112 protein-coding genes and 1 pseudogene (1 of these 113 cut by a window edge) are annotated in these 113,602 nt (G+C 57.6%); 47 read left to right on the top strand and 66 right to left on the bottom strand.

Features of this window, described 5'->3' with window-relative positions:
* From FO268_RS19860 to FO268_RS19845, 4 genes are all read right to left on the bottom strand, one after another.
* A protein-coding gene (locus FO268_RS19860) for a DASH family cryptochrome (protein ID WP_150995004.1) crosses the window boundary here: on the bottom strand, positions 1-589 show its beginning. 740 nt of this gene lie to the left of the window's left edge; only the first 589 of its 1,329 coding nucleotides appear in the window; it begins with the start codon at positions 587-589; the stop codon falls past the left edge of the window.
* A 112-nt stretch (positions 590-701) separates the two neighbouring features.
* Positions 702-1,451, bottom strand: a complete 750-nt coding sequence (locus FO268_RS19855) for an SDR family oxidoreductase (RefSeq protein WP_150995003.1) — start codon at positions 1,449-1,451, stop codon at positions 702-704.
* A gap of 31 nt (positions 1,452-1,482) precedes the next feature.
* Positions 1,483-2,604 (bottom strand): alkene reductase, encoded by a 1,122-nt coding sequence (locus FO268_RS19850; RefSeq protein WP_150995002.1) that lies wholly within the window; start codon positions 2,602-2,604, stop codon positions 1,483-1,485.
* 75 nt (positions 2,605-2,679) lie between these two features.
* Complete coding sequence (locus FO268_RS19845) at positions 2,680-3,267, bottom strand: TetR/AcrR family transcriptional regulator (RefSeq protein ID WP_150995001.1); 588 nt, start codon at positions 3,265-3,267, stop codon at positions 2,680-2,682.
* Positions 3,268-3,357: 90 nt separating this feature from the next.
* Here FO268_RS19845 and FO268_RS19840 point away from each other — a divergent pair, with 90 nt between their 5' ends.
* Together FO268_RS19840 and FO268_RS19835 are read left to right on the top strand one after the other, a co-directional pair.
* Positions 3,358-4,470: an S-(hydroxymethyl)glutathione dehydrogenase/class III alcohol dehydrogenase gene (locus tag FO268_RS19840; RefSeq protein WP_150995000.1), complete on the top strand. Its 1,113-nt coding sequence runs from the start codon at positions 3,358-3,360 to the stop codon at positions 4,468-4,470.
* Between the two features lie 50 nt (positions 4,471-4,520).
* Positions 4,521-4,976, top strand: coding sequence for an acyl-CoA thioesterase (locus FO268_RS19835; RefSeq protein WP_150994999.1), 456 nt, complete (start codon positions 4,521-4,523; stop codon positions 4,974-4,976).
* A gap of 3 nt (positions 4,977-4,979) precedes the next feature.
* On the opposite strand, the gene FO268_RS19830 is transcribed toward FO268_RS19835, so the two are convergent.
* Positions 4,980-5,663, bottom strand: coding sequence for a type 1 glutamine amidotransferase domain-containing protein (locus FO268_RS19830; RefSeq protein WP_150994998.1), 684 nt, complete (start codon positions 5,661-5,663; stop codon positions 4,980-4,982).
* A gap of 238 nt (positions 5,664-5,901) precedes the next feature.
* Here FO268_RS19830 and FO268_RS19825 point away from each other — a divergent pair, with 238 nt between their 5' ends.
* Complete coding sequence (locus tag FO268_RS19825) at positions 5,902-6,648, top strand: substrate-binding periplasmic protein (protein ID WP_150994997.1); 747 nt, start codon at positions 5,902-5,904, stop codon at positions 6,646-6,648.
* A 185-nt stretch (positions 6,649-6,833) separates the two neighbouring features.
* Positions 6,834-7,262, top strand: coding sequence for a hotdog fold thioesterase (locus FO268_RS19820; protein WP_150994996.1), 429 nt, complete (start codon positions 6,834-6,836; stop codon positions 7,260-7,262).
* Here the strand turns inward: FO268_RS19820 and FO268_RS19815 are convergent.
* Positions 7,246-8,574 (bottom strand): HD-GYP domain-containing protein, encoded by a 1,329-nt coding sequence (locus FO268_RS19815; protein WP_150994995.1) that lies wholly within the window; start codon positions 8,572-8,574, stop codon positions 7,246-7,248. The two genes, FO268_RS19820 and FO268_RS19815, sit on opposite strands and share 17 nt — an antisense overlap.
* A gap of 186 nt (positions 8,575-8,760) precedes the next feature.
* On the opposite strand from FO268_RS19815, the gene FO268_RS19810 reads away from it, so the two are divergent.
* On the top strand, positions 8,761-9,441 hold the full coding sequence (locus tag FO268_RS19810; RefSeq protein WP_150994994.1) for a hypothetical protein: 681 nt from the start codon (positions 8,761-8,763) through the stop codon (positions 9,439-9,441).
* A 23-nt stretch (positions 9,442-9,464) separates the two neighbouring features.
* Here the strand turns inward: FO268_RS19810 and FO268_RS19805 are convergent, their stop codons facing one another.
* Positions 9,465-10,196, bottom strand: coding sequence for a sulfite exporter TauE/SafE family protein (locus tag FO268_RS19805; protein WP_150994993.1), 732 nt, complete (start codon positions 10,194-10,196; stop codon positions 9,465-9,467).
* Positions 10,197-10,297: 101 nt separating this feature from the next.
* Here FO268_RS19805 and FO268_RS23365 point away from each other — a divergent pair.
* Positions 10,298-10,348: pseudogene (locus FO268_RS23365) on the top strand (hypothetical protein); the annotation flags it as partial.
* Between the two features lie 60 nt (positions 10,349-10,408).
* Complete coding sequence (locus FO268_RS19800) at positions 10,409-10,756, top strand: YchJ family protein (RefSeq protein ID WP_225316909.1); 348 nt, start codon at positions 10,409-10,411, stop codon at positions 10,754-10,756.
* A gap of 9 nt (positions 10,757-10,765) precedes the next feature.
* Here the strand turns inward: FO268_RS19800 and FO268_RS19795 are convergent, their stop codons facing one another.
* Positions 10,766-11,146 (bottom strand): rhodanese-like domain-containing protein, encoded by a 381-nt coding sequence (locus tag FO268_RS19795; RefSeq protein WP_150994991.1) that lies wholly within the window; start codon positions 11,144-11,146, stop codon positions 10,766-10,768.
* Between the two features lie 103 nt (positions 11,147-11,249).
* Here FO268_RS19795 and rarD point away from each other — a divergent pair, with 103 nt between their 5' ends.
* Positions 11,250-12,140, top strand: a complete 891-nt coding sequence (gene rarD, locus FO268_RS19790; protein ID WP_150994990.1) for an EamA family transporter RarD — start codon at positions 11,250-11,252, stop codon at positions 12,138-12,140.
* 7 nt (positions 12,141-12,147) lie between these two features.
* On the opposite strand, the gene FO268_RS19785 is transcribed toward rarD, so the two are convergent.
* Both FO268_RS19785 and FO268_RS19780 read right to left on the bottom strand, forming a co-directional pair.
* Complete coding sequence (locus tag FO268_RS19785; RefSeq protein WP_191967005.1) at positions 12,148-12,501, bottom strand: thiol-disulfide oxidoreductase DCC family protein; 354 nt, start codon at positions 12,499-12,501, stop codon at positions 12,148-12,150.
* Positions 12,482-13,861 carry a CHAD domain-containing protein gene (locus FO268_RS19780; protein ID WP_150994988.1) on the bottom strand — a complete coding sequence of 460 codons (1,380 nt, stop codon included), beginning with the start codon at positions 13,859-13,861 and terminating at the stop codon, positions 12,482-12,484. Before FO268_RS19780 ends, FO268_RS19785 begins: the two co-directional genes overlap by 20 nt.
* A 229-nt stretch (positions 13,862-14,090) precedes the next feature.
* Between FO268_RS19780 and FO268_RS19775 the strand changes: the two genes are divergently transcribed.
* The 7 genes from FO268_RS19775 to FO268_RS19745 all read left to right on the top strand — a co-directional run bounded on the left by FO268_RS19775 (position 14,091) and on the right by FO268_RS19745 (position 23,130).
* A complete protein-coding gene (locus FO268_RS19775; protein WP_150994987.1) occupies positions 14,091-15,767 on the top strand; it encodes a methyl-accepting chemotaxis protein in 1,677 nt (558 codons plus the stop codon).
* Positions 15,768-15,870: 103 nt separating this feature from the next.
* A complete protein-coding gene (locus FO268_RS19770) occupies positions 15,871-16,941 on the top strand; it encodes a TRAP transporter substrate-binding protein (RefSeq protein ID WP_150994986.1) in 1,071 nt (356 codons plus the stop codon).
* Positions 16,938-18,065, top strand: coding sequence for a spermidine/putrescine ABC transporter ATP-binding protein PotA (potA, locus tag FO268_RS19765; protein WP_150994985.1), 1,128 nt, complete (start codon positions 16,938-16,940; stop codon positions 18,063-18,065). The genes FO268_RS19770 and potA overlap by 4 nt, the downstream gene beginning before the upstream one ends.
* On the top strand, positions 18,058-18,918 hold the full coding sequence (gene potB, locus FO268_RS19760) for a spermidine/putrescine ABC transporter permease PotB (RefSeq protein ID WP_150994984.1): 861 nt from the start codon (positions 18,058-18,060) through the stop codon (positions 18,916-18,918). The genes potA and potB overlap by 8 nt, the downstream gene beginning before the upstream one ends.
* Positions 18,915-19,682, top strand: a complete 768-nt coding sequence (gene potC, locus FO268_RS19755; RefSeq protein WP_150994983.1) for a spermidine/putrescine ABC transporter permease PotC — start codon at positions 18,915-18,917, stop codon at positions 19,680-19,682. Before potB ends, potC begins: the two co-directional genes overlap by 4 nt.
* Positions 19,682-20,725, top strand: coding sequence for an ABC transporter substrate-binding protein (locus tag FO268_RS19750; RefSeq protein WP_150994982.1), 1,044 nt, complete (start codon positions 19,682-19,684; stop codon positions 20,723-20,725). The genes potC and FO268_RS19750 overlap by 1 nt, the downstream gene beginning before the upstream one ends.
* Before the next feature lie 134 nt (positions 20,726-20,859).
* Complete coding sequence (locus FO268_RS19745) at positions 20,860-23,130, top strand: diguanylate cyclase (RefSeq protein ID WP_150994981.1); 2,271 nt, start codon at positions 20,860-20,862, stop codon at positions 23,128-23,130.
* Positions 23,131-23,139: 9 nt separating this feature from the next.
* Here FO268_RS19745 and FO268_RS19740 read toward each other — a convergent pair whose 3' ends face one another.
* From FO268_RS19740 to FO268_RS19715, 6 genes are all read right to left on the bottom strand, one after another.
* Positions 23,140-24,552: an alanine/glycine:cation symporter family protein gene (locus tag FO268_RS19740; protein ID WP_150994980.1), complete on the bottom strand. Its 1,413-nt coding sequence runs from the start codon at positions 24,550-24,552 to the stop codon at positions 23,140-23,142.
* Between the two features lie 35 nt (positions 24,553-24,587).
* Entirely contained in the window at positions 24,588-25,028 is a 441-nt protein-coding gene (locus tag FO268_RS19735) for a universal stress protein (protein WP_150994979.1), read from the bottom strand.
* 32 nt (positions 25,029-25,060) lie between these two features.
* On the bottom strand, positions 25,061-26,344 hold the full coding sequence (locus tag FO268_RS19730) for a TRAP transporter large permease (RefSeq protein WP_150994978.1): 1,284 nt from the start codon (positions 26,342-26,344) through the stop codon (positions 25,061-25,063).
* Positions 26,345-26,378: 34 nt separating this feature from the next.
* Positions 26,379-26,972: a TRAP transporter small permease gene (locus FO268_RS19725; RefSeq protein WP_150994977.1), complete on the bottom strand. Its 594-nt coding sequence runs from the start codon at positions 26,970-26,972 to the stop codon at positions 26,379-26,381.
* A gap of 107 nt (positions 26,973-27,079) precedes the next feature.
* Positions 27,080-28,108, bottom strand: coding sequence for a TRAP transporter substrate-binding protein (locus tag FO268_RS19720; RefSeq protein WP_150994976.1), 1,029 nt, complete (start codon positions 28,106-28,108; stop codon positions 27,080-27,082).
* 243 nt (positions 28,109-28,351) lie between these two features.
* The gene (locus tag FO268_RS19715; RefSeq protein ID WP_150994975.1) at positions 28,352-28,675 is read right to left on the bottom strand and encodes a high-potential iron-sulfur protein; all 324 of its coding nucleotides are present in this window, start codon (positions 28,673-28,675) and stop codon (positions 28,352-28,354) included.
* Positions 28,676-28,879: 204 nt separating this feature from the next.
* Between FO268_RS19715 and recC the strand changes: the two genes are divergently transcribed.
* From recC to FO268_RS19695, 4 genes are read left to right on the top strand one after another with little or no spacing between them, the layout of a single operon-like run.
* Positions 28,880-32,479 (top strand): exodeoxyribonuclease V subunit gamma, encoded by a 3,600-nt coding sequence (recC, locus tag FO268_RS19710; RefSeq protein ID WP_150994974.1) that lies wholly within the window; start codon positions 28,880-28,882, stop codon positions 32,477-32,479.
* The gene (recB, locus tag FO268_RS19705) at positions 32,476-36,177 is read left to right on the top strand and encodes an exodeoxyribonuclease V subunit beta (RefSeq protein ID WP_150994973.1); all 3,702 of its coding nucleotides are present in this window, start codon (positions 32,476-32,478) and stop codon (positions 36,175-36,177) included. Before recC ends, recB begins: the two co-directional genes overlap by 4 nt.
* Positions 36,174-38,318 (top strand): exodeoxyribonuclease V subunit alpha, encoded by a 2,145-nt coding sequence (gene recD / locus FO268_RS19700; RefSeq protein ID WP_150994972.1) that lies wholly within the window; start codon positions 36,174-36,176, stop codon positions 38,316-38,318. The genes recB and recD overlap by 4 nt, the downstream gene beginning before the upstream one ends.
* Positions 38,319-38,349: 31 nt before the next feature.
* Positions 38,350-38,808 (top strand): META domain-containing protein, encoded by a 459-nt coding sequence (locus FO268_RS19695; RefSeq protein WP_150994971.1) that lies wholly within the window; start codon positions 38,350-38,352, stop codon positions 38,806-38,808.
* A gap of 11 nt (positions 38,809-38,819) precedes the next feature.
* On the opposite strand, the gene FO268_RS19690 is transcribed toward FO268_RS19695, so the two are convergent.
* Genes FO268_RS19690 through FO268_RS19675 form a run of 4 tightly spaced genes read right to left on the bottom strand, consistent with a single transcriptional unit; the run spans position 38,820 to position 44,415 of the window.
* Positions 38,820-39,350, bottom strand: coding sequence for a YqiA/YcfP family alpha/beta fold hydrolase (locus tag FO268_RS19690; RefSeq protein ID WP_150994970.1), 531 nt, complete (start codon positions 39,348-39,350; stop codon positions 38,820-38,822).
* Positions 39,351-39,371: 21 nt separating this feature from the next.
* Positions 39,372-40,376 (bottom strand): LLM class flavin-dependent oxidoreductase, encoded by a 1,005-nt coding sequence (locus FO268_RS19685; protein ID WP_150994969.1) that lies wholly within the window; start codon positions 40,374-40,376, stop codon positions 39,372-39,374.
* 56 nt (positions 40,377-40,432) lie between these two features.
* Complete coding sequence (locus FO268_RS19680; protein WP_150994968.1) at positions 40,433-42,712, bottom strand: ATP-dependent DNA helicase; 2,280 nt, start codon at positions 42,710-42,712, stop codon at positions 40,433-40,435.
* Positions 42,709-44,415, bottom strand: a complete 1,707-nt coding sequence (locus FO268_RS19675; RefSeq protein WP_150994967.1) for a VRR-NUC domain-containing protein — start codon at positions 44,413-44,415, stop codon at positions 42,709-42,711. The genes FO268_RS19680 and FO268_RS19675 overlap by 4 nt, the downstream gene beginning before the upstream one ends.
* Positions 44,416-44,484: 69 nt before the next feature.
* Between FO268_RS19675 and FO268_RS19670 the strand changes: the two genes are divergently transcribed.
* On the top strand, positions 44,485-45,024 hold the full coding sequence (locus FO268_RS19670) for a glutathione peroxidase (protein ID WP_225316902.1): 540 nt from the start codon (positions 44,485-44,487) through the stop codon (positions 45,022-45,024).
* A 10-nt stretch (positions 45,025-45,034) separates the two neighbouring features.
* Here the strand turns inward: FO268_RS19670 and FO268_RS19665 are convergent, their stop codons facing one another.
* The 4 genes from FO268_RS19665 to FO268_RS19650 all read right to left on the bottom strand — a co-directional run bounded on the left by FO268_RS19665 (position 45,035) and on the right by FO268_RS19650 (position 48,632).
* Positions 45,035-45,664, bottom strand: coding sequence for a metallophosphatase domain-containing protein (locus FO268_RS19665; RefSeq protein ID WP_150994965.1), 630 nt, complete (start codon positions 45,662-45,664; stop codon positions 45,035-45,037).
* Positions 45,661-46,467 carry a crotonase/enoyl-CoA hydratase family protein gene (locus FO268_RS19660; RefSeq protein ID WP_150994964.1) on the bottom strand — a complete coding sequence of 269 codons (807 nt, stop codon included), beginning with the start codon at positions 46,465-46,467 and terminating at the stop codon, positions 45,661-45,663. The genes FO268_RS19665 and FO268_RS19660 overlap by 4 nt, the downstream gene beginning before the upstream one ends.
* 122 nt (positions 46,468-46,589) lie before the next feature.
* The gene (locus tag FO268_RS19655) at positions 46,590-47,645 is read right to left on the bottom strand and encodes an NAD(P)-dependent alcohol dehydrogenase (protein ID WP_150994963.1); all 1,056 of its coding nucleotides are present in this window, start codon (positions 47,643-47,645) and stop codon (positions 46,590-46,592) included.
* Between the two features lie 111 nt (positions 47,646-47,756).
* Positions 47,757-48,632: an AraC family transcriptional regulator gene (locus FO268_RS19650; protein ID WP_150994962.1), complete on the bottom strand. Its 876-nt coding sequence runs from the start codon at positions 48,630-48,632 to the stop codon at positions 47,757-47,759.
* 149 nt (positions 48,633-48,781) lie between these two features.
* On the opposite strand from FO268_RS19650, the gene FO268_RS19645 reads away from it, so the two are divergent.
* The 13 genes from FO268_RS19645 to FO268_RS19585 all read left to right on the top strand — a co-directional run bounded on the left by FO268_RS19645 (position 48,782) and on the right by FO268_RS19585 (position 62,210).
* A complete protein-coding gene (locus FO268_RS19645) occupies positions 48,782-50,272 on the top strand; it encodes a CoA-acylating methylmalonate-semialdehyde dehydrogenase (RefSeq protein ID WP_150994961.1) in 1,491 nt (496 codons plus the stop codon).
* A 9-nt stretch (positions 50,273-50,281) separates the two neighbouring features.
* A complete protein-coding gene (locus FO268_RS19640) occupies positions 50,282-51,448 on the top strand; it encodes an acyl-CoA dehydrogenase family protein (RefSeq protein WP_150994960.1) in 1,167 nt (388 codons plus the stop codon).
* Positions 51,449-51,482: 34 nt separating this feature from the next.
* On the top strand, positions 51,483-52,262 hold the full coding sequence (locus tag FO268_RS19635) for an enoyl-CoA hydratase (RefSeq protein ID WP_150994959.1): 780 nt from the start codon (positions 51,483-51,485) through the stop codon (positions 52,260-52,262).
* A 27-nt stretch (positions 52,263-52,289) separates the two neighbouring features.
* The gene (locus FO268_RS19630; protein WP_150994958.1) at positions 52,290-53,375 is read left to right on the top strand and encodes an enoyl-CoA hydratase/isomerase family protein; all 1,086 of its coding nucleotides are present in this window, start codon (positions 52,290-52,292) and stop codon (positions 53,373-53,375) included.
* A gap of 47 nt (positions 53,376-53,422) precedes the next feature.
* Positions 53,423-54,316, top strand: a complete 894-nt coding sequence (mmsB, locus tag FO268_RS19625; RefSeq protein WP_150994957.1) for a 3-hydroxyisobutyrate dehydrogenase — start codon at positions 53,423-53,425, stop codon at positions 54,314-54,316.
* A gap of 157 nt (positions 54,317-54,473) precedes the next feature.
* Positions 54,474-56,120, top strand: a complete 1,647-nt coding sequence (locus FO268_RS19620) for an AMP-binding protein (RefSeq protein ID WP_150994956.1) — start codon at positions 54,474-54,476, stop codon at positions 56,118-56,120.
* Entirely contained in the window at positions 56,120-56,536 is a 417-nt protein-coding gene (locus tag FO268_RS19615; protein ID WP_150994955.1) for a PaaI family thioesterase, read from the top strand. Before FO268_RS19620 ends, FO268_RS19615 begins: the two co-directional genes overlap by 1 nt.
* Positions 56,499-57,344, top strand: a complete 846-nt coding sequence (locus tag FO268_RS19610; RefSeq protein ID WP_225316900.1) for an alpha/beta fold hydrolase — start codon at positions 56,499-56,501, stop codon at positions 57,342-57,344. The genes FO268_RS19615 and FO268_RS19610 overlap by 38 nt, the downstream gene beginning before the upstream one ends.
* Before the next feature lie 77 nt (positions 57,345-57,421).
* Positions 57,422-58,198, top strand: a complete 777-nt coding sequence (locus tag FO268_RS19605) for an ABC transporter ATP-binding protein (RefSeq protein ID WP_150994953.1) — start codon at positions 57,422-57,424, stop codon at positions 58,196-58,198.
* Positions 58,195-58,917 carry an ABC transporter ATP-binding protein gene (locus tag FO268_RS19600; RefSeq protein WP_150994952.1) on the top strand — a complete coding sequence of 241 codons (723 nt, stop codon included), beginning with the start codon at positions 58,195-58,197 and terminating at the stop codon, positions 58,915-58,917. Before FO268_RS19605 ends, FO268_RS19600 begins: the two co-directional genes overlap by 4 nt.
* Positions 58,918-59,007: 90 nt before the next feature.
* Positions 59,008-60,222 (top strand): ABC transporter substrate-binding protein, encoded by a 1,215-nt coding sequence (locus tag FO268_RS19595; protein WP_150994951.1) that lies wholly within the window; start codon positions 59,008-59,010, stop codon positions 60,220-60,222.
* Between the two features lie 102 nt (positions 60,223-60,324).
* Positions 60,325-61,212 carry a branched-chain amino acid ABC transporter permease gene (locus FO268_RS19590; RefSeq protein WP_150994950.1) on the top strand — a complete coding sequence of 296 codons (888 nt, stop codon included), beginning with the start codon at positions 60,325-60,327 and terminating at the stop codon, positions 61,210-61,212.
* A gap of 41 nt (positions 61,213-61,253) precedes the next feature.
* A complete protein-coding gene (locus tag FO268_RS19585; protein WP_227716573.1) occupies positions 61,254-62,210 on the top strand; it encodes a branched-chain amino acid ABC transporter permease in 957 nt (318 codons plus the stop codon).
* On the opposite strand, the gene FO268_RS19580 is transcribed toward FO268_RS19585, so the two are convergent.
* From FO268_RS19580 to FO268_RS19570, 3 genes are all read right to left on the bottom strand, one after another.
* On the bottom strand, positions 62,207-64,135 hold the full coding sequence (locus tag FO268_RS19580; protein ID WP_150995041.1) for a hypothetical protein: 1,929 nt from the start codon (positions 64,133-64,135) through the stop codon (positions 62,207-62,209). The genes FO268_RS19585 and FO268_RS19580 overlap by 4 nt on opposite strands.
* A 122-nt stretch (positions 64,136-64,257) precedes the next feature.
* Complete coding sequence (locus tag FO268_RS19575; protein ID WP_202336708.1) at positions 64,258-65,268, bottom strand: c-type cytochrome; 1,011 nt, start codon at positions 65,266-65,268, stop codon at positions 64,258-64,260.
* A complete protein-coding gene (locus FO268_RS19570) occupies positions 65,265-65,930 on the bottom strand; it encodes a c-type cytochrome (RefSeq protein WP_150994948.1) in 666 nt (221 codons plus the stop codon). The genes FO268_RS19575 and FO268_RS19570 overlap by 4 nt, the downstream gene beginning before the upstream one ends.
* Positions 65,931-66,165: 235 nt before the next feature.
* Here FO268_RS19570 and FO268_RS19565 point away from each other — a divergent pair, with 235 nt between their 5' ends.
* Positions 66,166-67,530: a glutamine synthetase family protein gene (locus FO268_RS19565; RefSeq protein WP_150994947.1), complete on the top strand. Its 1,365-nt coding sequence runs from the start codon at positions 66,166-66,168 to the stop codon at positions 67,528-67,530.
* Positions 67,531-67,536: 6 nt separating this feature from the next.
* Here the strand turns inward: FO268_RS19565 and FO268_RS19560 are convergent, their stop codons facing one another.
* Positions 67,537-69,054, bottom strand: a complete 1,518-nt coding sequence (locus tag FO268_RS19560) for an aldehyde dehydrogenase (protein ID WP_150994946.1) — start codon at positions 69,052-69,054, stop codon at positions 67,537-67,539.
* 180 nt (positions 69,055-69,234) lie between these two features.
* Here FO268_RS19560 and FO268_RS19555 point away from each other — a divergent pair, with 180 nt between their 5' ends.
* A complete protein-coding gene (locus FO268_RS19555; protein ID WP_150994945.1) occupies positions 69,235-70,518 on the top strand; it encodes an NAD(P)/FAD-dependent oxidoreductase in 1,284 nt (427 codons plus the stop codon).
* Between the two features lie 31 nt (positions 70,519-70,549).
* Here the strand turns inward: FO268_RS19555 and FO268_RS19550 are convergent, their stop codons facing one another.
* From FO268_RS19550 to FO268_RS19540, 3 genes are all read right to left on the bottom strand, one after another.
* Positions 70,550-71,824: a type II toxin-antitoxin system HipA family toxin gene (locus FO268_RS19550; RefSeq protein ID WP_150994944.1), complete on the bottom strand. Its 1,275-nt coding sequence runs from the start codon at positions 71,822-71,824 to the stop codon at positions 70,550-70,552.
* Positions 71,821-72,144: a helix-turn-helix transcriptional regulator gene (locus tag FO268_RS19545; protein ID WP_150994943.1), complete on the bottom strand. Its 324-nt coding sequence runs from the start codon at positions 72,142-72,144 to the stop codon at positions 71,821-71,823. The genes FO268_RS19550 and FO268_RS19545 overlap by 4 nt, the downstream gene beginning before the upstream one ends.
* 192 nt (positions 72,145-72,336) lie before the next feature.
* The gene (locus FO268_RS19540; protein ID WP_150994942.1) at positions 72,337-73,077 is read right to left on the bottom strand and encodes an FMN-dependent NADH-azoreductase; all 741 of its coding nucleotides are present in this window, start codon (positions 73,075-73,077) and stop codon (positions 72,337-72,339) included.
* A gap of 122 nt (positions 73,078-73,199) precedes the next feature.
* Here FO268_RS19540 and FO268_RS19535 point away from each other — a divergent pair, with 122 nt between their 5' ends.
* Positions 73,200-74,111, top strand: coding sequence for a LysR substrate-binding domain-containing protein (locus FO268_RS19535; protein ID WP_150994941.1), 912 nt, complete (start codon positions 73,200-73,202; stop codon positions 74,109-74,111).
* A gap of 3 nt (positions 74,112-74,114) precedes the next feature.
* Here the strand turns inward: FO268_RS19535 and FO268_RS19530 are convergent, their stop codons facing one another.
* Positions 74,115-74,750, bottom strand: coding sequence for a glutathione S-transferase family protein (locus FO268_RS19530; RefSeq protein ID WP_150994940.1), 636 nt, complete (start codon positions 74,748-74,750; stop codon positions 74,115-74,117).
* Between the two features lie 151 nt (positions 74,751-74,901).
* Between FO268_RS19530 and FO268_RS19525 the strand changes: the two genes are divergently transcribed.
* Positions 74,902-75,858, top strand: coding sequence for a helix-turn-helix transcriptional regulator (locus FO268_RS19525; RefSeq protein WP_150994939.1), 957 nt, complete (start codon positions 74,902-74,904; stop codon positions 75,856-75,858).
* A 7-nt stretch (positions 75,859-75,865) separates the two neighbouring features.
* Here FO268_RS19525 and FO268_RS19520 read toward each other — a convergent pair whose 3' ends face one another.
* The 6 genes from FO268_RS19520 to FO268_RS19495 form a co-directional block, all read right to left on the bottom strand.
* On the bottom strand, positions 75,866-77,491 hold the full coding sequence (locus FO268_RS19520) for a phytoene desaturase family protein (RefSeq protein WP_150994938.1): 1,626 nt from the start codon (positions 77,489-77,491) through the stop codon (positions 75,866-75,868).
* Positions 77,488-78,126 carry a TetR/AcrR family transcriptional regulator gene (locus FO268_RS19515; RefSeq protein ID WP_150994937.1) on the bottom strand — a complete coding sequence of 213 codons (639 nt, stop codon included), beginning with the start codon at positions 78,124-78,126 and terminating at the stop codon, positions 77,488-77,490. Before FO268_RS19515 ends, FO268_RS19520 begins: the two co-directional genes overlap by 4 nt.
* 77 nt (positions 78,127-78,203) lie before the next feature.
* A complete protein-coding gene (locus FO268_RS19510; protein ID WP_150994936.1) occupies positions 78,204-78,638 on the bottom strand; it encodes a DUF7282 domain-containing protein in 435 nt (144 codons plus the stop codon).
* Positions 78,639-78,756: 118 nt separating this feature from the next.
* The gene (locus tag FO268_RS19505) at positions 78,757-79,020 is read right to left on the bottom strand and encodes an SHOCT domain-containing protein (protein WP_202336707.1); all 264 of its coding nucleotides are present in this window, start codon (positions 79,018-79,020) and stop codon (positions 78,757-78,759) included.
* Between the two features lie 32 nt (positions 79,021-79,052).
* Positions 79,053-79,886, bottom strand: a complete 834-nt coding sequence (locus FO268_RS19500) for a hypothetical protein (RefSeq protein WP_150994935.1) — start codon at positions 79,884-79,886, stop codon at positions 79,053-79,055.
* An 86-nt stretch (positions 79,887-79,972) separates the two neighbouring features.
* Positions 79,973-80,977, bottom strand: coding sequence for an AraC family transcriptional regulator (locus FO268_RS19495; RefSeq protein WP_150994934.1), 1,005 nt, complete (start codon positions 80,975-80,977; stop codon positions 79,973-79,975).
* Between the two features lie 90 nt (positions 80,978-81,067).
* Between FO268_RS19495 and FO268_RS19490 the strand changes: the two genes are divergently transcribed.
* From FO268_RS19490 to FO268_RS19480, 3 genes are read left to right on the top strand one after another with little or no spacing between them, the layout of a single operon-like run.
* Positions 81,068-82,681 (top strand): FAD-binding protein, encoded by a 1,614-nt coding sequence (locus tag FO268_RS19490; RefSeq protein WP_150994933.1) that lies wholly within the window; start codon positions 81,068-81,070, stop codon positions 82,679-82,681.
* A gap of 5 nt (positions 82,682-82,686) precedes the next feature.
* Complete coding sequence (locus tag FO268_RS19485; protein ID WP_150994932.1) at positions 82,687-83,874, top strand: L-lactate dehydrogenase; 1,188 nt, start codon at positions 82,687-82,689, stop codon at positions 83,872-83,874.
* 2 nt (positions 83,875-83,876) lie between these two features.
* The gene (locus FO268_RS19480; RefSeq protein ID WP_150994931.1) at positions 83,877-85,535 is read left to right on the top strand and encodes an acetolactate synthase large subunit; all 1,659 of its coding nucleotides are present in this window, start codon (positions 83,877-83,879) and stop codon (positions 85,533-85,535) included.
* Positions 85,536-85,570: 35 nt separating this feature from the next.
* On the opposite strand, the gene FO268_RS19475 is transcribed toward FO268_RS19480, so the two are convergent.
* The gene (locus FO268_RS19475) at positions 85,571-86,596 is read right to left on the bottom strand and encodes a DUF2235 domain-containing protein (protein WP_150994930.1); all 1,026 of its coding nucleotides are present in this window, start codon (positions 86,594-86,596) and stop codon (positions 85,571-85,573) included.
* Between the two features lie 90 nt (positions 86,597-86,686).
* The gene (locus FO268_RS19470; RefSeq protein WP_150994929.1) at positions 86,687-87,172 is read right to left on the bottom strand and encodes a VOC family protein; all 486 of its coding nucleotides are present in this window, start codon (positions 87,170-87,172) and stop codon (positions 86,687-86,689) included.
* A 183-nt stretch (positions 87,173-87,355) separates the two neighbouring features.
* Between FO268_RS19470 and FO268_RS19465 the strand changes: the two genes are divergently transcribed.
* Positions 87,356-89,038 carry an NAD-dependent malic enzyme gene (locus FO268_RS19465; protein WP_150994928.1) on the top strand — a complete coding sequence of 561 codons (1,683 nt, stop codon included), beginning with the start codon at positions 87,356-87,358 and terminating at the stop codon, positions 89,036-89,038.
* On the opposite strand, the gene FO268_RS19460 is transcribed toward FO268_RS19465, so the two are convergent.
* The 6 genes from FO268_RS19460 to FO268_RS19435 all read right to left on the bottom strand — a co-directional run bounded on the left by FO268_RS19460 (position 89,035) and on the right by FO268_RS19435 (position 95,064).
* Positions 89,035-90,342 (bottom strand): short-chain fatty acid transporter, encoded by a 1,308-nt coding sequence (locus tag FO268_RS19460; RefSeq protein ID WP_150994927.1) that lies wholly within the window; start codon positions 90,340-90,342, stop codon positions 89,035-89,037. The two genes, FO268_RS19465 and FO268_RS19460, sit on opposite strands and share 4 nt — an antisense overlap.
* A gap of 78 nt (positions 90,343-90,420) precedes the next feature.
* On the bottom strand, positions 90,421-91,242 hold the full coding sequence (locus FO268_RS19455) for a YciI family protein (RefSeq protein ID WP_150994926.1): 822 nt from the start codon (positions 91,240-91,242) through the stop codon (positions 90,421-90,423).
* An 89-nt stretch (positions 91,243-91,331) separates the two neighbouring features.
* Positions 91,332-91,946, bottom strand: coding sequence for a class I SAM-dependent methyltransferase (locus tag FO268_RS19450; RefSeq protein ID WP_150994925.1), 615 nt, complete (start codon positions 91,944-91,946; stop codon positions 91,332-91,334).
* A 92-nt stretch (positions 91,947-92,038) separates the two neighbouring features.
* A complete protein-coding gene (locus tag FO268_RS19445) occupies positions 92,039-92,671 on the bottom strand; it encodes a glutathione S-transferase family protein (RefSeq protein WP_150994924.1) in 633 nt (210 codons plus the stop codon).
* Between the two features lie 97 nt (positions 92,672-92,768).
* On the bottom strand, positions 92,769-93,719 hold the full coding sequence (locus FO268_RS19440) for a ribose-phosphate diphosphokinase (RefSeq protein WP_150994923.1): 951 nt from the start codon (positions 93,717-93,719) through the stop codon (positions 92,769-92,771).
* Positions 93,720-93,810: 91 nt separating this feature from the next.
* Positions 93,811-95,064: an HPP family protein gene (locus FO268_RS19435; protein ID WP_150994922.1), complete on the bottom strand. Its 1,254-nt coding sequence runs from the start codon at positions 95,062-95,064 to the stop codon at positions 93,811-93,813.
* Positions 95,065-95,281: 217 nt separating this feature from the next.
* Between FO268_RS19435 and FO268_RS19430 the strand changes: the two genes are divergently transcribed.
* Positions 95,282-95,542 (top strand): hypothetical protein, encoded by a 261-nt coding sequence (locus FO268_RS19430; protein WP_150994921.1) that lies wholly within the window; start codon positions 95,282-95,284, stop codon positions 95,540-95,542.
* Positions 95,543-95,551: 9 nt separating this feature from the next.
* Here the strand turns inward: FO268_RS19430 and FO268_RS19425 are convergent, their stop codons facing one another.
* The 3 genes from FO268_RS19425 to FO268_RS19415 form a co-directional block, all read right to left on the bottom strand.
* Positions 95,552-96,238: a DUF2959 domain-containing protein gene (locus tag FO268_RS19425; RefSeq protein WP_150994920.1), complete on the bottom strand. Its 687-nt coding sequence runs from the start codon at positions 96,236-96,238 to the stop codon at positions 95,552-95,554.
* 105 nt (positions 96,239-96,343) lie between these two features.
* The gene (locus FO268_RS19420) at positions 96,344-97,426 is read right to left on the bottom strand and encodes a nucleoside hydrolase (RefSeq protein ID WP_150994919.1); all 1,083 of its coding nucleotides are present in this window, start codon (positions 97,424-97,426) and stop codon (positions 96,344-96,346) included.
* 89 nt (positions 97,427-97,515) lie between these two features.
* Entirely contained in the window at positions 97,516-98,310 is a 795-nt protein-coding gene (locus FO268_RS19415; RefSeq protein ID WP_150994918.1) for a helix-turn-helix domain-containing protein, read from the bottom strand.
* Between the two features lie 128 nt (positions 98,311-98,438).
* On the opposite strand from FO268_RS19415, the gene FO268_RS19410 reads away from it, so the two are divergent.
* Entirely contained in the window at positions 98,439-98,837 is a 399-nt protein-coding gene (locus FO268_RS19410; protein ID WP_202336706.1) for a hypothetical protein, read from the top strand.
* 85 nt (positions 98,838-98,922) lie between these two features.
* On the opposite strand, the gene FO268_RS19405 is transcribed toward FO268_RS19410, so the two are convergent.
* Together FO268_RS19405 and FO268_RS19400 are read right to left on the bottom strand one after the other, a co-directional pair.
* Positions 98,923-99,384 carry a hypothetical protein gene (locus FO268_RS19405; RefSeq protein WP_150994917.1) on the bottom strand — a complete coding sequence of 154 codons (462 nt, stop codon included), beginning with the start codon at positions 99,382-99,384 and terminating at the stop codon, positions 98,923-98,925.
* Positions 99,385-99,466: 82 nt separating this feature from the next.
* Positions 99,467-100,321 (bottom strand): hypothetical protein, encoded by an 855-nt coding sequence (locus FO268_RS19400; RefSeq protein WP_150994916.1) that lies wholly within the window; start codon positions 100,319-100,321, stop codon positions 99,467-99,469.
* 606 nt (positions 100,322-100,927) lie between these two features.
* Here FO268_RS19400 and FO268_RS19390 point away from each other — a divergent pair.
* Positions 100,928-101,218: a hypothetical protein gene (locus FO268_RS19390; RefSeq protein WP_150994914.1), complete on the top strand. Its 291-nt coding sequence runs from the start codon at positions 100,928-100,930 to the stop codon at positions 101,216-101,218.
* Between the two features lie 67 nt (positions 101,219-101,285).
* Here FO268_RS19390 and FO268_RS19385 read toward each other — a convergent pair whose 3' ends face one another.
* From FO268_RS19385 to FO268_RS19370, 4 genes are all read right to left on the bottom strand, one after another.
* Positions 101,286-102,239, bottom strand: a complete 954-nt coding sequence (locus FO268_RS19385) for a trypsin-like serine peptidase (RefSeq protein ID WP_150994913.1) — start codon at positions 102,237-102,239, stop codon at positions 101,286-101,288.
* A gap of 279 nt (positions 102,240-102,518) precedes the next feature.
* Positions 102,519-102,908, bottom strand: a complete 390-nt coding sequence (locus FO268_RS19380) for a VOC family protein (RefSeq protein WP_150994912.1) — start codon at positions 102,906-102,908, stop codon at positions 102,519-102,521.
* 67 nt (positions 102,909-102,975) lie between these two features.
* Positions 102,976-103,725: an endonuclease NucS domain-containing protein gene (locus tag FO268_RS19375; RefSeq protein WP_150994911.1), complete on the bottom strand. Its 750-nt coding sequence runs from the start codon at positions 103,723-103,725 to the stop codon at positions 102,976-102,978.
* A 104-nt stretch (positions 103,726-103,829) separates the two neighbouring features.
* Positions 103,830-104,132 carry a DUF6998 domain-containing protein gene (locus FO268_RS19370; protein WP_225316896.1) on the bottom strand — a complete coding sequence of 101 codons (303 nt, stop codon included), beginning with the start codon at positions 104,130-104,132 and terminating at the stop codon, positions 103,830-103,832.
* Positions 104,133-104,297: 165 nt separating this feature from the next.
* Here FO268_RS19370 and FO268_RS23360 point away from each other — a divergent pair, with 165 nt between their 5' ends.
* Together FO268_RS23360 and FO268_RS19365 are read left to right on the top strand one after the other, a co-directional pair.
* The gene (locus FO268_RS23360; protein WP_404802935.1) at positions 104,298-104,552 is read left to right on the top strand and encodes a DUF6899 family protein; all 255 of its coding nucleotides are present in this window, start codon (positions 104,298-104,300) and stop codon (positions 104,550-104,552) included.
* 18 nt (positions 104,553-104,570) lie between these two features.
* Positions 104,571-105,065, top strand: coding sequence for a RipA family octameric membrane protein (locus FO268_RS19365; RefSeq protein WP_150994910.1), 495 nt, complete (start codon positions 104,571-104,573; stop codon positions 105,063-105,065).
* Positions 105,066-105,178: 113 nt separating this feature from the next.
* Here the strand turns inward: FO268_RS19365 and FO268_RS19360 are convergent, their stop codons facing one another.
* From FO268_RS19360 to FO268_RS19340, 5 genes are all read right to left on the bottom strand, one after another.
* Positions 105,179-105,571: a YciI family protein gene (locus FO268_RS19360; protein ID WP_150994909.1), complete on the bottom strand. Its 393-nt coding sequence runs from the start codon at positions 105,569-105,571 to the stop codon at positions 105,179-105,181.
* Positions 105,572-105,680: 109 nt separating this feature from the next.
* The gene (locus tag FO268_RS19355) at positions 105,681-105,998 is read right to left on the bottom strand and encodes an antibiotic biosynthesis monooxygenase family protein (protein WP_150994908.1); all 318 of its coding nucleotides are present in this window, start codon (positions 105,996-105,998) and stop codon (positions 105,681-105,683) included.
* 60 nt (positions 105,999-106,058) lie between these two features.
* The gene (locus FO268_RS19350) at positions 106,059-106,589 is read right to left on the bottom strand and encodes a GNAT family N-acetyltransferase (protein ID WP_150994907.1); all 531 of its coding nucleotides are present in this window, start codon (positions 106,587-106,589) and stop codon (positions 106,059-106,061) included.
* A 47-nt stretch (positions 106,590-106,636) separates the two neighbouring features.
* Positions 106,637-107,179, bottom strand: coding sequence for a DinB family protein (locus FO268_RS19345; protein ID WP_150994906.1), 543 nt, complete (start codon positions 107,177-107,179; stop codon positions 106,637-106,639).
* 33 nt (positions 107,180-107,212) lie between these two features.
* Positions 107,213-107,710, bottom strand: coding sequence for a DUF3291 domain-containing protein (locus FO268_RS19340; RefSeq protein ID WP_150994905.1), 498 nt, complete (start codon positions 107,708-107,710; stop codon positions 107,213-107,215).
* Between the two features lie 152 nt (positions 107,711-107,862).
* On the opposite strand from FO268_RS19340, the gene FO268_RS19335 reads away from it, so the two are divergent.
* On the top strand, positions 107,863-108,762 hold the full coding sequence (locus FO268_RS19335; RefSeq protein ID WP_150994904.1) for a DUF2914 domain-containing protein: 900 nt from the start codon (positions 107,863-107,865) through the stop codon (positions 108,760-108,762).
* Positions 108,763-108,980: 218 nt separating this feature from the next.
* Here FO268_RS19335 and FO268_RS19330 read toward each other — a convergent pair whose 3' ends face one another.
* From FO268_RS19330 to FO268_RS19305, 6 genes are all read right to left on the bottom strand, one after another.
* A complete protein-coding gene (locus tag FO268_RS19330) occupies positions 108,981-109,439 on the bottom strand; it encodes a TonB family protein (RefSeq protein ID WP_150994903.1) in 459 nt (152 codons plus the stop codon).
* Positions 109,440-109,637: 198 nt separating this feature from the next.
* Positions 109,638-110,255, bottom strand: coding sequence for a hypothetical protein (locus tag FO268_RS19325; protein WP_150994902.1), 618 nt, complete (start codon positions 110,253-110,255; stop codon positions 109,638-109,640).
* 101 nt (positions 110,256-110,356) lie between these two features.
* Positions 110,357-110,965 (bottom strand): hypothetical protein, encoded by a 609-nt coding sequence (locus FO268_RS19320; RefSeq protein ID WP_150994901.1) that lies wholly within the window; start codon positions 110,963-110,965, stop codon positions 110,357-110,359.
* A gap of 632 nt (positions 110,966-111,597) precedes the next feature.
* Positions 111,598-111,978, bottom strand: a complete 381-nt coding sequence (locus FO268_RS19315) for a hypothetical protein (protein WP_150994900.1) — start codon at positions 111,976-111,978, stop codon at positions 111,598-111,600.
* Between the two features lie 118 nt (positions 111,979-112,096).
* Positions 112,097-112,474, bottom strand: coding sequence for an SMI1/KNR4 family protein (locus tag FO268_RS19310; RefSeq protein WP_150994899.1), 378 nt, complete (start codon positions 112,472-112,474; stop codon positions 112,097-112,099).
* Positions 112,475-112,563: 89 nt separating this feature from the next.
* Entirely contained in the window at positions 112,564-112,974 is a 411-nt protein-coding gene (locus FO268_RS19305; RefSeq protein ID WP_150994898.1) for a hypothetical protein, read from the bottom strand.
* Positions 112,975-113,602 lie beyond the last annotated feature (628 nt).

The raw sequence follows: 113,602 nt of genomic DNA, 5'->3' as shown, positions 1-113,602 counted from the left end.
GGTGAGGCTCGGGAATAGGCGGGCATTTACCCCGAGTGTCTTCCGGGTAGCCGGGCGCCGGAGGGAGCGCTGTCAAAGTGCGGATACGCAAGCTTCCGGAGTCGCGCCCGCCAGTGGTTTCCACCTGCTTACGGAACCCTGAAAAAGTGCCTGGCAGACTCTCCAACGTCATTGGCAGAGAGCTCTCGGTGAACAGGCTCAGGGTTTCAAATTGTTGGAACATCGTTTCGGGAAGGCTATTCTTGATCGCCCACCATTGGTTGGCTTCCCGTGTGCCGGGCAGGCGGGAGCGTATCACTCGTTCTATCCGATGATTATGTACCAGTTCCGGAATGACCACTTCAGGGTCGCCAAAGGCTATATGCAATCGCTGCCCCATTGACCTCAGCCTGCGTTCAAGGGCCATCAGGCTTTGCCACAGAAAACGCCAACGGTGATTGCCCATGGTCTTGCATTGGAACGGGCCAGGGGTAAACCATCGCGAGTCAACAACGTAGACGCAGACCAGCATGTCCGACTTTGAGGCGGCCAGCAGGGCTGCGTTATCATGCAGGCGCAGATCTCGCGTGAACCAGTAAAGGCTGACCACAGTACGGAACCTCTGAGTAGAGTATGGAAAACAGGAAGTTCTACGTTGTTTGTGGGGTGTTAGATTGCCGCAACTCCGCCAGGGGGAAGGCGGCGTTGCGGCATTTCAGGCTTTACAACTCCTGAGCGGTAGGCCTCAGGATGATTTCGTTTATATCCACGTCCGCAGGCTGTTCGATGGCATAAACAATGGCTCGGGCCACTGCGTCGGCATCAATTGCCACCTCGTAGAGCTCGTCTGCTGCCTTTTTGGCGTCTGGGTCGGTGATGGTGCTGGTTAACTCGGTTGCTACGGCACCCGGCGAGATATTGGTGCTACGGATCTCGTCACCGGCTTCCATGCGCAGACCTTCTGAGAGGGCTTTTACCGCGTATTTGGTAGCGCAATAGACCGCAGCGCCCGGAAACAGTTTGTGGCCTGCGACCGATGACAGGTTGATCACGTGCCCGCTGTGTTGTTCCCGCATGGTTGGCAGCACAGCCGCAATGCCATACATCACACCCTTGATGTTGACGTCCACCATCTGATCCCACTCATCGACCTTCAGGGCATCCAGTGGCGCCAGTGGCATCAGGCCGGCGTTGTTGACCAGGACATCAATCCGGCCGAAGGCTTTCTTAGCGGCGGCAGCAAGGGACTCCACCTGGTTTCGGTCGGTCACGTCCGTGACCTGCCAGATCACCTCGGCACCTTTGGCTTTCAGATCTTCTGCCAGTTTGGAAAGGCGGTCTTCGCGTCGGGCTGCAAGTACCAGCCGGGCCCCCCTGGCTGCAAGGCGACGAGCAGTGGCCTCGCCCAGTCCACTGCTGGCGCCGGTAATAATCACAACTTTGCTATTGATCGGATCGCTGTCAGTGCTCATGGTTTGACTCCTTTTCTTGGGAAAGTGCTGTTCAGGCGCTGAATTCGAGCTCTTTCAGCGTTGGATAATCGGTATAGCCTCGCTCATCGCCGCCGTAAAAGGTGCTGTCATCCCATTTGTTCAGGTCTGCATGTTGGCGAAAGCGCTCTGGCAAATCGGGATTGGCGATGAATGGACGGCCAAAGGTCACCAGGTCACAACGGCCACTGCCGATGCGCTTGCGGGCTTCTTCAGCGGTATAGGCGCCGTTGGCGATGTAAGTACCGTGAAACCCCGCCTGAATGGCATCGATCACTGATTCCGGGCGGCCGTTCGCATGATTGCCCTGGAAGGAATCTTCCACGACCTCGATGTAGCTGATGCCCAACGCATTCAGCCGCTTAGCGAATTCACCAAAGGTTTCTACAGGATTTTCGTCGTACATGGCGTTGAAACTGCCTGTCGGGCTGACCCGAACACCGACGTTGTCCTTGCCCCAGACGTCGATTACAGCTTCTATAACCATCAGTGGCAGGCGCATTCGATTCTCAACGGAACCGCCGAATTCATCGCTCCGCTGGTTGCTGCCACTCTTGAGAAACTGGTCGAGCAAGTAGCCGTTGGCAGCGTGTACTTCAACACCATCAAACCCGGCCGCTTTGGCGTTCAATGCGCCCTGGCGATACTGCTCCACAATGTCCCCCATCTCGTTCGTTTCCAGGGCTCTTGGTTCAGGGACGTCCACCATGCCGGAATCGGCGCTGATGAAGGTTTTGGCGCCTTCAGGTTTGATCGCCGAGGGAGCTACAGGCTTGTTACCGTCGGGCTGTAGAGCTGTGTGGGAAATGCGGCCAACGTGCCAAAGCTGCATATGAATGCGACCGCCTGCCATATGAACGGCACTGGTGACCTTGCGCCAGCCCTCAATCTGCTCTTCCGAGTGGATGCCTGGCGTGAATGCGTAGCCCTTGCCCTGAGGAGACACCTGGGTGGCCTCGCTGATGATCAGGCCGGCACTTGCACGCTGCTGATAGTACTGAGCATTCATGTCGTTCGGTACGTCTCCGGGCTGACTGGAGCGGGAACGGGTCAGGGGTGACATCAGCACACGGTTGGGCAGTGTGAGAGTGCCAAGATCGTGCGGTTGAAACAGTGCGTCATTTACATTGTTCATAGGCCATTCTCCGTCAGAGATTAATAGGAATTAATTAGACCAGTCTACTAGTCATCTTGGAAAAAAAGTGTGGGTTCAGCGAATACCCAGGCATTGATGAAAAAAGACCCGCACAAACCGCTCCATGGGTTCTGTCGATTTCAGAACCTTGGCCCTGAGAATAGCGCCTTCCCAGCCGGACAGCAGGAAGCTGGCCACGTCAGCGGGATCGATGGAGTCGTCGACATCACCGGCCTGCCGGGCCTCTTCAATACAGCGTTCGAAACGCTTTTCCCACCCCTGGAAAACGGTATCCAGGCGTTTGCGGAAAACTTCGTTCTGTCCTGCCAGTTCCTGCCCCAGGTTACCAATCAAGCATCCACGGGTGTATTCGCAGCTGGCCATGGTTTCCAGGCCAGTGTCGAAATAGGCGCGGAGCCGGTCGACACAGGAGCGGCTGGTGTTGTTAAGGATCTGATCCAGCTTGGTGTCGTATTCCTGTGCAAAGGTATCGATGACAGCCAACCCGAAGTCATTCTTGCTGCTAAAGTAATGGTAGAACGACCCCTTGGGGACACCGGCCGTGGTCAGCACGGCATTGATGCCAGTGGCACCGAAGCCCTTCTGGCCGATCAGGTCGGCGCCGGTGTGGATGATGTGGTTGCGCGTGTCGTTGGATGTCATGGTTGTGATATTAGACCGGTCGTCTACAATACGTCAAACCTGTATAACCCGAGACATTCGATCCCGAATCTTTTTTGAAGGAGTCTGCCAGTGATCAAATCCCGAGCCGCGGTGGCATTTGCCCCCAATAAACCGCTGGAAATTGTGGAAGTGGACGTTGCCCCGCCCCAGAAAGGGGAAGTGCTGGTGCGCATCGTTGCCACTGGCGTTTGCCATACCGATGCCTACACCCTTTCAGGTGCTGACTCTGAAGGCAACTTCCCGGCCATCCTGGGCCATGAAGGCGGCGGCATTGTTGAGGCCGTCGGCGAGGGCGTGACGTCCGTGGAAGTCGGCGACCACGTGATTCCCCTCTACACAGCCGAGTGTGGCAAGTGCAAGTTCTGCACGTCCGGCAAGACCAACCTGTGCAGTTCCGTGCGTGAAACCCAGGGCAAGGGTGTGATGCCGGATGGCACCTCCCGTTTTTCCTACAAGGGCGAACCCATCTATCACTACATGGGCTGTTCGACCTTCTCTGAGTACACCGTGCTGCCGGAGGTGTCCCTGGCCAAGATCCCCAAGGAAGCGCCGCTGGACAAAGTGTGCCTGCTGGGTTGTGGCGTCACCACCGGCATCGGTGCGGTACTGAACACCGCCAAGGTGGAAGAGGGCGCAACGGTGGCCATCTTCGGTCTCGGCGGAATCGGCCTGGCCGCCATCATCGGCGCCACCATGGCCAAGGCCAGCCGCATCATCGCCATTGACATCAACCCCGGTAAGTTTGATATCGCCAAACAGCTGGGTGCCACAGACGTGGTCAATCCGAAGGATTACGGCAAACCAATCCAGGAAGTCATCATTGAAATGACCGACGGCGGCGTGGACTACTCCTTCGAGTGCATCGGCAACGTGGACGTGATGCGTTCAGCCCTGGAGTGCTGCCACAAGGGCTGGGGCGAATCGATCATCATCGGGGTCGCCGGTGCCGGCGAGGAAATCCGCACCCGCCCGTTCCAGCTGGTGACCGGCCGGGTCTGGAAGGGGTCTGCCTTCGGCGGCGTTAAAGGCCGTACCGAGCTGCCGGGCTACGTGGAAAAAGCCAAGACGGGTGACATTCCTCTGGATGTGTTCATTACTCACAACATGCCGCTTGAAGACATCAACGAGGCGTTTGAGTTGATGCATGAGGGTAAGAGTATCCGGACGGTTATTCATTTCTGACGTTATTTGAACAGAGCCCTGCGTTAATGACGTAGGGCTAGGAGCAGTTGATGGCCTCAGAGAGTTCTTTCCGATTCCGTTTCCGCTACGGCGAATGCGACGCCCAGAGCGTGGTCTTCAACGCCCGCTACGCAGACTACGTGGATATTGCCGTCAATGAATATATCCGCACCCTATTCGGGGACTACCAGAATCTGCTGGACCAGGACCTGGATATCCAGGTGGTGAGCATGACGGTGAACTACCGGGCGCCGGCGCGGTTTGATGATGTGCTGGAGGCGCGGACCAGGGTAGGGCGACTGGGTAATACCTCGTTCACCCTGCATCTGGAGTTCGTCCGCTTCGGTGACGAGCAACTGGTCGCCGGGGCTGATATTACCTATGTACTGATTCAGCCCTCTGAGATGGCAAAAACCCCGATACCGGCGCACATTCGCGAAAAGCTTGAGGTGGGAGCCCCCGGCGTGCTCATCAGCCACGCCGGGGAACAGCAGCCTTCAGGGTAGCGTTCAGCTTCCCTGAAGTGCCTGTACAACTGCCTTGGCCGCGCCTTCGGAAGAGGCGGGGTTCTGGCCAGTGATCAGCTTGCCGTCCACCACGATGTGCGGTGCCCAGTCGTCACCCTTGGAATAGGTGGCGGTGTTTTCCTTCAGCATGTCTTCCAGCAGGAAAGGCACAACGCTGCTGAGGCCTACAGCATCTTCTTCACTGTTGCTGAAGCCGGTCACTTCGCGGCCACCCACAATATTCTGCCCCGGCTTGATTTCCACATTCTTGAACACGGCCGGCGCATGGCATACGGCACCGATGACCTTGTCCTGCTCATGGGCGGTCTTGATCAGGGCCATGGACTTTTCATTGTTCACCAGATCCCAAAGCGGGCCGTGACCGCCCGGGTAGAAGAGGGCGTCGTACTCGTTCATATCCACATCGGCCAGTTTTTTGGTGCTGGCAAGGGATTCCTTGGCATGGGCATCTTCCTGGAAACGGCGAGTGGTTTCCGTTAATGCATCGTCTGTCTCGCTGTTAGGGTCGACCGGTGGCTGACCACCTTTCGGCGAGGCGAGGGTAATGTCGGCACCGGCGTCCTTGAACACATAGTAAGGAGCTGTGAACTCTTCCAGCCAGAAGCCGGTTTTATGCCCGGTGTCTCCCATCTGATCGTGCGAGGTAAGAACCATCAGTACTTTCATGCAATCTGTCCTTTTGATCGTTTAATGGGTTCGTTATGACTGCCTACACATTGTTTGTGGCGTCGACTGTGTCGGAAATCAACGGTTATCGAGCAGTCATTACGGGTATTGGCGGTGATCAGATCCTGCGGATGTCACTTACTGTATATTGTCTATACTTTGGGAGATCATGGACAAAAGACTGAACCGGGGTTCCGGTATGCGGTTTTGCATTCATCTCATGGAAGGGTAAGCCCTCGTGCGTCATGTTATTTTTCGGTTACTTTTTGGGCTTTTTCTGGTAGTTCCACTGGTTTCTGCGGCAGAAGATAACCTGAGCGTGACGGTGGGCATTAACCACGCCCCACCTTACCGTGTGGTCACCGATGAGGGTGTGACCGGCCTTTATGTCGATATTTTCAATGAGATTGCGGACAGGATTGACTGGAACGTACGCTACGTTGAGGCGCCATTTCGGCGCATATTACGAATGATGGAAGATGGCGATATAGATGTAATGCTTGGCCCCGTGAAGACGGCGGAAAGGGAGGAAATGATGGCGTTCGTGGCGCCGGTTTTCCCCCCGGAGCGAAAACTGTTCTTCTATCATCGTGATGAAAACCGCGTAACAGAATACGAAGACCTGTATGGCATGAAAATCGGCGTGCTGGCGGGCGCCAGTTATTTTGAAAAGTTCGATACAGACGAGGAGCTCACCAAAGAGCCGATAGCACGATACGAAAACCTGATGCGGATGCTGGAGATGGGGCGGGTCGATGTGGTGGTAGCCCCAGAACTGGTGGGACGCTACACCGTAAACCAACTGGGCATCGATGCCTCTGAATCACCCTATCAGGTGCCGGGTGAGCATTCATACATTGCCATCTCCAGAAACTCACCCGTGCTTTCACGGCGGGAGCAGATAAGTGCCACATTTGAGCAACTCAGAAGGGATGGCACCTACGACAGGCTCGTGTCGGGCTATCGGAACCACGCCAGTAAGTGACACCGGACCGGAATGACCTGTGGTTTATGCCTCTGGGCGGAGCCGGCGAGATCGGCTGAACCTCAATGCGGTTTCTCTGATTGTCAGGACGAAATCGTCAAAATTCCAATAGTCGTTCGCAGCCTACCTGTATAAACTCAAACCCGCTTTATGCTTAATTACCAACCTCAGGAGGCAGTACCACCATGGCAATCTGGACCCGTAGCATTCCTACCCTTGAACAAATGGCCGAGGGCAGCAAAAACACCGCTGTTGCCACTATGGGCATTGAATTTGTGGAAATCGGCGATGACTATCTCATCGGCCGCATTCCCGTGGATGAACGCACGGTGCAGCCGTTCGGCATTCTCCACGGCGGGTCATCGGTCGTGCTGGCGGAAACCCTGGGCAGCATGGCGGCCAACTATTGTCTCCGTGAGGAAAACCAGATTGCGGTGGGGCTGGATATCAACGCCAACCATATTCGCTCAGCCAGCAAAGGCTGGGTCTATGGCACGGCTCGTCCCCTTCACCTTGGTGGCACTACCCAGGTATGGGAAATACGGCTGGAAAACGAGGAAGGCAAGCTTACTTGTATTTCAAGGCTTACCATGGCGGTCATTGACCGGGGCTGAGGCTTGATACTTCCGGAGCCTTGCGGTTGAGGATGCCCTGTTCGATGAACTCTTTCATCACAATGCCGTAGCTTTCATCGGGCACTTCCCGTGCGATTTTGTAGGGGTGCCCTCCACTATCCCGGGTCTCTTTCAGCAGATCCACTTCGCGGAAGGTGGCCAGCGGGTGTTTGTTGGCGTCACGCACCAGCAGTACCCTGGGTTTGAGTTTGCTGGCAGCATGGGTGGCCACCACAATGCCCACCTCACCGTTGGTCATTTCCACAATGGAGCCGGGCGGGTAGACGCCGATCATGCGGATAAATTCCACCGCGAGGCCCGCATCAAACTGGGCACCCTTGTTCCGGTGAATGATCTGCAGTGCCTCCATGGAGGCACGGCCCTTGTCGTACACGCGGGAGCTGGTAATGGCATCGTAGGTATCCACCAGCCCCACAATTTTCGCAAACAACGGGATCTGATGCCCGGACAGGCCCCGTGGATAGCCCTTGCCATCCATTCGCTCATGATGTGAATAGGCCACGTCAACCGCTGCATAGGCCAGCCGGGGCAGGGCGGCCAGCACGTCACGCCCGAAGGTGGTGTGGTTTTTCATCACTGCGAATTCTTCCGGTGTGAGCGCGCCGGGCTTGTTCAGGATCTCGTCGTCAATGCGCATCTTGCCCACATCATGCAGCAACCCGCACAGGGCAACAGTGCGGATCTCTCCTTCCAGAAGCCCCAGGTGCTTGCCAAACGCCGCTGACAGAATAGACACGTTGATGCAGTGTTCTGCAGTGTATTCGTCCTTGTTCTTGATTTTGGTAAGCAGCAGCAGGGCGTTATCATTCCGCAGTACGCTGTCGACACAGCTATCCACCACCTGGTGGATCTGGTTCATCTCCAGTGTTCGCCCGAGCCGCAGGTTAGACATGATGTTCTTGGCGGTGGCCTTGGCATCCGAGTAGCTCATCGTCGCCGCGGCCATTTCGCGACTGGCGTCTACCTTGTTGATGTAGGTGACTTTGCGCTTGGGAATGGAGGAGGAATCCTCCGTTGACGTATCTTTCGGGGCGGGCTTCCCTGTCCTGGTTTTACGGCTTGCGGGCAATCTCTCCAGGGTTTCCGGGATAACATCCACCCGCCCTTCGACAACGACCGTTTTGCACTGTTGCTGAACAGCGAGCACGTCTTCGTCGTTCTGGAGGATAAATCCCTGCAGCAGGAAGTCCGTTTCTTCCCATGGCCGGTCCAGCCGAACGACGTGCATCCCGATCTGCAGCTGGGATACAGGGATTTCAGTCTCTATGATGTCCTGACGGGCCGTGGGCATGCTACAGCATCTCAAACCGGGAATGGCATGCTGACCAAATTGCTCCCTGGTCAGACTTTAAGCACTAGGACTAAAGTATGAGTGAATGCCGCTTCAGTGTATCGCTTGATTTCTAAAACATTGTCAAATGCTGTAACAAAAAGCGATGCTTTGTAGTCGGGCTTGGCGGGTGTGAGGCAGAGTGCTATGAATCACCGGAAAAACGGCATTCTAATGTGGTGGATAGCCTTGGCTGCTGCCCTCACGCCTTTGATAACCATACACACCACGTTTGCCGTATCAGTGCTCGAAGGTTACATCTCCTGGTGTGTGCCTTATTGGGACAGCTGTACCAGTATCAGCCGTACCGGCCGCTATGGGACCAGCTATTTTATCTTCAAGGGCACCATGTTGCCGGCAGCGGTTCTCGGCATCCTGTTCTGGTTCCTGAATGGCCGCTGGCTATCGCAACTGGGCGCCACCACCCGGGGACGTCTCTGGATTCCCTGGCTGGGCTTTGTTGCCTGTGTGTCGCTGGCGGCCTATACCCTGGCTCTCGGGCATGAAGGAGACGGCTTCAACCTGACGCGGCGCATCGGCGTGGTGCTGTACTTTTCTCTTACCTACATTGCGCAGTTGCTGATCAGCTCTGCGCTGACGGAGCATCCGCGATGGCATCGCAGCGGTAAACGCCTGTTATGGTTATGTGAACTGGCTCTGGCGGTAGGTATCCTCTCCGTTATCCTGACCGCCGTGGTGCCCGATATCTATAGCCAGATGGACGATGCTTTCGAGTGGGTACTGGCACTTCTGATCAACCTGCATGCGGTCTGGGTGGCGGTACTGTGGAAACAGAGCCGCTTCCGGGCACGCTTGTGGGCTGAATAGCGCTCATGAATAGAGCCGCTGGATCACAGCGACATCAGGCCGCGAACCAGTGCCGCCGCGCCAGCCAGGGCCGCAATGCCAAGAATGACGGGCCTCAGCCCGTCAAAGGGCATGCGATTGACCAGCTTTCCGGAAAGCCAGAACCCCACCAACACCCCCGGGAAAGTGACTGCAAACAGTTGCAGTTCCTGCTGCCCCAGGTACCCGGACGCCACCAGGGCCGCAATACTGAAAAAGCTGGCCACCAGAAAGAATGCCGACATATTCGCCCGCACCAACGGGCCTTTCTGATTCTGGTAAATCAACGCGATCGGTGGCCCGCCCACAGCGGTTATCGTCCCCATATAGGTCGAAGCGGCACCGGCCAGGATGCTGTTACGGGCGTTAAGGGCAGGGCGCAAACCGGCCACGCTGAGCAAAACGCCAAGCAGGATCAGCACGCCGAACACCAGCTCGAAGCCCTTGGGTGAGATCAGCATCAGGGTGACGCCCGCCAGCACCATCCCTGCAATCCCTCCACCGATCGCAAAGCGAACTTCCCGTATCTGCAGAGCGCCCCGGTTTCGCATCACCATGAAAACCGTCAGTACCAACGCATTAAGGACTAACGGTGCCGGCACCAACACGGGGCTGATCAGAAAAAGCAGCGGCGCAGCCAGGGTTCCGATGCCATAGCCTGCCACTCCCTGCAGACAGGAACCGGCCAGCAGGGCGAGATTAGCGAGGATGATCTGCAGCAGGGAAAGATCCGTCACAATCAGGCTCCTCGAACACATGAATGAGTGTTGATATCACAGCGGCGGGGCAACTAAAACTGTTAAAATGAACCATTTACCCCGGCCAGGAGGCTTGTCATATGGTTGCAGAGGTTATTCCGGAGCGTTGTCCGTGTGGCAGTGGGGAATCTTACAGGGCTTGCTGTGGACGTTTCCATGAGGGCAAACCGGCACCAACGCCGGAAGCACTTATGCGGTCCCGTTACAGCGCGTTTGTGCTGAAACTGGCCGACTATCTGCAATCCACCTGGCACAGCAGTACCCGCCCACAAAGCCTGGGCCTGGAAGACTCACCCCGATGGACTGCGTTGCAGATATTATCGTCGGATCATTCGTGTAACGACGGCACTGTGCATTTTCGTGCCATCTATCGTGTTGGTGACAGCTGGGGTTACCTGGAAGAGACATCCCGCTTCCGGTTGGAGGGCGGGCACTGGTACTACGTCAGCGGCGATACCAGCGAAGGTGTGCTCAAACCTGGCAGGAACGAGCGCTGTCCCTGTGGTAGCGGTAAAAAGCACAAGGCCTGTTGCCTCTGATAGTCGCAGTTACTCGAAAGAAGGCAACTCAGGTTTGGCAACTTCCTTGCCGGCCTCCTGCCAGGCGTCAAATCCACCGGCAATCGAAGTCACACGCAGGTATCCCATTTCCTGCAAAGCTTTCGCACTGAGAGCCGCCCGGCCAGAGGTTTTGCAGTAACACACAATGTTGAGATCACGGCTTCCCAGCGCCGGATCGTTGCTGAACTTGAATTCCAGCATGCCCCGAGAAATATTTACAGCCCCGGGGATGTGGCTGGTGCGGTATTCGTCGGGGTCTCTCACATCGATCAGCATGTCCGCTTTCCGGATCGCATCATCCGCCTGGTCCAGCGGGACTTCGTGAATATCCTGTTTGGCTTGCGTAACCAGGTCATGGGCCGTTTTCATGGGGTTCTCCAAAGCGCAGAAGGAATACACCGAGAGTAAGGCATTTGGCGGGCAGGCGTCACCAGCAGTGTGCTAAATTGATGCACCGGATCATGAGGAAGCTATGAAAACTGCCACCCCCGAAGCTACCAAGGGCGTTCTGTACGGCCTTTCCGCCTATACCATCTGGGGTTGCTTCCCTCTGTACTTTGCCCTGTTCGCGGGGGTGCCGTCGTACGAGGTGCTTATTCACCGGGTTATCTGGTCCTGCGTCTTTCTGGCGGTAGTGGTGACAATTCTCAAGCGCTGGCAGCCGATAAAAGTAGCGCTGGCACGCCCCAAAAAGCTCGGTTTCGTATTTGGCTGTGCGGTGTTTATTGCGGTGAACTGGGGTGTGTACATCTACGCCGTGGAAACCCGCCACGTACTCCAGGCCAGCCTGGGTTACTTCCTCACGCCGCTGGTGAATGTGGCCCTGGGCATGTTGGTGTTGAAAGAGACCATCTCCCGCTTGCAGGTTGTGGCCGTAGCGCTGGCCACCATTGCCATTCTGTACCAGTTGTTCCTGCTGGGCCTGGTGCCCTGGATAACACTGGTGCTGGCCTTCAGTTTCGGTACCTACGGCCTGCTGCGCAAACAGGTAGAGCTGGATGGCCTGTCGGGCCTCTTCGTGGAAACTTTGCTGCTACTGCCTGTCAGTCTGCTGGCACTCGCGTGGTTGAGCTCTGCCGGCCAGTCCCATTTCAGCGACAGTTCAACGATCACGTTACTGCTGATCTCCAGTGGCGGGGTCACGGCTATCCCGCTGCTACTCTTCGCAGGTGCTGCCCGCCGGTTGCGCCTGGCTACGGTGGGCTTTCTGATGTACATCAACCCCACGCTACAGTTCTTTATCGCGCTGTTCGTGTTTGACGAGCCCATGAGCGGGGAAAAACTGTTGAGCTTCGTGATGATCTGGATAGCGCTGGGGCTTTACTCCTGGTCGGCCTGGACCGGGCGCGCGCGTTCCGTATGAAATGCGGTTACACCTCGCAGGTACCACAGGCGTATTTCCGCTCGTAGCGTTTGTCCGCCCAGCTTTCGTAGATGCGTTCTGCAACGGGGTAAATGACCGGCCAGAGTAAGGGCTTGAAAAAGAATCCAAGGCGGGTGTGAGACCAGGCGCACACGTTGGCGGGCAGGCCAATCACCCAGTTGCCGTCACCGGTCAGCAGGTGTAACCGGCGTAGCAGCGCTTCCCGATCTGGCAGCATACCCTTGCGGTTCTGCTGGGCGTGGATGTCGGCGAACACAAGGTCACCCCGCTGCAGTTTCCTCAGGGTACTGATTTCCTTTGCGCACAAAGGGCACTGGCCGTCATAGAACAAGGTGTCCATCAATACCTCCAAGGGTCAGTATTTTATCTCGCATGCTGGCCTTTTCCGCCGCCAGGCCTGCTATCAGGTCATTCAGTCCTGCTACGGGCTCAAGCATGTCGGGTTCGGTGGCGATACCGTTGCGAAAGGTCGTCAGCATGTCGATCTGCACGTGCAGATCCTGAAAATCACCAAAACGTTGCTGGCGATGCTTCAGTTGCCTGAGCATTTCCGGGAACGCAGTTTTGTCCAGCTCGGCCAGGTAGCGTATGCGTTTCAGCAGTTTCCGCAGGCTATGGTAGTCGTCGTCTGGTGCCTGCTGGCTCAATTGCCGCGTGAGCGCGTTGTATTGCTTTATACGCTTGTTCAGCGCTTTCCAGATGTCTACCGTTGTCAGTTTTCGGGTAATTTTCTCAAAATGGCGAGAGGTAATGAGCTGGTGCCAGGTGTCCATGTCCTTGCGGTATTTCTTGCCGGCCATTCGCTTGGCGAGCGCGCGGTGCTCAACGTCGGCCAGGTTGGCGAAATGGCTTCTGGCACCAGAGCTGACCAGCGCTGATTGTGTATCTTCTTGCAGTTGCCATCGCTCGAGGTCTGCAAGGAATACGTGCAGGTCTCTGAGCTGGCTGGTGGCCCGGGCATGCCCTTTCAGTGCCTTCGTGGCCTTGCGCAGGTCGGAGTCGCCGCCTGTCTCGCTGACGGACTCGGCGATGGCGCGGCTACGCCGGATGGCGATGCGGTACTGGTGGAGGAATTCGTCATCAAAGCCCCGGATGACCCCGGTTTCGAGATCCCGCATGCGCTGGTATTGGTGGTGTAGTGTGGCGGGAATGTGTCGGGCCAGGGGTGAGTCTTCGTTGTCCGGAAGCTTCAGGCGCTTACGGTTGAATTGCTCATAACTGACGTCTTTTGGCGTAAGGAACAGTTCCAGCCGCCCTTTGTTCCGCGCCAGCTTATGCCAGTGTTTTATCGGTAGTGCGATCTGCATGAAGCCGCAGGTCGGGAAACTTTCCGGCGCCTGTTTCAACAGGTAGCCCGCCAGATCCTCCAGGGCAGGGTTGTGGCCGATCAGGGTGATGTTCTCTTCTTCTTGCCGCTCCTGTAGCCAGTCAATAAGCACCTTGTGGTTAAAGGTGTAGAGCGCAGGGCATACGTAAGTGTTCTGGCGCAAATCTCCGGGTATAAGGCCATCCAGGGTCTGCCGCGCCCGGGTCGCATTACTACAGAAGATCGGGCCGTCCAGGACGCCTGCCGCACACACAGCTTTACCCATAGGGCCCAGCTGTTTTCGCCCCCGGCTGTTCAGGGGGCGCTGGCGATCACCGAGGCTGTCATCGGCCCAGCTCGATTTGGCATGTCGAATCAGATACAGGTATTTCATCTGTGGCTCTGGTCAGGAATTAGGCCTTTAGTCTAAATGCGGTTCAAGCCCTTCACCTATCTGCCGATAACCCATTCAGCAACATGTGCCGGAGCGTTAGCGAGCTACGGCGTGGTATTACAAGGATGCTGCCCGCCAGTTTACGTTCGTATTACAAACTGGAACACACCCCGATGCGCCATTGTGGATAATTGCATAGAGCATCCAAAATTTTACGGAGTGATAGTCAATGAACTTACTGAGCCGGCTGCGTATTCGTTCTCGCCTGTTGTTGGGTGTTCTGGTCCCGGTATTGATTACGGCAGCAACCCTTGCCTGGATGGATATCGCCGATATTAAAAGTGCTGGTGAGGAGGAACTGGCTCGCCTCGAGGAAACTTTGCTGGAGGCGCGCAAAGATGGGCTAAAAAACATGATTGATGCAGCCCGGTCCCTGGTAATGGAGGCTAAGAATAATCCGCAACTGTCCGAGTCAGAGGCAAAGGAAGAAGCCAGGAATCGATTGCGCTCTATGACGTTTGCAGGGGGTAACTACGTGTTTGCCTACGCCCGCGACCTGGAAAACCTGGCTTATGCGCCGGATCCTTCCCGGGAAGGGCCGACAACGAATCCGGATGTGCGAAAACTGATTCAGTCGCTGTTCGATGCGGCAGAGGAGGGCGGCTTTTTCGGTTACGACTGGCCCAATCCGGCTTCAGGTGATGTAGAGCCCAAGGTGTCCTTTTCTACCATAATCCCGGAGTGGGACTGGATGATAGGCACCGGTGTGTATGTCACCGATATTGAAGAAGTGGTTGCCGCCGCCCGGGCTGACGTTGAACAGGAAATCGCCGACACTCTGGGCTTTATCGTCATGGTCACCGTGATTGTGGTCATCATCGCCCTGCTGATCGGCATCTTTGTTGGCCGTACCGTTACCAACCCGCTGAACAGGGTCATTGCCCTCATGAAGGACATTGCCGAGGGTGAAGGTGATCTTCGCCACCGTCTGCCCGACGAAGGTAACGACGAACTTGCCGAACTGGGTCGCCGATTCAACGCCTTTATCGTGAAAATCCAGAACACCATTCGGGAAGTGGGCGCTACCACCGACCAGGTCGCCTCTGCTGCGGAAGAGCTCAGCCGTGTTGCCACGGAGACCCGGGCCTCGGTTCAGGAACAGGGATCCGAGACCGATCAGATCGCCTCGGCTATCAACGAAATGGCGGCCACCATCCAGCAGATTTCCGGTAACGCCAACGAAGTGGAAAGTGCGGCTTCCGATGCCGACAAGCTGGCACGGGACGGTGGCGAGACCATTGCCAATGCCCAGTCATCCGTCAATCAGCTGTCCCAGGAAATTGATGCAAGCTCCACCCGTATCAGCAATCTCGCCGAGAAAACCGATGAGATTACTCAGGTGCTGGATGTGATCCATGCGGTTACCGACCAGACCAACCTGCTGGCACTCAATGCTGCAATTGAAGCTGCTCGTGCCGGTGAGCACGGCCGCGGTTTCTCGGTGGTTGCCGACGAAGTACGTCAGCTGGCGAAGCGTAGCGCGGAATCCGCTGACCAGATTCGTGGCATGATCGACGGCTTCGTGACCGAGTCCCGCGCGGCTGTCGAGCGAATGGACGCCTCGCGCACCCGTTCCACTGAGACGGTCGAGCGAATCAACCACGCCACTGATGCCCTGCGTACCATCGAGAAATCGGTAGGTCATATTCACGATCAGGTCACCCAGATTGCCACTGCCGCTGAGCAGCAAAGCCAGGTTGCCGAAGAAATAAATCAGAACGTGGTGCGCATTGTGGATGCCGCGCAGCGTAGCGATACCGGCGTAACCCAGACCAACGAAGCAAGCCACGAACTGGCGCGTCTGGGCGAGAGCCTGCGTGACCTGGTGGGTCAGTTCAAAGTATAAAATGATTACTGTTGGCCGGTTGACGATTGGCGTGAGCCGGCCAGCAGGCTATGATGTGAGCCGACTGATCCAACTCCAATAAAAAACGGAAAAGGGCTCGCTTATGTTAACGCTCAAACCTCTCCTGACCTCACTGACTCTGATGCTGAGTTTGACCAGCACCTCGTTGCTGGCCCAGGAAACCTACACGATCCGCCTGGCTGAAACCTGGGGTCCCAACTCCCCGATCCTGGGCGAAACACCCCGGAACATGGCGGCGATGGCCGAGAAGATGTCTGAGGGCCGGCTGCAGTTCCGGATTGATTCCTCCAACAAGCACAAGGCACCCTTCGGTATCTTCGATATGGTGAAGGCCGGCCAGTACGACATGGGGCACACCGCGTCCTATTACTACAAGGGCTCAATTCCCAATGCCATGTACTTTACTACCGTACCCTTCGGGATGATCGCAGCTGAGCAGTACGCCTGGTTCTATTATGGCGACGGCATGGAACTGATGGAGAAGGTATACCAGCCCCACGGCCTGCTTTCGTTCCCGGGCGGCAACACCGGTAACCAGATGGGCGGTTGGTTCCGCGAGGAAATCAAGACGGTTGAGGACCTTGACGGCCTCAAAATGCGCACGCCCGGATTTGCCGGCGAGGTGATGTCCGAGCTCGGTGTCGCTGTGACCAATATCCCGCCGGGTGAGCTCTACAGTGCGCTGGAAAGGGGTACGATCGACGCTCTGGAATGGGTCGGCCCGGCTCTGGATTTCCAGATGGGTTTCCACCAGATTGCAAAATACTACTACTCGGGCTGGCAGGAGCCAGGTGCTGAAGTGCAGTTCCTGATCAATGAAAAAACCTGGAACAAGCTTCCTGCCGATCTGCAGGAAATCCTGAGGGTGTCCATGCGCACTGCTGCCTATGACATGTACATGCAGAGCATGCACGAAAGTGGCGTGGCCTGGGACCGCATGAAGGAAGATTATCCGGATGTGACTCACAAGACGTTCCCTCCGGAAGTCATTGAAGCGCTGCGCGAGGCGACCGAAAAGCTGCTGAACCAAGAGGCGGAGAAGGATGAGCTCGCAAAAGAAATCATTACTTCCCAGCGTGAATATCTGAAACAGGTACGCCAGTGGACGAACATTTCCGACAAGGCGTATCTGAACAGCGTTTCGGGTGAATGAAGGAAGCGCTCCTCTGCCTGAAGAACGTCTCCAAGGCGTTCGACGGCAAAACCGTGCTGGACTCGCTGGATCTGGACATTCTGGATGGCGAGTTCATCACGTTACTGGGGCCATCCGGCTGCGGTAAAACCACACTGCTGCGGCTGATGGCAGGCTTCGAACTGCCGGACACCGGGTCGGTGACCCTGTCCGGCCACGACATTACCCATGCGGCCCCCGAACACCGGCCGCTCAATACGGTGTTCCAGAATTACGCGCTCTTTCCGCATATGTCGGTTTACGACAATGTCGGCTATGGCCTGAAGATGGAGAAACGGCCAAAGGATGAAATCCGTCAGCGGGTGAGCGATGTTCTGGCCATGGTCCAATTGCAGGACTTCGCCCGCCGCAAGCCACACCAGCTCTCAGGTGGACAGCAACAAAGGGTGGCCATTGCCCGTGCGGTGGTCAAGCGTCCACAACTACTGTTGCTGGATGAGCCCCTCTCTGCCCTGGACTACAAGCTTCGCCGCACCATGCAGGTGGAGCTGAAGCGCCTGCAGCGTGAGCTTGGCATCACCTTCGTCTTCGTTACCCACGACCAGGAAGAAGCCCTGTCCATGTCGGACCGGGTGGTGGTGCTGAAAGACGGCGAAATCCAGCAGTTGGGTACGCCGCGGGAAATCTACGAGCGCCCCGCCAATCTCTTTACAGCACGCTTTGTTGGCGAGACTAACCTGTTTCCCGGCTATCTGGCGGCGGTAAACGACCGGGCGATCACACTGGATATTCTGGGGCTGCGCCGTACCCTGCAGAAACCGGCCTTTACCGTGCGTGAAGGCGAGCAGGTCAATGTGCTGTTACGCCCCGAGGATATCCGCGTGCTGGCACCGGAAGACGATCACGGCCTTGCCGGCAAGGTCGTCGAACGCAACTACAAGGGCAGTACGCTGGATTCAGTGATTCACCTGGAGGATGGCACCGAGGTGCTGGCCAGCGAATTTTTCGATGAAGACGACCCCACTTTCGACTACAGGCTGGGTGAGCCGGTTCGGGTCAGCTGGGTGGATGGCTGGGAGTGGTTGCTGCCAGTCGAACCGGAGCCGGTAAACGAAGAGGCGGAAGGGCTGGCCGCGGATGCATAGAGTGTTACAGCAGCCTTTCAAAACCGCTGTACTGGTTCTGGTGTGGGGTTGGCTGCTGCTCCTGGTGCTCACCCCCAACCTGCTGGTGGTGGGGGCCAGCGTCATGACCCGGGATCCGGGTACCTTCCTGTCGCTACCACTGAACCTGGACAGTTACCGGCAACTGTTCGATCCCCTGTACCTGGACGTGTTTCTCAATTCCCTCTACATGGCGGCAGTAACCACGATTTTCTGCCTGCTGATCGGCTACCCCTTTGCCTGGGCCCTGTCTGGCCTCGGCAAGCAGCGCCAGACGCTGCTGATCTTCCTGATGATCGTGCCGTTCTGGACCAATTCCCTGGTGCGCACCTACGCATTGAAACTGCTTCTGGCCACCAACGGGCTCATCAATAATGCATTGATGGGAATGGGCCTTATCGACGAGCCGTTGAAAATGCTCTACACCGAAGGCGCGGTGATTGTGGGGCTGGTGTACCTGTTGCTGCCGTTCATGATACTGCCGCTGTACTCGGTGTTTGATGACCTCCGGCAGGAGCTGTTAATGGCCTCACACGATCTGGGGGCGGGCAAGCTGTCAACGTTTCTGCACGTAACCATTCCCCTGACCCTGCCCGGCGTTCTGGCCGGTGTGATGCTGGTGCTGCTGCCGGCCATGGGGTTGTTTTTCGTGGCAGACATACTCGGTGGCTCGCGCAACCTGCTGGTCGGGAACGTGATCAAGAACCAGTTCCTGGATGCCCGTGACTGGCCCTTCGGCGCTGCTGCCAGCATTCTCCTTACGGTGGCCATGGCCGTATTATTGTTGGCCCACCGGTTAAGCCAGCGGCGGCTGGGTGAGGAGGCGCAAACGTGAGCCGCTGGCTGCCAAAAATCTACCTCACCCTGGTGTATGTGCTGCTTTACCTGCCCATCCTGGTGCTGGTGGTGTTCTCTTTCAACGGCTCCCGTACCGGCTACCGATGGGGCGGGCTGAGTCTCGAATGGTATGAGTCGCTGTTCAACAACCACGCCATGGTTCAGGCCATGTGGAATTCCCTGTGGCTGGCGCTGGCGGCAGCCACGGTGTCGACCATTATTGGTGCACTGACCGCACTGGCTCTTCACCGCTATCGATTTCGCGGTAAGCGCATGCTGCGGGGCATGCTGTTTGTAGTGATGATGTCGCCGGAGATTGTGCTGGCCATTTCGCTACTGGCGCTGTTCCTGCTGGTAGGGCTGCAGCTCGGGTTCGTCTCACTGCTGCTCGCCCATGTAACCTTTTGCCTGCCATTTGTGGTGATTACCGTTATGGCCAGGCTCAGCGGGTTTGATGAAAGCCTGCCAGAAGCCGCACGGGACCTGGGGGCCAATGACTTCACCATGACCCGTACGGTGTTGATTCCGGTGATCATGCCGGCGCTGCTGGCAGGCTGGCTGCTGGGTTTCACGCTTTCCCTGGATGATGTCGTGGTCAGTACCTTTGTAAGCGGCCCCAGCTATGAAATTCTGCCACTGCGCATCTATTCGATGGTGCGTGTGGGCCTTAAACCCGAAGTGAATGCTTTGGGCACCCTGTTACTGCTATTTTCCCTGACGATGTTGATGCTGTCTCAATGGATACTGACAAGGAGCAAATGATGAAAAAACTGGCGCTCGCAGGCCTTGTGGTTGTAACCCTGACCGGGTGCAGCTCCGAGGAAGAACCAAAAGTCCTGAATCTGTACAACTGGTCTGAGTACATGCCTCAGGAGGTATTGGACCGCTTCGAGGAAGAAACCGGTATCCAGGTGGTTTACACCACCTACGACAGCAACGAGGCCATGTACGCGCGTCTCAAACTGCTGGACGAAAGCGGTGATTACGACCTGGCATTGCCCTCTACCTATTACGTCAACAAGATGCGTAAAGAGGGCCTGCTGGAGAAAATCGATCGCGACAAGATAGAAGGCTTTGAAAAGCTGGACCCGGAGCTGATCAACCTGGAGATCGACCCCGACAACGCCTACAGCGTCCCCTATCTCTGGGGCACTACAGGTCTTGCGTATGATGCCGAAGACATCGAAGGCGGCGAAGTAACGGCCTGGGAAGACCTCTGGAGCAAGGAATATGAAGGCCGCGTGATGCTCACCAATGATATGCGGGAAGTATTCCACATCGGCTTGCGGGTGCTGGGCTACTCCGGCAACAGCACTGACCCGGATGAGATCAGGGAAGCCTACGAAAAGCTCACCGAGCTGATGCCTTCGGTACGCACTTTCAACTCGGACGCCCCAAGGATGCCCTACCTGGAAGGTGAAACCGACATCGGCATGATCTGGAACGGTGAGGCCGTCATGGGCAAGGAAGACATGCCGTCACTGGAATATGTCTATCCGGAAGAAGGCACCATTGTCTGGCTGGACAGCTTCGTCATTCCCAAGAACGCCGGCAATCCGGATGCGGCTCACCAGTTCATCAGCTTTGTGATGCAGCCGGAGATTTCCGCGCTGATCAGTGAGGACATTGGCTATGCGACCCCCAATCTGGCGGCCCGCGAGCTGTTGAGTGAGGAAGTGGCCAACGACCGCACCAGTTACCCGACACCGGAAGATCTCACCAACGCCGAATTTCAGGAAGATGTGGGTGACGAAGCCATGCAGGTGTACACCAGATACTGGGAAATGCTGAAGTCCGGGCAGTAGCTGCGCGTCCTGGACTGTGCTCCATGGTCCAGGCCCAGTTAAGACTTGTGTTTATCCACCCCTTGAGAGAGTTTAACGGCACAGGTGTTCTATAATGTAGGCACTGTATTCTAAAGCGACAGGCGCCGTGCCGTATGCAGAAGCTGTCTCTTTCAAAGGCCGTCAGCCTGACCATTCTCCTTCTCGTGTGCCTTCTGGGCGCGCAAGTGGCTGCTGCTGCCGTTGATTTGGAAGCGGGCTGGGAGTATCGCTGGGGAGATTCACCCTTTACTGATGAAGGCGTTCCGGAGTGGGTACAGGCAGATGATCCGGAGCAGTGGCAGGCCATCGATTTCCCGTCCAATCCGCCAGGTAGAAATGGGCATGAACACGTCTGGTACCGGGTTACCCTGCCAGGAGGCGAATGGCAGGAACCTGTGCTCTACATATTCAGCGTGGACCTGATCTTCCAGGTCTGGCTGAATGGCGAGAACATCTACCAGTACGGTACGTTTGACCATCAGGGCAGGGGGCACTTTGAAGGGTGGCCATGGCATGCCATTCCCCTGCCGGAAGGGTTCGAAGGCAAGCAGGTATATTTTCGCGTTTTCTCGGACTACACCGATATCGGCCTGTGGGGGGAAGTCTCCATCATGGACAGGCCCGACCTTGTCCTGTTTATCCTTGAAAACTCCCTCGACGCCCTGGTTATTGCAGGCTTCTCCGCACTGATTGCACTGTTAGCATTGATATTTGCCCTGCTCCAGGCCGAGAAGAAGAGCTTTGGCAGTATTGCGTTGTTCTCCTTTTCATCGGCCCTTCTGCTGCTTTCGGAAAGCCAGGCAAGCCAGCTGCTCTGGGAGGCTCCACTGACCTGGGATTACCTCGCGGCCGGCTCCTACTACATGTTACCTGTGGCCATGGCCTTGCTGCTGGAACAGTGGTTTACGGATCATCGCCCGTGGCTGATCAATCTGATCTGGAAGACCCACCTTGTGTACATGATGGCGGCCATCGGGTTGGCGTTGTCCGGGGTAGTGGATCTGTCCTCCACGTTCCCGACTTTTGATGCCCTGTTGCTGGCCTCTCTCTTCACTATCGCTATTGTCGTGGGTAGGCGCTTCCGCCATTTGCGGGCCGAGCAGCAGGTCATACTGGTCGCTTATGGCATATTCTGCAGTTTGCTGGTGGTGGATATGGCAGTCGCGCATGGGCTCCTTCCCTGGTGGCGGGTGCCGGTCAGTTGGGGCACGCTGGCCTTTTCACTGGCCGTGGTGCTGATTTCGTTGTGGCATTACGCCCGTACCCAGCAAGCACTGCATCAGTTAAACCTGTCGCTTGAGCAACAGGTTGCCGAACGGACTGAAAAGGCAGAGGCCCTTGCGCGTCTTGAGCAGGCCAGGGTTCGTTTACTGACCTTCGAGAATGAGAAAACCCGTATCCTCAACGATATCATTGCGGAGTTACAGGATTGCATCACCCTGAACCAGACGTTGCCGGTTCTGGCGCGACGGCTTCCGCACCTCTGCAGTCCCCTCAGGGGCAGGCTTTACCAGCGGGTTGACGCCGGCAGGGCCTATGTACTGCTTACACGGTGGGGGTACGCCGGCGAACCAGAGTCGCCTGCCCGGATTGAAACACCAGATGGCCCGCCACCCCAGAATCAGATTCCTGCCCGTTACAGCGCTGAAGCTGGCCAGACCTGGGCGGATTGGGAGGAGGATGTGGATGGCTCACTGTGCCTCTGGATCAATATCCAGTCTGCAACACAAGGGCAGGTAACGATGGCTTTGTTGTTCCTCGAGGTGCCGGAAGAGTTTACCGGAGTCACCGATTACGGCGCTGCCAGGCTTTTTCAGGCATTGAGTCAGGCACTGCAGAAAATTGGTATTACTCTGTCAGGTATTGGCTTGCGTGAAGAGCTGCACAAATATTCCTATGAAGATGCCCTTACCGGGCTGAAAAACCGTCGTTATTTTGATCAACTGTTTGAACACGAGTCCGCCGTAGCGCTTCGCAGTGATCAGCCCCTGTCGTTGCTGATTGTGGATATTGATCACTTCAAGCAGTTCAATGATACCCATGGCCACGAGGCCGGTGACGCCGCCCTGAAAGCGGTGGCGGGTATGTTGGCCAGGCATTTCCGTGACAGTGATGTCGTGTGTCGCTTTGGGGGTGAGGAATTTGTCATCATCATGGCGGGCTCCAATGCCAGCGCTGCCTATGACAAAGCTATGGAACTCGCCCGGGCGATTCGCCTGATGCCGGTAGAACACGCTGGCACTGACCTGGGGCCCGTTACGATCTCTGTAGGTGTTGCAAGCTGGCCCGAATGCAGCGAATCCCCGGATAGTCTGCTGGGGCTCGCCGATCGGGCGCTTTACCGGGCCAAAGAGGCCGGACGGGACAGGGTAGAGGTGGCCTGAAAACCAGAGCTAGTGCCAGATATTGCTGTCTATCTTCTCATGCAGTTCAGGGTAGTCCTTGGACTTGAAATGAGGCACCTCGCCCTGTTTTCGCTGCGCCAGGTAGTCTTTTGTCAGCTTAACCACTGTGCCGGAAAGCATCACAATGGCAATGAGGTTTATAGTGGCCATCAGGCCCATGGAGGCATCTGCCGCATTGAAGACCGTCACTACAGCTTCATAACCACCCCAGACCACCATTCCCAGCACTGCCGTGCGGAGCAGGGTAATGGCAAGGTTATTGTCGCCGCCGAGATGAATCAGCGCATTTTCTGCGTAGGTGTAGTTGGCCACAATGGAGGTAAACGCGAAGAACAGAATCGCAATGGCGATGAAGTAGGCCCCGAACTCGCCAATGTGGCTTTGCATGGCATCCTGGGTGAGCTGCGTTCCCGTAATGCCGGAGCCGGGTTCCATGACACCGGATAGCAGGATCATCACTGCTGTGGCGGTACAGATAATGATCGTGTCGACGAACACACCGAATCCCTGAACCAGCCCCTGGGAAGAGGGATGGTGGGGTGCAGGGGTCGCGGTTGCTGCAATATTGGGGGCAGAGCCCATACCCGCCTCATTGGAAAACAGCCCGCGTTTGATGCCGTTCAGCATGGCGGCCGTAATGGAGCCTGCCGCGCCGCCAGCGGCTTCCTCCAGCCCGAACGCACTCTTCACAATGGTGATCAGCACGCCTGGTACTTCCGTGATATTAATGGCCATGATGATCAGGGCAATCAGAACGTAGAGGCCCGCCATCAACGGCACCACCAGTTCCGCGAAGCGCACGATAGAGCGCAGGCCACCAAAAATCACCACACCGGCCAGAATGGCGATAACGATACCGACCCAGAGCTTGGGCACACCAAAGGCACCCTCCATGGCATCGGCGATGGAGTTGGCCTGCACCGCGTTAAAAACCAGCCCGAAGGACAGAATCAGGCAGACAGCGAAGATACTTCCGGCCCAGGGCGCATTGAGGCCTTTGCTGATATAAACCGCCGGGCCGCCCCGGTATTGCCCTTTACCGTCCCGTACCTTGTAGAGCTGCGCCAGGGTGCTTTCCGCATAGCCGGTAGCCATGCCGACCAGGGCAACCATCCACATCCAGAAAATGGCGCCGGCGCCACCGAGGTAGAGTGCCACCGCCACTCCGGCCAGATTTCCTGTACCCACGCGGGAGGCAAGACTGGTGCACAAGGCCTGGAATGGGGAAATACCGTGAACATCACTCTCCCGGGAGCCGCGAATGGCCCGGAGCATTTCACCGAAATTGAGAAACTGCAGAAAGCCCAGGCGAATGGTGAAAAAGACACCAACACCTAACAGGCCATAAACCAGAACATATCCCCAGAGTATGGAGTTAAGAAAATCCACGATAGCGGTCATTGTTCGTCCTTAAAACGGTTGCCTTCCCTGAACTCTTAAACGACCAGCACCGGACACTTCGCCTTGGAAGCGACGCGGTGGGACACGCTGCCAAGCAGCATGCCGTCTTTGTCACTGTGAGTGCCCCGGGTGCCTACCACAATCAGGTCCACCTCCTTCTCCTGGGCGAACTTGACGATAACACTGGAGGGGCGCCCGGCCTTGACGAAGCCCCGAACTTTTACTGCGCCCTTTTCCGTCGCCATCGCCTTGGCGTGGTTGACGATCTCTTTGGCGTAATCAGACAACACCTTGTCTGGAATCTCCATGCCCGCGGGACGCCCGATCGATAGCGATGCCTCAAACAGGCTGTGGTGTTTGTAGACACAGATCAGATAGATCTCGGCTTCCGTGAGCTTCTGTAACGCAATGGCTTTGTCCATCGCGTTAAAGGATGACTTGGAACCATCAACCGCCACCAGGATTCTTTTGAACATGCTCTTCTCCCTGAAATTGGTCTATACAGTCCTCAGCGGAATGCCAGGTCACGCAGGAACAGTGCGATTTGCGGGAAGGCAATGATCAGCCCCGCTGCTGCCACCAGCATAAAGACAAACGGTGGCGTGCCGCGAATCACTTCCCAGTAGGGGCGCTTGAATATGGCGATGGCGGTGAATATGTCACACCCGAAGGGCGGCGTTGCCGAACCTATGGCCACCTGAAGCGTAATCAGAACCCCGACCAGAACCGGGTCCAGGCCTGTGGCTTCAATCGCTGGCGCAAAGATCGGCGTCAGTACCAGGATTACCACGATCGGGTCGACAAACATGCAGGCGACGAAGAAGGCAATACAGATTGCGATCAGCACGCCGACCGGCCCGGCATCATTAACGCCCACGGCCTCCAGTATGGTTTGCGGGATCTGGGCGAAGGAGATGATCCACGAGAAGCCGTTGCCCACAGCGACCAGTATGAAAACCACGGCGGTAATCAAGCCGGTGGATTTGGCGATACGATAGATGTCCGGCAACTTCAGCGAGCGGAAGACAGCGAACTCCAGCAGGAAAGCGTAAAGCACGCATACGGCCGCAGCTTCAGTCGGGCTGAAAATGCCGCCATAGATACCGCCCACAATAATAACCGGGAAGAACAGTGGCCACAGCGCTTCACGGACAGCGACTCCGCGCTCTCTCCAGCCGGCCTTTTCCTCGGTGGGAACCTTGTTAACGTAGGCGTAGATCAGGCAATAAATGGAAAACATGACGAGAATCATGATGCCGGGCCCAATGCCTGCGATGAACAGCTCGGCAATGGAGGTCCCCGAGATAACCCCATAGATAATGAAGCCGATACTGGGAGGAATCAGAAACGCGATATCACTGGAGTTGATAATCAGCGCCAGGGAAAAGGAATCTGAATACCCGGCTTTGAGCAGTTTTGGCCGCAACGGAGAGCCAACCGCCACTACTGTGGCCTGGGTGGAACCGGAAACCGCACCGAATAGAGTGCACGACGTTGCAGTACTGATGGCGAGCCCGCCCTTAATGTGCCCGATGAATGCCATCACCATATGAATCAGGCGGTCCGCCGACTGGCCACGGGTCATGATATCCGCCGCCAGAATAAACATGGGCACAGCAATGAGTGAGGCAGGGCGGATGCCCCCCATCATTTGCTGGATGAACGTACCCATCTGGCCGAAGCCATCAAACATCATTACAAAGCCGACCACCGCACCGGCAATCAGCGGAACCATCATCGGGAAGCCCAGCAGAAGCAGCCCGATCATGATCACCATCATTATAGTCGCCATGAGTTTCTTTCCTTTGTTATATCAGCTACAGGGGTCAGACTTCCGATTCACTATCCGCGTAGCCGTCGATCACACCGGTGGAGAGGTATATATCCTTACTGGTGAAGTTTTTAATGGCCGTAAGGAGATACTGGATGCCGGTGATCGCAAAGCCCACTGGCGCCCACACGTAAATCCACCAGATCTCAAACCCCAGTGCCGGCAGAATGCGCCCACGGCTGTACATGGTTTCGACGAACCCATAAGCGTGGTAGCAGAGAAAGAACATCACCGCGGATGTAAACAGGGCAATGAAAATCATCAGTACTTTACGTCCCTTCGGGGGGATCGCATCGTATACGGCAGACATCCGGATATGGCGGCCATGGCGGGCCGCGTAGCCAATACCTGCAAAGGTAATCAGAATAATAAGAATCCGGTTGATCTCACCGGAGAAAAACAGGCCTTCACCGAAGACAAAGCGGGCAATAACGTTGACGCACGTATTGATCGCCATAAGGATCACGCCAACCGCAAGGATTATCGCTTCGGCCTTGGCAATAACTTCGTCAATGGTCCCCAGAAACCCGGGCAGGCCGGACTCATAGGTGCCGGTATCGTCTTCTAGATCCGGGGAGTTCTCGGACATGGGTTCTGCTCCAGAACAGATTGCTCCCGACCGGTAGGAGGCCCCGGCGGGGCGGGGTTAAAACAGATTCCCGCCGGGCAGGGCCGGCGGGAATGGTTCCTTCAGGCTCAGTCTTCCTGAACTTCTTTGAGATCTTCCTTGAACTGGTTCAGCAGTTCTTTGCCACGGTCGCCTGTCATGTTGATGAACTCTTTCTCAACCTGAGGAGCGCGATCACGGAAGGCCTGGATCTGCTCTTCGTCAAGACGGGTCACCGTTACTTCGTCGCTGGCTTCCTGAATCTTGCCAAGGGCTTCATCCGCCAGGCCGTCGATATGAACGAGGATTTCTTCGTAAGCGTGGTCGGCTGCCTTACGGATCAGTTCCTTGTCGTCATCGGACAAGCCGTCGAAGAAGTCCTTGTTCGCCATCATGGCGGTGGTGAACCAGCCGTGGCCGGTAAAGATCAGGTTGGGGGACACCTCGTACAGTCCGCCGGACTCAATCCAGAAGATCGGGTTTTCCTGGCCCTGGATCATGTTGGTCTGCAGGGCGCCGTACACCTCACCCCATGGCAGCGGAGTCGGAGTGGCACCGAAGGCATCGTAAGTTTCCGACAGCAGCGGGTTGGTCATAACCCGGATTTTCTTGTTGTTGAAATCTTCAGGGCTGGTGGCCGGCTCGTCCAGGGTCACAACCATTTCGCCCTCGGGGTACATCTTCAACAACTCAAGACCTTTTTCGGCATAAAGCTCAGGGAAGTCCTCGTTGATGGCTTCACTGTTGTTGAAAAAGTCGATTACGGTTTCGAAGTCGGTCGGCAGCAGGTAGGGAATGAAGAAAATCTGCGCTTCGGGAATCAGGGAGCCGGTGAAACCGGGCGACTGGTTAACAAAGTTAAGGATGCCAGCCTGGGTCTGCTCCATGATGTCGTCAGATTCGCCAAGCTCGCCAAACCGGTACACCTGAACTGTGTGGTCAGAGTTCTCTTCGATGTATTCCTTGAAGTCGTAAGCGAATACGTCCTGAACGTCACCTTCGTACTCTTCGTGTGCATAGCGCCAGTTGGCGGCGTTTACCGAGTTTGCCGCTGTCATTGCGGCAAAGGCAAACGCAGAAAAACCTGCCAGTTTCTTGAACTTGCTCAAGCTACTCATCGTGTCGTCTCCGTTTATTTTTTTCTGCAAATTATTGTTACATTAATAAAGACTGGCAAAACAATGCTGTTTTCGCAAGAAATTGAGTGAATAGATTTTCATGAATTGCCAGATTTGGCCGGAATACGGTAAATATTCGGAATAAAAGGACTAATGGCTGAAATTCGCCCTGAAATGGTGCGGTACTCAGTGGCGGACCCCGGGGGATCATGGCTGCCCGGGGCCCCGGTCCGGATTGGGATGTCAGCCTTTGGGCACCCAGGTGTTACACCAGCCGTTGGCATTCACCAGCACATCGCTGAATTCGGGGTGGCGGCACTTGCCCCAACCGTCCGACTCTTCTCCGGCCCAGAATGCGCAACCATCGCATTGCTGGCCCTCCTGGTGCTTCTCATGATCGGAATCAGCAGCATTGTTGACATAGTCCAGTGCGTGACCGTCTTCGGCCTTGGGCGTCTCTGCACGGGCTCGAGGCGAATGGGTGGCGAACCGGGCCAGAGGAATAGCAGCAACGCCCAGGGCAGCGGTACGCAGGAACACGCGACGGCTTTCATTGACTTTACTCATGGTAACCTCCTCTCTCATCTCATTGCAGTGTTCAGTCTGGTCTGTTTGATCGTTTTTTCAGCGACCTTACTAATTTGTTCGGGATGCGGGCAAGATCGGATGACTTTCAGCTGACGTGAGTCAATCCCGGGTGGCCTGGCCGGAATCCGTTCAGAGTTGTGGTAGGCTTTCCATTCTTACCCCGGATGACCACACAGAGCAGTTATGCCAGCAACGCCAACCATCGAGCCCGGCTTTCATGCCATCCACGCGAACCACCTCGAGGACCTGCGCCGGGCGGTGGTCTGGATCTGCCGGCAAAGCCCCCTGCCGCCCCTGGAAAGCGAAACCTTCCTGGTGCAGAGCAATGGTATTGCCCAATGGCTCAAGCTTGCCCTGGCTGAGGATCCGCTCGCTGCCGGCGTAGGCGGCGAAAATGGCGGCATGGGCATTGCTGCAGGGATGGACTTCCTGTTTCCCGCGCGCTTTATCTGGCAGGCCTATCGGGCAGTGCTGACTTCCGCAGGGGTGCCTGAACAGTCCCCCTTCGACAAATCCCGTCTGGTCTGGCGCCTGTTCCGTTTGCTGCCGGGGTTGATTGCCGGGAACGATGTGTTCGCGCCTTTGCAACGATTCATGGCCGGGGCAGACACCGAAACCCGTCGTTACCAACTGGCAGGAAAGATTGCTGACCTGTTCGACCAGTATCAGGTATTCCGCGCTGACTGGCTGGCGGACTGGGAAGCCGGGCATGACCGCCTGCAGATGGCGAGGGGCGAATACCGCGAGCTGGGCGAAGAGCTTCGCTGGCAGCCCGTGCTGTGGCGAAAACTGGTTGAAGATGTCGGCGAGCTTGCCGGCACCAGCCGCTCACGAATACACACCCGGTTCATGGAGGCGGGCCAGACACTTACGCCCACTGAGAGGCCTTCTGACCTGCCCAGACGTATTGTGGTTTTCGGCGTTTCGTCGCTACCGAAGCAAGCGTTGGAAGCGCTGTCGATTCTCAGTCGGGTGAGCCAGGTGGTGCTCTGCGTCCACAACCCCAGCGAATTCTATTGGGCCGACATTATCAGCGACCGTGATCTGCTCAACGCTGATCGCAAGCGGGGTCTGGCCCATCCAAAACTGGCACAGCTGACCAATCCTGACGACCTGCACCAGCATGCCAACCCCCTTCTGGCGGCGTGGGGCAAACAGGGCCGGGACTATATTCGCCTGCTGGATGAATTTGATAATCCGGAGGAATATAAAAGCCGCATAGCCACCCCTGATGGTCGGATCGACATCTTCACGCCCCACGGCAGCGCCGAACAGCCGTTGCTCCTGCACCAGATCCAGAACGACATTCGCACACTCACGTCCCAACAGGAGATGCTGGGGCAGGGGCGCACCCTTGACCCGTTCCGGGATGATTCCGTGGTGTTCCACAATGCCCACAGCCCCCAGCGGGAAGTGGAAATTCTCCACGACCAGTTACTGGCCGCGTTCAACAGCAACCCGGAACTGCGGCCGAGGGATGTGATTGTCATGGTGCCGGATGTGGATACCTACGCACCCCATATCCAGGCCGTGTTTGGTCGCTATCCATCGTCCTCCCGCCGCTACATTCCGTTTACCATTTCCGACCAGGGCCAGCGTCACCGTCAGCCGGTGCTGATTGCGCTCGATACCCTGATGGCGCTACCTGAAAGCCGCTTTGGTGTCAGCGAGATCATCAGCTTGCTGGAAGTGCCGGCGGTCAGGAGCCGGTTCGGCATTGCCGAAGGCGACCTGCCACTGGTGCGTCAGTGGGTGGAGGGCGCCAATATTCGCTGGGGGCTACACAGTGACCATCGCAGTAGCCTTGACCTGCCCAAGGGGCTTGAGCGCAACACCTGGCAGGCGGGCCTGCGACGGATGTTGCTGGGATACGGCACCGGTCGCGACGACCCCTGGCAGGGCATTGAGCCCTACGAGGAGATTGGCGGCCTGCAGGCCGCCGTGGCAGGCAGTCTGTGCCGGTTTATCGACCGCCTGGAAGAGCTCTGGCACGAATTGAGAGCTACCGCGACCCCCTCAGGCTGGCTGGATCGGTTGCAGTCAATACTGGAACGCTTCTTCGATGATCTGTCCGACGATGAGCTGCTGCTGGTCAACCGCCTGCGCCGGCAGGCGGAACAGTGGCTTCAGGACTGCGACAGTGCCGGTATGGAGCAGGTGGAGCTGCCCCTCAATATTGTTCGGGAAATCCTGCTGGAAGGTCTGGAAGAAGGCGGCCTCAACCAGCGTTTCCTGGCGGGCAAGGTCAATTTCGCCACCCTGATGCCGATGCGGGCCATTCCCTTCCGGCGCGTCTGCCTGCTGGGGATGAATGACGGCGACTACCCACGCTCCCGTCCACCGGTGGATTTTGATCTGATGGCGCTGGATTACCGCCCCGGGGACCGCTCCCGCCGGGAAGACGACCGCTATCTGTTTCTGGAGGCTCTGCTTTCCGCCAGAGAGCAGCTTTACATCAGTTGGGTGGGGCGCAGCATCCGTGACGACTCGGAACGGCCGCCATCGGTTCTGGTGAGCCAGCTGCGGGATCACCTGGATGCGGTTTGGCAGGTGCAGACTTCAGACAAGCCGGCTTCCGCAGCCCTCACTATTGAACACCCGCTGCAGCCATTCAGTCGCGAGTACTTTCCGGTGGAAAACCGAGGCACGGGTGCGGAACATTCGGCGGATGTGAGCGAAGTACTTTCGGCCCGTCGGCTGTTCACCTACGACAGCGAATGGCTCAGTGCCCACCAGTCCCGGGCTGACCAGTCAGAGCAAACCGAACTGCCTTACCTGTCCCCGGCAGACCCGCTGACCCTGGCCGAACTTGGTGCCTTCCTTAAAAGGCCGGTGGAAGTCTTCTACCAGCGCCGGCTGCAGGTACGATTTACCGATGTTGAGGGCCTGGACACCGACAATGAAGCCTTCGCAATGGATGGGCTTCAGCATTGGCGACTGGAAGACGAGCTGATCCGTCAGGCGGTGATGAAAGCCGATAATGAGGACGAATTGCAGCAACGTATCGAGTCGTCCCTGGCCAGCATGGTTCGCCGGGGGGAACTGGGCATGGGGCTGACGGAGTACGCCCTGACCCGGCAACTGGAAAGCCGTATGCCGGATTTGCACAAACGTTATCAGGAGGCGCTGGCCCTTTGGCCAGAAGCCATTGAAGAGGTGATCGGGTTCGAATACCACCACCAGCGCGGCGAAGATACCCTGGCCATCAGTGACCGCCTTGGCGATCTGCGGACCCGACCGGATGGCGAGCTCTGCCGGGTGGTGATCGCCAGCAGTAACCTGCTGGAAGGCGCAGGAAACTATCGTCAACTGCGATTCCCGGCGTTACTGGATCACTGGATTACGCACCTGGCGGGTAACCTGCGCTTTGAGGCTTTCCACACCCTCATTATCGCGAAGGAAGAGCAGCGGGTCGTTAACCTGTTGCCCCTGGAGGAAGCCACCGCCGGTGATTATCTGGCGAGCGTTCTGGAATACTGGATGCAGGGCCAGACACGGCCGCTGCCGGTTGAGGCCGGGGCAGCGTTCGCCTACCTGCGGGGGCTCTACCCCGCGAGGGGAGATGGCAACGAAGACAAGGCACTCCAGAAAGCCGAGGAAGCCTATAACAAAGCCCTGGCCCGGGACAGCGGTTATCTGCACAGGGCTTACCCCGAGTTCGGGCAGTTGCCTGCCGCTGGGCGATTCCCGCAACTGGTGGCCGCCTTGTACGAACCTCTCTGGCATGCAGAGCAGGCAGGCCGGGCGAGAACCGGCGGCGCTAAAAGGGAGAAAACCGGATGACCGGGAGCGTTCGCACACTCAACCCTTTGACTCTGCCCCTGCGTGGCAGCCAGCTGATAGAAGCCAGCGCCGGTACCGGCAAAACCTTTACCCTGGCGCTGCTCTATGTGCGGCTGGTACTCGGGCATCGCACGGCTGACGAGCCTCTGGGGGAGGGCATCATGCCGCCGAACCTGCTGGTGGTCACCTTTACCGAAGCTGCCACCAAGGAACTCCGGGACCGTATCCGTGCCCGCCTGACTGAAGCCGCTGCGCTCTTCGCGGTAGATCCGGAGACCGTTGATGCCAACGCCATGGCAAAAGACCCGCTGGTCAACCTTCGCAACGCCTGTCCAAAGGCGGACTGGCCGGCCTGCCGCCGCAAGCTGCTACTGGCAGCGGAGTGGATGGACGAAGCTGCCGTCTCCACCATCCATGGCTGGTGTAACCGCATGCTCAGTGAGCACGCCTTCGACAGCGGCAGCCTGTTCCGTCAGACCCTGGAAACCAGCCAGACGGATTTGCTGGACAACGTGGTGCGGGATTACTGGCGCACCTTCGTGTACCCCTTGCCACCGGAGCTGATGGGCGAGGTGCTGGATACCTGGAAAACGCCGGAGAGCTTGCGCCAGTCCGTTCGAAACCTGTTGCCACACGTGGCCGCCCTGCCTGTGCCGGAGCGTGATCCGGTGGCGGCCGCGGAAGCCGCCAGAACCCGGCGCGAGGAGAGGCTGCGGGAACTGAAAGCGCCCTGGCCCGCGTGGTGTGATGAGCTGGATGAGTTACTGGCGGAAACCGCAAAGCGCAAACCTAAGCCATTGCACGGCGGCACTAAAAATTCCATCCAGAAGGCCGTGGACTGCCTGCGGGAATGGGCCACCACCGATGCTGCCGAACCCCATGATTTCCTGTCCAGAAGTCGTCCCAAGGGCTTTGACACCCTGGAAGCCGACGCCTTCGCGGAAAAATGGACCGGCGATGACGATCCGCCCCACCATCCTGCCATGGACGCCATTGCCGGGCTTAAACCGGCCCTGAAAGCCATGCCGGTGGCAAAGCCGGACATCCTCAACCATGCCGCCTGCTGGATTGCCCGGCGCCTGGACAGTGAAAAACAGCGCCTTGCCAGTATGGGCTTTGATGATCTGCTCACACGGCTGGATGAGGCTCTGGGTAGCGCCCAGGGCGAGCGGCTGGCCGAGACCATTCGCCGCCAGTTCCCGGTAGCGATGATTGATGAATTCCAGGACACTGACCCGGTCCAGTACCGGATTTTTGACCGTGTGTACCGGGTGGCAAGTAATGACCAGGACTCCAGCCTGCTGATGATCGGCGACCCCAAGCAGGCCATTTATGGGTTTCGCGGTGCGGACATCTACACCTATCTGGACGCCCGCCGTGCCGTCAGCAGCCGCACCTACACCCTGGGCACCAATTTCCGCTCCGCTGTGGCCATGGTGGGTGGTGTAAACCGTGTGTTTAAGCAGGCTGACCAGTCGTTGCCGGAGGGGGCCTTTATGTTCCGGTCCGGCGGAGACAACCCGCTACCATTCACCCCGGTGAACGCCAGAGGGACCGACCAGCAGTGGTGCGTGCGCGGAGAGCCACAGGCGCCACTAACCTTCTGGACCCTTGCGGATGACCGGCATATCGCCAAAGAAGCGGGCAGGGAAGCCATGGCGGATGTCTGCTCAGCGGAAATTGCCCGGCTGCTCAACCTGGGGCAGGCCGGTGAGGCCGGCTTCGCGGCGGAGGGCCAGCCCATCGACCCACTGCGACCGGAACACATTGCCATACTGGTGAACAAGCGCGACGAGGCGGATGCTGTCCGGCAGGCGTTAAGCGCCCGGGGGATTCGCAGCGTATACCTGTCAGACCGTAATTCCGTGCTTCAATCTGCACAGGCGTTGGAGTTACTGCAGTGGCTACAGGCCTGCGCCGAGCCTGGTCAGTTGTCATTGATTCGCGCTGCCCTGGCCACCCCCACCATGGGCCTGGCCTACCAGGATCTCGACCGTCTGCTCAGCGACGAGAATGCGCTGGACCGGGAGATCAACCGTTTCCAGGGTTACCGTGAGCTCTGGCAACAGCAGGGCGTGTTGCCGATGCTGCGGCGCCTGCTGATGGACTACGAAGTGCCTGCAAAACTGTTGGCGGGCCCGGACGGCGAACGCGGGTTGACCGATATCCTGCACATTGCCGAGTTGCTGCAGCAGGACAGCCAGCAACTCGACGGTGAGCATGCCCTGATCCACCACTACACCGAGATGCTGCGGGAGTCCGACGACGAGGACGAACACCGCACCATGCGCCTGGAAAGTGACGCCGGGCTGGTAAAGGTGGTTACCGTGCACAAATCGAAAGGCCTGGAATACCCGCTGGTGTTCCTGCCGTTCGCCACCGAATTCCGGGAGGAAAAGCCGAATCAGGCTTTCATCAAGTTTCATGACGCCGAGGGCAAACTGCGGATATCCCTGGAACCGGATGACGACACCCTGGCCCGGGCCGACCGTGAACGACTGGGTGAGGACATCCGCAAATTCTACGTTGCGCTTACTCGCTCTCGCCATGCCACCTGGGTCGGTGCCGCCGGCATCAAGGGCTGGCGTCGGAGTGGGCTGGGTCATCTGGTAGGTCAGACGGCCAGTGACGAGGATACGGACCTGATGCCTTTCCTTCAGGCCATGGCTTCCGGCGAGCCCGCAATCGAGGTGGCCTCAGTGCCGGAACCGGGAGACGATGTTTACGCAGGCGAAGCGGAGCCTGCGCTTGGCAGTGCCCTGGAGCCGACACGGGAAGCGCGGGAAAACTGGTGGATTGCCAGCTATTCCGCCATTACCTATGGTGCCCGCAGTGGTTTCGGTGACGACTTCGCGCCGGCCAGTGAAGACGCGGAGCAGGAGAACCTCCGTGAGGAAGATGAGGCTGCGGGCACCGAAGCGGCCTCCGAAGCGAGTGCGCAGGGACCACTTCCCTTTAACCAGCACAGTTTCCCCAGAGGCGCCGGCCCCGGGACTTTCCTTCACGATATTCTGGAGTGGTGCGCCGAGCGGGGATTCCGCAAGGTGGCCGAGGACCCCGCTGAACTCCACGAGTTGCTGGAACGTCGCTGCAAACTGCGCAACTGGAGCGACTGGGCGGATACCCTGAAAGCCTGGATGCACACGCTGATTACCAGGGACATTCCGCTTCCGGACGGGAGAGGCGTCTGCTCGCTCGCGGGTCTGGACACCTACCGTCCCGAACTGGAATTCTGGTTTGAAAGTCATCAGGTGAACACCCGTACCATGGACAAGCTGGTTCGCCAGCACACCCTGAATGGCGAGAACCGGCCGGAAGCTCTGGAAACCACCTTCAACGGCATGCTCAAAGGCTTTATCGACCTGGTATTCGAGCACGATGGCCGCTATTACGTGCTGGATTACAAATCAAATTATCTGGGCGAGGATGATCAGGCCTATGTAACGGATGCCATGAAAGCAAAAATCCTAGACCACCGATACGACCTGCAATACGTCATCTACCTGTTGGCTTTGCACCGGCTGCTGAAGTCCCGTCTGCCGGACTATGACTACGATACCCACGTCGGTGGTGCGGTTTACCTGTTCCTGCGGGGGTGTGATGCGCCCGGTGCCGGCGCCTTTACCGAACGGCCCGGTCGGGCCCTGATCGAAGAGCTGGACCAGCTGTTCAGTGGCCAGCGGGAGACGGCGGCATGACCGGAGAGAGCGGATACATTCAAGACCTGTTCGACGCTGTTCCGCCAGAGCCGGCCGCCATACCCGAAAACGCCACTGAGGCATTGGCGCTGCTCGATGACTGGGTAGAGCGCGACTGGATCCGCGCCCTGGATCACGCCTTTGCGGGCTTTGTCTGCAACATTGTTGGAGAGCAGGGTGAGCAACCGTCGGCCATGCTGGCGTTGCTGGCGGCGATGGTCTCTCACCAGGTCGGACGTGGGCACGTGTGCCTGGATATAAAACACCTCTGCCAGGCTACCGAGCCCACCCTGGTGCTGCCGCCGGAAGGAGTCGGGTCGCTCCCGGAAGGCAGCCTGCGGCCGGCGGATTTGTTCCGCGGCATCACCCCGGACGAATTGCTGGCCAGGCTCAACAACAGCTGCGCGGTCGGTGACGGTGAGCAGTCGACGCCCCTGGTACTGGATGGCCCGCGACTGTACCTGCGCCGGTTCTGGCGTTACGAGCAGGCTATTGCTGCGGGCATCCGGGATCGCCTTGGGCATCGTGCCGCATTGACGGACGAAGCTCTGCTGGCCCGGGCGCTGGATGCTCTGTTTGGCAACAGCCGGGAACCGGACTATCAGAAGCTGGCCTGTGCCCTGGCTGCCCGTAACCGGTTCAGTGTGATCACCGGCGGCCCCGGCACCGGCAAGACCACCACGGTGGTGAACCTGCTGGCAGCCCTTCAGTCGGTGGCCTGTGAAGCGGCTGAGGGCAACAGTGGCAGCCCGTATCTTCGTATTCGTCTGTCTGCTCCCACCGGCAAAGCCGCCGCAAGGCTGAGCGAGTCCATTGGCGGTGCGGTTGACCGTCTGCCTCTGGACGACCTGCCGGGGCGGCCCCACAAATCCGCAATCCCCACCCAGGTCACCACCTTGCACCGATTGTTGGGGAGCCGGCCGGGTTCGCGAAGTTTCCGCCATAATGAAGATAATCCTCTGCCAGTGGATATCCTGGTGATCGATGAAGCCTCCATGGTGGATGTGGACCTGATGGCCTCGGTGTTCGCGGCGTTGCCGGCAAAAGCACGGTTGATCATGCTTGGGGACAAGGACCAGCTGGCGTCTGTGGACGCCGGTGCGGTATTGGGGGAACTCTGCCAGCGCGCCGAAGGCGCTCATTATTGGCCCGAGACCGCACGATGGCTGGAGTCGGTGACCGGCTGCCAGTTACCACCGGAACTGACCGATGCTGAGGGTGTGCCTCTGGACCAGGCGGTTGCCATGCTGCGCAAGAGCTATCGCTTTGACCAGCGCAGCGGCATCGGTGTGCTGGCCGCGGCCACTAATGCAGGCAAGCTGGACAGGCATTTGATCGGTCAGTGCCAGGGGCAGGCATTCGAAGACGTGGCTTGGCTGGCTTTACTCTCGGACCACGCCCTCACCGGCAGCCCGGAACTTTTCTATAATCGCGGTCACGGGCGCCTGATCAACGAAACTCCCGTTGAGCCACCGGTGGGCTATGGCCACTACCTGCGAATCATCCGGGATCATAGGCCCTCCGCCGGCGGTGAGGTTGACGCCCGCGAACAGTGGGATGCATGGGCAACCAACGTGCTGACCGCATTCAACGACTTCAAGGTTCTGTGCGCCCTGCGCCAGGGCCCGTTCGGTGTGGAAGGGCTTAACCGTGAAATCGCCGAACGGTTGCGTGGCACCGGCCTTATCGAGCGAACCGAGGGCTGGTACGCGGGCCGTCCGGTACTGATCACCGGAAACGACTATAATCTGGGCCTGATGAACGGCGATATCGGTGTCACCCTCAGCGTGCCATGGGATAGTAACGAAATCGGGGAGCCGGTGGATACGCTCCGGGTGGCGTTCCCATCCAGTGATGGCAGCGGCAGCATTCGCTGGATATCCCCCAGCCGACTGCAGTCGCTGGAAACGGTCTACGCCATGACGGTGCACAAATCCCAGGGCTCGGAATTCACCCACGCCTGCCTGGTGATCCCGGACCGCATGACCCCGGTACTGACCCGGGAACTGGTGTATACCGGCATCACCCGGGCCCGACACTGGCTGAGCCTGGTGGTGAGCCAGGACGGTGTACTGAAAGAAGCCGTGGGCCGCGGAGTGATCAGGGCCTCAGGGCTGGCCAGGTTGTTGTTGACTCGCTGACCATGATTAATCCCCAGCAGGGAGAAACGGAATGAAAAGAACAATCCAGACATCGGGGTATGTGGTAACGCTGTTCGCTGTGCTGTTACTGGCCGGTTGCGCAGGCTCGCCAGCGCCAGACAGTGCGGGCGGTGATATCGTTGCCATGCCGCTGACCAATACCTACTGGCAACTGGTGAGTGTAGCCGGCGAACCGGTCCCGGAAACCGAGAGGGAACAGAAAGCCCATATCCTGTTCCTCGACGATGGCCGGGTAAGTGGATTCAGTGGCTGCAACCAGTACATGGGTAACTATCGCGTCGAGGGCGAAAACCTGCTATTCGATGCAATGAGCAGCACCCGGATGGCCTGCCCGGATAACCAGACAGAGAGCCAGCTGTTTGCCGCACTGGCCAAGACCGTGGGGGTCAACCTGGACGGCATCGAGCTACGGCTGCTGGGTGACGCCGGAGAAGAGCTGGCGGTGTTCGAGGCTACGCGGATGAAATAGAGCCCTGCCTGTCAGTTTGCCGGCAGGCAGCTGGCCATGAAGGTTCTGAACTCGCTCACCAGCCGCTCCAGACTGTTCTCCAGCCGGTGCCCGTCCGGGAGGATTAGCAACGGGAGCTTCTGTTCCCGTGCCAGTTCGATCACCGGCATGGGCAACACCACATCATCGTCCCAGCCATGAATGATCTGGGTATGCCGGGCCTGAATCCGCGGGCTTGACTGGGGATAGGCCGACATTGCCAGCGCCGGGGCCAGCAGGAAGCAGCCCAGGACCGGCGTTTCGGCACTGGTGCGGGCACAGACCCAGCCACCCATACTGGACCCCACCAGAATGGTGCGTTCCGGGTGGGCTCCGGCTTCGGCCATGGCCTCTTTCATTTGCTGGAGCCGTTCCATCGGCACTTTCGTACTGCGATGGTCCAGGGCGATTGCCGTGATCCTCGGGAAGGTTTCGGCTTCGGCTTTCAACGCCTGCACCTTGGTGCCGCCGGGCCCGCTCTCCAGCCCGTGGGAGAGGAATACGTGAATGTCAGATGGCGCCATAGTTACCTCCGGTGAGCGGGTTCAGTGTCGGGTTGCCGCAAGAATGTCCAGCGCGTGCCGGCGTTTTTCGGGGTCGTAAAGGTCTACGGTGAACATCAGTTCGTCCACTTCCACCGTCTGCAGTAACCGCTCCAGCTGCTTGCGAATGCTGTCCCCACTGCCCAGTAATTGCAGTGACAGGAAATCCTTTACGCTGGCCTTCTCCCCACTGTTCCACAGGCCGTCCATGGATTCCACCGGCGGGCGCATCCACAATGGCTGGCCCCGGAACAGCGACAGAATGCGCTGATAACTGGTGGTGGCCAGGAACTGCGCTTCCTCGTCGGTATCTGCCGGCACCGCCGGCACGGCCAGAATCACGTAGGGTTTGTCCAACTGTGCGGAGGGCTGGAAGTTATCCCTGTAAGTCTGGATCGCTTCGCGGTAGAGCCGTGGCGCAAAATGGCCGGCAAAGGCGTAGGGCAGGCCCCGCATGGCGGCCAGTTGGGCGCTGTAGAGGCTGGAACCTAACAGCCAGATGGGCACGTTGGTACCGGCACCGGGAATGGCTTTTACCGGCTGGCCCGGCTGAAGCGGGCCGAGCAACGCCTGCAGGCGGGCAACGTCCTCGGGGAACTGCTCCGCTCCCAGGCCTTCCCGGCGCAGGGCGCGGCTGGTAATCGGGTCAGTGCCCGGCGCACGGCCCAGGCCCAGGTCGATCCGCCCCGGGTACAGGCTTTCCAGGGTGCCGAACTGCTCGGCGATCACCAGGGGAGGGTGATTGGGCAGCATGACGCCGCCCGAACCCACGCGAAGTGTTTCGGTGGCGCCGGCAATGTGGCCCACCAGAACCGCTGTTGCGGAACTGCTGATTCCTTCCATGTTGTGGTGTTCGGCCAGCCAGAAGCGCTGGAATCCGAGGCTTTCCGCATGCTGGGCATAGGCCACGCTGTTGGCCAGGGTCTGGCCGACGGAATCGCCTTCGCGGACCGAAGCCAGCTCCAGAAGGGAGTAGGAGGGAAATTGAGCGTAGGAAGACTGCGACATTGAATGCTCCGATTCTGAACTATCCCGCAGCATAACAAAAACCGATGGGTATGCCGCTATAAGGAGTGGCCGGTATTGCCGGCCGGCATCCACCAGCCAGGCAGCAACTGACGGATGTCCGGCCGCAGGAAGCGGTCATCAATCAGCCAGATTACACCCCGATCTTCCGGTGTGCGGATCACCCGGCCGGCGGCCTGGGCCACTTTCTGCAGGCCTGGGATCAGGTAGGTGTAGGCCTGGCCGGCGCCGAAGCGCTGTTCCAGTCGCTGTCGCAGGATCTCGTGCCAGGCGTCAAACGGGGGCAGGCCCAGGGTAGCCACGAAGGCGCCGATCAGGCGGTCACCGGGCAGGTCGATGCCTTCGCTGAACACGCCGCCAAGTACGGCAAAGGCAACGCCTGAATTGTCCTCCCGAAACTCGTCGAGGAACGCGGCCCGCTCCTCGCCGGACATGCCCGGTTGCTGGGCCCGCAGGGGAATCTCCGGCGCCAGCTCGGCAAGGGCGTCGCGCACTCGGTTGAGGTAGGCAAAGCTGCTGAAAAAGGCCAGGTAGTTGCCCGGTCGATCCCGGTACTGTTGCGCGATAATGTCGGCAATCGGTGCCAGAGAGCGTTGCCGGTCTGCCTGTCGGGTGCTGATCCTGGGTGTGAAGTGCACTTCCAGCTGTTCGGCCGAAAACGGGCCTGGCAGCGACTGGAAGCACGTATCTTCCGGCATGCCCAACAAATCACGGTAATAGATGCCGGGCGACAGGGTGGCGGAAAACAGCAGAGTGCTGTCAGCGGCCTCGAAGCGAGGCCTGAGGAAGTCCGCCGGGATCAGGTTGCGGATGGCCAGTTGTGCCTTGCCGCGGCCGGGCCTGACCAGTTCGCACAGGGAGTGCTCTCCGAAGACCTCAGCCAGTTTGGTATAAGCCAGGCTTTCGAACATCAGTTCCTGCAGTGCCAGGTCCGGAGGATTGTCCGCCAGGTAGTCGGTAATGGCAGACACCAAGCGGTTCAGGGCGCCGGTGAGTGAGCCAGGCAGGTTGTCCAGTATCACCGGTTCACGGCTGATGTGCGGGGCATGGTCGCGGATGACCGATTGCCAGGCCCGGGCTACCCCGCTGAGGTGTGACTTCAGGGCTTTGGGTGCCTGCTTTCGAATTCGCAGCAGGCGGGTCTGACTCAGTTCCACCGAGTACATGCCCCGGGCCCGGTCCACCAGATTGTGGGCTTCGTCAATCAGCAAACTGGCTTTCCAGTCATTCTGCCGAACCAGTGCGTGGAGCAGGGCGGACTGGTCGAACATACGGTTGACGTCTGCCACCACCACATCACACCAGCGGGCCATCTCCTGGGCCAGGAAATAGGGGCAGATACCATGGTTGCTGGCAATGTCTGCCAACACCGGTTGAGTCAGGGCGCCTGTGTGGCTGGCCGCCTCCGCCCGGGCCTCCGGCAGTCGGTCGAAGAAGCCTTTGGCCAGTGGGCACGAGTCGCCATGGCAGGCCTTGTCCGGGTGTTCGCAGGCGTGCTCCTTGGCCACCAGTTCCAGGGTCCGTAGTGACAGGAGCCCGGGTTGCTTCTCACGCAACAGATGAACGGCGTCCACCGCTAATTGGCGGGCGGTGTTGCGGCTGGTCAGGTAGAAGAGCCTGTCCTGTTTGGCCGCAGGCATGGCCTTCAGCGCCGGGAACAGGGTGCCCAGAGTTTTGCCCAGGCCGGTGGGCGCTTCCAACAGCAACGATTGGTTGCGAACGGTGTTCTTGTAAACGGTCTCCGCCAGGGCCCGTTGCCGGGGGCGGAAGTCAGGAAAGGGGAACGTCAGTCGCCGCAGGGCCAGGTCCCGTTCTTGCCGATGACTGGCCTCCTGTTCCGCCCAGCCGCTGTAAGTTGCACAAAGCTGTTCCAGTTCCTGCCAGAGGTCGTCGGCGCTGGCGGTTTCGCTGACAGGGGTTTCCTTGTCCTTGCCGACATCGTAATAAATCAGGGTCAGCTCAATGGTTTTCAGTTTTTCCTGGCGGCACAGAAGGGCCCCGTAAACCCGTAATTGCGCACGGTGGAGGTTGCGCTGGGCTTCACGCACCCGTGACAGGTCGCCCCGGTGGGTTTTTATTTCTTCCAGCCTGCCGGCAATCGGGTCGTAACCATCGGCTCGTCCGCTGACCATCAGGTTACCGCACTGGCCAGCCAGGGCCACTTCGCTCTGGTACCTCGGGCCACGTCGGGCCTGCACGGCCCCGTGGCCGGCAATGCCTTCCTCGGAAGTGGGTGCCGGCGTGTAGCGCAAGTCCAGGTCACCTTTGCGGGCAGCGAACTCGCAGAGGGTTCGCACTGCAACCCTGAGTTCGTTCATTTCTCCGCCCCGTTCCAGCGAACATAGCAGACGGAGACGGGAATGCCGTGGTCCACGCAGAACTCGAGCCAGCGGGTCTGGTGATCCTGCAGTCGATCGCCGGGGCCTTTCACTTCGATCATCTCATAGCGGCCGTTCGGGTCGGTATGGCCAGGATGGAAGCGGATCAGATCAGGGAACCCGCTGCGGTGTTCCCGCAAATTGTCCAGCAGGCGCCGGAACATCAGCTCCAGGTGGCGGGCTGGAATGCATTCAAGTGCCAGGTCCAGTATCTGCTCCGATAGCACTGGCCAGATCACGAAGGGCGAGGCAACGCCCTGTTTCTGGCGCCAGGTGTTGCGGATGCAGGCTTTATAATCGCCGCTGGCCAGGCTGCTCAGACAATCGTCAAAAAGCGCTTGCCGCTGGGCTACAAAATCTTCCCGGTACAGGTCCACCGGCCCGGTGTGGAAGGGGTGAAAGAAGGCGCCGGGCACGGGGGCAAACAGGGCAGGCCAGCACAGCAGGCCAAACAGGCCGTTGATCAGTGTATTTTCCACATAGGCGGTCGGGGCTTCCTGTGTCGACAGGTGTTCCATCGCCACCCATTCAACCGAGTGTCCCTCCGGGTTATCCAGCTCCAGGGTAAAGGCTGTGAGTACCGGTCGCCGGGGCGGTGGGGGTGCCGTTTCTCCCAGCTTTTTCGCCAGCCGTGTCAGTATGCGTTCAAGGCCCCGTTCTTCTGCGCCGAACCTGGGTTCCTCACCGGCGGCGCTGGCCAACTCCCAGGCTTCGCGGTATCGCTTCAGCCGCTCCAGCAGGCGCAATTGCCGCAGGCGGGCTTCACGGTGGCCGCTCTGCTCATAGGCGGTCAGGGCAAGCTCTTTATCACCGTCACGCTCTGCCAGTTTACCCAGTTCGAACAATAAGCGGCCGCGCCGGCTTTCCAGCCAGGTGTTATCGGAGACCGCCGGTACGCTCTTCCAGACAATTTCTGGCCCCTCGCCCCGGTCCAGCCGTTCCCGGCAGTGGTGCATCACGAGGTAGCTGTCGACATGGTCACGCTCGTTGAATGCCCGGGATTCAGTGGAAAGCGGGACCTGTTCGTACTGTTGGTGCCCCAGTTCCACCAGCACAAAATCCGACCAGCTCTGGCGCAGGTTGCCAAAAAACATCAACCGCAGGCGATCGAACAGAGGCATGTGGTTGAGACGGATCACGCGGGTGGAGGTGCCTGGTAGCCAATGGGCCACAGGCGCTAGATCGGGGTGCAGCGGAATAAGCGCATCTTTCAGCAGCCCCTTGGCCGCCCTGGCCGGTAATCCGGCGGCGGAGATCTTGTCCGCAAGGGCCGGGCGCAGCTCGGCCAGGGTGAACAGGCGAAAGAGGTCCTCAAGCGAGAGGTCCGGGTTTTCGTCAATCCAGCCAGCATGCGCCAGGGATTCCGCTGCCTTTGCCACCGGTTCGCCCAGTTCCGGGTAGTTGAGCTTTTCCACCCGGAACAGCTCGCCGCTGCGCATCACCATACGGGCGAGGAGTGCCCGTGCCGGTTTCTTCAGAGCCAGCAGGTTGTCAATCTCTCTGGTTTCCTCAGTCGTCAGCAGGTCACTGTGGTGCCGCCGGACCCAACGCACTACGGTCTCGAAGTTTTCGAGATAATACAGTGGATTGTCCAGGTCAGCAGTGCCGGGGACCGTTGAGTGTGGGGTTGGTGCGGGCGTCATGGAAACCGTTTGGTTGGCCAGGTCGTAAATAAGGGATAATCTTTGATGATGCCTTATGGAGAAGCCGATATGCGAGCCCTGATTGCCGTGATTTTCACGTTGACCTCAGCATCGGTGATGGCGGCCGAGTGCCCGGCCTTCCTCAATCATGAATTTCGCAAGCTGCACTCGTCAGATTCCGTCAACCTTTGCGACCTGGCCGCAGGAAAGCCCATGCTGGTGGTCAACACTGCCAGCCGCTGTGGCTACACCGGTCAGTTCGAGGGGCTGGAAGCCCTCCACCAGGAATACCGCGACAAGGACCTGGTGGTGGTTGGCTTCGCCAGTGACGATTTCCGCCAGGAGGCAGCGACTGAGGAAGAGGCTGCCAACGTCTGTTTCGTTAATTTTGGCGTCAGTTTTACCATGATTGCACCCACATCGGTCACCGGGAGCGATGCCAATCCGGTATTCCAGGCCATCAACAGTCAGAGCAGCCAGCCACGCTGGAATTTCCACAAGTATGTGCTGAATGCCCGGGGCGAGGTTGTAGAGGTGTTTCCCAGCCGTGTAAAACCGGACGCCTCTGAACTTCGCAGGGCCATTGACCAGGTAGTAGCAGACCGCTGAGTTCGCCGGCTCAGAGATCCACCACCACAGGTGGATTCAGTGGCCTGAAGCTTTCATTGCAGGTGCTGGCATTCACGAACAGGCAGTTATCCCGGTTTTGCTGGCCGTGGCTTTCGTGAATGTGTCCGAACACATGCATCTTCAGCCGCAGCCGTTCCAGTTCCCGGGTCAGGTCGTCGCATCCGACCGACTGGGAGTGCGTGTCTGTGATCACCTGGTCGAGAATGCCTGCTGGCGGACCGTGGGTGATCAGGACATCGGTATCGTCAGGAATCTGTGCCCATCGCTCGGCAATGGCCGGGCCGCGTGAAAGGTTGAACGCCCAGTCGAAAAATACCGGGGTCCAGGGGCTGCCCCAGAACTTCAGGCCCTCGATTTCAGTGCCACTGTCCCGCAGGTAAATAGCATTCCGGATCAGGGGCTCAGCCTCTGCCGGCTCATCCTGCAGGCACCAGTCGTGGTTTCCGGCAATCAGGATCTTGTGGCGGTGTGGCTGTTCGGAGAACCAGTTATCCAGGTCTTCCAGCTCCTCCAGGGTGCCTACGCCCAGGCAGTCGCCGGAGTGGATCAGTATGTCGCCGTCCGGCACCTGCACCTGGCGGTGCATGCTGTGGGTATCCGATATGCAGACCAGTCTCATGAAGGCTCGCCGGGTTTGTCGGGTTTATTGAAAGCTCCGTGGCGTCCGGCGCCGCCGGCAAACCGGCCGGCACCTTCGATAGCTTCTTCAAATACCACAGGATAGCCCCCGGCGCCTTCTGCAACCAGGGCGTCGGACAGTTTCATATCCCATTGGTGAATGGCGGACCGCCGATCGGCACGCAAGCACTTCTGGGGAAAGCTGGCAATGTCTGCCGCCAGAGCTTCCGCGGCAGGTCGCGCCTGGCCATCGGGCACTATCCGGTTCGCCAGCCCCATAGTTTTGGCTTCATCGGCGTTGACCGGCCGTCCGGTGAGGATCATGTCCATCGCATTACCGTGGCCGACGATCCTGGGCAGGCGCACCGTGCCGCCGTCAATCAGCGGTACTCCCCAGCGCCGACAGAATACACCGAATGTTGCGGTTTTCTCCGCCACTCTCAGGTCGCACATCAGTGCCAGTTCCAGGCCGCCGGCAACTGCATATCCGGCCACCGCAGCAATCACGGGTTTCGACAGTTCCATGCGGGACGGGCCCATGGGCCCGGCAGCGGTGCCCGTTGCTTCAATATCGTTGCGCCGTTCCGGGTCGCCAACGGCTTCCAGGTCGGCACCCGCGCAGAAGTTGCCCCCTTCGCCCCAAAGCACGGCCACTTTCAGCTCATCGTTCCGTTCAAAATCGGTGAAGGCCTGGCGCAGGGCATTGGCGGTTATGCGGTCAACGGCGTTACGTTTATCGGGTCGGTTCAAAACAATGGTAACCACCGCACCAGTGGTTTCGGTGTAAACGGGCGGGCGTGTCACAGGGGGCCTCCTGGTGGTTATTGTTATCGGGTCTGACAACCGGAGTTACTACTGTGTACTCTGCAAGATAACGACACCAGGCCGGGTAGGCAAGCCGCCAGTGTGGCTGGCGGCCTGTCTGGTCAGGCGGCTTTGAGGGTTTTCATGTCGATTACGAAGCGGTACTTCACGTCGCCTTTCTTCATGCGCTCGTAGGCTTCGTTGATGTTTTTGATATCGAGCATCTCAACATCGCAGGTAATGCCGTGCTCGGCGCAGAAATCCAGCACTTCCTGGGTTTCCGGCATGCCGCCGATCAGCGAGCCACCCAGCACCCGGCGTTTCATTACCAGGGCGCCGGCCTGCAGTGCAGGGTCGACAGGTTCCAGCAGGCCAACCAGGATGTGAGAGCCATCGTATTTCAGGCAGTTCAGGTACGGGTTGAGATCGTGCTGTACCGGTACCGTGTCCAGCATGAAGTCGAAGGACTCCGCGGCCGCTTCCATCTGTTTTTCGTCAGTGGAGATGACCACATGGTCTGCGCCCTGCTTCTTTGCCTCGGAAACCTTGGCTTCGGAACGGGTAAAGATGGTGACTTCCGCGCCCAGGGCCTTGGCGAATTTCACGCCCATATGGCCGAGACCGCCCATGCCGATTACGCCGACTTTGTCGCCGGCCTTCACGCCGTAGTGGCGAAGGGGGGAGTAGGTGGTAATGCCAGCACACAGAATGGGGGCGGCAGAGGCAGGGTCGAGTTTTTCCGGCACCTTCACCACGAAGCGTTCGCTGACCACCACGTTGTCAGAATAGCCGCCGTAGGTGATGGAGCCGTCGTGGCGATCCACGCCATTGTAGGTGCCGGTCATGCCTTCCAGGCAATACTGCTCCAGGCCGGATTCACAGGCCGAACAGCTGCGACAGGAGTCCACCATACAGCCGACACCCACCATGTCACCCACCTTGTAGCTCTTCACCTCAGGGCCGACTGCGGTCACCCTGCCGATGATCTCGTGTCCCGGCACCACCGGGAACTCAGTCATGCCCCAGTCATTGTGGGCGAAGTGAATATCGGTATGACACACACCGCAATAATCAATCTCGATGGAGACATCGTCCGGGCGCGGCTCGCGACGGTCAAAACTGAAAGGGGCCAGCTTCGAGTCTGCGGATTTGGCTGCGTAAGCTTTGGTGTTCGCCATGATCAGTGTTTCCTTCTTTGCCAATGGATGTTCGAAGCCATACGCACTCACTCCGGGTTCAAGTCAGTTTTTCAACCGTAAATCCGCTTTATTAAGGGAATATCATGAAGACTAGTGGCGGTGGGTGTGCCGGTAATCGGTGGGGGACTGGCCCATGACTTTCTTGAACAGTCGCGAGAAATAATAGTTGTCGTCATAGCCCAGCATATTGCTGATCTGGGTGAAGGAGTGGTCGGTGGTGTCCAGCAACTGACAGGCCTGCTCGACTTTCAGATGCAGGAAATGCTGTATTGGGGAAACACCGGTGAGCGCCCGATAGCGGGTGGCAAAATGGGCGGGAGAGAGACCGGTCAGGTCCGCCAACTGACCGAGAGTGATGCGTTCGTCCAGGTGTTCCCGCATGAAGTTGTGAATGATGTCCAGATCCGGCTGCTGGGCATGGCCGGCCTCACCGACACTCAGAGGAACCGCTGCGAGTAACTGGCGCAAACGATTGGCGACATGGACCAGGCCGGGGGTGCGGAAACCGGTCTGCCGCACCGACAGCAACCCGTTGAAGTCCACCAGCAACCTCGGCTGTCGCCCAATGTGCTGAATACGGATGTCGTCGCTGAACCCCATGTGTTCGCGGAAGTTTTCCGCCAGTGGGCCGGCATAGTGCACCCAATGGATTGTCCATGGGTTCTCAGGGGCAGCCGTGTAGCGGTGGGCGGCCCCGGCAGGAATCAGCACCAGGTCACCGGCCCGGACCAGGCAGGGTTCGTCTTCGACACTGAGGTAAGCTTCCCCTTCCGTGCAGTGGATCAAAAGATCGTCGTTGTGGTGCTCGCGGTGCATGTGGTGGCCCGCCGCGCGGCGGTAGTGGCCGAAGGCCAGGGGGTAGAGATCCCGGGTCAGGGGATGCCGCGACAGGCTCCGTATTACCGGGTCTGGTATGACATAACGGATACTGTCTGGCGGCACCGGCCACTGGGAGGTTCTGGTCATAATCGTTGGCTGCAATCCTGATGTATCGAAAGATAATCCATCATGGTCGAAACTTAGTCAATCATGAAGCGACAGTGGGCTGTGCTAGGATCGATGACATCCTGAGGGCAACGACCCCGATACCTACAACAACGACAGGGAACATCGCTATGAAAAACGTACCCCTTTATATCGCTGGTGAGTTTGTACAGAGCCAGACCGACCAGTGGATTGACGTTACCGATCCGGCCACCAACGAAGTCATCGCCAAGGCGCCCTGCACCACCGATGCGGAAATGCGTCGTGCCATTGAAAACGCCGGCGAGGTGTTCAAGGCCTGGAAAGAAACCCCGGTCTCCGAGCGTGCACGGGTGATGATGCGTTACCAGGCGCTGCTGAAAGAACACCACGATGAGATTGCCGAGATTCTCTCCAGCGAAACCGGCAAGACCTTCGAGGATGCCAAGGGCGATGTCTGGCGCGGTATCGAGGTTGTCGAGCATGCGGCCAACATCCCCTCCCTGATGATGGGCGAGACCGTCGAGAACGTGGCCCGTGAAATCGACACCTATTCCTACACCCAGCCTCTGGGTGTTTGCGCCGGCATCACTCCGTTCAACTTCCCGGCTATGATCCCCCTGTGGATGTTCCCCATGGCCATCGCCTGCGGTAACACCTTTATCCTCAAGCCGTCCGAGCAGGACCCGCTGACGCCGATGCGCCTGGCGGAACTGTTTGAGGAAGCCGGTGCCCCGAAGGGCGTCTTGCAGGTGGTACACGGTGGCAAGGAGCAGGTGGATGTACTGCTGACCGACCCGGCGATCAAGGCCGTTTCTTTTGTTGGCTCCGTGCCCGTTGGCCGTTATATCTACGAAACCGGCACCCGCAACATGAAACGCGTACAGAGTTTCGCCGGTGCCAAGAACCATATGGTGGTGCTGCCGGATGCGGACAAGGATCAGGTTGTGAAAGCTCTGGTTGGTGCTTCCGTAGGCGCCGCGGGCCAGCGCTGCATGGCCATTTCCGTAGCGGTTTTTGTGGGCGAGGCCCAGCAATGGATCCCGGAAGTGAAGGAAGCCCTGGCCGCAGTCAAACCGGGCGCCTGGAACGACAAATCAGCCAGCTACGGCCCGATCATCAGCCAGAAAGCGAAAGAGCGGGTGGAATCACTGATTACCCGGGGTGAGCAGGAAGGCGCCAACCTGTTGCTGGACGGTCGCAATTGTACCGTTGACGGCCTGCCGGACGGCAACTGGGTTGGACCCACCCTGTTCTCTGGCGTCAAGCCGGATATGGACATCTACAAGGAAGAAATCTTCGGCCCGGTACTGTCCTGCATGGAAGTGGATACCCTGGCAGACGCCATCGCCCTGGTGAACGACAATCCCTACGGCAACGGCACCTCCATCTTCACCAGCTCCGGTGGTGCGGCACGCCGCTACCAGCACGAGATCGAAGTGGGTCAGGTAGGCATTAACGTACCCATTCCGGTGCCCCTGCCGTTCTTCTCCTTCACTGGCTGGAAGGGCTCCTTCTACGGTGACCAGCATGCTTACGGCAAGCAGGCGGTGAAGTTTTACACCGAGACCAAGACTATTACTGCTCGTTGGTTCAGCAGCGACGCGGTTGCGGAAACCAATTTCTCCATCCGCATGCGGTAAGGAGAACCCATGAACTTTGATCTGACGGAAGATCAGTTGGCCTTCCGCGAGGCCGCCAAAGCCTTCGCGGAAAAGGCCATGGCGCCCCACGCGGCAAAATGGGATGCCGACCATGTGTTCCCGGTGGAAGTGATCCGCGAAGCGGGCGAAATGGGCTTCTGTGGTATCTACACCCCGGAAGCCCAGGGCGGCATGGGGTTGTCACGTCTGGATACCAGCGTGATCGTGGAGGAGCTGGCGGCTGCCTGCCCTTCCACGGGCGCCTATATCACCATCCACAACATGGCGACATGGATGGTGGCGCAATTCGGTAACGCCGATATCCAGAAACAGATTGCCCCGAGGATGGCCAGCGGTGAATGGTTGGGCTCTTACTGCCTCACCGAACCGGGTGCCGGCTCCGACGCCGGTAACCTGCGTACCAAGGCCACCCGGGATGGCGACAGCTACCTGCTCAACGGCAGCAAGGTGTTTATTTCCGGTGCCGGTGCCACCCAGATGCTGGTGGTGATGGCCCGCACCGGGGCGCCGGACAGCGGCCCGAAAGGCATCAGCGCCTTTGTAGTGCCGGCGGACAGTGACGGCATCCACTACGGTAAAGCCGAAGAGAAAATGGGCTGGAACAGCCAGCCTACCCGCCAGATTACCTTCGAGAACGTGCGCGTGCCGGCCAATAACCGGCTGGGCGAGGAAGGCCAGGGCTTCATGATTGCCATGAAAGGCCTGGACGGTGGTCGCCTGAATATCGCGACCTGCTCGATCGGCGGCGCCCATGCCGCCCTGCTTCGGGCCCGCAACTACATGCACGAACGGGAGCAGTTCGGACAGGCCCTGGCGGGCTTTCAGGCGCTGCAGTTCAAGCTGGCAGACATGGCCACCAATTTGGTAGCTGCCCGGCAGATGGTTCGCCTGGCCGCCTACCGGCTGGATCAGGGTGACAACGAAGCCACCCTTCATTGCGCCATGGCCAAACGCTTCGCCACCGACGCCTGCTTCGAGGTATGCAACGACGCGCTGCAGCTACACGGTGGTTACGGCTATATCCGCGAATACCCGCTGGAGCGATATGTGCGCGACCTGCGGGTGCATCAGATACTGGAAGGCACCAACGAAATCATGAGGCTGATTGTGGCTCGCCGGCTGCTTGAGCCAGGTGTTGCCGAGGCTATCCAATAAGTCGCCGACGCCACTCTTAAAAAAGGAATATCACATGAGCGAATTGATTCAGCTGGAAAAACGCGATCACACCGCAATCATCACTATCAATAATCCACCAGCCAATACCTGGACGCTGGAGTCTTTGAAGGCACTGGAAGAGGCCATCGAAGCGCTGAATGAGGATCTCAATATTTTTGCCCTGGTGGTGACCGGCCAGGGTGAGAAGTTTTTTTCTGCTGGCGCCGATCTCAAGAGCTTTGCGGACGGTGATATCGCCAACGCAGATTTGATGGGCAAGGCCTTCGGCCGTGCATTCAGTGCCCTGAGCCGCTTCCGTGGGGTGTCCATTGCGGCCGTGAACGGGTACGCCATGGGCGGTGGGCTGGAATGCGCCATGGCCTGCGATATCCGCATCGCCGAGGAGCATGCCCAGATGGCTCTGCCAGAAGCGACCGTGGGCCTGCTGCCCTGTGCCGGTGGAACCCAGAACCTGCCCTGGCTGGTGGGTGAAGGCTGGGCCAAGCGCATGATTCTGTGTGGAGAGCGCATAAAGGCTGACAAGGCTTTGAGTATCGGCCTGGTGGAAGAGGTAGTGCCTGCGGGCGCCGCTCTCGACAAGGCACTGGAGTTGGCAACGATGGCTGGCAAACAGAGCCCCTCCTCCGTTGCGCGCTGCAAGACCCTGGTGATGAGCGCCCGTGATGGCCGCAGCCACGATGACGGCTGGCGCATGGAGCGGGAACTGTTTGTGGACCTGTTCCGCACCGAAGATCAGCGTGAAGGGGTGAATGCGTTCCTCGAAAAGCGCACACCGGAATGGAAAAACCGATAAACCGGGCCGGATTACTGAGTTAATGGTATGAGCAATCAAGCAGTCATTTTTGAAGAACTGGATGCCGCCGACGGTAAGCGTATTGGTGTTGCGAGGCTGAATACGCCCCGTTCCATGAACGCCCTGTCACTGGAAATGATTCACCAGCTGAAACCCAGGCTCGACCAGTGGGCCGCAGACGAGTCTATTGGCGCGGTATGGCTGGAAGGCGAGGGCGAAAAGGCTCTTTGCGCCGGTGGGGATATTGTGGCGCTGTACCGGGATATGACCGAGCCCCGTTCGGACAGCCGTTCTGTCAGCGAAGGGGATAGGTTCTTTACCGACGAGTACGAGCTGGATTACCTGATCCATACCTACCCCAAGCCGTTTATCGTCTGGGGCAACGGCCTGGTGATTGGTGGTGGCCTGGGCCTGATGGTGGGTGGCTCTCACCGGGTGGTAACCGAGCACACGCGCGTGGCGATGCCGGAAGTAAGCATTGGCCTGTATCCGGACGTGGGCGCGGGCTGGTTCCTGAACAGGATGCCGGGGCGGCTCGGGTTGTTCCTTGGCCTTACCGGTGCGCGGATGAACGCGGCGGATGCCATTTTTACCGGGCTGGCGGACCGTTTCATTAGTCACGATATGCGTGAGGAAGTGAAGCAGGCGCTGCAACGGTCCGGCTTTGGCAGCGACGCCCACGCCGCCATCAATAAAGTACTGCGCCGGTTCGAGGCTGCCTCCGGGGAGGCAATGCCCCAGGCCGTGGTGCGTGAACACTTTGATGTCATCCAGGCCCTCACCGACGGCGATTCACTGATGGAGGTAGTGGATAACCTGGGCCAGTACGCTGGCGAAGATCCCTGGCTGATCAAGGCCGCCAAAACCGTGGCCGCGGCGTCGCCGGCTTCCCTGACCCTTACCTGGCAACACTATCACGACACCTTGCACGACAGCCTGTCCCAGGTGCTCGACAAGGAGCTTCAGATATCAAAGCGCTGCCTGAAAATGGGTGAATTCGCCGAGGGCGTACGGGCGCTGCTGATCGACAAGGACCTGAAACCACGGTGGCATTTCCCCACACTGGAGAGCGTCGACCCGGAGTGGATTGACCGGTTCTTTATGGAGTCCTGACTAAAACCGAACAGACCAATCCTGATCAAACAACGGAGAACAATAATATGGCGACTATCACGTTTATCGGTCTTGGCAACATGGGTGGCCCCATGGCGACCAATCTCGTAAAGGCGGGCCACGATCTGACGGTGTTTGACCTGTCTTCTGAGGCGGTCAAGACGCTTACCAACGAAGGTGCCAAATCTGCAGCAACCATTCAGGAAGCGGTCGAAGGTGCCGAGGTGGTGATTTCCATGTTGCCTGCGGGGCAGCATGTGGAATCGGTTTACCTGGGCGACAACGGCCTGCTGAAAAACCTGCCGTCCACCACACTGGTGATTGATTCTTCTACCATTGCCCCGGAGACAGCAAAGGGTGTGGCTGAGGCAGCCGTTGCTGCCGGTATTACCTTTATGGATGCGCCCGTGTCCGGTGGTGTTGGCGGTGCCAAAGCAGGCACGCTGACGTTTATCTGCGGTGGCGAGGCGGACGCCTTCGAACGTGCCAAACCGATTCTTGACGGCATGGGCAAGAACATCTTCCACGCCGGCCCCCATGGTGCCGGCCAGATCGCCAAAATCTGCAACAACATGCTGTTGGCCATCCTGATGAGCGGCACCAGCGAAGCTCTGGCGCTGGGCGTAAAGAACGGGCTGGACCCTGCCGTGCTGTCGGAAATCATGAAACAGAGCTCTGGCGGCAACTGGGCGCTGAATGTCTATAACCCCTGGCCGGGTGTCATGGAAGGCGCGCCCGCTTCACGGAATTACGAGGGGGGGTTCCTGGTGAACCTGATGAACAAGGACCTGGGGCTGGCGCTGGACAACGCTGTGAGGAATCACGCGCCGGTGCCTATGGGATCGCTGGCCCGTAACCTGTTTGAATTGCACGCCAGCGAGGGTAACGGCGGCCTGGACTTTTCCAGTATCCAGAAATTCTATTACCACGAGCAAAGCTGAGTAGTCAGCGCCGACAGTGCTCTCTGGCAGGGTTTTTGACCATTCCATCGAGTACTGAAGGCGTTTATTTTTAGCTAAAAGTTTACCTTTACGTAAACTATAGCCTGTGCTACACATTGAGAACAGAAATCGTCCACAACAATAAAAGGACTGGATCATGAGTCTCCCGGATTACCAATCGGTCTATGACAATTTCGATCCCGCCAGCCTCGAAGCCGAGATTCTGGAGGGCAGCCTGGACGCAGGACTTAACGTCTGTACTGAAATTTGTGACAAGTGGGCGGGCGACTCCCAGAGGGTTGCCCTGTATTACGAAAAAGCAGACGGTGGCTCCGGCAAGCTCACCTTTGCCGAACTGAAAGAACAATCCGCCCGCTTTGCGAATTACCTGAAGTCCAGGGGTATTGGTAAAGGCGACCGGGTTGCTGCCCTTTTGCCCCGCAGCCCTGAGTTGCTCATTGTGATCGCCGGCACCCTGAGGGCGGGCGCTGTCTACCAGCCTTTATTCACCGCTTTCGGGCCGGGAGCCATTGAATACCGCTTCGAGCGTGCCGACACCAAACTGGTGGTCACCGACCCGGCCAACTACCCCAAACTGATTGAAGTAAAGGACTGCGCGCCAGTGGTGTGCGTGAACGCCGCTGAAGTCAGTGGCGAAATCCCGGATTTCGATAAAACCCTTGCGGAGCAGTCTGACCACTTTGACCCGGTGCTGATCAAAGGCGGTGACCCCTTCCTGCAGATGTTCACCTCAGGTACGGTCGGCAAGTCCAAGGGTGTGGCGGTGCCGGCCAAGGCTCTGCTGGCGTTCTACGTATACATGAAGTACGCCATCGACCTGCGGGACGACGACGTGTTCTGGAACGTGGCCGACCCGGGCTGGGCCTACGGTCTCTATTATGCCGTGGTTGGCCCGCTGCTGATGGGCCACGCCACGCACTTCAACCCGGGTGCTTTTACCCCGGAAACCACCTACGACATGATCCGCAAGTACAAGATCACCAACCTGGCTGCGGCCCCCACGGCCTATCGGCTGCTTAAAGCTAACGACCATGTGTTACCAGAGGGCGAAAACCTCGGCCTGCGGGTGGCCAGCAGTGCCGGCGAGCCGCTGAACCCGGAAGTGGTGAACTGGATCGAGAGACGGCATTTCTGCCCGGTAAAGGACCACTACGGCCAGACTGAAACCGGCATGACCTGCTGCAATTTCCATGGCCTAGAGCACCCGGTGCGCCCGGGGTCGATGGGGTATTCGTCTCCCGGACACAAAGTGGTTGCCCTGAATGCGAAGAACGAAGAATTGGGCGAAGGCGAAATCGGCCAGCTGGCGGTGGATGTGAAAGCCTCGCCCCTGTTTCACTTTGATGGTTACACCTGGGGTGAGAAGGACCCGTTCGTGAACGGCTACTACCTCACTGGCGACATGGTGGTGAACCACGGTGATGGATGCTTCTCCTTCAGCGGTCGCGATGACGACATCATTACCACTGCCGGCTATCGTGTTGGCCCGGCCGACGTGGAAAGCACCCTGCTGGAGCATAAGGCCGTTGCCGAATCCGGTGTAGTGGCCAAGCCTGATGAAAAGCGGGGCTCCATCATCAAGGCTTATGTGGTGATCAAGGCCGATCAGGAACCGGATAATGAAGACGACCTTAAGGACGAGCTGCAGGAACTGGTGCGCCACCGCCTGTCTGCCCACGCTTATCCGCGGGAAATTGAATTCGTGGACGAACTGCCGAAGACACCCAGCGGCAAGATCCAGCGCTTCGTTCTGCGTAACCAGGCGAAGGAAGAGAAGCAGTAATGATTGTTACTTTCGAGGAACTGCAGGCTTTCCTCGCCGAACAGTTTCCCCAGGGTGCCCGCTACGGCACCCTGGAGAAGCTGGGTGACGGCTGGGCGGAAATGAAACTGGACGTGGACGACGAGCATCTGCGTCCCGGTGGCACGGTTGCCGGCCCGGCGATGATGGGCCTGGCAGACGTGGCCCTCTACGCTGCATTGCTGGGTAAAATCGGACTGGTTCCGCTGGCGGTTACCAGCAATCTGAATATCAACTTCCTGCGCAAACCCGTGGCCCACAGCCCGATCAGGGCTCATGCCAGGATGCTGAGAATCGGCAGGGCCAGTGGGGTGGGCGAGGTTTATATCCACTCTGATGGTCTGGAAGACCCGGTAGCCCATGCCACCATCACTTACGCCATTCCGGCGAAACGGTGACGCGATGAAGGTCAGTGACGTCGCCGTCCCGCTGGGGGATGGGGTCAGGGTTCAGACGCGGCGCCTGCGCCACGGGAAAAGTGCAGGGCCCGTGTTGGTGTTTCTCCATGAATCCCTTGGCAACATTGCGCTGTGGAAACAGTTCCCCCACCGGCTTGCAGAGGCCACCGGCCTGGATGCCCTGGTCTACGAACGTCAGGGCTATGGCGCTTCCAGTGACGAACCATTGCCACGTCCCTATGACTATCTGGAGCAGGAAGGGAAGGTGTGGTTGCCCCGGCTGCTGGATGCGCTGGAGATCGACGAGGTGATCCTGGTGGGTCACAGCGACGGCGGTTCGATCGCCCTGATTGCAGCGGCGGTGTTGGGTGACAGGGTGAAAGGCCTGATTACCATGGCGGCTCACACCTGGGCAGATCATCTTACCCTGGCCGGCATCCGCGATATGGGGCGGCGCTATACAGAAGAGGGCATCCGCGAAAAACTGCTTCGTCACCATGGCGGGCGTACGGAGGCGCTATTCAATGCCTGGCAGAAGGTATGGCTGGACGAGGGCTTTCAGCGGTCCATGAATTTTGCGCCCTGGCTGGACGCCATCCAATGCCCCGCTATGATCATTCAGGGGGAAGACGACGAATACGGCGTTCCAGAGCAGGTGACCCGTATCGTAGAGGGTATCGGAAGCCAGGCAGCGCCTGTTTTCATGCCCCGAACCGGCCACTCGCCGCATTTGCAGCAGCCCGAGCAGGTGCTGTCACTGATATGCGACTTTTTGCGAACACAGATTGATCAAAAAAGTGCGATTTAAGATTGACGTTTACGTAGACGTCAATCTACTCTGTAGTTAGTATAAATGCACAACAATAACAAAAGGTAGAATGGCTCATGAGTGACCCGTTCGTTCTGGAGACCCAAAACCTCGTCAAAGAGTTCAAGGGCTTTGTTGCGGTCGATGACGTCAACCTGAAGGTGCAGCGTGGCCACATCCATGCGCTTATCGGCCCCAATGGCGCGGGCAAAACCACGGTATTCAACCTCCTCACCAAGTTCCTGATTCCTACCCGCGGGAAGATCCTGTTCAAAGGCATGGACATCACGTCCATGAAGTCGGCTGCCATTGCCCGCGAGGGTGTGGTGCGTTCTTTCCAGATTTCCGCCGTGTTCCCCCATATGACCGCGCTGGAGAATATCCGCGTGGCGCTGCAGAGCTTCGAGGGTAACTCGTTCGCTTTCTGGAAATCCGGTGATTCCCTCAACAGGCTCAATGACCGCTGCATGGAACTGTTGGACAGCGTCGGCCTTGCCGACTTTGCCCACACCACCACCGTTGAACTGGCCTATGGCCGCAAGCGGGCACTGGAACTGGCCACTACTCTGGCTATGGAGCCAGAGTTGATGCTGCTGGATGAGCCGACCCAGGGCATGGGCAGCGAAGACGTGGACCAGGTTGTGGAACTGGTGCGCAAAGCCGCCCAGGGCCGGACGGTGCTGATGGTGGAGCATAACCTGAGTGTGGTCAGCAAACTCTGCGACCGTATCAGCGTGCTTGCCCAGGGTTCGATACTGACCGAAGGCGATTACCAGGAAGTTTCCGAGGATCCCAGGGTGCGTGAGGTGTACATGGGTGGCGCTGCGGCCACCGAGCAGGAGGCCGCGGAATGAGCCAGGGCCACAATAAGGAATACGAACAGCTTCGCATCTCAGGGCTGCATGCGTTTTATGGCGAGTCCCACATCCTTCACGGCATTGATCTGGAGGTTAAGCGTGGCGAACTGGTGACGCTGCTGGGCCGTAATGGCGCCGGCCGCAGTACCACCCTGAAGGCCATCATGAATATGGTGGGCAGGCGAACCGGTTCCATCATGATCAACGGTGAGGAGACCATGTCCTGTGCGCCTCACCACATAGCAAGGTTGGGAGTCGGGTATTGCCCCGAACACCGGGGCATTTTTTCCGGACTTAATGTCATGGAGAACCTGACACTCCCTCCCGTAGTCCGAAGTGGCGGTATGGGGCTGGAGGAAATCTTCTCCATGTTCCCGAACCTTTATGAGCGCCGCACCAGCCAGGGTTCAAAACTCTCTGGTGGTGAGCAGCAGATGCTAGCCATGGCCCGCATCCTGAGAACCGGAGCCAATATGCTGCTGCTGGATGAAATTACCGAAGGGCTGGCCCCGGTGATTGTCGAGAAGCTGGGCGAGGTGCTGGTCAAGCTCAAGAAGAAGGGGCTGACCATTGTCCTGGTTGAACAGAATTTCCATTTCGCCGCACCACTGGCGGACCGTCATTACGTGATGGAACACGGCCAGATTGTGGAGGAGATCAGCGCCGAAGAGCTTGAGACCAAGCAGTCGACGCTGGACAAGTACCTGGGTGTTTAACTCCCGGGTTCGAAAGTGCAAAGAGAGTGCAACAAAAGCAACAAGAACGAATCCCGAAAACCAACGCACGACAGTAGCGGAGAAACAACAATGACAATTACCAAAAAGCTTCTGACATCAGCGGTTGCATCAGCCCTGCTTGTGGGCGCTGCCCAGGCTGAAATATCCGACGACACAATCAAGATCGGTTACCTGGCGGATATGTCCGGTACCTACCGTGACCTGGCCGGCCCGAACGGCGAGGCTGCCCTGCGAATGGCTATCGAAGACTTCGGTGGCAAGGTGAATGGCGCGAAAATTGAGGTATTGACCGCCGACGACCGCAACAACCCGGACCAGTCATCCAGCACGGTTCGCCGCTGGCTGGAAGATGACAAGGTCGACCTGGTCGCAGGCCTGGTTGCTTCATCTGTCACCATTGCGGTCACCAAGCTTCTGGACGGCAGCGATACCCTGGGGATTGTCTCCGGTTCGGCGGCCTCAAGCATCACCAACGAACACTGTACCCCAAACCACATCCACTACGTGTATGACACTTATCCGCTGGCGAACGGTACCGCCAAGGCTGTTGTTCAGGAAGGCGGCAAGAGCTGGTATATCCTGACCGCAGACTACGCATTCGGTCATGCCCTTGAGGGAGACGTCACCCGGGTTGTGGAGGAGAACGGTGGTGAAGTCATCGATACCGCCCGTCATCCCTTCCCGACCTCGGATTTCTCATCCTACATTCTGCAGGCGCAGTCCTCAGGGGCCGACGTGGTTGCCCTGGCCAATGCCGGCGCCGATACCACCAACGCCATCACCACTGCCGGTGAGTTCGGCCTGACCCAGAGCGGCCAGACACTGGCAGCGCTGTTGCTGTTCCTGACAGACGTTCACGCACTGGGCGCCGAAACGGCCCAGGGCATCCAGCTCACCACCGGCTGGTATTGGGATCTGAACGACGAGACCCGCGAATGGTCCGACCGTTTCATGGAAGAGACTGGTGTGCGCCCGACCATGGTTCACGCAGGCATCTACTCCAGTGCCATGCAGTACCTGAACGCCGTCAAGGAAACCGGTTCGGATAAAGCCAGCGATGTTCGCAAGCAGATGATGGCCACGCCCATCAACGACATGTTTGCCAAGAACGGCACTATCCGCGAGGACGGCCGCATGGTGCATGACATGTACCTGGCGGAAGTAAAAACACCGGAAGAGTCCGAGAGCGAGTGGGATCTGTACGAGATTCTCCGCACCATCCCGGGAGACGAGGCTTACCGCCCGCTTTCCGAGAGCAAATGCTCACTCGTTTCCAGTAACTGATGCGCTGATCGACGGGCCGTCCCGCACCCCCTGCGGGACGGCCACTGACCTGCAGATAGGCAACTCACCTCCGTCAGTTGCGCTGCTTTTGGAGTTTGTAACATGACCGAGATTCTGGGAGTCCCCATCGCTGTGCTGTCTGGCCAGTTACTGCTCGGGATTATCAATGGCTCGTTCTATGCTTTGTTGAGCCTTGGGCTGGCAGTTATTTTCGGCCTGCTCAAAATTATCAATTTCGCTCATGGTGCCATGTACATGCTCGGCGCCATGGTCACGGTTATCATGTTCGACGTTATGGGCATCAACTACTGGGTCGCCCTGTTCCTCGCCCCAGTGGTGGTTGGTTGCTTCGGCATGCTGATCGAATATTTCCTGCTACGGCGGATTGCCGGGCAGGATCACATCTACAGTCTGTTGCTGACCTTTGGTGTTGCGCTGATGATTCAGGGCATCCTGACCAACATTTACGGGGTGTCAGGCATGCGGTATTCCATGCCGGAGATCTTCAAGGGTGGCTTCAGGCTTGATTTCATGTACTTGCCGTATTATCGCGCCTGGATTATCTGCGTGGCCCTGGTGGTCTGTTTCGGTACCTGGTTCATGATTGAAAAAACCAAACTCGGAGCCTACCTCCGGGCAGGAACCGAAGACTCCCAACTGATGCAGGGCTTTGGCATCAACGTGCCACTGCTGGTAAGTCTCACCTATGGTTTCGGGGTCATGCTGGCGGCGTTCGCCGGTGTTCTGGCCGCCCCCGTCTATTCCGTGAATCCTGTCATGGGGTCCAATATCCTTATCGTTGTATTTGCCGTGGTGGTCATCGGTGGAATGGGCTCTATTGCCGGCGCCATTATTACGGGCCTTTTAATGGGAGTCATTGAGGGCTTTACCAAAGTCTTTTACCCCGAATTTTCGTCCGCAGTCATCTTCCTGGTCATGGTGATTGTACTGCTGATTCGCCCTTCGGGCCTGTTTGGTAAGGAGGCGTAATCATGAACAATGCTGAAACCGAGAGTGAACTCCAGAAAACCATGATGGGACATCTCAAAGCGGACCGGCGCAGGAAGTTGATCCTGAATCTGGTGATACTGGCGCTGCTGATCCTGGCCCCGGCCGTGATCTACGCAACCTTCCTGATGAAGATTCTGTGTTTCGCCCTGTTTGCGGTCGCTTTCAATCTGCTGCTGGGCTATACCGGCCTGCTCTCGTTTGGCCATGCCGCATTTCTGGCGGCGGGTGGCTATACCACCGGCTACCTGCTGTCGAGTTACTCCGGGCTGACCACCGAAATGGGCATTATCGCGGGCACCGCGGCGGCGACGGCATTGGGTGCGCTGTTTGCCATAGTGGCGATCCGGCGCCAGGGCATCTATTTTGCGATGATCACCCTGGCCCTGGCCCAGCTTGTGTACTTCGTGTTTGTCCAGGCGCCGTTTACCGGCGGCGAAGATGGCCTGCATGGGGTGCCCCGCGGGCACCTCTTCGGCTTCATCGATCTGGAGAACAATGTCGCCATGTACTACTTCGTGCTGGCGGTCTTTGTCGGAGGCTACCTGTTGGTGCAGCGCATCGTTAACTCGCCCTATGGCCAGGTACTGAAAGCCATCAAGCAGAACGAGCCCCGTGCCGTCTCGCTGGGCTACAACGTCGACCGCTACAAAGTGATTGCGTTTGTGATCTCCGCCGGTCTGGCCGGCCTGGCTGGTTCGCTGAAGACTGTGGTGTTCCAGCTCGCTTCCCTGAACGACGCCCACTGGCACATGTCCGGCGAAGTCATCCTGATGACCCTGCTGGGCGGCACTGGCACGCTTCTGGGCCCGGTGGTCGGGGCCACCTTCGTGGTGAACCTGGAATACCAGCTGTCACAGGGGCCGCTGGGCGACTGGGTCGATCCCATCCTCGGCGCCATCTTCGTACTGACAGTAATGGCCTTCCGCTCGGGTATTGTGGGGGAGATCCAGAACTTCATGCGGAAGAATATGAGTTAGTCTTCGGCCGCCCAACTGCCATACCCCAGCTCCATAACCCTGGCTACATCTTCCTCAGGTATGGCAGTGAGGTCCCCCAGTTCCAGGGTGTCGTAGTGGAAGGCATACAGGCGTGAAGTAAATTCCGCGATGGGCAGGGAAGCTTCGCCGCGGATTTCGCCGTGTCCCCTTGTTGAGCAGGTGATGCCCTGACCCCAGTCCTGGCCGCTGTCATTATTGGGGTTGAAGAAGTACACCCGCATCTCGTTCGAGGGGCTGAGGGCCACACGCTGAATGGTAATGGCATGGCGGCCAACAAAGCGGGCAGCGCTGTCGGTGACGGCAATGCCGGCGGGCTGGTGGTGAATGACCGGAAGGTTGCCATTGTAGTAGGGGTGGTAACTGGCGTAGAAGTGGCGGATAAAGCCCTCGTAGTCCTTTATCTCTCCTGTATGGATGTCCGCTACCACCTTGAAGCCATGGCTCACCCACCATCCATAGAATTCCGGGTTAATCCAGCGGTGGGCGTCGTCGTCTCGGTCTTCACAGCGGCGCCACATTTCGCCGTATAGTCGATCAAGGTGGGGAATCAGGATCAGTGACACCGGGTCCACATCCACCGGGGTGTCCTTGACCAGGCCCGGCTCCAGGTTCCTGGACGACACTTCCCAACCTTCAAAACGGCCGAGTACCTCGTTATCCCTGGCTGCCCAGGCCAGTACCTGGAGCAGATAGTCCGCCTCATTGGCCGCCCACATGGACAAGCCGATGGCGGACTGGCAACTGGGGTTATTCCCCTGGCCGACGCCCAGCGGCTGACCCAGCAGATTGAGCACACCGGCCAAAAGGAAGACCCGTGGGGGTACGGCGTCACCAAAGGCAGAGGTAAGTACCTCTTCGGTTTCGGCGGACAATTTGAGCTTGATTTGCCGCCAGAACGCCTGGGCTACCGGAGGGGTGAACACGGACCCGCGCTCAAGCATCATCGCAAGGCCATAGACGGCCTGGCAGGTTTCCGGGTAGATGGCTTCGTCGATCAGGGTATAAACCAGCTGGTTGTAGCAATACAGATCATCCAGCCCGGTCATGGTGAGCCCGAGTGCTTTGGGGATCAGTTCCTCCTCATCACTGGTGCGCAGGAACCGGAGAAAGACGGCGTGGTAGGGGGAGGCAAGCCCGGTATCGTGCATGTTTCGGGCAAATTCAGTGGCCTCGGCCGACAGCGCGACATGGTCCATTTTGCTAAGGCGCAGCTGATAGATATCCAGGCCCGGGTCTTCCTTGCTGCCGGGCGTGGGTGCAAACAGAGCGCGGACCAGGCGGGTGGCATCGGCTGTGCCAGTGGTTTCCAGTTCCGGGTCATACAGGCATTTTGCAATCTGGCCGATCATGTCGCAGATGCTGTCCACCTGCACCGGTCCCTGCTCAAGGAGGCGCCATACCTCAGCAACCAGGCTGTCCAGCAGGCTTTCATAGCCGAGATGGGAAATCAGGTATTGATAAAGGCCCAGTACGACAGTGCCCAGCTCCTTCGGCCGTTCGCGGTCAGCTTCAGTGAGCGTACCGGAAAGCAGGTCCAGGTTCAGAGCCATAACCTGGGTAAGGAAGTGCCGGGCCTGCTCAGAAGAAATGCCACGGTGAAAATAATCGCCACGAACGACCGCCAACAGGCGGATTTCGCTGATCGCCTCTACCACCGTGGTTACGGCGCCTGCCTCACGCAGAGAGTATTTTGCCAGGGCAGGCTGCAGGATGCCCGGTCTGGACCAGTCGCTGGTACCGAATATGCCCGCCGATTCCAGCGCCCGAACCCGGCGGTAAAGCACATCAAAGCCGCCCGGCATGGTCATCAGTAATCGTGCCCGCTCCAGAAGGCTGAGACTGGACGCATCAGGCGACAGGCTTCGGGCGCGGGCGAAGTCCGCCAGCGCCATATCAAATTGCATAGAGGCCTGAGCAATATCCAATAGTCAGCTCCTTTTGTGGTATCCCGAACTGATTGGGGGGGGCAGATCGTTATGCCTTCCAGTTCCTGGTGTATTACAGCCCGTAATCCTGTGACCGGTATCTATTCAAACGTTCTTGGATGAACAGACTCCGGCTTCAAGAAGTCTTTGTCACCGGTGTTGGAATGGTCTCCCAGCACTTTGCCATCGGTTTCCCGGGTCTGCCCGTAAAGTGAATGCTTGTGGAAGGTAGGCCCGTACTTCTCGAGGGTTTCCTGTATATCGCCGGTGTAGCGAGGATCCTGGGGGCGCTCCTGGCTGCTCATGTAGTAGGCGATATCCCAGGCTTCCTGGTCCGTCAGGGATAAGGGTTGGCCCAGCGGCATATTGTTTTTGATAAAACCGGCAGCGGTAACCAGTCGCACGATGCCAGCGCCCCAGTTATTGGAGCCGTCACCCCAGGGCGCGGGGAACACCGTCTGACCGTCAACTCGCAGGCCCTGGCCATCTTCGCCGTGACATACGGAGCAGTTTTCCTCAAACAACTCCTCGCCGTTGGCATAACTCAGTTCTTCCGGGCGCTCTGGTGCCGGGAAACCGCGGCCATAGATCGGCTTGTCTGGATACATCTCCACACCCTTGGCAAGCCACTGGTGATACGCCGTCATGGCAACCATGTTATCGCTGCCATAGGCAGGTGGTTTGCCGTTCATTGAGTACGTGAAGCAGCCGGCAATCCGTTCCTCCAGGTTATTGACGTGGTCATTCTTGCCCCGGTATCCGGGTAAAGTGACCGCTGCCGGCCAGACCGGGGCACTGAAGGGCATGCGCCCCTCACCGAGGTGGCAGCTGGAACAGTTCATGTTGTTGAAAACGTTCTCGCCGCGAAGCTGCTGTGTGTTGGTGAACAGGTCGTAGCCCCGGCGAATCACCCGCTTGAGCTCCGGGTGCATCCCGGATTGCTCAAGATCTTCCATCGTGGGCGGGATATGGACCAGTTCATTGTCTTCCGGCGCCGGAAAACCCAGTTCGGTCAGCGCATTGATGTAGTCCTCTGTGCGGTCGCTTGCAACGACCGCAGTGGTGCATAGAAGAGAACCTGACAGCACGGCATAGGCAATCATTGATTTCATGGCTGCGACTCCTCTGCAGTGAGCTCGGGCGGTTGAGTTGCAAGCCAGGCGGCGACGGCACGTATGTCTTCGTCGTTTAGCCGCCTGGCAATGGAACCCATCAGGTCCTGCGGATCATTCTTGCGGGTTTCGGCCTGCCAGGCCTTAAGTTGTGCCTCGATATACCGGGAGTGTTGCCCCGCAATACCTGGAAATACCGCACCGGCGCCCTGGTTGTCCGGGCCGTGGCAGCTCTTGCAGGAGACAATATACTCCGACCAGTCACCTCTTTCGGCCAGCATCTGGCCCCGCTGGAGAACCGCCTCGCTGGCCTCCGTGCTTCCTTGATCGTGCGTGGGGGACATTTCACTGTAGTACCGGGCGACATCCAGAATCTGCTGATCCGACAACATGTTGGCGAAGGATTTCATGGTGGCGTTCTCGCGCGCACCGGACTGGTAATCCTGCAGCTGCTTGGCAATGTACTCGGCATTCAGCCCGGCCAGCCGGGGCCAGGCTTCGCCCTGTTCGTTATTCTTGCCGGAGCCATCGGATTGATGGCAAGAGGCGCACGTAGCAGCCGCTTCAGCACCACGAGAGGCATCCCCGGTGGTGGCTGCGAAAGCCCAGCCGTCCAGGGCCATAAGGCCCAGCGCGAGAATGGTGGTTGGCAGGTAGTTCATGGTCGGTGTCCCTCCCTGACCGTTGGGGCTTATTAATACCTGAGCATAGTACGCATACAGAAATCACACGAGTTTCAGGAGCGATTTAATAGTGCAGTCAGGTTCCATCACGTCATGCGTTTACGGTATATGCCTATCTTGCAAAACGCCCGGGAAAGCAGGATAAAGGAGCCTTGAAAACCCCCTGTGCCGGATCCTCGCCACAGGCCTGTTTGAGTTTCGAAAGGCTAACCTTATGGGTTCTGGTTTTGCGAGCGCTGACGCATTCCTTCAGGCGCACCCCGAGCTGCAGTTTATTGATCTGCTGATACCGGACATGAACGGCATTGTCCGCGGCAAACGCGTGGACCCATCAACCCTGCCCAAGGTGTTCGAGCGTGGCATTGCCATGCCTGCGTCCATTTTTGCCCTGAATATTCAGGGCACTACCGTGGAAGAAACCGGCCTGGGCCTGGATATTGGTGAGGCGGACCGGGTGTGCCTGCCCATAGATGCCACCCTGACCATGGAACCCTGGCAGAAGCGGCCTACTGCGCAATTGCTCTTGACCATGTACGAACTGGATCGGGAAACGCCATTTTTCGCGGACCCCCGCGTGGTACTGCAGAATATCGTCAAGCGCTTTGAAACCCTGGGTCTCACACCGGTTGCCGCCTATGAACTGGAGTTCTACCTGATTGACCAGGAGAACCTGGCCGGTCGGCCGCAACCGCCGAAGTCACCGATTTCCGGTAAGCGTCCGGCAGGCACTCAGGCCTATTCCATTGATGACCTGGATGAATACGCGGAATTCCTTGCGGATATACTGGATGCGGCCCGTGAACAGGAGTTGCCGGCCGACGCCCTGGTGGCAGAATCCGCGCCCGGTCAGTTCGAGGTGAACCTGCATTATGTGGATGATGCCGTGCGTGCCTGCGACCATGCCACGTTGCTCAAGCGCCTGATCAAGAACATGGCCTACGACCATGAGATGGATACAACCTTCATGGCCAAGCCCTATCACAACCAGGCTGGTAGCGGCATGCACCTGCATGTGAGCCTGGTAGATGAGGAAGGGCACAACGTGTTCGCGGGCGAGGCGGAGGAACCCAGCGACATGCTGCGCTGGGCAATTGGCGGCCTCGTGGCCACCATGAACGACGCCATGGCGCTGTTTTGCCCCAACATCAACTCCTACCGACGATTCAGCCCGGAATACTACGTGCCCAGTGCCGCCACCTGGGGCGTTGACAACCGCACGGCATCTCTACGCCTGCCTGGCGGAGATCCGGACGCCTTGCGTATCGAACACCGGGTAGCCGGGGCTGACGCCAACCCCTATCTACTGATGGCGGCGGTGTTGGCGGGCATTCACTACGGTATTTCCAACAAGATCGAGCCGCCGCCGGTGACGGTGGGAAATGCCCACGAACAGCATGATGCAACCCTGGTGAACAACCTGAGGGATGCCCTGCGGGAGCTCGGACAGTCAGCTGTGATGGCGGATTATCTGGGCAACCAGTTCCTGGATGTGTTCGTGGCCTGCAAGGAACATGAGTTGAACGAGTTCGAGATGACCATCTCGGACCTGGAATACCTGTGGTATCTCCACACGGTATAGCCCCGACTATTCGATCACCAGCCAGGTGGCCTTGATTTCGGTGTACTTGTCGAAGGCGTGCAGGGACTTGTCGCGGCCGTTGCCGGACTGCTTGAAGCCACCGAAGGGCGCGGTCATGTCACCGCCGTCGTAATGGTTGATCCACACGCTGCCGGCCCTGAGCGCCTTGGCCACTTTGTGGGCGGTGTTGATGTTCGAGGTCCATACCGCCGCTGCCAGACCATAGATGGAATCGTTGGCAATGGTTATGGCTTCTTTGGCGGTGGTAAAACCAATCACCGACAACACCGGCCCGAAGATTTCTTCTGATGCGATGCGCATTTTGTTCGTCACCCCAGCAAACACCGTAGGCTGAACAAAAAGGCCGCCGGTGTCTTCCATCACGCGGTTGCCGCCTTCCACGAGGGTTGCCCCCTCGGACTGGCCGATACTGATGTACTCGATGATGCGATCAAGCTGCGCCTGATCGACGATGGCGCCGCAGGTTGTTGCCGGGTCGAGGGGATGACCGGGGCGCCAGGTTTTCAGCGCTTCGCAGATCAGGCCGATGAACTCGGCACGAATGCTTTCTTCCACCAACAACCGGCTGCCGGCAGTGCACACTTCGCCCTGATTAAAGGCAATGGCGGTGGCCGCTTCTGCCGCAGCTTTTTTCAGATCCGGCGCATCCGCAAAGACGATGTTGGGGCTCTTGCCGCCGGCCTCCAGCCACACCCGTTTCATGTTGGACTGGCCGGCGTAGATCATCAGTTGCTTGGCAACGTTGGTGGAGCCGGTGAACACCAGGCAGTCCACATCCATATGCAGGGCCAGGGCCTTGCCGACGGTGTGGCCATAGCCGGGGAGCACGTTGAAGACCCCCGGGGGAATGCCGGCTTCCTCCGCCAGCGCCGCCAGGCGAATGGCAGTGAGTGGGGATTTCTCGGACGGCTTGAGGATCACCGAGTTTCCCGTGGCCAGGGCCGGAGCAATTTTCCAGGACGCCATGATCATCGGGAAGTTCCAGGGCACGATGGCGGCGACAACACCCATTGGCTCGCGGGAAATCATGCCGATCTGGTCGTGGGGCGTGGCGGCCAGTTCGCCGTAAACCTTGTCGATGGCTTCGGCGGTCCATCGGATGGCTCGCGCCGCTGCCGGTACATCCACGGCGCGGGCGTGGCCGATGGGTTTGCCCATATCGAGGGTTTCCAGCAGGGCCAGCTCGTCCCCATGGGCTTCGATCAGTTCAGCGAAACGAATAAGAACAGCCTTGCGTTTGGCTGGTGCCAAGTGGCTCCAGGTACCGCTCTCGAAAACCTTCCTGGCGGCGGTCACAGCAAGGTCGGCATCGGCCTGATCGCAACTGGCAACCCGGGTGAGCTCCCGCCCGTCCACCGGGCTGAGGCAGGAAAAGGTCTCGCCACCAAGCGCCCATTGGTAATGGCCGTTCACATAGGCACGGCTTTCAAAGGTGAGCTGGGTTGCAGCAGCCTGCCAGCCGGCCTGGTCAGTGGGTGTGGTGGAGCGTTCGGGGTGACTCATGGCGGGCTCTCAGGCAAGGGAATTGAGCAATCATAGCAGTACTTTTGGGGGCAATCGCGTCCTCTCATATAGGTAGAAGAACGTGTCTTCCCGAATGTGGTGCGCTGGCATAGACTGACCGCAGCAGCCACTGTGCCCGTTGCCTCCCGATCAGTTCGTCACCCTGCATGGCATCACATTATGATCCAGTACCCGCCTGTTCCTTCCTATTACGCAGCCTCGGCCAATCGGGCACCGCGGCGCCCTGCGTTGCTGGGGCCGTGCGAGGCGGATGTGTGCGTGGTGGGTGCCGGTTACACCGGTTTATCCACCGCACTCTTTCTGGCCGAGGCCGGGTTCCGGGTGGTGGTTCTGGAAGCGGCGACCGTAGGCTGGGGTGCTTCGGGCCGTAACGGGGGCCAGATCGTCAACAGCTTCAGCCGGGATCTGGACAGCATCGAACGTCAGACCGCCCCGGACCACCTGCGCCTGCTCGCGGAGATGGCCTTTGAGGGCAGCCAGATCATCAGGGAACGGGTGCGGGATTACCGTATCCGGTGCGACCTGAAGGAGGGCGGCATTTTCGCAGCCCTGAATCCCCGCCAGCTGAGACATCTGGAAGCCCAGCAGGCGCTGTGGCGCCGGTTCGGCTATGACAAGCTGGAACTGTTGGACCAGCAAGCCATCCGCGCCCGCGTCGGCACGGATCGTTACACAGGTGGCGCTATCGACCACACGGGCGGGCATATCCACCCGTTGAACCTGGCGTTGGGTGAAGCGGCGGCACTGGAATCCCGGGGTGGGGTTATCCACGAACACTCTGAAGTCATACAGATTCTTCCCGGCCACCCTGCCACAGTGAAAACCAGGGAGGGAGAGGTTGCGGCGCAGTTCGTTGTTCTGGCCGGCAACGCCTACCTGGGCGGACTGGTGCCGGAGCTGGGTGCCAAATCCATGCCCTGCGGCTCGCAGATCATCGCCACCGAGCCACTCGATGAGGCCACAGCAAAACGACTCTTGCCCGAAGACAACTGCGTGGAGGACTGCAACTACCTGCTGGATTACTTTCGCCTCTCCGGCGACAAACGCCTGATCTACGGCGGCGGCGTCGTCTACGGGGCCCGGGACCCGGCCAACATCGAACGGCTGATCCGCCCCAACATGCTGAAAACGTTCCCGGAGCTGGCCGGGATCAAAATTGACTATGCCTGGACCGGCAATTTCCTGCTCACCCTGTCACGCCTGCCACAGATGGGTCGGCTGCAGGACAATGTATTCTACTCCCAGGGCTGCTCCGGCCACGGCGTGACCTTTACCCATGTGGCGGGCAAGGCCTTGGCGCTCGCCATCCAGGGCCAGGCCGAAGACTTTGACGCCTTTGTCAGCCTGCCCCATTACCCGTTCCCGGGCGGGCGCCTGTTCCGGGTGCCGCTGACGGCGCTGGGGGCCTGGTATTACGGGTTGCGGGATCGGTTGGGGGTGTGAGCGTTAGCCGGGTTGGCGTTTAAAGGACACGTCAGGGATTTTCTATTCTGAAATCGTCTTTCAGTTCCCGCCAATGTGTTTCCAAGGTGCGTTTGTGGGCATCCGCCATAGGAAGGTCTTCAAGAGCTTTCGGCCACAGGGTGCGGGCTTTTTCCATGGTGTCATCCAGATGGGGCTTGATTGCCCGCCATGGCATCCCGGATTTTTCTGCCCAGGACTGGAAGTGGTTCATCGTTGTAGCGTACCACTGTTTGTTTTTGCCCAGGCTGAGAGCGAACTCACTCTCATTCTCGATGTAAACGCGTGTTGTGACGATATCGTAGGCTGGTGAAAGTCTGGGCGTAATCTGGTCAGGATAGATCAGGCTCCAGTTTTTCAGGTGGGCGTCCCCATTTGCGAGCAGGATATTCACTAACAACCGGCGGGCAAATTGTTGGGCGTCTGCCAGGCCCTCGCCGGAATAGCCGTAAACCACCCTGCCAATCTGCTCATAGTTTGCCGAGTTGTACTTTTCGTGGGGGTATTTCACCAGGATCTGTGCAAAGTCTTCCATGTGGATACGCCTACGCCCGTCCCGGTCAAACCGCTTGATTGCGAATGCCTGCCTCTCCGCCGGTAGATTAATGGGCGGAAGGTTATCGAGCTTGTCCAGGTCCACCAGCTTGATGTCCGGGATATCGATTCCGGCCAGGGATGCCAGGCTCATTGCCGTGTATTCGTTAAGAGGAACGTGCCTGTGCTTGGTGGAAGGCGTTTTGATAATCCAGTCGCCCAGTTCGTTACCCTTCGTCAGATTGTAGCGACCTTCCTTTTCCTTCATGGAAAATTTCATCTGCACGCCCGCCAGCGAGAACCTGTTTTCGAACTTGGGTTTCTCGAACTTCACAGCCTTGGCTTTGCCGTGGGTGGATAACACGCTGTCTGGAACATCGTCGGGTGCCATGGGAGTGGCGATCAATGCGCCCGGCAGGTCCTCCCCGAGATAGGAAAACAGGTGAAACTCGTTATCAACATGAACTTTCAAACTCTGTGCAATCAGTTCCCTGAGCGACCCTTCCGGTAAGAGATTGGACAGTGAGGGGTGAAGCCTTTGATTGCGGGCCCAGGATTCCGTGAGAAGCTTTTCAGAGTTTGGAAATTGGGGATGAGTGACCAGGCTGAAAGTCGGCCGCTCTGCGTCTCTTCGGAATTCATCCGCAAAGCTCAGAACATTGCGGCCGTTCTCGAAGCCGGCCAGGTAGCCAACCTTTCGCCCGTGAAACGTCAATTGAAGTACATTGACTTCCCCGTCTGTTGTGTCGCTCACTCTTTATCCTCCAGCAAACCTCGCCAGGGATCATCCGAGAGCGGCTTTTCCGGTTCGGAGGTGCCGCTATCGTGAGGGGACTGGTCGGTTGTTTTGCCTTCCAGGACAGCCATGACCGCTTCCAGTTTTTCCTGGGGGACTAGTACTAGTTCGCTTTTCAGCCCCAGGGCAATCAGTTCAAGCGTATCAAGCCTGGGGTTACCTCTGGACTCCAGACGCTGGTATTGCTGGCGGGACATGCCGACACGCATCATCATATCGTGCTGTTTCAGCCCCATGTTCAGCCTACGCTGTTTGATCTGGTTCAGTAGTGAAGTCATGTGGAAGCTTATAAGTTGCTTTTTTGAGCGATAGAAATATATTAGTTTCCTTTTTTCTTAATGGCAACTTATGTATTGCTAAAAATGGACAGCTCCCGGCCCTCTCGTTCTGGCCTGGGATCGTCGAAGGGACTCCACGGCTTCCTTCGCCCAATTCCCAGGCAAACAGTATGTGGCTCATAAATTGATGGGTCAGTTGAGGATTGTTTGTTCCTGCACCGGGTTTAGCTGAGAAACAGGGCGCTTGTCGGCAACGGTGTTTATGGCTGCCCGCAACTGTACTACCAACGCGTCCACCCTCCGCTCGGCCTTCTTAACAGAAGCCGACAATGCATCACCCCCTTCCTCCTGATTCTCGATGGCAATGCTGTGTACATTGGTGATGCCGATGAACTCAAGCACGGTGGTCAGGCCGGGCTCAAGGTGGTTCATGTGCGCCAGTGCGCCTCCTGGCTCGAAGCCGGCGCCACCGCGGGAAGAAAGAATAACCGCATGGCGTGGGCGGTCTGCGAGCATAGGGGTGAAGGGGTCTTCCGGAGTCGAAGGGTCATACTCCACGGTCCGGCCCATGCGAACTACCTGGTCAACCCAGGCCTTGAGGGCCGCCGGCATGCCGAAGTTATACAGCGGTGCACCAATGACGAGAATATCCGCTGCGACCAGCTCATCGATCAGCCGGTCACTTTCCGCCAGGGTGTCGTCCATCCAGGGCTCATGCTGGTCGGGTGAACTGAAGGCGGCCTGTATCCATGGTTGATTGATGAAAGAGGGGGGTGTGCCGCCGAGGTCGCGGTAGGTGACCGTATCTGCGGGGCGCAGGGACTGCCACCGGGAAACAAACCGGTGAGTCAGGCTGCGGCTATGGGAACCGTGCTCATGAGTGCCGGCACGGCCAGGGCGGGCGGAGGCGTCGAGTTGCAGGATATGAGTCATAGGATGCTCCATTTGGCTGTGAATTAAATTCATCTGTTGTTGACAGCAAATCAAGCCTAAATCCATACTCTGAGCGTCACAAACGATCATTTCTTGATCATATAGCTGAGTTGAATTCATCCATGAGTCCCCGTCGCCTGCCATCGCTGTCTGCTTTGCGAGCCTTCGAAGCCGCCGCCCGCCATGAGAGTGCCAAGCAGGCAGCCCAGGAGTTGTCCGTGACAGCCACGGCCATCAGTCACCAGATACGCGGGCTTGAGGAAGCGTTGGGGGTGGCTCTTTTTGTTCGCAAGCCCCGGCAACTGGTATTGACGCCCCAGGGGCAGGAGCTGAAGGAAGTGCTGGGGTCTGCCTTCGACAACATCGGCAAGGCCATCGAGCGCCTGAAGGCTGTACCCTCACGCCAGGCGGTCACCCTGTCGACAACGCCGGCCGTGGCTGTGCGATGGTTGCTATCCTGGGTGTGCATGTTGCGGGACACCCATCCGGATATTGATCTGCGTATCCACGCCTCTCACGAAGCGGTGGCTCTGGATGGTGTTACTGCAGATCTTGCCATTCGCTACGGCGATGGTTACTGGCCCGGCCTGGTCGCAGAGAAGCTGTTTGATAACACCTTTATACCGGCCTGCAGCCCTCATCTCGGGCTGGCAAGGGTTGAGGATCTGCCAGAGCACCCGCTGATTCACTTTCGGCCCCAGCAGGTGGCGGTAACCCCGGCGGATTGGGCCGGTTGGCAGAAGCAGGCGAAAATTCCAGGCCTGGATGTCAGTGCCGGGCTGGTGTTTTCAGACGAGACCCACGCCATTTCTGCTGCGGTGGGTGGTCAGGGCGTGGCGCTGATGAGCCGGCCACTGATTGAGGATGAGCTGGCCGAAGGGCGGCTGGTGCAGCCCTTCGGCCCGGAACTTGCGGGTAAACCCTTCTATCTGGTTTACCCGGAAAGCCGCCGGGATGACCCGACGATACTGGCTATCCGCGACTGGGTATTGAATGTACCGGGCGGTTTATGCCCGGTATCGTCAGCTGTCTGACCTTCAGGCCGTGGCAACGTTCATCTGCTCCGCCAGGGCGTCGTCCAGCTTATTGGCACGCTGGGCAGCGGGCCGGCTTTCCGTACGCTGGATGTAGTCCCGGAAGACTTCATTTTGCGGGATATTCTTCTGCATCGTTTCCCACCACAGATAGCTGCTGACCAGCACATCCGCCGCCGTGAACTGGTCGCCGCAGATATACGGCGTTTGGCCCAGTACCCTCTCAAGCGTATTGATGCTGTCTTCCACACGGCCACAGCCGACCGCCTGGGCGTTGCTGCTGTCGATTTTCCAGCCATAGGCCAGTGCGCTGGTGGCCATCTCGAAGGGGCCCGCCATGAAGAACAGCCAGCGATAGTAAGGGCCACGCTCGGGGGACTGCGGCGAGGGCGCCAGGCCCTTGTCCGGAAACTGGTCCGCCAGGTAGGCGCAGATGGCCGCCACCTCGGTCACAACCGTGTTGCCATGTTTGATGGCGGGCACCTTGCCCATGGGATTGATGGCGAGATATTCCGGGGTTTTCATATCCGGGCCGAATTCCATCGTCTCCACAGTGTAGGGGACGCCGATTTCTTCGAGCATCCAGCGCACAACGCGGCCGCGGGACATGGGGTGGGTGTAAAAGGTGATTTCTGACATATCGATCTCCATTTCCAGTCAGTGCTTCAGGTGTTTGTGGTACCGCATAAGCAGAATAATTTGTAAATAGGTGAGAAGCTGTCCTAAATGAGTTGGACAATACAACTTTTCATGCAAATAACCGGAAAAGGCTGCCCGGAGGAAGGTGATTATGTCTGGTCCCACCACCCGAGTACTTACCGTGCTGGAGTTATTGCAGACCCATGGCCAGATGGGTGGCGCAGAGCTGGCACAACGACTGGGCGTGGATCGGCGGACGATCCGCCGTTACATCACGGTGCTTGAAGAACTGGGCATCCCGGTGATGACTGAGCAGGGGCGTTATGGCGGTTACCGGTTGGTGGCGGGCTTCAAGCTGCCGCCGATGATGTTCACGGAAGAGGAAACCCTGGCGGTGTCCCTGGGGCTGCTGGCGGCCCGGCAGCTTGGCCTGGCGGATGCGGCGCCGGCCATCGCCAGTGTGCAGGCGAAGCTGGAACGGGTCATGCCCGCCAATCTGAAAAAACGGGTGCGGGGTGTCAGCGATACTACTCGCGTTATCCTGCCCCGAGGTGAGCCCAGCCTGGACGATCGCGCCCTGCAAACGTTAACGACCGCCACGGAAGCTTCACGAACCGTGGGGTTTACCTACCACTCGCCCGAGCATGGAGGGATGGCTCGTGAGGTTGATCCCTATGGAGTCGTGTTTCGACAGGGGCGCTGGTACCTCACCGGGTTCTGCCATCTGCGGGGAGCCATGCGCTCGTTCAGGCTGGACCGCATCAGCGGCGTTCACCTGTTGCCAGGCACCTTCCCGCGGCCGCCGGACTTTGATGCGGCGAAATTCCTGAGCGAGAGTTTTCTCTCCTGGGGCCGGACCCATGAAGTGTCGCTGTTATTGCACACGGACCGTGAGTCCGCGGCCACCCTGTTTGATATGCATTCCTCCTGTGCGGAAGAGTTGGAGCAGTGTGACGAAGGGCTGCTACTTAACACCCGAACGGATAGCTTCGAGTGGTTCGCGTGGTGGCTGGCGCAGCTCCCGTTCCGGTTTACCATCCTCAAGCCAGAGGGCCTCAAGGATGCCTTGCGGGAGCACGCTACGCGGTTGCTGAGCTGTTGTGAGTGATCCCCTGTCAGCCCACAAACATCTTCTTTGCCAATGGCAGCCCTTTAAAGCCACTGACTGCAACCGTAGCCAGTAAGCCACCGATCATTGCCCCTGCAACGCCGCAGGTCATTACATCCTGGCCGGTCAGGTAGAGGCCGGGAATGCGGGTTTTGGGTTTCAGCCAGTCCTGTTCGAAGCGGCTCGGGGTATGGTTCAGGCCGTAGATCTCCCCCTTGCTGTACCGGCAGAAGTAGTCAGTGGACAGGGGCGTGGACAGCTCGTAGTAGTCCACCTTGCCCTCCAGGTGGGGAAACTTTTCGTACAGCTTGGCCAGCAGTCGCTGGGCATAGGCTTCCTTCTTCGCTTCGTACTCTTCTCCGCGTTTCCCCCAGGTTTCCGTCGACCAGTCTTTGTACCAGTCATAGGGCCCGGGGGCGACGATCTCGATGGTGGCTCGGCCGGGGTAGCGCTCGGCAAAACTTGGATCTTTTGCGGAGGGGAAGGAAATATACGTCAGCGGAATGTCTGTCTCATCCGGCGCGGCCATAAAGTCGCTCACCTGCTTCTCATAGTCGGCGCCCGGATAGATCCAGTAGTTGGTTTTGGGCAACCCCAGGTTCTCGGCGGTGTCCTGCAGGCCGATATAGAGGCAGTTGCTGGCCATGGAACGTTCCACGGTTTGGAGCTTCTGCTGATAATAGTCGCGATGTGGTGCAAACTCCGGCAGCAGCTTGTCGAAGGTGTTGAACACGCCGGCATTGCTGATCACCAGCGGGGCGCGAACGTCTGCACCGTCGGCCATGCGAACACCGACGGCTTTGCCTTTCTCGATCAGGATTTCCTTCACATCGGCGTAGGTAAACACCTCGCCCCCGCTGTGCTGGATGACCGGTATGATCGTCCTGGCCATTTCCGAGGCACCGCCGATGGGGTAGTAGCCGCCGTAGAGATAGTGGCGGGCAATCAGGGCGTGGATGATAAAGCTGGATTCCGCTGGCGGCAGCCCGTTGTCGCCCCATTGGCCAGTGAGCACGGCAATCAGTTCCTGATTACTGGTCAGGCCTTCCAATACCTCACGGGTGGGCCGGTTCAGGAAGGAAGGCGCGGTGCGGTTAACCAGTTTGCGCAGTGGGCCAGCGGCCAGGTCAGGCAGCACCTTGCCGATCACCAGCCCGGGCATGGCCTTTGCCACCTGCTTCAGGTAACCAAGATAGGTGTCGATGGCGGCTTCCTCACCGGGGAAGGCTTTTTTCAGCTCTGCTTTGAAATTGTCCGGCCCGGCGACCAGGTCCACATGGTGGTCGCCAATGAAGATGCGGTCAAAATGGCTGTCCATGGGCGCCCACTTCAGCTGGCCGTCGGTGATGTGGTCAAAGAGGCGCTTGGTCAGGGTATGGTCTGCGCCGACATCGCCGATGTAGTGAACACCCACATCCCATTCGTAACCATTACGGTCGTAGCTGTGGGTAAACCCGCCAGCGGTGTAATGCTGCTCGAACACCACCACTTTCTTGCCCAGTTTACTCATGCAGGCGGCGGTGGTCAGCCCCCCGATGCCGGAGCCGATAACAATAGCATCGTAGGGGCCGTTCAGGCGCTTGGCGCGGTAACGATGGCCGATACGGATGGTGCTGGGCTTGGGGCTGCTCATGATGAGGTGTCCTTGTGTTGTTGTTCGTTGTTCGCAAGAGAGCCATCCAGCAAAAGGGTAACGACGCCTTCCGCTAGATGGGGTTCAGCTTTGGCACTGGGTAGGTGGCCATCAATGGTCAGTTGCGCAAGCCCGTGTACCATTGACCAGGCGGCGGCAGTCATCAGTGAAAGTGGAATGGGCTTCACGTAACCGACCTGTTGGGCTCTCGCAATGGTGTCTTCCAGCACCTGGAACGCATTTTTGCCGGCCATGTCCAGGCGAGGATGAACGCCCCTGGGCAACACTCGCCCTCCGAACATCAGTCGGTAAAGGTTGGGTTCCTCCTGTGCAAAGGATACGTACACCAGGCCGATATCTACCAACGCCAGCCTCGGGCTGGACTGGTCCACTGCCAATAGGCGCTCCCGCAGGGATTCAAAGCCGGTAACAGCCACTTCTGCCAGCAGGCTTTCCCTGTCGATAAAGTGCCGGTACAGCGCCGGGGCGCTGACCCCGATCTGCTTGGCCAGAGCGCGCAGGCTGATGGCTGAGTCCCCGTGTTCCCGCAGGGTTTCCAGGGCTAACTGATGCGCTTGCTGTGGCAGATCGCCATGGTGGTAGGTGGTTTTAAGAGGCGTCGACTTTCCGGGCATAAGTTATCACCAGTAACATTGTTACTGGTGATAACATCACGGTGCAGGGTCGTTGTCAAATGAAATCTTCAGGGGGGTTATTTGGCCGTAACCGTAGCCATTACCAGCTTGCCATCTTTGCGGATGGGGCCATCCTCCTTGGCGCCCAGGGTGTACTCGAAGGTACCGGTTTTCATGCCCCCGTCTTCGCTGTGGAGCATGAGCATCAGCATGTCACCGGAGGCGACCTCTTCGGTGAGTATCGCTGCGACATCCATGTTCTTGCCTTTTTTAAGAGGGGCATAGCCAACCACCGGGCCCGGCTTCATGGCCTCATCGGTGCGGTGCACCACCAGCCAGCCATTATTCTCGGCCATCACTTTTTTAGCGGTCACAGTACCCTCAGCGACTGATTGATCGTCGCCCCATACGCCCACTTTGGAATGGTCGCCCGCCAGGGCAACTCCGGAGGTCAGAGTGGTGGAAACCAGGGTAGCGGTCAGAAATGCCATGATCTTTGCGTGCTTGCTCATTGCCTTCTCCTTGCAGTTTGTTTTTCCCATCCATTTGGTTAGTTATCGGATGGGCTACCAGCGAATACGGGCGCTGCGATCACAAAGTTGCAGGTACGGGCAAATATTTTCAGAAGCCTCAGCTCTGGAGGTCTTTTTTGATCTCTTCAAATTCCTCCCGCGTTATCTCTCCCCGCGCATAGCGTTTCTTGAGTATTTCCATGGCGGATTCGGGCTCTTTTAGGTGGTGGGAGCCCTTGTCAAACTCGCTCGACCACGGAGGCCTCGGCCCGCCACGCCCGAACACAAAGTAAATCAGGATGACGAGCACAATGAGCATCACTATCGGCATGACGACGGGAAATATCCACCAACCGCCCCAGACAAAATGTTCCGGTCCCATATCTTTCCCCTTTTTTGATGGCGCTACGCAGCTCAGTCCCGCAGTCCCTGCAGGGGAATTACCCGGCGTTTTGCGAGGCTGACGGGCGGTTCAAACACCTCCGGGTAGTGTTTTTCTATCAGGTTACCAATGAGCCCGGAACGGCTTGCTTCCGGCATCAGTTTGTTCAGGGTACGATGCAGCTCGCCTTCGTTGGGTGACACGTAGAGCACGTGGTCCTTTTTATATACCAGAACAAGGTTTTGCTCCACATCCAGGTTGGGATGATCTTGCCATTCCTTGGCCATTTCCTGGGCGCCCCTGGGGAGGTAGTCTATTCCCCGGTTGCCAATAGCGACCATGTCGTAAAGTCGCCGCCAGTCAGCTGGCACCCCATACACCGGTAGGTTATTGACCAGCCAGATCCGGTAATCACGCCATGCGCTCCCCATGCCCCCCATAAGACCCAGGGCGCGGAAATCCTCGACGCTCTCTACCTGGTCATAGCGATGTTGTTGTCCCCTGGTAATGAAGAGTACGCGCTGGTTCATCAGGTTGTCGGTCATCGCCACTCTTACCGGCATGAAGCGACGGCTGCGCTGGGGCGTCTCGCCCAACATCATGGCAGTGATCTGGCCATCGGCCAACATCCATTCCATACGGCTGGTAGGCGCATTCGATACCTTTATGATTTCAACTTCGTATCCGTCAGCTTCCAGCACCTGGGTCAGAAGGTCCGACAGGTAATTGAAATCATTCAGGCTGCCAAGCCTGAGCGTCACGCGCTGGGCGGCCATGGCAGGCATGGCCATGATGCAGGCGGCGATTACTGCGAGCGTAGTGCACCAAAGGTAATGGTGAATGGATGTGTTTTTTGGGGACTTCAAAGGGTACCTGGACTACCGTTGCGCAAGGCGATAGAACAATCCTAGTAGACGGCGTGCCTGGCGGCAACCTGATTCGCGTGCAATCATTACTGCCTGGCTTTGCGCCAGCGCACCGGGGGCAACCCGGTCCAACGCCTGAAGGCACGATAGAAAGTGCTTACTTCCGCAAAACCCAGTGACTCTGCGATCTCGGGCAGGGATGCACTGGTCTCAGCCACGGCCTGCAAGGCTCGCTCCCTGCGTATATCGTCCACCAGGCTGTCGAAAGTCTGCCCCTGTTCCCGGAGCCGTCGCGCCAGTGTGCGCTCACTGATGCCTAACGCTTCCGCCGCCTCTGCACGGCGAGGCAAAACAGGGCCCAGCCGGGCAGCCAGCCACCGACGTATTTCCGGAACGGAGGCACTGTTCATGGAAAGGGCGGCCAGGCGGGCCTTTGTATAGCGCGTGTGCACCTGTGCCAGTTGGGGGTCTGCCTGGGGCAGGGGCTGATCGAGAACGGCGTTATCCACCAGTACCCCGCTGAAGGCCTGCTCGAATTCCACCTGGCAATGGAAGGCGGCCTGGTACCCCTCTAACGGACCCAGCCGGGGCTGGCTGAACTGAACTTTCGAGGGCCGCATCCGGGTTCCCGTTACCCAGCTCGCGAAGCCGACGACCGCGGCCAGGACCGCTTCAATCTGGTGAGGGCTGAACGCCAGCGTTCCCTGCCGGGGATGGTAAACCAGCCATGTGGCTGATTCGCCAGCGAGCACCTGGAACCGGCCGCCATCGGAAATCAGGCGCTGGAACCGTTGGACCATCACCACCGCCTCGCGAAGGGTTGCCGCAGATTGAAGGGCAAACCCCACTCCACTGATACTCATGGGGGTGAATTCCGCCCCCACTTTCAGGCCAAAGCCGGGGTCGCCGGTGCAACGCTCTGCTGCATGCCATAACCGCGTAATGTCATCGATGGGCCAGCGCTCATGTTCCTGCGCGTCAGCAGGGATGCCGGCGGTGGCCAGCAGAGTGTCGGCGTGGACCGACAGCCGTTGCGCCGCAGCAATGACGGTATTCACCCAGCCAAGGGAAACGGTGGCCTCTAATGTCAATTTGTCTGGCCTCTGAAGTCAATCTGTGAGTCATGGTACCGGTATATCTTGGAGCCTGACAACAGAGCTTTATCAACTCGGGTGGGCGCTATGGCCAAGGTGATTGCTTCGGACATTCTGGTGGTTGGCGGAGGGTTGGCCGGTATTGTCACGGCCCTTGAAGCCCTGCGAGCCGGGAAAAGTGTGACCCTGGCGGACCGCGATACCGCTGAGCGCATGGGCGGCCTGGCGCTGTGGGCCTTTGGCGGCATGATGCTGGTGGGCACCCCCCTGCAAGCACGCATGAAAATTGCGGATTCCCCGGAGATTGCCCTGGGTGACTGGCTCGGCTTTGGTGAGCTGGCCCCTGACGACGAGTGGGCACTAAGCTGGGCCCGCTACTACGTGGAAAACTCCCGCACGGAGGTTTATGACTGGCTGAGTGACCAGGGCATTAAATTCCTGCCGGCGGTCAACTGGGTAGAGCGGGGCCGCTTTGGCGATGGTAACCGTGTGCCCCGCTATCACGTGATCTGGGGTACTGCCCGGGAGCTGGTTCGTTGCCTGCTCGAGGCGCTGCATCGTGAAAACAGCGCCGGCAAGCTAACTGTTCTGCACCAGCACCGGATTGTGGCGCTGGACCACGAAGGCGGCAAGCTCTGCGGTGCCCTGGCAATCAATGAGGCAAACCGCGAAGAAGTTCGGTTTAAGGCATCGGCGGTTGTGCTTGCCACCGGCGGCCTCAACGGCAGCCATGACGAATGCCGTGCCAACTGGCCCACCGATCGCCCCCGGCCTGCCAGCATGCTCAACGGCGCACACCCTTATGCGGATGGCCATATGCACCACTGGGTTGCTGAGCGTCTGGGCGGCCAGATCAACCACGCCGGGGAGATGTGGAATTACGCCGCCGGTTTCCCGCATCCGTACCCGCACTTTCCCGGCCATGGGCTTTCCACCATTCCCTGCAAGTCCGCCCTGTGGCTGAACCACCGGGGCGAACGCATCGGGCCGGAGCCGCTGGTGACCGGGTTTGATACTCACTGGCTGTGCCAGCGTGTTGCCGAGCAGGAAAAACCCTGGACCTGGCACCTGCTCAACTGGCGTATCGCCGCGAAGGAATTTGCCATTTCCGGTGCCGAGCACAATGCCCGCATCAGGGACAAACAGTTCCCTCTGTTTGTGAAAGAGTTGTTGCTCGGTAACCACCCGCTTGTTCGGCAGATGCAGCGTGAAAGCCGCGACTTCCTGGTGGCAGACAGCCTGGGTGAGCTGGCCGGAAAAATGAACGCCCTGACCTGTTCCCATGACGTCGAGGCCGCCACACTCCAGGCCACCGCGGATGCCTTCGACGCCAACTTCACCGCCGGTACCCAGCTTCACAACGATCCCCAGATCCGTTTAATCCAGCACGCCCGGGAATGGAAACCCGACCGCCTGCGCACCTGCAAACCGGCACCGCTGCAGAAGCCCGGCGCCGGGCCCTACATTGCCATTCGCATGCAGCTGATCACGCGCAAAAGCCTGGGTGGTCTGCAAACGGATCTGCAAAGCCGGGTGCTCGACGCCGGGGGTGTTCCCGTGGAGGGCCTATACTGCGTGGGAGAGGCTGCCGGCTTTGGCGGCGGTGGCGCCAACGGCAAACGCTCGCTTGAAGGCACCTTCCTGCCCGGCTGCATCATGACCGCCCGGGCAGCGGTGCGATCCATTGTTGCAGGAGGCTGACGCCCATGAACCCGAAGTTTGGTTACCCGGCCAGCGCCGAAGACTATCGTGAAAAAGCCCGCGCCCGCTTGCCCGGGTTCCTGTTCGATTACCTCGACGGCGGCGCGACCAACGAGCAAACCCTCCGTGCCAACGAAGCCGACTGGGCCACCATACACCTGCGCCAGCGGGTTCTGGTGAACGTTGATCAAGTGGATACCGCTGCCACCCTGGCGGGGCAGGCCTGTTCCATGCCGGTGGTGCTGGCGCCCCTGGGGCTGGCGGGCATGATGGCGCAGCGCGGTGAAGTACAGGCGGTCCGTGCCGCCAACGCGGCTGGTATTCCCTTCACCCTGTCCACCGTTGGCATTTGCCCGGTGGAAGAGGTACAGGCTGCCGCCACCGAGGCCGCCTGGTTCCAGCTCTACATGATTCGTGACCGTGACCGGGTCAAAGCCCTGCTGGAAAAAGCCTGGAACGCCGGTTGCCGCACACTGGTGTTTACCGTTGACTTGCCACTGCCGGGTATGCGCCATCGGGACTTCCGCAATGGCCTTGCCAGTACCGGCCCCCGTTCCAAACTATTGAAGATCCAGCAACTACTCTCGCGCCCCAACTGGTTGTGGAATGTCGCCGTGCGCGGTGGCCCCCTCAGCTTTGGCAACCTCAGTGATGCCGTACCGGATGCCAGTAACCTCGACGCTTTCAAAGAGTGGATTGATGCTCAGTTTGACCCCACGGTCACCTGGGCAGACATTGAATGGATACGGGAGCACTGGCAGGGCAAGTTGCTGCTGAAAGGCATCCTGGACGTAGAAGACGCCCGCCAGGCCGTGAAGGTAGGGGCAGATGCCATCGTGGTATCCAACCACGGCGGCCGCCAACTGGACGGTGTTGCCTCGGGCGCTGGCAAGCTGCCCGATATCGTCGCTGCCGTCGGTTCACAGACAGAAATCCTTGTGGATGGCGGCGTTCGCAGTGGCACGGATGTGTTTCGTGCCCTGGCACTGGGTGCCCGCGGCGTGATGATCGGCCGCCCCTGGGCGTACGCACTGGCCGGCGGCGGTGAAGCCGGGCTGACCAGACTGCTGGCAAGCTGGCAGCAGGAATTGCGGCTGGCCATGACCCTGACCGGTGTCACCCGAATTGCCGAAATTGGCACCGACCAACTCGACAGACCCCATAAACCTGAATTCCAGAAGGCTGGAGAATAACAATGACAAACGGCGCACAAGCTCTGATGAAAACACTGGTGGATGCCGGTGTAGAAGTCTGCTTCAGCAACCCCGGTACCAGTGAAATGCACTTTGTGGCAGCCCTGGACGACGAGCCCGGAATGCGTGCCGTGCTCGCGCTTTTCGAAGGCGTGGCCACCGGCGCCGCGGATGGCTATGCCCGCATGGCCGACAAGCCCGCTGCCACGCTGCTACACCTGGGCTGTGGACTGGGCAACGGGCTGGCGAACCTGCACAACGCCCGTAAAGGCAAGGTTCCTGTTGTGAACATCGTCGGCGATCATGCCACCTACCACGTGAAATACGATGCCCAGTTGCAGTCGGATATCGAAACCGTGGCCCGCAACGTATCCCCGGGGTTTGTTCGCACGGCCAGGAGCACAGAAACGCTGTGCCAGGACGCCGCCGAGGCCATCGCTGCGGCACGCACCGCACCTGGTCAGGTAGCCACCCTGATTCTGCCAGCGGACGTTTCCTGGGGGGAGGGCGGAGTGCCCAGTGCACCACTGGCGCCCCCCGAACCGGCACTTGCCGATGATGCCACCGTTGAAGCCATCGCCGCCGCCATCCGCTCCGGCAAGAAAACGGCCCTGCTGATGGGCGGGCATTCGTTACGGGAACCCAGCCTGCTGGCGGCGGCGAAGCTTGCCGCTCACAGCGGGGTCATACTGATGGCAGAAACCTTCCCGACCCGCATGGAGCGGGGCGCCGGCCTGCCACCGGTTGAGCGCCTGGCGTATCTGGCAGAACTGGCCACCGTGCAACTGACGGATATTGAACACCTGATCCTGGTCGACGCCAAGGCACCGGTTTCCTTCTTCGCCTATCCGGGCAAGCAAAGCTACCTGGTGCCGGATACCTGCGAGGTCCACACCCTCGTAGCGCCAGATCAGGACATCACCGGTAGTCTGAACAAGCTCAACGAAGCCCTCGGCGCCAGCCAGGCCGAACCCAGGCTGCAGCCAGCCAAAAGACCCGACAGGCCACGAGGAAAACTCACTGCCGAAAAGGTCTGCAAAGCGGTGGGCCACCTGATGCCGGACAACGCCATTATTGTGGACGAAGGCATTACCTCCAGTCTTATGCTCTCAGTCATGACTGAAGGGGCACCAAGGCACGACCTTATCACCCTTACTGGTGGTGCCATCGGCCAGGGTCTGCCCAACGCAGTGGGCGCTGCCGTTGCCTGCCCTGACCGGCCGGTACTGGCGCTGATCGGTGACGGCACCGCCATGTACACCATTCAGTCCCTGTGGACCATGGCCCGTGAGCAGCTCAACGTCACCACTGTTATCTTCAATAACGCCTCTTATTCGGTGCTGAGTATCGAGCTGGACCGGGTGGGGGCCGAACAGGCCGGCAGCAAGGCCAAAGCGCAACTCGACCTGCGCGGCCCGGTGCTTAATTTCGCCGAAATGGCCCAGGGTATGGGCGTGCACGGGGTGAGAGTCGATACCGCCGAAGATATGGCAAAAGCCATGGAATATGCCCTCAGCATGCCGGGGCCACACCTGATCGAAGTGATGATTCCGGAGTCACTGAGCGGCGTTAAACGCCGGATACTTCCGTGGATGCTGCGTGCTCTGCCAAGCCTGCCGCTGTCAGTTACCCGGGCGTTGAAACGCAAACTGGCGCCGTAATAGCGCCGTTCGAGAAGTGGTCGCCTATGCCGACATCATTCCGGCCAGATGGGCGGCCACTCCCCGTTGCGCACCGCAAACCGCTCGATCGGCTCACTCTGGTACCCGCTGTTGTACCGCGCTCTCACGCTCGCATGTACCCAGGTCTTGATCTCGGTCAGAGGGGGTATCTCCCGCACCAGCTTTCCGAGCAAACGGTATTTACCCCTGTACTCGTCGTGCTGCTCGGCGGTGGCATGGGTAGCGGTGGGCAGAGTGTTTTTAAATATCAGATGTTGTTTTTCTGCTTCTTTCGCCATCCACAGCAGGGGGATATCGGCCAGAATCTGGCCGTTCTTGTCCGGCCCATAGCCGCCACCTACATCGGAATGGGCGCCGGCGAACCACACTTGCTCGATATCGGTCCCGGCGCGGGGTTCCCAGAGGGTAGGTTCAAAGTCTTCCCGATGTTCATCCAGAGCCAGGGCGTGTCGTGCCGTCCTGATGTTGCTGCCGATTTCACGGTCGTAAAACAGGTCCTGGTCCTTGATCAGGCCGAAGAAGGTAAAAGGCAGGCCCAGGGCACCGACGGTGTCCCAAACACCCACGAACTCGATCGGAGTGCGTTCTTCAACGGAGAACTGCTGCTTCCACTTCATGGCGTGATCGCTGTTGGCCTTGTGCTTCTTGGTCTTGTAAAGCCTGAACGCGTTCTGGATCAGGTAAGCATTTTCCTTTCGCAGAATACTGCAGTTGTTGATCATGCCGCAGAGGCTGCGGGCGGTGTAGGCCCCCCGGCTGAAGCCGAACAGGAAAATATGGTCGCCGGGTTCGTAGTTGTGCACCAGGAAGCGGTAGCCGTCCATCACGTTCTTTTCGAGACCGTGGCCGGTAGCGCCGGCGAGGATCTCATCGTGATAGGAGCCAATGCCCCAGTCGTAGAAAACCACCTGTTCCACGCCGTTACTGTCTGATGGGCGAATGGCGCGAGCGAATTGCAGAACGTTGGTGGGAAAGTCCTCGCCAATGTTTACTTCGGGTCGGTTCCAGGTGCCGTCAAAGCAGATCGCGATGCGTTTCATGGCGTTGACCTTCCGTTATTGAGCCCTCCTTACTACTATAGCCAATCCCACGGTTTGCGTATGAAACACCACCCCCGCCCCCAACACACCTCATCCTCTGCGCGCTGACTCGATGGCGGCTATGTCGATTTTTCCCATGGTCATCATGGCCTCGAATGCGCGCCTGGCGGCGGCAGGGTCAGGATCAGTAACCGCTTCTGTCAACGCCACCGGTGTGATCTGCCACGACAGGCCCCATTTGTCCCGGCACCAGCCGCAGGCGCTCTCTTCGCCGTCATTGCCGACAATCGCGTGCCAGTAGCGATCAGTTTCCTCCTGATCAACCGTGGCAACCTGGAATGAAAACGCCTCGGTATGCCTGAAGGCGGCGCCACCATTGAGGCCGAGGCAGGGGATGCCCAGTACCGTAAACTCCACAGTCAGCACATCGCCTTTTTTCCCGGCGGGGTAGTCACCCGGAGCGTGATGGACAGCATCAACGGACGAATCCGGGAACGTCTCGGCATAAAATCGCGCTGCCTCTTCTGCGTCGCCGTTGTACCAGAGACAAATGGTATTTTTTGGGTGTTTGCTCATCTCGTTTCCCTCTTGTTGGTGTTCAACCATCTGCTAGTCGTCCGGGACAGCTGATAATCGACAGCGTGCTCTGTATCAGGTTGAAATCGACATTAGCGACTATCCTTATACAACAACGTTTTGCACCAACAACACAATCCTGAACCCGGTTCTTTCATACGCCGCCTGAGTTACGAGGTGATTATGAGCACTATGGAAAAACGCCCCCTTTACATACCTTATGCCGGCCCCAGCTTGCTGGAGATGCCACTGTTGAACAAAGGCAGTGCCTTCACGCAGAGGGAGCGCGTGGATTTCAACCTGATCGGACTGCTCCCGCAGAAGGTGGAGACCATCGAAGAGCAGGCGGAACGCGCCTACCGGCAATACCAGTTATGCCAGACCGATCTTGACCGGCACATCACATTGCGGGCGATACAGGACGACAACGAGACCCTGTTCTACCGCCTGCTGGAAGATCATCTGGAAGAAATGCTTCCGATCATCTACACACCCACCGTGGGCGAGGCGTGTGAAGAATTCTCCAACATCTACCGCAACCATCGTGGCCTGTTCGTGTCCTGGCCCGACCGGGAGCATATGGACTACCTCCTTCGAAGCGCGACCAAGGAGAAAGTGAAAGTGATCGTCGTCACCGACGGTGAGCGTATTCTGGGCCTGGGGGACCAGGGCATTGGTGGCATGGGCATTCCCATCGGAAAGTTGTCCCTGTACACCGCCTGTGGTGGTATCAGCCCGGCCAACACCCTGCCGATCATGCTGGATGTTGGCACCAATAATCAGGCTCTGCTGGATAATCCGAGGTACATGGGGTGGCGCCACAAGCGCATCGGTCAGAAAGAATACGATGCCTTTGTGGCGCAGTTCCTCGAGGCCGTGAAGCGCCGCTGGCCCAATGTTCTGGTGCAGTTCGAGGACTTCGCCCAGAACAACGCGATGCGTCTGCTGAATCAATATCGGGATAGGGCCTGTTGCTTCAACGACGATATCCAGGGTACAGCTTCTGTTTGCCTGGCCACGCTGTTGGCCGCCTGTAAAACAAAGGACGAAAAGGTCAGTGACCAGACCATCGCCTTCCTTGGCGCAGGGTCGGCAGGTTGTGGCATCGCTGAACAGATCATCGTGGCGATGACGAATGAAGGTTTGTCTGAGCGCGAAGCACGTGAACGGATCTGTATGGTCGACCGTGACGGGCTGCTGACCAGCGATATCAAAGGCCTGCAGGATTTCCAGTCGGCGCTTGCCCAGGATCCCGCCCGGGTAAAAGACTGGCCGGGCCGGGAACTGATTGATGTGGTGAAACAGGTAAAGCCCACGGTGCTGATTGGCGTGTCCGGCCAGAAGGGACTGTTCACCGAGGACGTGATCAAAACAATGCATGCCGGCTGTTCGCAGCCGCTGGTGATGCCGCTATCGAACCCCACCTCCCGGGTGGAGGCCACGCCCGCCGACATTCTGGCGTGGACCAACGGTGACGCCCTGGTGGCCACCGGTAGCCCGTTCAAACCGGTGGAGCTGAATGGCAAGACCTACCCCATAGCCCAATGCAACAACGCCTATATCTTTCCGGGCATTGGCCTCGGTGTTATCGCCGCCGGTGCCTCCCGGGTGACAGACACCATGTTGATGGCTGCCTCGGATGCCCTGGCGAGACAGGCCCCCATCGTCCAGCAAACCGGCGAGCGGCTATTACCGGACCTGGCGAGTATTCAGGAAATCAGCCGCAACATTGCCTTCGATGTCGCCAGGCAGGCCCAGGAAGACGGCGTTGTTGCCCTGCGTTCTGATGAAGACACCATTCGCCGGACCATCGAACGCAATTTCTGGCGCCCGCAGTACCGGCGTTACCTCAGGCGCTCAATCTAAAGCCAGGTCAGGCCAATACTGATGATGATGCCGGTAATGATCAGCAGCATCAGGCAATAACCCATAATGTCTTTGGCTTTCAGGCCGGCAATCGCCAGCACGGGCAAGGCCCAGAACGGCTGCAACAGGTTGGTCCAGGCATCACCCCAGGCAACGGCCATGGCGATCCTGGGTATATCGGCTCCCAGTTCCTGGGCTGCTGGCAGCATGACCGGGGCCTGCACCGCCCACTGGCCGCCGCCGGACGGTACAAAGATGTTCACCAGCCCCGCGCTGATAAAACTCCAGAAAGGCAGGCTGTCCGCGCTCGCGATGGAAACGAAACCGCTGGAAATGCTGGCGGCCAGGCCAGAGGCAGTCATTACCCCCATTATGCCGGCGTAGAAGGGGAACTGGATAACAATCCCCGAGCCGCCTTTTACGGCCTGGTTCAGGCTATCCAGCAGGCGTTTCGGAGTCTGGTGCAGGATGATTGCAAGGAACAGGAACATGAAGTTCACGATGTTCAGGTTCAAGCCACCACCATCGATGAAATACTGAAAAATGAATGCAATACCGCTGAACCCGATCAGCCACGACAGTGTCCGGCTATGCTCTACGTGGTCTGCCGGGCGGTTGATGACAACAGCGGTATCTGGCTCGTCATCCAGAACTTTAGGGTCTGCATACACGCTCTCTCTTTCTTCGGGGAGCATCAGCCGGTTCACCAACGGCACGATAATGAACAGGGCGATCACGATCGCCAGGTTGAAGAACGCGAAAATGGTGTCACCTGTACCAATAACACCAATCACATCTTCCGTGAAGTGGCCTTCGGTGGCGATGACCAGCGGAATGGATCCTGCCAGCCCGCCATGCCACACAATGAACCCGGAATACGCACTGGCGATCAGCAACGGATAATGAACGCGGATCTGGCGGGCCAGAGCCTTGGCGAACAAAGCCCCCACCACCAGGCCGAAGCCCCAGTTGATCCAGCTGGCAACCAGGGCCACGAAAGTCACCAGAATGATCGCCTGCCCCGGTGTACTGGCGAGGGCAGCAATCCGGTTAAGAATGCCGCGCACCAGTGGGGTACTGGCGAGCATAAAACCGGTGACCAGCACCAGCAGCATCTGCATGGAGAAAGTGAGCAGGTTCCAGAAACCGTCTCCCCACATTTCGATCACCGCCATCGGGCCATGGCCTTCAAAGACCATGGCCGCGATGAACGACAGCAAGGTGAGAATGATCACGAACAGGTAGGGGTCTGGCAGATACTTGTCCACCAGGCTGACCAGGGGTTTCGATGCCCTATCTAACATAGTGTTCTCCCTTATTATTCTTGGGTTTAAACTATCTTAGCAAGCATCTCAGAAAACGCATGGCCATCTCCTGCACACTTACTGGCACTGCTCGAGGTCGGCGCTGATCATCCACTGAACCCCGAAGCGGTCCTTCACCATTCCGAAACGGTGTGCCCAGAAGGTCTGTTCAAACGGCATGATCACCGTGCCCTCTTTGGACAGAGCATTGAAAACCCGCTCGGACTGCTCCGTGTCGGCATAGTCGAGATGAACCTGGGCGCCCTGGGGTGATTGATAGCAATCGCCTGCCATATCGGCTCCCATCAGCCGGCGGCCCCGGATGTTGAGAGATGAGTGGACAATGCGGTCATGCATCTCTGCGGGCACGTCCTCCGCTGCAGGTGTTTCCCCATAGGTGATCATGGCTTCCAGATTGCCGGCGGTTAGCTCCGCATAGAATTCCATGGCTTCGCGGCAGTTACCGCCGAATGCCACGTGCACGTTCATCTCACGGGGCAGATTTCCATGAGAGCGGTGTTTTTCAAGGGCAGCGCCGGGCGCGAAGTCCTCAAGCGTGTAGTATCGGCGCAGCTCCAGGGTGACATTGCCGCCGCCATCTTCCCGGGGCCATTGTTTTGCCCACGCTAAGGCGTCTTCCAGCGAATCCGCTTCCAGCACGCTGTAACCGGCCAGTAGTTCGCTGGTTTGTTCGAACGGTCCCTGCAGCACTGTGGGCTCGCCATTGCGGAACTGAATCCGACAGCCCTCGCTGGTTGGTCGCAAGCCATCGCCATCGATAAATACCCCGGCCTGAGCCATGCGTTCGTTGTAGTCCGCCATGGCCTGTAGCATGTCTTCGCTGGGTAATACGCCCTTTTCGGTGTCTGAGTCGGCCTTGCGCATCAACATGTATTTCATAACGTTGTTCTCCAGTGATTGTGATTGTCTTCACTGGTAGGTCGTGCGGTGGCGGGGGAAATCGACAGCAGGATTGAAAATTGTCAGGGTCACTTTCGGGCTACCAAAAAAACCGATGCCTTATTCGGCTGCCACTCGTATTCGATGCTGAAACCAGCGTTGGTCAGCATCAATACCAGCGTCTCCCGGGTAAAGCGATTGACAAACGGAGCGAGCCCCACCATCTGCATAGCCGGAATCAGCACCCGCCAGAGAACCATGATATCGGCCACCAGCGCAGTACTGGAGACAAAAATGCCGCCGGGCCTCAGCACCTCGTAAACACGGGAAACTGCCGCTTCTGCGTTTTCCAGCAAATGTAGGATGTTCAGCCCCAGTACGGCATCAAAGCTTTCCGGCTTCAGTTCAAGGCTCTCCAGCGTACCCTGCTGAAAGCGTACATTCTCAACACCGGCCTCACGGGCCTTCTGGGAGGCTATCTCCAGCATCTTGCCGGATATGTCGGTAGCGAGAATATCTTTCACGCAGGGTGCATGGGCAAGGGCCGTACTGCCGGTACCACAGCCGAATTCCAGTACCGACCAGTCTGGCCGGAAATGCCCCTGAGTAAGGGACAGCTTTTTCTGATAGGTTTCCATATCCCGCACCGGGCTCTTGGCGTAGCGGCGTGCGGTTTTGTCCCAGAACGCTTTTGAGTCCTTCACCTGTTAGGTGCTCCTTGTGGGCCGCCAGCATGTTCTGAAAAATAACCCCATTCCGTTTTCTGCGCCAGAGTTCACAACCCGCCTCATAATCCTCAGGCCGGGATTCCCATCGCGGCGAAGGCTTCAGCAATGGTTATCGGAGCCGTGGGGCGGGCGTACATCGCCTTCAGGTAGCCCTGTAACCGCGGGGATCCCTCAAGCAGCTTCTCGGTATTCGCCCAGTCCAGCGTATACGCAGCGTTGAAGTCCGCTACGCTGATGTGGTCGCCGGCCATGAACTCGCGCTCTGACATGTGTCGTTCGAGCACCGCCAGCATTTCCAGGCATTCCTGCTTTGCCAGCTCAACATCCTGCGGTAACTGCTTTTCTTTCGGGTAAAGGAAAGTATGCCGCGCGATGCGCCACAGAGGTTGCTCAATCTCGGTCACCAGGAAGAATATCCAGCGGTACATCTGGGCCCTGTCTTCCACCGAGTCCGGTATCAGGCCCGCCTGGGGGCATTTCTCGGCCAGGTAAAGCTGGATTGCGGCTGATTCAGTTACTACGAGGCTGCCGTCGACCAATACCGGCACTCTGGCGGCCGGGTTGAGAGCAAGGAATTCCTGTTGGTAGTGCTCCCCCTGCATGAGGTCTACCGGGTGAAGTTCGTACTCAAGGCCCAGCTCGTTAAGCAGCCAGATAGCGCGCAGGGCGCGGGTTGGGGGTGTTCCGTATAATTTCAGCATTTCCAGATCCTCCGGCAGCGTTGTTAGTCGCGCTACTCGTTATCTGGTCGAACTGGAACGTCTGAAATCGACACATTCATCAGAATTCATTCTATGTTCAGTCTGTATGCAGCTCCCGAACAGCCTGTGCAAACAGCCCGGCAACCGCAAGGGTGGTGACCTGGCCTTGCCCATCCGGTGCCCGCTGCGGTGTCACGCTGTCTGTAATGAATAGCTGGTCCATGGCACCTGCGCGGTAAAGTTGCTCGGAACCTGGCCCGAACAGGGCATGGGTGATGACCCCGAACACTTTGGTGGCGCCCTTGTTCTTGCAGGCTTCGGCGGCGCGCAACAGGGTGATGCCGCTTGCCACCATATCGTCGACGATGATCGCAACTCTGCCTGTCATATCCCCGACGACGGCATCGCCAGTGATTTCGTCGTCGGTTCGCCGTTTTTCCAGAAAAGCGGTGGGCGGTTGTTCGCCAGCGGTAGCCTCCCAGGCATCCCGGAACAGGTCCACGCGTTTGGTGCCACCGGCGTCAGGGGAAACAATAACAACCGGCTCACTGCCTACACGGTCTATGATGGTGTTCACGAACAGGCTGTGGGCCTCCAGGTGCACCGTGCGGCAGCGGAAAGCGTTATCGAAGGCGCCCCGGTTGTGAACTTCCAGCGCCACCACGCAGTCCACCCCCATGGCTTCGAACAGTTGTGCCACATAGCGTGTGGTGACCGGGTCCTGATGCTTCACGCGCCGGTCCTTGCGGGCATAGGACAGATACGGCAGCAGCGCGGTAACGCGTTTCGCTCCAGCATCTTTAATGGTCGCGATGAAAAACAGCAGGCGCAGCAGCTTGTCATTAACGCTTAAGGCTTCCTCGCCAAACAAGGTGTGGAGAACGTAAACATCCCGGCCCCGCATACTTTCCAGGGGCCGGGACTTGTGCTCGCCATCTTCAAAGGCGCGATCCTCATGGGCGGCCAGGCTAACCCCGAGCTCTGAGGCCACGGCATGACCAAACGCCTGGCTACCCTCCAGGGCAAACAGAACCGGCTCGCTGCTCATAGCATTTCCTTGATGGTGTTTGTTACCTAATCCATCCGGAGAGTGAAGCATGGCGCCGGGTTGCTGACAAGCATTGAGTCAGGCGCCTGGCTTATACCGGGACGGCCGCCTCGGATCTGGCGTCGTTAACAGGGGCGCTAATGTCATGGTTGTAGAGGGCCGCAATCAGGTCGGACTGAGTGACCATGCCGACAAGTCGACGCTCATGATTAATGACAGGAATATGATGAAGCCCCCTGTCAGACAGCAGCGGCACCAGGGCCGCGATATGGTCGGTATCGCGGGCAGCGAATACGCCCGTTGCCATGATCTGGCCAACCACCTCCGGCTTGTCCGAGCGGGTAAAAGGCGATGTTTTACGGAGAAACGCCTGCACGTCTTCCGCAAAGGTCCGATAGGTATTGAGGTTGGCCCGCTGCAGGAAATCCACCAGAGAAACCACGCCGATAATCCGGTGGGCCCTGTCCACCACAGGAAGAATCTTGACCTTGTGATGGCGTAACAACGCCCAGGCCTCTTCCAGCCCTGTGCCGTATTCGATGGTGATCAGGTCGGTGGACATGATGTCTGCGCAGGTCACTTCCCCCATCCGGCGTTTGTAAGCAATGCTCTGAGCCATGCTGTAGAGCTGGTTCAGGTCCTGTTCACTGACATCCAGGAAGGAAGAGTACTCGCCCAGTGCCTGGTGCAGGTCGTCAGGGCGAATGCCCAGGCGCTTCATTGGGCTCAGGTCGTTATGCTTGTGAACAGGATCGTGTTCCCGTATTGCCCGCACGGGATACGGTTTCCGAAGCCAATAACGGTTGAGCACAATGGCGATCCCCAGCATGGCCAGGACGTTCAGGCCGACAGGGTAGAGCACAAAGTCATAGCCTAGCGGCTGGTCACCGGCAGCGATAACAGGCACCAGGGCAGCAGCACCGCCAGGGGGATGCACGCACTCGAACATGTACATGACAAACAGGCTGATACCCACCGTGGCAGCCGCCGCCAACGCAAGATCCGGTACCCACTGTGCGCAGACAACGCCGATGGTGGCGGGCACAAGGTGACCCCCGACAAAACACCAGGGCTGCGCCAGCGGGCTGTTAGACAGAGCGAACAGCAGAATCGCCGAGGCACCCATAGAGGCAACCAGCACCGGCCAATGGGGTGTGGATGAAAACTGCTGGCTGATCAGGATAACAGCGAGAATGGCAATGGAGGCCGCTATGCCAATCTTAAGCCGCTCCGCCAGCGGGGTAGCGGAGAGCGACTGGCGGCCATGGGGCCCGATGCCGATAAACTGCTCAAACCTGAGGAGGAAGGACCATCCGCCCGCCCGATTTTCTGTTTTGTCTGGCATAGCTGATCAATTGTATTGGCCGGGGCCCGAACTCGGAGTGGATTCTGCGTGCTCTAAATTGGTGCGGCATGATACACCAATAGGCGGTGGAATGAAGCTCCATCCCAGGGGTCGAACTTTGAAGGGGTTGAAAGATACCTGGCTTGCCCTAAGGTGTTATTTGTAGAGCACGATAAATACCAGACATGGACAGCAACCTGCCAGTAGGAGGCAAACAATGGTAAATACGCGCGAATGGAAGTCCGAACGGGAGCGGTACGAGGCGGCCTGGGCGAAGTACCAGGACGTGGCGGAACGGGTAGAGGCGGCCTATGAAAGCCTCGACAGTGGCACCCAGGACCAGGCACCCGCTGCCGAAGATCTGTCCGAGTTGCAGGAAGCCTGGAAAGAGCTGGAGTCTTCCCGTGAGCGCCTTGGCAAATACATGAATCAGTTCCACGAACACCAGATGACGCAGGGTAAGACGATCCGCGGCTAGTCCGGAAGGTTATCCGCCTTTACGAAAACGCTGTATAAAGGCCTCGGACTCAGCAATCGACTGTTCCATATTGCGGATCAGCTCATCGACGTCCTGGCGAATACCCACCAGCTCGTTCTCTAGCGAGCCAATCGCCTGGGCGTTCAGGTTATGCTTGAGATACAGCACCTGGTCCTGAAATGCCTGCAACACTGGCTCCATGCGCTCTTCGGCGTTGTGCATGCGGCTGATCAGCTGGCTGTACTGGGTGCGGGTCTCCTCAAGCTGCTGCTCGCTGCTGCGGCGCAGCGAGGCACTCTCGTATTCACCCAGTTCATCCTCCCATTCATCGAACAGGGCTTCCGCCACGTCTTCCACTTTATCGATGCGGTCGCGGACATCCTCCGCGCTCGACTTGCTGTCTTCGTAGGCATCGCTGATCTCGGCGTAGCGATCCTTGAGCGCGGTATCCGGCGTATCCACTACGCTCTGGAAGCGCTCCAGTGAAGAGCGGAAGGTTTCCTGGGCTTCGTTCTGGCTGTCCCTGGCGTTTTCCACACGGTCCACCAGAATCTCGCGCTTTTCATACCCGAGTTTTTCCATGGTGTTGTAATACAGGGAGGAGCACCCGCCCAGAAGCACCACGCCGAGCAGCAAAAGCCCCAGCCGCCGGGCACCGGGTAGTGATATTGAGCTGGCAGTGGCAGGGTTGGACATAAGGTGATCTCCGGTCGGTATGTTGGTGCGGGTTCGGAAAGTGAAGCATGACGAAGGGGTGCTGACAAGGGCTTATGGCCGCCGGTTTCCCTAAGGTCTCCCTCTTCACCGCAAACCATGGCAGTACAAAGCCCCGGTAGGGTCCCCCTGATAATCAGGCGGAAGCGGCTCAACAAGCAGTGACGGCATGCGACTGAAGGGGAAGAACAGCGTGGAGTCGCGCTGCAGCTCGGCCCGCACTGCGGCACAGGCAAACTGTGTCGGCTCGGCAACAAACATCGCTGCCATCAGGTCGAAAGGGTAGAAGCCCTCCCGGCCTATATCCGTCTGCCAGTACTCCAGCCAGGAGCGGGCGCGTTCAGCCACCCAGCGTCCGTCATCGCCATTGGAGGCAATGCCGGCCAGTGCCTGTTCATCAATTTCCACCTCACGGGCCGCCTCATACGGTACCAGAACAAGCGGGATATCCCGGTCGAGGACCACACGCAGTGCCTCCGGGTCCTGGGCTACATTGAAATCCCGGAACACCGGCCCGTGCCTTAACAGAGTTCCATCGCCACTGCCCTCGGCCGGATGGAAGATGTGGCCTGGCCGGCGCCCCATTACCGCGATAATCGTTTCGATCCTCTCGCCGAGGTCTGGCCGCGCCTGAAGGGCTGCGGCGATATTGGTCAGCGGGCCGAGTGCCACGATGGTCAGCTTGTCAGCGGCCAGTGCCTCGACCAGGGCACGCTCCGCTTCGGTACCCCTGGTGGGCAGCTCCGGTAAGGGTGCGCCCGCGCCCCGATAGACCGGCACCTGGCCCTGGGGCGGCTGCAGCCGTGTCATTAACTCCCGGCTTACAGCGTCCGTCGCTTCCAGCGAAGCGTTGCCAAAGACAGTGGATACACCAGTAATGCTTACATCGGCCTTGCGTATCAGGTACCAGATGGCAAGGCAATCATCGGGATCAACCCGGGGGCCTTCCCCGCAGGCAGGGTCCGCGTCGACCCAGATCCGACCAGGCGCCGCCGGCAGTTCAGAAGGTGCCAGCACAGGCAGCGGCTCAGAAAACTGCTGCCCCGTGCGCCAGGTCTCCACCGGTATGGCCAGGGTCAGGCCGAACAGTGTCAGCAGTGCGGTTAACACCAGCGCCGTTCGGGCCGCTATTTTTCGAAGCCTGTTGTTGGTACCCGCTGATTTGCCCATCCAAGGTCCTATCCCAGGAGATCAATGCCTTTGTGATTATCCCGAACTCCCTGAACCAGAAACACATCGCCCGTGGTATTCCCACTCCATCACAAATTCCTCATTACCTCTGCGGTGTGCGCATCCATCGGGAAGAAAGTTTCGATAACCATTTCAGAAAGAGAGATATCCACCGCCGTTCCAAACACCGTTGTGGTACTCAGAAAGGTCAGTTTGCCCCTGGGGGTTTCCAGCTCGAACGGAACGGCAATTCCCGTCCTGGCAGAGGACTCATGCTCAGTGTAGGGGCGCGCAGTATCCGGCGCCGGATAAGCCTCAATTTCCCCCAGCAGTTTTGCCAGGGCAGGGTCCGCCGTTAAATCAACCTGATGAGTCAGCCGGTCGACAACATGGGCCTTCCATTGCCTGTAATTCGCCACTCTGGGAGCCAACCCGTCGGGGTGCAGGCTCAGGCGCAGGACATTCACCGGGGGCGTGAGAAAAGCAGGATTTATGCCCTCGAGCAGGAAGTGGGCCGCGTCGTTCGCCAGTAAAAGATTCCACTCCCTGTTCACCACCAGGGCAGGGTGGGGCTGGTGCCCCGAGATGATGAGTTCCACAGCATTTCGCGCCGCGGCCATGTCTGGTTCATCCAGTGACCGTTCGCAATACTCCGGCGCAAACCCCGCCACGGTCAGTAGCCTGTTGCGCTCGCGGACAGGAATTCTCAGCTCATCGGCAAGGCGCAGCAGCATACGCCGGCTTGGCGATGCGCGCCCGGATTCCATAAAACTGAGGTGCCGCTGGGAGATATCCGCATCAACAGAGAGTTCGAGCTGACTGAGGCGACGACGCTGGCGCCAACTCCGAAGCAGATCACCGATTGAGACAATTGTATTTTCCATCGCTAAAAATTAGCACGCCCGTGAGGGTTGTTCTATTACCTCCCACGTAATCGACGCTAGTTGCCCGCGCGGCATATGCTCACCTTGAACCGTCAACAAAGAGTCAGACGACCTTCAAGGAGCACACCATGGATAATTCGCGTTCCCTGTTTTCCCAGAAAAACCTGTTGTTGGCAGACGCTGTCACCTGTCTGGTGATGGGGTTATTGCTGACGTTTGGCGCAAGTTGGTTGAGTGAATTCCTTCATCTGCCACAAGCGTTGTTGTTTTACGCCGGGCTGATTCTTTTCCCCATCGCCTTGTTCATGGTCTTTGTCGCCACAAGAGGCTTCATTCCGGCTGCTGGCGTGCAGTTCATCATTGTCGGCAATGTGGGGTGGGTCGCGGGAAGTGTGGTATTGCTGGTATCGGGCTGGGTTTCGCCCAACCTCACCGGTACCGCGTTCATCGTGGTCCAGGCAGTCGCGGTTGCCATACTGGCCTATCTGGAAATGAACTCACTGCGCCTGAATAAAACGGCGAGCTGAATGGCGTGGCCGGCGGTTGCTCATGTGTAATTGCCGGCCTCCCGAAAGCATTTTCAGCGGAGCCTGTAGAGGTTTGTGGGATGACTTAGCCGGCTTTAGGTGTGAATTTCGCAGTCGCTTCGATTGTGCAAAATTCGTCTCGAACATCCGCAGTCAACAAACCGATCAAGGGCGGTGTTGAAAAGCTTAATTGAAGTCGATTGCCCCCTGAGGGGTGGTCTTCCACCCTGACAGACATTTGGTATTGCTTGCCGTTGGAATAATACACGCCTGTCAGCAGATCGCTTGCTCCAGAATCGCGTATGTCATACCCCTCGGCTATCAGGTAGGTGGCCATTCGGTCGATGTTTTTTTCGTGCACAACGCGTTGGCCAGTGAGTCCCACGATTTGGTGACCCGTAAAGAATGAGCCTTCGTTGTGAACCTCAATGTCGCAGGAGCCACCCGCAAACTCACTGTATTGGGTACCGCTACCACCACCTATCACCGAACAACCGCTGATTAGAGCAAGCGCTGACGTAGCAGCGATCAGCCTGATCTTATCCATGTGTTTTCTCCGGGTGGGAAAAACGAAACGGGGGGTGAACTCCCCCCGTTAGTTGGTCAATTCAGATGGTGAAACGCCTGAATTAATACCGCTTACGATCCTTGAGCGCCTTTACGTCCCGGGAAAAACTCAGGATTTCTTCAGACGCCAGATAAGTATCGAGTCGACCCATGGCGGCTGCATAGAATTCGTTAACCGCGTCAGCGAGAGCCTTGTCGCTGGTGTCGAGGTTTTTGCTCGCATCAACGGTCTGGCCCTGATTGCTTGCCTTCTCGATCTGTTCAAATGCGCTGGTCAGGGCGAGTGCGACCAGATCATTCTTGTTATGTCCGGGGTTGTCGAAGATGGCTCGGTATTCCTTGGAAATTTCCAGGTCCTGCAGGGAAATCCGCTTGGTCATAAAAGTCTGCATGGTCAAAGGCTCAACCAGCTTGAACGAAAAATCGCCGCCAATGGAGAAGCTACCTTCTTCAACGCAGCGGGAGCCAGAGCAAACAGGTTGGGCGGCAGCTTTGCTGAAACTCAGCTCCAGGGACGGAATGATTGCGAGATAGGTGTCTTTCTTGTCGGTGTAGGTGATCTCATCAAAGTTCTGGTACGGGCCTACAAAACGGAATCCCTTGTCGGTGATGAGCTTCTGGAAGCCGGTGCCTAATGCCGCTTCAAGATTCCTTGCGTACTGGCCCTGATAGAAGCGCTGGTTGAAGTCGGCCGTTACCTGGGGAATCTGCATCCCGTTGTAGCTGGTCGGCTTTGATGACTCGTACTTTCCGAATTTAGGGCTGACGATAGCAATGGTTTGCTGGTGGGACTGTGAAGACTTCTGAGACTCGTACTGGAAATCCAGCTCTCCGGTCTGGCGCTCGATAGGCGCGGATGCACATCCAGTTAACAGACTGAAAGCGATGCAAATTGCGAAAAACCCCTTGTGGTTCATCAGAACTCCATTTGTATGATTTTGGGAATTGGTTTATTAACGACGCGCAATCTTATAGATCGAAACGAAATGCAAGAAGAGGTTTTGATAATGTTTTGCAATATTTAAGTTTTTCAGGACAAACTGTTACAGAGGGGCAGGGAGGATCATGAGGCAGTCTCCCGAAAGCATCCTGCAATGTCGCCGGCTGTCAGAGTTGTCACCAGCCCTCGCCTCCGGCCTCCGGATAGCAAACATTAAGAGGCCAGAGAGCTTTTCCATACAACAGTGGAGTACTATGAACTCACGGATAGATTGCCGCGTCAGAAATATTTTAAGGTTAACCGAGAAATACGCTTTTTATGGCAAATAAAGACTTTATTCTTCAGCGCATTTTCATTTATGCAGGGCAAAAGTTCGATCCCATTATTGATAAACAAGTGGCGGAGGTTTTACGGTCGAAATTTGATATTCACCTGCCACAAAGAGCATCAGTAAATCAATCTCTGGAATCTGCGACAAGTGATCATGAAATCATACGTCTCATACTAGAATATCGAACAATGGGGTAAGGGATGGACATACAACCCTTATCAGGACCTGACATGATGGCGTGGTTACCCAATTATGAATGTGGACAAAGCAAAAAAGCGTATCGCAAAGCAGGTCAAGAAAGGCTTCAATGGCTATCCTCTGGTTTCGCTGGAGTACTTTGGCAAGACGCCGGAGACTGCAACGGAGGTCGTTATTTCATTCAATCTGGATGAGAACGCCGAACCACAGAAGCAAAAGTTTGTGAGTGAAAGCGATGCCCGAGAGGACGAGACCATTCAATCGGCGCTGGTGAAGATTATTGAACGAGCAGATGCCAAAACCGTAGCTGAAGTTGAGGGTGTTACCATCGTTGCGCGGCAATGACAGCTACGAAGAGCCAAACCTGGCCCTTCGTAAGCATCGTTTCTGGATAACGGCCTTCAGTTACCGGTTACGCATCCTGATCCCGTGCATGGCGCACAAGCTTCGTTAACCAGGAGCCACCAGCGCACCAGTTTTCGTTGGTATCTTCAGCCGATACCACCGCCACCACATAGGGGCCGTCACTCCAGAACGCGAACATCGGGCCTCCGGAGTTTCCCGGCGTCAGGTCCGCATGGGTTTCCATGGAGCGAGCGGGGCCGAGATCATACCAGGGTTCATTCAGAGTCTTGTCGCGCTGAAAGGTCGGGCGCAAGGCGCTGCCAATACTTGCGGGATAGCCGATATTGAACCAGAAAGGTTCGTCATCCCACGAACTGTTGTATGTACGCGTACCCATCCATCCAAACAGATCGCCAATGCGATCAGCCGTGACCAGAACCGCATAGTCCTCGTCGAGTTCAAACCAGCTAACGCTGCCGGTCACCTTTGTATAAAACCAGACTCTGGTGATGGCAGTGACGGCACGGACTGAACCGCCGGACCGATGAACCTCAACGGTGCCCGCGCCATTTGAGCTCCAGTCAACCACATGACTTGCCGTCAGCACATGCCTGGGCCCAACAATGACACCTGATCCGGTGCCAGACGAGGTCAGGACCTTGCAGATGGTTCCCCATGGATAACTGATGTCGTTGTAGATTCTGCGGTCCTCCGGATTAAAAACCGTAAGAGGCTGGAGATCTTTTCCATTCAGAAGCACACGAGGCGGTTTCAGCAGCCTCTCCCTGCAGGGTACGGCGCTTGCCCCAAACCACTTGGGAATCATGGGTACCGTAGGTTTTTCGTCAGACTGCGAACCCCGTTTGGCCTCCAGCCCTTTATATTTGTAGGGCTTCGGTTCCGGCAGCAACATGGACTGCAAGTCTTTGGGTATCTTGCCCTTCGGGCTTTTGTCGAAACGTTCGGCAACCTGGGAGGCAGAGAGAGGGGATTCGTCGTTCGCTTTATCTTTGCTAGCCATTTTGAAGTTCCTTTTAAAATGCCAAACCACGGTTTCCAGCGCCAGACGAGGCCAGCACTGAAGCTATCCCGGTTTTGTGTGCATTCAGAAAAATCGGCGATGACCAGCGTAATGGGCAGCGTTACCAAGAGACAGCAGGCGAGCGCAGCAACATCGTCTTGTGAACCCCCGGGGACAAGACTCTCCAGCGAAAATCAGAGTCATTAGTTAGTCTAGTTCTTCCTGCGTGGCGGTCAAAATTTGAACAGTTCAGGGTGAGCCAAGCCGCTCACAGAGCCTTCATGCTTCAGGCGGCTGATAGATCTGAATGAGGTTCCCGCAGGTGTCGGAGAAAACAGCAATCCATACCGGCCCCGCCTGCAGTGGCTCAGTCGTAAACTCGACTCCTTTGGCTTTCAGGCTTTGAAATTCCGCTTTGACATCCTCCACCTCGAAGGCCGTTAGCGGAATACCTTGCCCAAACAGCGCTTCCTGATATTCCTTCGCTGCCGGATTGGCGTTGGGCTCCAGAGCCAACTCGGTTTCCCCGCCGTCAGGCGATCGTACTGTCAGCCAACGAAACTCACCAACCGGCACATCCTGGCTTACCACAAAGCCGAGGACCTCCGTATAAAAAGTGAGTGCCTTCGATTGATTGTCGACGAGAACACTATTCAGCTTGATCCGCATTTTTTATACCTCAATTCGTCAAAGTAACTAGCCTAGCTGGTCCCGGTGCCAATTTGGTTTTAATTTCCTACTGAAGTTTTGTCTCACGCAGACTCACTGACAACTCATATTCGAATAGCTGCACGCCTTGCACTCCGGAGCAGGCAAGCAATAAATCTTCTGAGATGTGCCGAGCGACAATAATGCCTCGAACCGACTGGCCGGGTTCGATCTGGTTCTTCTGTATCCAGGCCATGTATCGCAGCAGTTGGCCGACGACCCTGTCGTACCCTTTTGAAACCTTTAACTCTATCACCACATAATTGCCGTCTGTATCCGTAGCTAGGATGTCTATGAATCTACCGCCAACGGGAAACTCAAGGCCGTTGATTCCCTCGTCCTCAAACAACGTGAGCCCCGGTTCTATGAGTCGAAGGTTCTTTGCGAGGTAATTCTGCAGGTCTTTTTCATATGCAAACTCTGGGCTACCTTCTTCCGCTAGTTCCTGGACTTCTTCCTTAAAAGCCTGCTCCAAATCGTTCCCCGGATAAATCGGCACAGGGTCCCTTTCGGGCTGATACAAGCGAAAATGTTTTGGGTCGATCTGAAAGAACAGATCATCCGCTCCCGGCTTGGCGCCGTAATGAACCCGGCTTTTAGAGTTAACTGACATTCTTAGCAAGTGAGCCGCAATTGTTCCGTCTTTGATCTTTGGGTATTTCTCCCTGAACCACAAACGGACGCGGTCACGTGAAATCACGGCGTCCGGCTTTAACTGTATGTCTTGCACCATGTCATGCATGAGGGCGCGTACTGGTTTTTCATAAAGTGGTGCCATATGGCCTCTCAAAACCTAAAAATTTGGCTTTACGAAGTAACATAACGAAGGCCAGAGCGATCTCCAATAGGACCCTTCAAATAACTCGTGGCACGCGGTCTTCTTCAGCCAGTGATTGATTGAGTTTGCGGAGCTTGGTGATAGAGACCTGAAATTGCCCATTGCGTGGGAGCTGATTGCGTCGCCTTGATTTCCACTTCCAATCCGCTTGCAGTGATTGCGTCATAGCCTTTGTTCGAAGCTGGTTTGAGCTCAAGCGCATACGCGTCTGCAACCAAGCATTCACCCAAGCTCCCCACCATGTGGCCATCTGGAGTGAAATGCCTTCCGGGGAACATTTTTTCTAGTTCGCTGACAGTGGCGTAGAGTTGCTTGACCAAGGTCTGTAATTTGTTGTGATCGATCATAGGCAGTTAATGCTTCAATGGTTTCTAAGTGGAGGCGAAGGCACTCTGGAAAACGCATCGCCAGGGGCTAGTAGTCCTCGGATAGTTGTGATATTTCCTTGAATTAGCTGTTGAGAGTCAAGTTGAAAACAGTACAGAGTCGACCAAAACGTTGAGGGCAATATTATGCCGTACATAAATACCATTGATAGACCGAGGTTGGATGAAGGCGCAGTTCCGCGCACGGCTGGAGAACTAAACTATGCTATAACAAAACTTGTAGACGCTTATCTTTTGGAGGTTGGTCTTAACTACGCACATTTAAATGATGCGATTGGAGTTCTAGAGTGCGCGAAATTGGAGCTCTACCGAAGAATTGCCGCACCCTATGAAGATCAAAAAATTTCGACGAACGGAGATGTTTATTCCATAGACAAATAAAAAATTGGAGATAAAGCCATGGCTGGTGAAAAGAGGGAACCAGAAAGTCAGGATGATACGTTGGAAATGATGCTGGAACATGCCCGAGCGCTTTTTATTTACCACGCCGCGCAACGCCATCGGTCTCTTAACTTTTATTTTGTTGCAATAGCGGCATTTATAACGGCACTGGGCTTTCTATGGCAAGCTGAGGTATCTCATCCCGTGATGGCGGTAGTGGGTATATTTCTTTCAGTGTCTGCGATACTGGTTACTCTGTGTTTTTGGCAACTAGATCGGAGAAATGAGCAGCTTGTTGAATGTGAAGTTCGTAGCCTGAAAGCCTTGGAGAACAAAATTCTGGCCGATTCGGACTTAAATGACTGCCACATCACTCAGGGTTGGGAGAATGAACGGTCCGGCAGAAAATATAGGACCATAATTCCAAATCTTTTCCGTATTTATATTGGTATTTTGGCGATTGGTGGTTTGTTGATTTCAGGGCCCTGGCTTCTGCCACATCTTTGCAGTTGAGGCCCACGAGAGGTGAGCCTTCCCCTGCACTGGCATTGCAGTTTGTGTTTCCCCACACTCAATTGCTGTCATCGCGGGGCGGGCGTCGTCGGCTCCGGCCCCTGAAGCCAGACCTACTCGCCGCGCGCTGCCTCCGCCTCGCGGATCGCGGGGCAGTAGTCCATCGGGCGGAGCTCAATGCCCCAGCCCAGTTCTTCGCCCATGCGCGCTGCCGGGTGCAGCGAGGCGAGCCTCACCGCTGCGTCGAAGTCCGGCGCTTCGATAATCACCACGCCGCCCACAACCTCCTTGGTTTCCGCGAACGGCCCGTCGGTGACCGTCAGTTTGCCGTCCTTCAGGCGCATCGACTTCGAGCTCCAGCTCAGGCTTCCGCCCCATGTGACCTCGCCCGCCGCCTGCATCTCGGCGTCGAAGTCCTTGCACTTCTCCCCAACCTCGGCCAGCTCGTCTTTGCTCATCTGGTTGAATTTTTCTTCGTTTCCGTAGGCCAACAGCATGTATTTCATGGCGTTTCTCCCGATCGTTTTTTCATCAAAAGCTTTTGTTAGATTCATCGGGTAGTCGATCGGGCACCGCGGTTTTCGACAATCGTGCGATTTTTTTCGATGCGTTGGCTTAGATACCGTATTCCCGCTCCACCTTCGCAATCCGCACCCGAAAACCGGAATACCATTGCTGATGGCCAAGTCGCTGGGCCTCCTGGTGCTCGGCGTTCTGCTTCCAGTTGCGGATGGCCTCAAGGCTTTCCCAGTAGGACACCGTGATGCCCAGACCCTCCCGGGCGGATTCCATGCCCAGATAGCCTGGTTGCTGGGCTGCCAGCTCCGCCATTCGGGCGGCCATTTCGGCGTAGCCGTTGTCGCCGTCTGTGCGGTGGCTGCTGAAGATGACGGCGTAGTATGGGGGCTTGGGGGTATTGGAGATTTCTGACATAGAGTGCTCCGGGTAGCGGTTTTCGACAACCGTGTGGTCTTTTTCGATTTGACAGGGAAATCAATCCGTCTGAGAAACCGGTGCGGCATTGAACCCGTCATGAAATACCACCGTTCCTTGCGGCACTGAATCGCCGAACGGTAAAACAAAGAAATACTCTGCCGGAACACCCTCGTAGGCCAAGGCATCCGTATTCTCGAACCCGAATTGGCGGTAATACTCGGGATGCCCCACCAGGCAGCAGCCTTTCGCGTTCATCCCCTTTAGCCGTTCCAGGCCCTCGTTGATCAGAGCCTTACCAATGCCTTGCCGCTGAAAGTCAGGAAGCACCGACACCGGCCCCAGGCCATACCAGCCTTCAGAGCCATCCGACATGGTGACCGGCGAAAGCGCAATATGCCCCACAATACGCCCGTCCACCTCAGCCACCAGTGACACCGATAGCGCGCCGGCGGCTCTCAGGGCGTCAATGATGAAGTGCTCCGTGTGGTTGCTGATTTCCAGCGGCTGGAAAGCGGCGAGGGTAATGGCCGAGATAGCCGGCATGTCTATCTCGCTCTCTTCTCTGATCGTGATGTTCTCTGAGCTCATGGCCGTTACCTGGGTAGGGTGTTAGATGCCGTATTCCCGCTCCACCTTTATTTCTTGGGTTCCTCCGGAAGCAGAGCCAGGAGATCAGTCACTCCAACATCCTCGCCTGCCTGCGACAACAAAGTGGAAATCTGGCCCCGGTGGTGAGTTTGATGGTTGAAAAAGTGAAGCACCAGGCTCGAGTATCGTTTGTTCGCAGCAACCCCTTTGATGTTGCTGTAGCTGAGAACGAAATCCAGGTCGCCGTCGGACAGTTCGGCTATCCAGTTGATGATTTTCTGGTCCAGCCAGCCCCGGTGTTCAGCCAGGCTAGCCAAATCCTTGAAAAGTATCTGGTCCAGGCTGGTGGGGCTCGGAAGATCAGCGACCTCGCGCAAAGAAGCCAGGCAGGATGGATGCGTGGCAAACCTCTTGAGCCAGATGGTGTCGGCAACAACCAGGTGATTCAGGGTGCCCAGAATGGAGCCGAAAAAGGCCCCGCGGTCCCTGGCCAGCTCTTGTTCACTGAGGCGGTTGGCAGCCTCGTATACCTTTGAATTCATCCACTGATTGTAGGTGGCCAGTAACTCAAGGTGATATTTCAGGCTCATTTGAATTACCTTGCAGCGAACTTGATTGATGGGTTAAGTGGCCGGGCATTCTCCACCCCAGGTTTCGGTTGGCACAGTTGCGAGTTCGCCAGGAGCCGGGAATGCTTTTTTGAATGTGAAAGCCTCCGCAGTAGGGCCTTTCTCTCGCAGCGTGTTCAGCTTTTGTGCCGCCTCTTCGATCGACGGGATGTGACCGGCAGGAACCCACCAAAGCACCATGTAGGCTTCGGCCATTTTGTGAAACCACTCTTTCTTGCGGCGCATGATCTCGATGTGGGCAGACCGATAAACATAATGATGCAAAGCCCCGACCGATTCCCAGACGGAGAGATTCGCGATCTTATCGGAGCCAAAATAGTCGATGCCGGTAGCATCACCTTCTTCAGTCTGGAGCCGCCAAACAAAGCCCGGGAACCCGTCTGCCAACGCGTTGATTCTATCGAGGTTGGTGACGAAATCCGCAAGCTGCGGTGAATCTATGGGAGCTTTCAGCGTCGCAATGTTGAGTTGCGCAATCTGATACTTACTCACAGTTTCCTCCCTGAAAATACTTAACGCTCGGTGAAATCCCTCGGCGAAACAAATCGTCTCCGATAATTATGGCACCGTCACCTCGTTCTTGCATGAGTTTGCTATAGTGCACATTCAAACCCTCTATTGCCCGCTTCAAGGAAGAATCACCGGTGAAAACAGCAAGACCGCAAGATCAACGTTTTTCACGTAAGTCTTCCCGCCTACCTGAGCCCGAAGAGCCCGAAGAGGTTGTTGTTTATCTTTGGGGGCGCATCTTTGCTGCTCTTTTCGTATTAATTCTGGTGGTGGGGGGCATAATCTGGGGTGCTTTAGAGATCTTTGGCACCGGCGAGCAAAACGAAGCGCTGGCAGAGAATCAGGAAGTGGAGGCGCCTTCTCCCCCGTCGGTATTTGTTGACGAGTCCTCGTCCGCCGAGCCTGCCTCTATCCAGTTACCGAAGACCTCATCACGAGAACAATCGGAAGCTGACGCAAACTCTGGCAGGCCGGACGAGGCACACTCAGTTCAAACTGAAGTGGCCGAGACGCCTGCCGCCGTGTCCGAAACTGCATCGGAAACAGCACCGGGTGATTCCAGTGCAGAACCCGCCACCCCTCAGTTGGCCAGTCAGGTGAGCGAACCGGAGTCATCGGTAGAGCCCGCCTCCCTTCCGGCGCCGGCGGCAGGAAAATCCGAACCACCCCAGGAAGATACTGCTTCCATCAAGCTACTTTCTGATCACGTGATCCGGGCGCAACTGAGTACCGACCTGGAGGAAAAAGAGCCAATTGACAAAATCCCGAACGTTTTGACGATGGACAGTGACGGACTGATTCGAATTTACCTGTTTACCGAAATCCAGGGCATGGAAGGTCAGCTGCACTTCCACGACTGGTACCTGGAAGATGAACGGGTTGCGCGGGTGGAAATCAGGCCGTCGGTTGACCCCATGCGAGCATCCTCAGCCAAGTATATCGACCGACACATGGTGGGAGACTGGCGAGTTGAGGTGGTCACAGAGGAAGGCGAGCTTTTGGCCAAAGGGGAGTTTTTGGTTCTGCCTCTCTAAACTGGAATGATGGGTTAGGCATGTTCGCCCCTCCTCTCATCGTTGAATGCCAAATGGAGTTTGGAAGCCGAAAACTCTCTCTTTGATAAAAATGCGTTCCAGAGATCTTGGCAGTAAAGGTTGGGCCACAGGTAGTTTGTGATGTGTATGTGTGGGCCGCAGCACCAGTGGTTGCCTTCGTCGTAAAGCCCATCCATTTCATGTGTTAAGCAAAACTTTTATTTAGCATTACCTTTATAAGTCGGTAATGACTTCGCGAACTCATCATCGCTAAGCCCTTTACTCGGCCCACCTATGTCATAGGGGGCAGTCGCATCTCCGTCGAAGACAATAATAATCTCTTGAAAGTTTCGTAGATAGGTTTTGTTGTCTAGTCCATTTAAATTGACTAGCGGATCCGCCGCCGACAAAGCATCTATCGCGGTATTATCAAACATTGAATTTCCGCTACTTTCCATAATTTCGATATCTTCAATTTTTCCCACGACTTTATCGCTCAAAATTATTCTTATCCTGACTTTCCATTCAGCTGAGCTATTTTCTGGAGGGTACCAGTGACTATTTATGATGTCGCGGATCTCTCTCGCGCAACTGTCGTTACTCGAGCATAGCTCTGCGTGGTCGGCAAATGCAGATAAAGACGCAACAATTAGAATCGTAAATGTAATTTTTTTCATAAAATGCTTAACGCCGAATCACAACGACCTTGGAGTGGCGATGCAGGAGCCGCGTAAAGGGCGTCCGGCGGCCTTTGAAATGGCCTCCGTTTGAGGCTGGGGCGTGTCATGCGTATCGGGGTAAGTCCAGGAGTTATCGATGCGTGTCTATTGAAGTGGGGGAAGTGCACCGCGAACTGCAGCGGCTGGTTAGGCACCTCAATCAAGAAATTTCACTGTTTTCAGCGTGTCTCTAACTTCAGTTGCTAACGAGTCTTGGCCCTCTTGGGCGGAGGAAAAGCTGATTTGATACAGGTAACTTCCCCGTGGGACTGCAATTATCGTGGCTCGCGTAGGCCATGCCCGGCCATCTGGGCCTTCTACTATGTACTCAGCATTAAGTTCTGCACCTTGAAGTCCGTCTACTTGCAACTCGGTAACTGGATTAACCAATTCGAACTCAGCGAACCCGTTCTCCATGACAGGTACTACCATCTGAAGAATCTGCTTGCCCGAAAGCCCTGTCAGTTGACCAAGTGGCCTTACAAGAACCTGAAAGCTAGGGTTCAGCGAGTCGTATGGTTCAGAGTGCTTGCTCGCCACTACTACAGGGGCGCTCGCCAGATTCTGAACAAAGGCCTCGAAGTCTTTATCTTTCAGCCTAGCCCGGGATCGATATTTAGCGACGGCTTCCAAGTTCTGATACTGCCAACCCGCAGGCTTTTCGAGCTCAATCCCTGCAATTTCACTTCTAAACAGGTTTGGATTCGATTCTGCAGCCGCAACCGATGTGACGCAGCACGCCATCATGGCTATAAATCGAAAAAACGTTTTCATCAGTTAGCTTCCCCTGAAGCCTAATAGGTGTCTAACGCTTGGCGCAGTGGCCGATTTTTTGGCGCGCCTCGCCGAAAAATTGGTCCGATTGACGCCTCTTGTTAGGTCTTGTTATCGATTGAATACAACAGCTTGAGATCCGGAGGATCTGGCCTCCCTGTCGCCATAAGGATCTGCTTAAGCCGCTTTGGAAAGGTATTCTCGTAATCAGTGTCAGGTGCGACTGAAGCGAGCCTTTCAACTGAGCGCCGCGCAATTTCTATAAAGTGATCAGCAACCTCATCAGCGAGAAATGACCATCCCATGGGCTTCCCAAATATAGGTTCACTGATAAACCCTTCTTTTTCCAAATGCCCGAAAAGGCTTTCTTTGTTCCTCTTCACAGAGGCTAGGCCCAAACCTTTTTCCGGAACCCAGACTCCTTTCACTCTTATAGTTTCACCATGCGCGAGCAGATTTCTAAACTGAAAGAGATAGTCTAATAGTACCCAATCGCTCTCCAGAATATTTGGCAATGACTGGCCTGTGACGGTCGAGAAAAGGCCCTTGTGGTCTTTCCAGGTGCCCCTGCGCACTTTGTTAATAAGCTCCTGCCTGTTCCGCTCATGAAAAGAAGATACTGGATCTCCGTACTTTATACCTTCGCAATACGGACTGTCTGATCCTTCAAGATAAAACAGCAACAGAGAGCTAACAGCACCCTCTACCATCGTTGCAGCGCACGTAATGAGCATGGCGTTTATATGTACGCGAGGCCTGCCGGCTGAGCTTTTGCTAACGAATTGCCTATGATGCTGATGCCATTGAATCATGTGGGGATAGAGTTCCCATGTATGAATAGCTTCATCCGATCCAACAGTCCGAGTCATTTGATTCTGCCTAACGCCGATGATAAGCGGCGCCCGACTAGGGCGTCCGGTGGAGGCCGCAGGCCGGAACGAACTTAATTGACTGGTTAAATTCACTCTGACTGATTGCCATAGAGCCTTGCCCCGTAAACGATGTGCACGTAGAAGAGAAGCGGCACAAAAATGAGAAATGCCAAACCAACTATCCCCTGGTGCTCAAGGGAGTCTCGATAGGTCGGTTTGATGACTCCAAGGGAAGCCACGTAGAAAACAAGTCTCGACACTGTGATGAAGGGCCAAGCCACAATCAGAAAAAGTATCCACAACACTGAAGCTACAACGAAAGCTTGAGCAAGCGACTCCATCGTGCTGACGAACCCCGAACCAGTGTCTTGCATAGGCTCCCCCGAATTTAACGCTAATGGTAACCGGCGCCGTAGCGCAGCGAAGGGAACCAAAAGCGGTACGCTTTTGGCGTCCGGTTGACCGCTTGGTTAACGGCTATTGGCACCGGCCCACACGTATTTATTGAATATTGCCGGTGCTACTGCTGTTATGACCAAAGCGGCAATCCACCCAAATACACCAGACCAGTCCTCGGCAAAATCTAGGAAGTGACAGAGCCACGCACCTGGATTGTCATAACAATACTGTGGCGCAGACTTTGCCGCCGGGACAGCAAGGGGAAATATCAGCAATGCTCCGATCAGGGTCTGGATCCCATAGCTCGTACAACCACTGAAAAACGCGAAACGCTTTGGAGAGTGCAGCCCCTTCCACTTGGCAAAGATATAACCCCATAGAACGGGTAACCACAACACGACGGCCAACCCTATGCCTATCGCTATCGAAATGCCGAAGATCTTAATTTCCACTCTATACTTCCATATCTGAGACTGAAGCCGTTAACGCTAAGGTAACCGGCGCCGGAGCGCCAGCGGAGGGAACCAAAAGCGCCACGCTTTTGGCGTCCGGTTGACCGTCTGGTTATGACTAGAACCGATTGCGTTCAAGCCAACTGACGACATCCGGAGCATCCTCTGTAAATTGGTTTGTCTCGTGGTCCCACAAAAAAATTACGGGAGACTCCCCTACTGACCAACAAAAAAGGTCACCGCAACCGTTACTGGCAAACGCTACATAATCCCGATTTTTAATGTAGCCCTGATTCTCCAGGAGTTCACTTGGTGCAAGGATTTCAGCACTAAACCTCAGGTCGTTTAAACCGCCCAATCTGACAAAATCACGATACCAACCCTTAAATTCGGCTCTCAGAGCGAGCTCTGCCTGATCAATCTCGCTCTCGGTGGGAACCGGATCATCAAGCCGATACTTTTCGTTTTTGGCCAGAATGCTCTCAATCTGATGCATAGCTTTAGTCATAACGCAGAAATAAGCGGCGCCCCGACAGGGGCGTCCGGTGGACGGCCGCCAGGCCGGGAACGAACTTAATTGACTGGTTATATTGCATTTGGAGCGCGCAAGAAAGCATCCAATTGTTTGAGCACCTCATGTAGTTCATCACGTGACAGGCTGATGATCTCTTCGACTTCCCAGTCGTCTTCCCAAGGCCCCTGTCTGAGAATCACTCGAAATACGACCTTCTCATCCGATCTGATTGCCTGAATTTCGAGATGATCTTCGACAGAACAGTAATCACTATCAGGCCGCTCTCCATTCAGGACAGAGATAAAAAATGCCTGAAGATAAGGTCCGCCTGCACCGAACACTTCACACTCTGCCGCAGGAATTCGATGAGACTCTAATTTCGCGTGAAAACCTTCCACCGGCTCCTTGTACCCGCTCGGAAAGGGATTGTGCAAAGTCAGTTTTGCATCGGAGTCTGAAGATTGGATCGTGAGCCTATCCATGGTCCCTCAGTGCAATATAACGATGTACGTTCATCTGCCCGAGCGAAGCGAGGGTCGGATGAATGTGTTGTTAAACGGACCGTCCTGAAGCACTTCCATATTCCGACTCTGTCATAGACCACTATCAGCTCAGCAGACAACCCTGGGAAGGGATCAGGCCAATCGCCAGCGCGGGCAACCAAGACGAGAAGGCACGGAACAAAGGCGACCACGATCGCTGATTGATCGGCCCTCCCTCAAGAGCCGGAGCAGAGCGGTTCAAGCCGGGTCTTAACCGTCTGCTCCGGCTCTTGAGGGTAGCAAGGAGAGCGCTCAACGGCGATCCGCATTATTTGTTTTCTTGCACTCGATTCCAAACGCAAAATGATACTGTTTACTTATACAGTATTGTAGCGATAACCTACGGTGAAGCGGCAAGAAAACCTTTGCACTCAACCCACCGCTTTAACGCTCGCAACACCGGGCCATTGGAGCGCAAGCGGAAATGGGTCCGGTGCTTGCGCTTGATACTGATTGAGCCTTCTCCCCAGCCCAGCGGTTGCCCGCTAAGCTGGAAGGCGACCAAGCACTACAAGGGAGAAGACTCAATGAACTTTTACCATAGCACCCACCGCCACTATTGTGGAAT

The organism is Marinobacter denitrificans (assembly GCF_008795955.1).
In the GTDB taxonomy this organism is placed as follows: Bacteria; Pseudomonadota; Gammaproteobacteria; order Pseudomonadales; family Oleiphilaceae; genus Marinobacter; species Marinobacter denitrificans.
This window is presented reverse-complemented; position numbering and strand designations above follow the sequence as displayed.

Coding starts and splice junctions, on each gene's coding strand:
- FO268_RS19695 (WP_150994971.1), top strand. CDS start 38,350: ATGAAAAGAACAATCCAGACATCGGGGTATGTGGTAACGCTGTTCGCT.
- FO268_RS19600 (WP_150994952.1), top strand. CDS start 58,195: ATGAGCCAGGGCCACAATAAGGAATACGAACAGCTTCGCATCTCAGGG.
- potA (WP_150994985.1), top strand. CDS start 16,938: ATGAAGGAAGCGCTCCTCTGCCTGAAGAACGTCTCCAAGGCGTTCGAC.
- FO268_RS19630 (WP_150994958.1), top strand. CDS start 52,290: ATGAGCAATCAAGCAGTCATTTTTGAAGAACTGGATGCCGCCGACGGT.
- FO268_RS19655 (WP_150994963.1), bottom strand. CDS start 47,645: ATGGCGAACACCAAAGCTTACGCAGCCAAATCCGCAGACTCGAAGCTG.
- FO268_RS19675 (WP_150994967.1), bottom strand. CDS start 44,415: ATGACGCCCGCACCAACCCCACACTCAACGGTCCCCGGCACTGCTGAC.
- FO268_RS19650 (WP_150994962.1), bottom strand. CDS start 48,632: ATGACCAGAACCTCCCAGTGGCCGGTGCCGCCAGACAGTATCCGTTAT.
- FO268_RS19320 (WP_150994901.1), bottom strand. CDS start 110,965: ATGGTAGAGGGTGCTGTTAGCTCTCTGTTGCTGTTTTATCTTGAAGGA.
- FO268_RS19750 (WP_150994982.1), top strand. CDS start 19,682: ATGAAAAAACTGGCGCTCGCAGGCCTTGTGGTTGTAACCCTGACCGGG.
- FO268_RS19415 (WP_150994918.1), bottom strand. CDS start 98,310: ATGGAAAATACAATTGTCTCAATCGGTGATCTGCTTCGGAGTTGGCGC.
- FO268_RS19470 (WP_150994929.1), bottom strand. CDS start 87,172: ATGAGCAAACACCCAAAAAATACCATTTGTCTCTGGTACAACGGCGAC.
- FO268_RS19820 (WP_150994996.1), top strand. CDS start 6,834: ATGGCAATCTGGACCCGTAGCATTCCTACCCTTGAACAAATGGCCGAG.
- FO268_RS19585 (WP_227716573.1), top strand. CDS start 61,254: ATGATGGGACATCTCAAAGCGGACCGGCGCAGGAAGTTGATCCTGAAT.
- FO268_RS19740 (WP_150994980.1), bottom strand. CDS start 24,552: ATGACCGCTATCGTGGATTTTCTTAACTCCATACTCTGGGGATATGTT.
- FO268_RS19730 (WP_150994978.1), bottom strand. CDS start 26,344: ATGGCGACTATAATGATGGTGATCATGATCGGGCTGCTTCTGCTGGGC.
- FO268_RS19780 (WP_150994988.1), bottom strand. CDS start 13,861: ATGAAATACCTGTATCTGATTCGACATGCCAAATCGAGCTGGGCCGAT.
- FO268_RS19525 (WP_150994939.1), top strand. CDS start 74,902: ATGTCTGGTCCCACCACCCGAGTACTTACCGTGCTGGAGTTATTGCAG.
- FO268_RS19455 (WP_150994926.1), bottom strand. CDS start 91,242: ATGAAATACATGTTGATGCGCAAGGCCGACTCAGACACCGAAAAGGGC.
- FO268_RS19475 (WP_150994930.1), bottom strand. CDS start 86,596: ATGAAACGCATCGCGATCTGCTTTGACGGCACCTGGAACCGACCCGAA.
- recD (WP_150994972.1), top strand. CDS start 36,174: ATGACCGGAGAGAGCGGATACATTCAAGACCTGTTCGACGCTGTTCCG.
- FO268_RS19400 (WP_150994916.1), bottom strand. CDS start 100,321: ATGAACCACAAGGGGTTTTTCGCAATTTGCATCGCTTTCAGTCTGTTA.
- FO268_RS19685 (WP_150994969.1), bottom strand. CDS start 40,376: ATGTCGCAGTCTTCCTACGCTCAATTTCCCTCCTACTCCCTTCTGGAG.
- FO268_RS19620 (WP_150994956.1), top strand. CDS start 54,474: ATGAGTCTCCCGGATTACCAATCGGTCTATGACAATTTCGATCCCGCC.
- FO268_RS19810 (WP_150994994.1), top strand. CDS start 8,761: ATGAATCACCGGAAAAACGGCATTCTAATGTGGTGGATAGCCTTGGCT.
- FO268_RS19465 (WP_150994928.1), top strand. CDS start 87,356: ATGAGCACTATGGAAAAACGCCCCCTTTACATACCTTATGCCGGCCCC.
- FO268_RS23360 (WP_404802935.1), top strand. CDS start 104,298: ATGCCGTACATAAATACCATTGATAGACCGAGGTTGGATGAAGGCGCA.
- FO268_RS19605 (WP_150994953.1), top strand. CDS start 57,422: ATGAGTGACCCGTTCGTTCTGGAGACCCAAAACCTCGTCAAAGAGTTC.
- FO268_RS19665 (WP_150994965.1), bottom strand. CDS start 45,664: ATGAGACTGGTCTGCATATCGGATACCCACAGCATGCACCGCCAGGTG.
- FO268_RS19390 (WP_150994914.1), top strand. CDS start 100,928: ATGAATGTGGACAAAGCAAAAAAGCGTATCGCAAAGCAGGTCAAGAAA.
- FO268_RS19435 (WP_150994922.1), bottom strand. CDS start 95,064: ATGCCAGACAAAACAGAAAATCGGGCGGGCGGATGGTCCTTCCTCCTC.
- FO268_RS19480 (WP_150994931.1), top strand. CDS start 83,877: ATGACAAACGGCGCACAAGCTCTGATGAAAACACTGGTGGATGCCGGT.
- FO268_RS19385 (WP_150994913.1), bottom strand. CDS start 102,239: ATGGCTAGCAAAGATAAAGCGAACGACGAATCCCCTCTCTCTGCCTCC.
- FO268_RS19535 (WP_150994941.1), top strand. CDS start 73,200: ATGAGTCCCCGTCGCCTGCCATCGCTGTCTGCTTTGCGAGCCTTCGAA.
- FO268_RS19430 (WP_150994921.1), top strand. CDS start 95,282: ATGGTAAATACGCGCGAATGGAAGTCCGAACGGGAGCGGTACGAGGCG.
- FO268_RS19590 (WP_150994950.1), top strand. CDS start 60,325: ATGACCGAGATTCTGGGAGTCCCCATCGCTGTGCTGTCTGGCCAGTTA.
- FO268_RS19565 (WP_150994947.1), top strand. CDS start 66,166: ATGGGTTCTGGTTTTGCGAGCGCTGACGCATTCCTTCAGGCGCACCCC.
- FO268_RS19715 (WP_150994975.1), bottom strand. CDS start 28,675: ATGAGTAAAGTCAATGAAAGCCGTCGCGTGTTCCTGCGTACCGCTGCC.
- FO268_RS19330 (WP_150994903.1), bottom strand. CDS start 109,439: ATGAAAAAAATTACATTTACGATTCTAATTGTTGCGTCTTTATCTGCA.
- FO268_RS19370 (WP_225316896.1), bottom strand. CDS start 104,132: ATGATCGATCACAACAAATTACAGACCTTGGTCAAGCAACTCTACGCC.
- FO268_RS19690 (WP_150994970.1), bottom strand. CDS start 39,350: ATGGCGCCATCTGACATTCACGTATTCCTCTCCCACGGGCTGGAGAGC.
- FO268_RS19515 (WP_150994937.1), bottom strand. CDS start 78,126: ATGCCCGGAAAGTCGACGCCTCTTAAAACCACCTACCACCATGGCGAT.
- FO268_RS19815 (WP_150994995.1), bottom strand. CDS start 8,574: ATGCCCACGGCCCGTCAGGACATCATAGAGACTGAAATCCCTGTATCC.
- FO268_RS19540 (WP_150994942.1), bottom strand. CDS start 73,077: ATGACTCATATCCTGCAACTCGACGCCTCCGCCCGCCCTGGCCGTGCC.
- FO268_RS19795 (WP_150994991.1), bottom strand. CDS start 11,146: ATGAAAACGGCCCATGACCTGGTTACGCAAGCCAAACAGGATATTCAC.
- FO268_RS19850 (WP_150995002.1), bottom strand. CDS start 2,604: ATGAACAATGTAAATGACGCACTGTTTCAACCGCACGATCTTGGCACT.
- FO268_RS19405 (WP_150994917.1), bottom strand. CDS start 99,384: ATGGATAAGATCAGGCTGATCGCTGCTACGTCAGCGCTTGCTCTAATC.
- FO268_RS19420 (WP_150994919.1), bottom strand. CDS start 97,426: ATGGGCAAATCAGCGGGTACCAACAACAGGCTTCGAAAAATAGCGGCC.
- FO268_RS19505 (WP_202336707.1), bottom strand. CDS start 79,020: ATGGGACCGGAACATTTTGTCTGGGGCGGTTGGTGGATATTTCCCGTC.
- FO268_RS19410 (WP_202336706.1), top strand. CDS start 98,439: ATGGATAATTCGCGTTCCCTGTTTTCCCAGAAAAACCTGTTGTTGGCA.
- FO268_RS19310 (WP_150994899.1), bottom strand. CDS start 112,474: ATGCATCAGATTGAGAGCATTCTGGCCAAAAACGAAAAGTATCGGCTT.
- FO268_RS19460 (WP_150994927.1), bottom strand. CDS start 90,342: ATGTTAGATAGGGCATCGAAACCCCTGGTCAGCCTGGTGGACAAGTAT.
- FO268_RS19325 (WP_150994902.1), bottom strand. CDS start 110,255: ATGAAAACGTTTTTTCGATTTATAGCCATGATGGCGTGCTGCGTCACA.
- FO268_RS19640 (WP_150994960.1), top strand. CDS start 50,282: ATGAACTTTGATCTGACGGAAGATCAGTTGGCCTTCCGCGAGGCCGCC.
- FO268_RS19680 (WP_150994968.1), bottom strand. CDS start 42,712: ATGAACGAACTCAGGGTTGCAGTGCGAACCCTCTGCGAGTTCGCTGCC.
- FO268_RS19635 (WP_150994959.1), top strand. CDS start 51,483: ATGAGCGAATTGATTCAGCTGGAAAAACGCGATCACACCGCAATCATC.
- FO268_RS19735 (WP_150994979.1), bottom strand. CDS start 25,028: ATGTTCAAAAGAATCCTGGTGGCGGTTGATGGTTCCAAGTCATCCTTT.
- FO268_RS19610 (WP_225316900.1), top strand. CDS start 56,499: ATGCCACCATCACTTACGCCATTCCGGCGAAACGGTGACGCGATGAAG.
- FO268_RS19570 (WP_150994948.1), bottom strand. CDS start 65,930: ATGAACTACCTGCCAACCACCATTCTCGCGCTGGGCCTTATGGCCCTG.
- FO268_RS19575 (WP_202336708.1), bottom strand. CDS start 65,268: ATGAAATCAATGATTGCCTATGCCGTGCTGTCAGGTTCTCTTCTATGC.
- FO268_RS19555 (WP_150994945.1), top strand. CDS start 69,235: ATGATCCAGTACCCGCCTGTTCCTTCCTATTACGCAGCCTCGGCCAAT.
- FO268_RS19440 (WP_150994923.1), bottom strand. CDS start 93,719: ATGAGCAGCGAGCCGGTTCTGTTTGCCCTGGAGGGTAGCCAGGCGTTT.
- FO268_RS19360 (WP_150994909.1), bottom strand. CDS start 105,571: ATGAAATACATGCTGTTGGCCTACGGAAACGAAGAAAAATTCAACCAG.
- FO268_RS19595 (WP_150994951.1), top strand. CDS start 59,008: ATGACAATTACCAAAAAGCTTCTGACATCAGCGGTTGCATCAGCCCTG.
- FO268_RS19380 (WP_150994912.1), bottom strand. CDS start 102,908: ATGCGGATCAAGCTGAATAGTGTTCTCGTCGACAATCAATCGAAGGCA.
- FO268_RS19855 (WP_150995003.1), bottom strand. CDS start 1,451: ATGAGCACTGACAGCGATCCGATCAATAGCAAAGTTGTGATTATTACC.
- FO268_RS19375 (WP_150994911.1), bottom strand. CDS start 103,725: ATGGCACCACTTTATGAAAAACCAGTACGCGCCCTCATGCATGACATG.
- rarD (WP_150994990.1), top strand. CDS start 11,250: ATGAAAACTGCCACCCCCGAAGCTACCAAGGGCGTTCTGTACGGCCTT.
- FO268_RS19365 (WP_150994910.1), top strand. CDS start 104,571: ATGGCTGGTGAAAAGAGGGAACCAGAAAGTCAGGATGATACGTTGGAA.
- FO268_RS19800 (WP_225316909.1), top strand. CDS start 10,409: ATGCGGTCCCGTTACAGCGCGTTTGTGCTGAAACTGGCCGACTATCTG.
- FO268_RS19725 (WP_150994977.1), bottom strand. CDS start 26,972: ATGTCCGAGAACTCCCCGGATCTAGAAGACGATACCGGCACCTATGAG.
- FO268_RS19445 (WP_150994924.1), bottom strand. CDS start 92,671: ATGCTGAAATTATACGGAACACCCCCAACCCGCGCCCTGCGCGCTATC.
- FO268_RS19350 (WP_150994907.1), bottom strand. CDS start 106,589: ATGAGCTCAGAGAACATCACGATCAGAGAAGAGAGCGAGATAGACATG.
- FO268_RS19775 (WP_150994987.1), top strand. CDS start 14,091: ATGAACTTACTGAGCCGGCTGCGTATTCGTTCTCGCCTGTTGTTGGGT.
- FO268_RS19770 (WP_150994986.1), top strand. CDS start 15,871: ATGTTAACGCTCAAACCTCTCCTGACCTCACTGACTCTGATGCTGAGT.
- recB (WP_150994973.1), top strand. CDS start 32,476: ATGACCGGGAGCGTTCGCACACTCAACCCTTTGACTCTGCCCCTGCGT.
- FO268_RS19520 (WP_150994938.1), bottom strand. CDS start 77,491: ATGAGCAGCCCCAAGCCCAGCACCATCCGTATCGGCCATCGTTACCGC.
- FO268_RS19560 (WP_150994946.1), bottom strand. CDS start 69,054: ATGAGTCACCCCGAACGCTCCACCACACCCACTGACCAGGCCGGCTGG.
- FO268_RS19355 (WP_150994908.1), bottom strand. CDS start 105,998: ATGTCAGAAATCTCCAATACCCCCAAGCCCCCATACTACGCCGTCATC.
- mmsB (WP_150994957.1), top strand. CDS start 53,423: ATGGCGACTATCACGTTTATCGGTCTTGGCAACATGGGTGGCCCCATG.
- recC (WP_150994974.1), top strand. CDS start 28,880: ATGCCAGCAACGCCAACCATCGAGCCCGGCTTTCATGCCATCCACGCG.
- FO268_RS19835 (WP_150994999.1), top strand. CDS start 4,521: ATGGCCTCAGAGAGTTCTTTCCGATTCCGTTTCCGCTACGGCGAATGC.
- FO268_RS19845 (WP_150995001.1), bottom strand. CDS start 3,267: ATGACATCCAACGACACGCGCAACCACATCATCCACACCGGCGCCGAC.
- FO268_RS19745 (WP_150994981.1), top strand. CDS start 20,860: ATGCAGAAGCTGTCTCTTTCAAAGGCCGTCAGCCTGACCATTCTCCTT.
- FO268_RS19615 (WP_150994955.1), top strand. CDS start 56,120: ATGATTGTTACTTTCGAGGAACTGCAGGCTTTCCTCGCCGAACAGTTT.
- FO268_RS19645 (WP_150994961.1), top strand. CDS start 48,782: ATGAAAAACGTACCCCTTTATATCGCTGGTGAGTTTGTACAGAGCCAG.
- FO268_RS19425 (WP_150994920.1), bottom strand. CDS start 96,238: ATGTCCAACCCTGCCACTGCCAGCTCAATATCACTACCCGGTGCCCGG.
- FO268_RS19510 (WP_150994936.1), bottom strand. CDS start 78,638: ATGAGCAAGCACGCAAAGATCATGGCATTTCTGACCGCTACCCTGGTT.
- FO268_RS19720 (WP_150994976.1), bottom strand. CDS start 28,108: ATGAGTAGCTTGAGCAAGTTCAAGAAACTGGCAGGTTTTTCTGCGTTT.
- FO268_RS19530 (WP_150994940.1), bottom strand. CDS start 74,750: ATGTCAGAAATCACCTTTTACACCCACCCCATGTCCCGCGGCCGCGTT.
- FO268_RS19830 (WP_150994998.1), bottom strand. CDS start 5,663: ATGAAAGTACTGATGGTTCTTACCTCGCACGATCAGATGGGAGACACC.
- FO268_RS19580 (WP_150995041.1), bottom strand. CDS start 64,135: ATGCAATTTGATATGGCGCTGGCGGACTTCGCCCGCGCCCGAAGCCTG.
- FO268_RS19345 (WP_150994906.1), bottom strand. CDS start 107,179: ATGAGCCTGAAATATCACCTTGAGTTACTGGCCACCTACAATCAGTGG.
- FO268_RS19305 (WP_150994898.1), bottom strand. CDS start 112,974: ATGGATAGGCTCACGATCCAATCTTCAGACTCCGATGCAAAACTGACT.
- FO268_RS19670 (WP_225316902.1), top strand. CDS start 44,485: ATGCGAGCCCTGATTGCCGTGATTTTCACGTTGACCTCAGCATCGGTG.
- FO268_RS19485 (WP_150994932.1), top strand. CDS start 82,687: ATGAACCCGAAGTTTGGTTACCCGGCCAGCGCCGAAGACTATCGTGAA.
- potB (WP_150994984.1), top strand. CDS start 18,058: ATGCATAGAGTGTTACAGCAGCCTTTCAAAACCGCTGTACTGGTTCTG.
- FO268_RS19490 (WP_150994933.1), top strand. CDS start 81,068: ATGGCCAAGGTGATTGCTTCGGACATTCTGGTGGTTGGCGGAGGGTTG.
- FO268_RS19545 (WP_150994943.1), bottom strand. CDS start 72,144: ATGACTTCACTACTGAACCAGATCAAACAGCGTAGGCTGAACATGGGG.
- FO268_RS19785 (WP_191967005.1), bottom strand. CDS start 12,501: ATGGACACCTTGTTCTATGACGGCCAGTGCCCTTTGTGCGCAAAGGAA.